Here is a 113511-nt window from a genome sequence, read left to right on the forward strand (position 1 = left end):
GCCGTCCGCGCCGCCCGCCCGCGCCGCCCGTCCGCGCCGCCCGCCCGCACGCACGCGCCGCACCGGCCGCACCCGCCGCCAGTGCAGGCTGGTCGGGCGGCGATCGCGTCGGAGCCGCACCGAGGGCGTGGTTCGGCCGGAAATCCGGGTGCGCTGCCCAGGCCGGACGGCGTTGTCTGCTCGGCATGCTGCTTCGCGTGACCGGGTCGAGCTGCTCGGGCAAGACCACCGCCAGCATCCTCGGGTGTGGGTCGGTCGCGGGCGTCTCGGTGCGTGACAGCGACGAGCTCGGAGTCCCCGGTGACGCGGACACCGCCTGGTGCCAGCTCGTGCTCCACCGCTGGGTCACTCACGACATCGAGCTCGAGCAGGACGGCACCGACCTCGTGCCGGCGGGCCAGTCGCCGATCGGCGAGCTGCTGGCCACCCCTGAGGCGACACGGCTGGACCTGGCCGTGTCCCTTGTCGACGTCGCGGACGACATCCGCTCCGAGCGCCTGGAACGACGCGATCCCCGCGCGCCTGGTCAGAGGACGCCAAGCAGCAGTTCAACGGCTGGGCCGGGTGGCACCGTCGTCACGCACAGGACCCGACCCACCATCCGGAGGTCATCACGGCCGCAGGTGCACCCGGTCGCAGGTGGGATCGTTGGGAGGGGTGGGATCGGGACGATCGCCGGTGCAGCGTCACCCTCAACGACTCGACCGGCCGCACCGCCAGCCACACCGGGCAGGACGTGAGGGCGTGGGTGGAGGACTCCCGAGCCCGTCGCGACGGCGGGCGGCTGCCCCTCTTGCGTGGCCGGGAGCAGCTGGATGGTGACACCTGCACACCAACCGGTCGCATGACGCCACCGGCACGCGATCGCTGCGACACTGGCGCGGTGCTGGACCTGCGCCCGAGCTGCGAGTGCTGCGACCGCGACCTGCCTCCCGAGTCGACGGAGGCGATGATCTGCACCTTCGAGTGCACATGGTGCGCGCGGTGCGTCGAGACGTGCCTGGGAGGCAGGTGTCCGAACTGCGGCGGTGACCTGCAACCCCGGCCCGTCCGACCCGCTGATCGGCTCGCCGACCATCCGGCCGCGACCCGGCGGGTGGTGCAGTCGGGCCTGCACCGGGCCTGATGGCTGGTTGAAGCTCGGGCTCAGCCGTCGGCGTCGGTGAGCGCCTCGACGGGGACGACCTCGATGAGGAAGCCCCGCAGCGCCACGAAGTCAGCGAGCGACTTCTCGTGGTCGTCGCACGCCAGCCACACCTTGCGTCGGTCCGCGGCATGCAGCTTCGGGTTGTTCCAGATGACCGCGTGAACGCCCGTCGCGCGGCAGCCCTTGGCGCTGCAGACGTGCTCGACGTCAGGGTCGCCCGTGGGCGACAGGGAGAGCGGACCGCTCACTGCTCGAGGCGCTGCGTGTCGTCGCGGGGCACGACCGACTGGATGCTGCCCGGCTGGCGCGGGCTCACGGCATTCGCAAGCACGACGGCGACGTAGGGGATGAAGACCGCGGCCAGGATGGCGGTCCAGCGCAGCCAGCCCGAGGTGACGAAGACCAGGCCGAAGCACACGATGCGGATGCCCATCATCGTGAGGTAGCGGCGGACGCGCTGGTCCTGGTCGTCCGTCGTGGAGGTCGACGCCGAGGTGACGGAGTAGACGACCGGTTCGTTCTTGGCTCTTGGCACCCTTCAACCATAAGCCCGTCCCACGCCCGCGGCACCGTGCTGTCTACCGTTCGGTAGTCCGTTAGGTTTCGGGGCAAGGCAGCGACCCGGCAGAGGCCGGACGGACGGAGGAACGCACAGTGTCAACGACCGAGGCGCGCAACGTGCTCGTGACCGGAGGCAACCGCGGCATCGGCCTGGCGATCGCCAGGGCCTTCGCCGACGCCGGCGACAACGTCGTCATCACGCACCGCTCCGGGGAGCCGCCTGAGGGCCTGCAGGGCGTCATCTGCGAGGTCACCGACTCGGCTTCCGTCGACGCGGCCTTCACCGCCGCCGAGGAGATCTTCGGTGGCCCCGTCGAGGTCCTCGTCGCGAACGCCGGCATCACGCGCGACACCCTGCTCATGCGGATGAGCGACGACGAGTTCGACTCCGTCATCGACACGAACCTCGCGGGAGCCTTCCGGTGCGCGCGTCGCGCGGCCACCGGCATGATCCGCAAGCGCCGTGGCCGCATCGTCCTCATCAGCAGCGTCGTCGGCCTCTACGGTTCGCCCGGCCAGACCAACTACGCCGCGTCCAAGGCCGGCCTGGTCGGGCTCGCCCGCTCGATCTCTCGCGAGCTCGGTGGCCGCGGCATCACCGCCAACGTCGTCGCACCCGGCTTCATCGACACAGAGATGACGGCCGTCCTGCCCGACGAGCAGAAGAAGGCCTACCTCGCCAACATCCCGGCTGGTCGCTTCGCCACCCCGGAGGAGGTCGCGTCGGTCGTGCGCTTCGTCGCGAGCGACGACGCCGGCTACATCACCGGCGCGGTGATCCCCGTCGACGGCGGCCTCGGCATGGGGCACTGAGCCCACCCGACGGCATACGTTGGTATGCCGTCACGAGCGTTGTGCAGCAAGCGTGCCCACCCACACGAGAAAGTCGCAGGCATGGGAATCCTCGAAGGCAAGAAGCTCCTCATCACCGGTGTCCTCATGGACAGCTCGATCGCGTTCCACGTCGCGAAGATCGCCCAGCAGGAGGGTGCGACGGTCGTCCTCACCTCGTTCGGCCGGACGATGAAGATCACCCAGACCATCGCCAAACGGCTGCCCGAGACGCCCGTCGTCATCGAGCTCGACGTCGCCGACCAGGAGCACCTGGACACCCTCGCCGAACGGCTGCGCGAGCACGTGGACGGCCTCGACGGAGTGCTGCACTCGATCGGCTTCGCGCCGCAGGGCGCCTTCAACTTCCTCGAGGGCACGTGGGAGGACGTCTCGACGGCCCTCCAGATCTCGGCGTACAGCCTCAAGTCGCTCGCGGTCGCCACCCTGCCGCTCATGTCCGAGGGCGGCAGCGTCGTCGGTCTCACGTTCGACGCGAAGTTCGCGTGGCCGGTCTACGACTGGATGGGGGTCGCCAAGGCCGCCTTCGAGTCGACGAACCGCTACCTCGCCCGCGACCTCGGCCCCAAGGACGTGCGCTGCAACCTCGTCGCGGCGGGCCCGATCCGCACGACGGCGGCCAAGTCCATCCCTGGCTTCGAGCAGTTCGAGAAGGTCTGGGACGACCGCGCACCACTGGGCTGGGACGTCAACGACCCGGAGCCCGCGGCGAAGGCCTGTGCGGCGCTGCTCTCCGACTGGTTCCCGGCCACGACCGGCGAGATCGTCCACGTCGACGGCGGCGTCCACGCGATGGGGCAGTGAGCGCGCAGCTCCACGGATCCTCTCGCTAGAGTCCTGCCCATGCCTCACGCCGGGACCGAGTCCAGCCCCCTGACGACGACCGACCCCGAGGCGGCGCCGGTGCCCGTCGAACCGGTGCGGGTCGACGAGGTCAGGGTGCTCGACGGGCCCAACCTCTACTTCTCCCGGCCGGCGATCAAGGTCATCCTGCACGTGCCAGGCTTCCTCGAGCTCAAGCGCGCCGACGCCGAGGCCCTGGCCCGCCGGTTGGGGATGCGCTCGGCCCGACCGGGCAAGCGGGGCACCGCCCTGCGCCAGCGGTTCGTCATGCGGGTGATCCGCACCGTGACGCGTCGCGTCGGCACCGAGATCGGCGCCGGGCGCCTGGGCGTACGCGTGCGGGCGGGTCAGACCGTCGACGACGTCGTGCTCGCCTTCCCGTGGGTGCACCGCACTCGCGGTCGCGTCGCGGGGGAGCAGTTCGGTGCCGTCATGGCCGGGCTGCTCGACCGCTCGCGCAGCGCCGACGAGGTGATCGAGGCCGCCGCGGCCGTCATCCTGGCTGCGCCTGACGGTCCGGCGCCCAGCGTGCTGACGCCGACCGTCCCGGTCGCGTCGGTCACCGGCACCAACGGCAAGACGACGACCACCCGCCTCATGGCGCACATGTGCATGAGCGCCGGTCTCAAGACCGCCTGGAGCTCGACCGACGGCGTCGTCGTCATGGGCGAGACGAAGGAGGAGGGCGACTTCTCCGGCCCGGCGGGTGCGCGTGGAGTGCTCGAGACGCCCGGCCTCGAGATCGGGATCCTCGAGACCGCCCGTGGAGGCATGCTCCTCAAGGGCATGGGGGTCACCGCCAACGACGTCAGCGTCGTGACCAACGTCAGCGCCGACCACCTCGGTCTGCAGGGCATCGACACCCTCGACCAGCTGGCCGAGGTCAAGGCCATCGTCACCACCGTCACGAAGCCACAGGGCTGGGTCGTCCTCAACGGCGACGACCCCCGCGTGTGGGCCATGCGCTTCGGCATCAAGGCCAAGCCGTGGGCCTTCAGCCTGGACCCCGCGTCGCCTGCGCTCTGGGAGTCGATCAACTCCGGTGGCCGGGGCATCACCGTCCTCGACGGCGAGATCGTCGTCCTGTCGCCCAACGGTGACCCGGACCGCCTCGTCAAGATCGTCGACGTCCCGATGACGCTGAGCGGACTGTCGCGCAACAACATCGCCAACGCTCTCGCCGGTGCGGCCGCCGCCCTGGGGCTCGGTGTCCCGCGCTCAGCCGTCGTCGAGGGTCTGCGCACCTTCGCGCCGGACCCCGAGCACAACTGGGGCCGGCTCAACACGTACTCGCTGCCACTGCCGGGCGGCGGCAAGGCGACGGTCATCATGGACATGGCCCACAACGAGGCCGGCCTCGAGGCACTGCTCGACGTCGCCCGCGGGCTCGCCGCGCCGGGCGGCGCCGTGCGGCTCGGCCTCGGCTGCGCGGGTGACCGCGCCGACGAGGCGATCGTCGCGATGGGTGAGATCGCCGGCCGCGGCGCCGAGGAGGTCGTCCTCAAGCTCGCGCGCCACTACCTTCGCGGGCGCGAGCCCGAGGACCTGCTCGGTCTCTTCCGCGACGGCCTGGCCAAGGTGGGGGTCCTCGACGTGCCCGGGTACGACACCGAGCTCGAGTCCTTCGAGGCCCTCGTGCCGCACGCGCTCGACGGCGACGTCATCGCGCTCATGTGCCACGCCGAGCGCACCGAGGTCAACGACTGGATCCGCGAACACGGCGGCAGGGTCGACGACGCCCGCTCGATCCGGCGCAAGGTCGTCGCCGCGCGCGGTGAGCACGAGCTCGAGGCGGAGATCGCGGGCCTGTGGGAGGGCGACGACGAGCCGGCGCGGCTCGCTGCCGCCCAGGAGCTCGTCGACGGCCACCCGGGCGACCCGCGCCTCGTCTTCGAGCTCGCCGGCGTCAAGGACGCGATGGGCGACGAGCAGGGCGCCATCGGTCTCTACGAGGAGGCGCTTGCGGGGGGCCTTCGTGAGCCCCACCGGCACCGGGCGCAGCTCCAGCTGGCCTCCAGCCTGCGCGTCGTGGGCCGGACCGCCGAGGCACAGGACCTCGTTGCGGACGTCCTCGAGGCTCGTCCGCACAACACGGCGGCGCTCATGCTCAAGGCGCTCGTGCAGGCCGATCTCGGTCAGGAGCGGCAGGCCCTCGCCGATCTCATCCGCTCCACCCTCGAGGCGACGACCGACGTCGACACCCAGGCCTACCGCCGCGCACTGCGGGCCTACGCCGACGAGCTGGCCCCCGTCACCGACTGACCAGCAGCCAGCGCCCAGCAGGCCCAGCAGGCCCAGCAGGCCCAGCCGGCCCAGCCGGCCCAGCCGGCCCAGCAGGCCCAGCAGGCCCAGCAGGCCCAGCAGGCCCAGCCGGCACCGTGCGCCTATGAATGTGCGCCACGGCGCACTCTGTAAGGCGTCCGGGCCGCGAAACCGGCAGCAAAGCGCGCCACGGCGCACGTGCGTGAGCGGTGGCGCACCGTCCGGCGTCCAAGCGCGCCATGGCGCAGTTTCGGTCGGGGTCAGCACGCGAAGGCTACCGGAAGTGCGCCGTGGCGCACTTCCCGCCGCAGGCTGTGCGGGCGTCGACCCGCGTCAGATGGCGGTGTCGTCGGCGTGGTCCGGCTGCGACTCCGACGGGACGGCACCGAGCGCCTCCTCCTCGGCCTCGTCGCCGTCGGCCTCGGCGGTCTCGGTGAGGGTGCTCGGGTCGAGGTCGGGGTCGCTCGTGGCCGCCGCGGCCGTGCCGATGCGGGCCCCCGCCTGGGCGTGCTTCGTGCGCTCCTCGAGCTCGGCGACGACGAGGGCGTGCTGGTCGACGCACATGACGACGAGGTCGCCCGGGTTGGTGCGGGCGAGCACGTGCCGGGTGGCGTCGAGCTCGTCGAGGACGATCTCGACCTGACGGCAGCGGGCGCCCTCCTTCATCGCGGCGCGCGCGCCCTCGGCCACGAGCTCGGCCGTCTCGCCGGGCTTGCGACCGCGCAGGCGCTCGTCCTCGCGGATGACGATGACGTCGAAGTGCTGGGCCGCCACCGCGCCGAGCTCGCGCATGTCGTCGTCGCGGCGGTCGCCCGCTGCGCCGATCATGCCGATGCGTGAGGTCTTGCCGAGGTCGGCCTGGCGCTGCTTCTGGTCGGCGTAGCGGTCGACGAAGGCGCCGAGCTCCTTCATGCCGGCCGCGTTGTGGCAGTAGTCGACGAACACGTCGGCGTTGTTGACCTGGACGAGGTTGAGGCGGCCGGGGGAGAGGTAGTACGTCGTCGCGAAGGTCCGCAGGCCCTGTCGGATGTCGTGGAGCGGGGCTCCGGCGGCGAAGGCGGCTCCTGCGGCGGCGAGCGAGTTGGCGACGTTGAACCGAGCCGCGCCACCGAACGTCGACGGGAGCAGGTGGGTCCAGGCGAGCTGCATGCTGCGCCGACCGTGCTTGATGACGATCATCTCGCCACGCTCGCTCGGCTCGAGCACGACGGCACGGCCGCCGCGGCGACAGTAGTCGTCGACGAACTCACGCGTCTCGCTGCCGGGCTCGGCCATCGAGAACCACACGATGCCGCCCGAGCACCGCCGGCGCATGTTACGCACGTTCGGGTCATCCGCGTTGAGCACCGCGAAGCCGTCGCGCGGCACCGCCTCGACGATGACGGCCTTGACGTCGGCGAGCTGTCGCAGGGTGTCGATCCCCTTGAGCCCCAAGTGATCTGGAGCGACATTGGTGACGACCGCGATGTCGTTTCGGTCGTAGCCGAGGCCCTCGCGGAGGATGCCGCCCCGGGCGACCTCCATGACGGCGAAGTCGACGCGGGGGTTCTGGAGCACCATCCGGGCCGAGCGCGGGCCCGAGGCATCGGCCTTGATGACGAGCCGCTCGTCGATGACGACGCCGTCGGTCGAGGTCATCCCGACCTTGCGCCCGAGACCCTTGAAGATGTGGGCGATCATGCGCGACGTCGTCGTCTTGCCGTTCGTCCCGGTGACGGCGACGATCGGCACGCGTGACTGGGCGCCCGGCGGGAAGAGCAGGTCGACGACCGGCTTGGCGATGAACTGCGGCTCGCCGACGGTCGGGTGGGTGTGCATGCGGAAGCCGGGCGCCGCGTTGACCTCGCAGATCGCGCCACCCGTCTCACGCACGGGATAGGTGATGTCCGGGCAGATGAAGTCGATACCGGCGACGTCGAGCCCCACCATGCGGGCGGCCTCCTCGGCGATCTCGACGTTGTCCGGGTGGGCGTCGAAGGTGCGGTCGATCGAGATGCCACCGGTCGACATGTTGCCGGTCAGGGCCAGCTTGACCATCTCGCCCTCGTCGGGCACCGACTCGGTCGAGTGGCCTTGGCCCGCGAGGATCTCGAGCGCGTTGGCGTCGACCTTGATCTTCGTCAGCACCTTCTCGTGCCCGACGCCACGGCGCGGGTCGGCATTGGTGATCTCGACGAGCTCGGCGACGGTGTGGGTGCCGTCGCCGATGACGTGCGCTGGGACGCGCTCGGCGATCGCCTGCATCCGCCCACCGACGATGAGGCAGCGGTAGTCGCGACCGGTGACGAAGGACTCGACGATGATCGTGCCGCGACGAGACTCGGCCTTGGCGATGTCGTAGGACCTCTCGACGTCCTCGTCGCTCATGAGGTTGAGGCACACCCCGCGGCCGTGGTTGCCGTCGAGCGGCTTGACGACGACCGGGAACCCGATGCGGCGCGCCGCCTCCACGGCTCCCCGCAGGGTGCGCACGGCCTCCTGCTTGGGCACGGGGAGGCCGGCGGAGCCGAGGAGCTTGGTCGTGAGGTCCTTGTCGCTCGCGATGTCGACGGCGAGCGCGCCCGTCTTGGAGGTCATCGTGGCCCGGATGCGCTGGGCGTGCACGCCCTGCCCGAGCTGGACGAGCGAGGCGGAGTTGAGGCGGATGTACGGGATGTCGCGGGACGCGGCCTCCTCGAGGATGGCGGCCGTCGAGGGACCGAACGCGACACGCTCGGCCTGGCGCAGGAAGGCGTTGAACTCCGTCTCGAAGTCGAAGCCGTCCTCGGGCCCGACGAGGTGGTTGATGAGGCGCACGGCGAGCCTGCCCGCGGCGACCCCGACGGTCTCGTCGGTGTAGCTGTAGACGACGTTGTACTGGCCCGGCCTGCCCTTGACCGCACGGGTCTTGCCCCGGCGGGAGTCGTGGCCGGCGAGGGTCTGCAGCTGGAGGGCGACGTGCTCGGCCACGTGGCCGAGCCACGTGCCCTCGCGCAGCCGCTCGATGAACCCGCCGCGTCGACCGAGTGAGCAGGTGTGGCGCTCGAGCCCGGGGACGAGCTCGATGAGCTGGTCGGTGAACCCGGGCAGCGAGACCGTGGGGTACTCCTCCAGGCTGCCGAGGTCGACGACGAGGTGGACGGCCTGCTGGTAGGACCAGACGTTGGGTCCGCGGTAGATCCGGGTCTCGAGGATCTTCAGGTCCGGTCGAGCCGGGCCTGTGGGGGTGGGTACCTCGACGGCCATGGATCTCCTCCTACGGGGTCGTACGGGTCGTGCCGTGCGGCATACCCGTCGACCGTTGGTGCGCTTCGGTGCGGTGGGACGAACGGGACTCAGTGGGCGGCGCTGCTCGTCGACGAGCGCGCCGCACGGACCTTGGCCGGGACGACCGCACCCTCGATGTCGGGGTGACGCTCGACGAACGCGGTCAGCTCGACGTGGTCCAGGTCGAACGTACTGCCCGTGGGCAGCGAGTGCACGACCGCGCCCGAAACGAGCAGGGGCGCACCGCGACGCGCGTCGGGGGCGTCGGTGATGGCGTTGCGGGCGTTGACGACGAAGATCGATCCGGCCCCGATGACCGACATGACCCTGCCCCCACGGATCTCGGCCGCGGTGTTCTCGTCGATCCCCATGCCGAGCAGGTTGGGCGAGGCGGCGACCATGGACATGAGCCGGCCGTAGCGGCCACGCTGGTCGAAGTGCTGGTCGATGATGACGTCCTCGACGAGCCCGAGGCCGGCCGAGATCTGGCTCGCCCGCTGCTTGGGCGTCAGCCCCTCCTCGCCGAGCGAAATCATGTAGCGGCTCATGATCGAGGCGCCGGCCGACGTGCCGGCGACGACGGCGCCGCGCTCGTAGGCCCGGACCACGGCGTCGCCCACAGGCGTGCCGACGATGTTCTGGGCGAGCTTGACCTGGCTGCCGCCGGTGATGAACACGCCGGTCGCGGTGTCGAGGGCCTCGACCATCGCCTCGTCGTTGGCGTCGCAGCGGGTCTCGGGGTGCACGACGGAGTACTCGCCGCCCCGCAGCCGGGTGAAGACGTCGCGGTACGCCTCGGAGACCTCGTCGGCGTACGACGACGCCGTCGGGATGAGGACGATGTGCGACCGCCGCCCGCCGGCGAGCTTCACGAAGCGCTTGAGCACGACCGACCGCCCGATCCGGTCCTCGGCACCCCCGATGATGAGCAGCGTGCGGCGGACGCCGTTCGGGTTCGGGGTCAGGGACGAAGGGGCCACGGACTGCATCGCGCCAGCCTAGTGACCGGCGTGCGGGACCGGCGGAGCCTGGGTCGGCGTGCCGTCGTCCAGATCCGCCTCCTCGATCTCCTCGCGGGAGATGCCGAGCAGGTAGAGCACCGAGTCGAGGTAGGGCACGTTGACCGCGGTCTGGGCCTGCTCCTGCACGATCGGCTTGGCGTTGAAGGCGACTCCGAGGCCGGCGACGTCGAGCATGTCGAGGTCGTTGGCGCCGTCACCGATGGCCACGGTGCGGCTGAGCGGAAGACCCTCCTGCTCGGCGAACTCGCGCAGGGCCCGCGCCTTGCCGGCCCGGTCGACGACCTCGCCGACGACACGTCCGGTGAGGCGGCCGTCCTCGATCTCGAGCCGGTTGGCGCGCGCGTGGTCGATGCCGAGGTCGTCCGCGAGCTCGCCGACGATCTCGATGAACCCGCCGCTGACGAGACCCACGGTGAAGCCGAGGCGCTTGAGCGTGCGCACGAGCGTCCGTGCGCCGGGTGTCAGCTGGACCGACTCGCGCACCTCGTCGAGGACCGACTCGGGCAGGCCCGCGAGGGTCGCCACCCGGGCGCGCAGGGACTCCTCGAAGTCGAGCTCACCCGCCATCGCGCGGGCCGTCACCTCGGCGACCTCCGCCTGACGACCGCTGTGGGCGGCGAGCAGCTCGATGACCTCCTGCTGGATCAGCGTCGAGTCGACGTCGAGGACGACGAGTCGCCGGCCCCTCCGGGCGAGCCCGCCTGGTGCGACGGCGATGTCGATGCCCTCCGACGTCGCCACGAGGGCGAGCTCGGTGCGCAGGGACGGCAGGTCGGCGCCGGAGATGTCGAACTCGACCGTCGTGATGGGGTAGCGCGAGAGGCGGCGGATACGGTCGATGTTGGCGCCGTGGTCGGCGATCCGGGTCGTGACGAGCGAGACGGCGTCGGCGCTGAGCGGCGCGCCGAGGACGACGACGGCCGCGCGACCCTGCCGCGAGCGCGCGTTGACGCCGGTGCCCTCGACGACCGTGAGGGCGAGCCCGAGACGGTGGGCGGCGACGGCGGCGGCGTCGCGCAGCTGGTCGACGTGGGCGCCGGGTCGCAGCAGGACGGTCAGGGTGAGGTGCCCGTGCACGACGACCTGCTGGATGTCGAGGACCTCCGCGTCCACTCCCGACAGCGCTCCGAGGAGGGTCCCCGTGACACCTGGCCGGTCGTCCCCCGTCACGGTGACGCTCAGGGTCTGGATGTCCGTTCCGTCCGTGCTGTTCACTTCGGTCACCCGCGTCAGGGTAGTGAGCGCCGGGGCGCTCCCGCGTCACCTTCCGGCATACGGCCGGTGACGTCGTCCGTCATGCCGGCAGCGTATGCCGTCCGCTCGAGTCGGGCGGGAGTCAGCCCAAGGCGCTGAGCAGGAACGCGAGCGCGAAGCCGAGCATCGTCACGAGACCCACCAGGCGCCCGGCGTGCTCGGTGGCCTCGGGCATCATCGTGTCGGCGAGCATCGTGATGATGGCTCCCGCCGCGAACGTCTGGATCCCCGCCACGACGGCGGGCGACGCACCTTCGAGCAGGACGTAGCCGAGACCGGCGGCAAGACCCGACACCACCATGACGACGAGCCACAGGAGCAGGATCTGGCGAGCGGAGCGCCCGGCCCGCTTGAGGCCGGCGCTGGCCGACATCGACTCGGGGACGTTCGAGAGGAACACCGCCGCGACCATGGCGATCCCGACCCCGCCTCCGCCGAGGACGCTGACGCCGATCGCGGCCGACTCCGGTATGCCGTCGAGCAGGGCCCCGAGGACGAGCGCCATCGCGCCCGCACCCTGCTGCGGGCCTCCGGTCGGGCTCTTGCGCCGGTGGCCACCTCGACGGTCGATGAACCAGTCGCCGACGAAGAAGACGACCGACCCGCTGACGAGCCCGACGACGACGGGCGCCGCGCCGGCGGAGTGGAACGCCTCCTCGGTCAGCTCGAAGGCGACCGCACTGATGAGCACGCCGGCACCGAAGGCCATGACGAGGCCGATGACGCGGTACGACGCACGGGCATAGAGCCCGAGGACGGCGCCGACGAGAAGCGCGGCGCCACCGACGAGTCCCCAGAAGGTCGCGGTCAGCACGTCACGACGCGCTGACTCCGTTGACCTCGTCGCGCCACTGGAGCAGGTCGCGCACGCGCGCGAGGTCCGGGTCGGCCGCGGCGACGCTCGCCGTGAACAGCCGGGTCCCGATGTCGTGGAGCTGCTGGGCGTTGCTCGCGTAGTCGCCCGCCTGGACGGGGTTGCGGCCCGGCACGAAGGCGACACCGGCCGACCGCTCGATCTCGAGGGGGTCGCGGTCGCGGCGGGCGCACCACTCGTCGAGGACGCGGTGCTTGTGGGCGATCTCCTCGGGACCGCCGAAGCCGTGCCAGATGTCCGCGTGCTCGGCGACGATCCGGAGCGTCTTCTTCTCGCCGCCGCCGCCGATGAGGATGGGGATGTCGCGCGTCGGGGTGGGGTTGAGCCGGGTCCACCGGTCGCGGATGACCGGCAGATCGCGCGCCAGGTCGTCGAGACGCCCGCCCGCGGTGCCGAACTCGTAGCCGTACTCGTCGTAGTCGAGCTGCGCCCACCCGGAGCCGATCCCGAGGATGAGGCGCCCCTCACTCATGTGGTCGACGGTCCGCGCCATGTCGGCCAGCAGGCTCGGGTTGCGGTAGCTGTTGCACGTCACGAGGGCGCCGATCTCGACGGACTCGGTCGACTCGGCCCACGCGCCGAGCATCGTCCAGCACTCGAAGTGCTGGCCCCCGCGGTCGCCGCTGAGCGGGAAGAAGTGGTCCCAGTTGAGCAGGACGTCGACACCCATCTCCTCGAGCGTCGAGGCCGTGTGTCGGATCTGTGCCCACGTCGCGTGCTGCGGCGGGATCTGGATCCCGACGCGCGCCGGCCGTGAGTCGGTCGCGCTGACAGGGGGATTCGTGGCGGTGGACGTCATGGGAAGACCCTCGCAGATGTCGTCGGGCGGGGACTCAACGGGGTACTCATCGGGTGACGATCTGGCCCTTGCCCACGACGACGATCCCGGTCTCGGTGACGTGGAGGCCGCGTGCCCGGTCGTGCTCGTGGTCGATGCCGATCTGGCATCCCTCCGGGATGACGACGTTCTTGTCGATGATGGCCCGGCGGATCTGCGCGTGCCGGTGCACCTCGACGCCGTCGAGCAGGACCGACCCCTGGATGCTGGCGTAGGAGTGCACCTTGACGAGGGGAGAGAGCACCGAGGCGTAGATGTGCGCCCCCGACACGACGACACCCGGCGAGACCGCCGAGTTGAGGGCCTCGCCGATGCGGTCGCCGCTGCCGTGGACGAACTTCGCCGGGGGGTAGGGGCTGTGGCTGGTGTAGATCGGCCAGTCGTAGTTGTAGAGGTTGAAGACCGGGTGGATCGAGATGAGGTCCATGTGGGCGTCGTAGTAGGACTCGATGGTCCCCACGTCGCGCCAGTAGCCGCGGTCGCGGTCGGTGGCGCCGGGCACCTCGTTGTTCTTGAAGTCGTAGACGCCCGCCTCACCGCGGCCGACGAAGTAGGGCACGATGTCGCCGCCCATGTCGTTGCTGCTCGCCTCGTTGTCGTGGTCGGCGATGACGGCCGCCTCGAGGGCTGCGGCGGTGAAGACGTAGTTGCCCATCGACGCGAGGACCTCGGCGGGGTTGTCCGGCAGGCCCTTGGGGTCCTTCGGCTTCTCGAGGAAGGCCGCGATCTTGGACGGGTCGGCGTCGTCGACCTCGATGACGCCGAACTGGTCGGCAAGCGAGATCGGCTGGCGGATCGCCGCGACGGTGCAGGCCGCACCCGTCTCGATGTGCTGCTCGACCATCGCGCTGAAGTCCATGCGGTAGACGTGGTCGGCGCCCACGACGACGACGATGTCGGGGCGCTCGTCGTGCATGAGGTTGAGGCTCTGGTAGATCGCGTCGGCGCTGCCGAGGTACCAGTTCTTGTCGACGCGCTGCTGCGCCGGGACGGTCGTGACGTAGTTGCCGAGGAGCGTCGACATGCGCCACGTCTTCGTCACGTGCGCGTCGAGGCTGTGCGACTTGTACTGCGTCAGGACGACGACCTGGAGGTAGCCGGAGTTGACGACGTTGGACAGGGCCAGGTCGATGAGGCGGTAGATACCCGCGAACGGCACAGCGGGTTTGGCCCGGTCGGCGGTCAGCGGCATCAACCGCTTGCCCTCACCGCCAGCGAGCACGATCGCGAGGACTTTCGGACCAGCAGCTGGGCTTCGTCGGGCCATGAGCGCCACCCTAGGGCAGCCGTCAGGCCGCCGACAGGTTCAGCACGCAAGATCGGCCGAGCTTTCCGCTCCGCGGGATGGATGCAGCACTAGGGTCGGAACGTGCGCGTCGACATCCTCAGCAAGGAGTACCCGCCGGCCATCTACGGAGGTGCGGGTGTTCACGTGGCAGAGCTCGTCCGGGCACTCCGCGACCGCGGCGACATCGACGTCCGGGTGCGCTGCTTCGGCGCGGCGCGTGACGAGGCCGGGACGACGGCATACGCCGATCTTCCCGAGCTCGCCTCTGGCAATGCCGCGATGCAGACGCTCGGCGTCGACGTCAGCATGGCGGGCGACTGTGTCGGCGCCGACCTCGTCCACTCGCACACCTGGTACGCCAACATGGCCGGCCACCTCGCGTCGCTCCTCGGGGGCATGCCGCACGTCGTGACCGCCCACTCGCTCGAGCCGATGCGCCCGTGGAAGGCGGAGCAGCTGGGTGGCGGCTACCGCGTGTCCTCGTGGGCCGAGCGCACCGCGTACGAGTCGGCCGCCGCCGTCGTGGCGGTCAGCGCGGGCATGCGCGAGGACATCCTCAAGAGCTACCCTTCGCTCGATCCGGCGCGGGTTCACGTGGTGCACAACGGGATCGACTCGCAGCTGTGGTCGGCTGACCGCTCGGACGAGGCCGTCGAGGTCGTCCGGCGACACGGCGTCGACCCCGACCAGCGGTCGGTCGTCTTCGTCGGTCGGATCACCCGCCAGAAGGGTCTGCCCTACCTGCTGCGGGCCTGCGCGCTCCTGCCTCCGGACGTCCAGATCGTCCTCTGCGCGGGTGCCCCCGACACCCCCGAGATCCTCGCCGAGGTCGAGGGACTCATGAACGAGCTGCGATCGCAGCGTGAGGGCGTCGTCTGGATCCCCGACATGCTGCCCCGCCACGAGGTCGTCGCCCTGTTGAGCCACGGCACCGTCTTCGCCTGCCCCTCCGTCTACGAGCCGCTGGGCATCGTCAACCTCGAGGCGATGGCGTGCGAGCTCGCTGTCGTCGCCACTGCCACCGGCGGCATCCCCGAGGTCGTCGTCGACGGCGAGACCGGGTGGCTCGTGCCGATCGAGCAGGTGCAGGACGGGACCGGGACGCCGGTCGACCCCGACGCCTTCGTCGCCGAGCTCGCCGCCGCACTCACCGACGCCGTCTCCGACGTCGACCGGGCCCGCGCGTTCGGTCGCGCCGGGCGGCAGCGGGCGGTCGACTCGTTCTCGTGGGCCTCCATCGGCGACCGCACGCTCGAGGTCTACCGATCGGTCCTCGGCCCCTGACGCGTGGCACCTCGCGTAGGTTGGAGGAGGCGGGCCACCGCCGCAGCCGGAGAGGAAACGCCATGAGGAGTCGACTGGCCAGCCTCGTGCTGCGCCTCACGGGGTGGACCGCGGTGGGGGACGTGCCTCGCACCGGCGTCGTCGTCGGTGCACCGCACACGTCCAACTGGGACTTCGTGATGATGCTCCTCGTCATGTGGCGGGGCGGCGTCACACCCCGGGTCCTGATCAAGAAGGAGCTCTTCCGTGGGCCGATGGGGTGGCTCCTGCCGCGCCTCGGCGGCATCCCGATCGATCGCGACCAACCGGGCGACGTCGTGCGGCGACTGGTGCGAGAGGCCCGGAGCGGGGAGCCGTTCCTGTTGATCCTGGCCGCCGAGGGCACCCGCACGAAGGGCGGTTACTGGAAGTCGGGCTTCTGGCGCATCGCGCGGTCAGCCCGTCTGCCCATCGCCCTCGCCTTCATCGACGGGCCGTCTCGCACAGCGGGATTCGGCCCCACCATGACCGCCACGGCAGACGTGGTCGCCGACATGGACAAGGTGCGGGCGTTCTACCGCGACAAGCGCGGCATCCACCCCGAGAGACGCACGGAGCCTCGACTCCGCGAGGAGTCGCAACCCGACGTCCGGCGCTGATCCCGGGGTTCGGCCGCCCGTACGGCGTTTCGCGTGCTCGCGAGCGCCACGTGTGGGAGCGTTCCACGTGAGTGCACCTCCGTCCCGCTGACCGGAACGAGCTGAGATGGCAACTGACGTGGCTGGCAACGATGCGCTGACCGCCGGCGATCACGGTTCGGTCGACGAGGCGGACGGGCCGGAGCGGCGCTCCGGACGGCTCCGGCGGTTGCTCCACTTCACCCTCCCGGGGTGCTGGGGCGCGGTCCTCTTCGCCGCGCTGTCGTTCACCCCCTCCCTGCTCCCGCGCGGTGGTTTCATCCAGGGCCTGGTCTGCGGGATCACCGCATCCATCGGCTACGGCCTCGGGGTCCTGGGCGCCTGGCTGTGGCGCGCCTTCGCGGATCGGGAGCCACGAGAGCCCAGGTCCTCGTCCTGGCGTGCCCTGTTCATCGGCGGCGGGGTGCTGCTGGTCGTCTTCTTCGGTCTCGGCCAGTACTGGCAGCACGAGATCCGGAGCCTCATGGGGGTGACCGACTACAACATCGCCCTCGTCGTGCTCTCTCCCTTCGTCGCCGTGTTCTTCTTCGCGCTGTTCCTCCTCATCGGCCGCGGTATCCGACGCGTCTACCACTGGGTCGCGGACCTGCTGAGCCGGAGATTCGGACGGCGGGCCGCGGGGGCCACGGGCTGGGTCCTCGTCACGACGATGACCTACCTCGTCGTCAGCGGCGTCCTCATCGACGGGCTCGTCGGCGCGATGGACGAGGCCTTCTCGGTGAGCAACACGATCACGCAGGAGGGCGTCGTCAAGCCGACGACGGGGCTCCGCTCGGGCGGCCCGGGCTCGAAGATCCCGTGGGAGTCGCTCGGACGGGAAGGACGGACGTTCGCCGCGACGGGGCCTACCGCGAGCGACATCGAGAAGGTCGTGCACCAGCCCGCGCAGGAGCCCATCCGCGCGTACGCCGGCCTGGACTCGGCCGATGACACGGAGCAACGGGCGGCCCTGGCCGTCGACGACCTCGAGCGGGCCGGAGGGTTCAAGCGGACGAACCTCCTCGTCGTGACGACGACGGGCAGCGGCTGGGTCGACCCGGCCCTGGTCGCCCCGTTCGAGTACCTGACCGGCGGCGACGCGGCCACGGTGGGGATGCAGTACTCCTACCTGCCCTCGTGGCTCTCCTTCCTCGTCGACCAGTCGAAGGCGCGCGAGGCGGGCCGGGCGCTCTTCGACGCGGTCTACGACCGGTGGTCACGCCTGCCGCAGGACTCCCGGCCGAAGCTGTACGTGTCGGGCGAGAGCCTCGGGACGTTCGGCGGTGAGACCGCCTTCAGCGGCGAGTACGACCTGCGCAACCGGACCGCCGGCACGGTCTTCGCCGGGCCGCCGAACTTCAACACGCTGTTCCGTGAGTTCAGCGACCACCGCGACCCGGGCAGCCCCGAGATCCAGCCGGTCTACAAGAACGGTCGGACGGTGCGGTTCGCGACCGATCCGGCCGCCTCGATCCCACCCGAGGGCCAGCCATGGGACGGCACGCGCGTCCTCTACCTCATGCACCCGTCCGACCCCATCGTGTGGTGGAGCCCCCACCTCGTGTTCAACGAGCCCGACTGGATCGGTGAGGCGGCCGGCAAGGACGTGCTCCAGGGCATGTTCTGGATGCCGTTCGTGACCTTCTGGCAGGTGACCGCCGACCTCCCGTTCTCGACCGGGGTCCCTGCCGGGCACGGCCACAAGTACACGACGGAGTACGTCGACGCCTGGAATGCCGTGATGCGTCCGGAGGGTGTCACCGCCGACGACCTGGCAGCCATCCGGACGGCGGTCGGAGCGCTGGGCTAGGGGTTCCGACCCCGCCGCTCAGGTCAGCCGCCGATGAGTCGGCCCGTCACGGCATACGGCACCCCGACGACCTCCGACGGGCCCCCGAGGATCATCCCGAGCAGGTCGGCCGGCTTCGGGTAGTCCCGTCCGAGCGCCGCGAGGTAGGCGTCGTGCGCCGACAGCGAGGCCACCGCCGCGTCGAAGTGCTCCGAGACGTCGACGAAGTGCGTCGGCTCGGGGTCGGCCACGACGAGCAGCCGGGCGACCTGCCAGGGGTCGTGCCCCTCCTCGACGAGGTCGGGGAAGATCCACCGGTTGCCCGCGTCGGCCTTGGCATCGACGACGGCGAGACCCACCGCCCGGTGGTCGGCCTGGTTGGCGAAGCCCCCCGGGAAACGGTCGGCGTACGTCGACGTGATGACGAGGTCGGGCCTGCGGATCCGGATCTCGCGGGCGATGGCGCGCCGCAGCGGGAGGCCGTACTCGACGACCCCGTCGGTGAAGCCGTCGAGGAACTCCACGACGTCGACGCCGACCCGGGCGGCCCCGTCCCGCTCCTCCTGCTCGCGCAGCGGGGCCGCCTGTTCGGGCGGCAGCGTGTCGATGCCCGCCTCTCCCCGGGTGGCCAGCAGGTAGGTCACCGTCTTGCCGGCCCGCACCCACCGGTCGACGGCGGCGGCCGTGCCGTACTCGAGGTCGTCGGGATGCGCCACGACGCAGAGGACGGTCTCGAAGGTGCTCTCGTCGAGTGGCTGCAGGTCTGGGTGTTCCGTCATGGACCAAATCTAGGGTTGCTTGGCGAAGTCCCGGGGGGATGTGACGATGGGTGCCATGCTGACCCTCGAGCTCGCCCGCCGGCTCTCCGACGCGGGACTCGCGTGGAAGCCCGTCTCGGGCGACCGCTTCGTCGTGGCCGTCAGCGGCATGGAGGACGACGTCTTCGTCATCAGCGAGATCACGGTGGACGTCCACCACTTCACGACGGGCGACGTCATCGGCTTCAACGGCACGACCGAATGGGCCCTCGACAGCGTCGAGCAGGACAAGGCCGTGTGGCTGCCGAGGGAGGACCAGCTGCGTGACCTGCTCGGTGAGTCCTTCGTCTCGCTCGAACAGCTCGAGGGCGGGTATGCCGTGTCGGCCCGCGGGCGTGACGGCGCGGTCGGACGCCATGCCGACATCGACGCCGAACGCGCCTACGCGCGAGCGGTGCTCGCGCAGCTCGAAGCGTCCGCTCCCGAGGCGTAGCCGGGTGGTCGAGCGCACCGGCTCTCAGGCGGGGCGCCAGCCTGCGATGGACATGACGGCGACGTTGGTCGCGTCGGCGAGTGCGGCGTCGGCGTCGGCGGCGAGGTCGCGCAACAACCGCGTCCGGTTCGCCGTGGTCACCGCGTCGAGCCCACTCGACCCGAGCGAGGTCCGGCCGGCGTTGCGGTGCGCCACGCGGGAGAGGTTCGCCGACAGGGCCATGATCCGCAGGGCGCGTCCGGACGTCGCCGACGGGATGCCCCACAGCGTCGTGTCGAGGTCGGCCTGCGCCTCGGCGCGCGCCTCGTCACCCCAGGGGTGGCCGCCCACCTCCTCGAAGCGCACCGTGTGGTCACGGAGGCGGACCATGAGGTCGCGCTCGATGTCCCGGAGGTCGAGCATCTCCATGCGGTGCCGGGGGAGCGGGTCCGCCTCGTAGGCCGTCCAGTCGGCGCGGACGCCCACGTCACCCTCCGGCCCGAACTCCGAGAGCGTCGGCACGAGGACCCCGCCGATGCCCGCGACGAAGACGCACTCCCCGGCGTCCGCGGCGTGTGCCGTGGCCGCGGACGAGCCACGCGGCATACGGCTCAGGTCGCCGGGACGGGGGAGCGCCACGAACAGGGCGCGCTCGCCGAGGTCCCGCCAGACGTCGAGCCGGGCCAGGTCGCCCGCGACGTGGTCGAGGTCCGGGAAGGCCCGGGCCAGCGCCTCCGTCGTCGCGAGGTCGCCACGCCACGAGGCCGTCACCCAGAGCGCGAGGCGCACGGACGCGGGCAGCTCGGACACCCCGTCATCGTAGGGTGCGCCGCCGCGTCGGCTCCGGAGGCCTTGCCATAGGGTCGAGCCATGAGCGACGTCCTCGCCTTCGCCGGAGTCACGGTTCGTCGCGGTGCCTCGACGCTCCTCGACGACGTCACGTGGGAGGTGGAGGAGGGGGAACGCTGGGTCGTGCTGGGCGCCAACGGTGCCGGCAAGACGACCCTGCTCCAGATCGCCGCGGCGCGGCTGCACCCGACCTCGGGGGTCGCCGGGGTCCTCGGCGAGGTGCTCGGCGCCGTCGACGTCTTCGAGCTGCGCCCACGCATCGGTCTCGCGAGCTCGTCGATGGCCGAGCGGATCCCTGGTGACGAGCTCGTCGGCAACGTCGTCGTCACCGCGTCCTACGGCATCATCGGCCGCTGGCGCGAGACCTACGACCACGTGGACTACGTACGCGCCATGGAGCTGCTCAGGACGCTCGGAGCCGAGCACCTCGCCGACCGGGCCTACGGCACGCTGAGCGAGGGGGAGCGCAAGCGCGTGCAGATCGCGCGGGCCCTGATGACCGACCCCGAGCTGATGCTGCTCGACGAGCCGGCCGCCGGACTGGACCTCGGCGGTCGCGAGGACCTCGTGCGACGGCTCGCCGACCTGGCCGCCGACACGGAGGCCCCGGCGATGGTGCTCGTGACTCACCACGTCGAGGAGATACCGCCGTCGTTCACCGACGTCCTCATGATCCGCGACGGCAAGGTCGTCGCGGCCGGCCCCATCCCGCTGACGCTCACGGCCGAGAACCTCAGCGCGACGTTCGGGCTGCCCCTCGTGCTCGAGCAGCACGGAGAGCGGTGGTCGGCGCGCGCCGAGTCCTGATCGCAACCCGTCCCCACCCGGGATCCGTAGGCCCCGAGAGGGAACTGAGGCAGAATCGAGTACGTCACAGGAGTGACGCACGGGACATCGGGACCCGTTGCCGAGGCGGACGAAGGCAGGGTGGGGGCACGTGGTCGAGGGACAGGCTTGGATGGTCTGGGTGGCGGTGGCTCTCGTCCTCGTCGCCATCGAGGCGGTCACGGTCGACTTCACCTTCCTCATGCTCGCCGGTGGCGCCGTCGGCGCAGCGATCGCCGCGGCGTTCGGGGCGCCCCCCGTGGTGCAGGCCATCGTCGCGGCCCTCGTGGCCGTCGCCCTCCTCGCGATCGTGCGTCCGTGGCTCAAGAACCGCCTCTCGGCCAGCACGCCGCAACAGCTCATGGGCGCCGCGGCCCACGTGGGCCGCTCGGCCATCGCCATCGACCGTGTCAACCCGGCCGGGGGCCGGGTCAAGCTCTCCGGCGAGACGTGGTCGGCACGCACGCTCGGCGACGACATCGAGCCCGGCGAGGAGGTCGTCGTCGACTCCATCGACGGCGCCACCGCGATCGTGAGCCGCGCCCGCGTCGTGGGGAGCTGAGCCGGCCTCCGGCTCCGCGCCCGGCGACGCCGCCGAACCAACGAGCGGATCGACCGATCCGCCCGCACCAACCGTGCTTCCTCGGGGGAGCGCGGACCGCACAGGGAGAAGGTCGAGAAGGTCGTGGACCCGGTACTCATCATTCCGATTCTCATCGTCGTCGTGGCGTTCGTGGTCGTGCTGCGCACCGTGCGCATCGTGCCGCAGCAGACGGCACAGATCGTCGAGCGACTCGGCGGCTACAACAAGACGTTGACGGCAGGTATCCACTTCCTGATCCCGTTCGTCGACAAGGTTCGTGCGAACATCGATCTGCGTGAGCAGGTCGTGACCTTCCCGCCGCAGCCCGTCATCACCAGCGACAACCTCGTCGTCAATATCGACACCGTCATCTACTACTCGGTCACGGACGCCAAGGCCGCCGTCTACGAGATCGCCAACTTCATCCAGGGCATCGAGCAGCTGACGGTCACCACGCTGCGCAACGTCATCGGCTCGCTCGACCTCGAGCAGGCCCTGACGAGCCGCGACCAGATCAACGGCCAGCTGCGCGGCGTCCTCGACGAGGCCACCGGCAACTGGGGCATCCGCGTCAACCGTGTCGAGCTCAAGGCCATCGACCCGCCGCACTCGGTCCAGGAGACGATGGAGAAGCAGATGCGCGCGGAGCGCGACCGTCGTGCCGCGATCCTCACCGCGGAGGGCTTCAAGCAGTCGGCCATCCTCACCGCCGAGGGTGAGAAGCAGAGCCAGATCCTGCGGGCCGAGGGCTCGGCGCAGGCCCGCATCCTCGAGGCCCAGGGCCAGGCCCGCGCCATCCAGCAGGTGTTCGCTGCGATCCATCGCGGCAAGCCCACCCAGAAGCTGCTCGCCTACCAGTACCTCCAGGTGCTGCCGCAGCTCGCTCGCGGCGACTCCAACAAGATGTGGATCATCCCGTCCGAGCTGACCGATGCGCTCAAGGGCATCGGCAACGCACTCGGCGGCAGCGAGCAGGGCCCGATGGTCGACGACGAGGAGCAGTGGGTCGACACCGGCGACGCCGTGGACAACGCCTTTGCCGAGACGGTGCTCGAGGATCCCGCCAAGGCGCTGGCCGAGGCCCGTGGCCAGGCCGCGCAGGCGAGCGCCGAGTCGACCGAGCACGCCGCTCCCATGGGTCGCCAGCAGCCACCGCTGCACTCAGGCGCCGACGTGCCCCCGCCGCCCGCCGCCACGCCGCCGGTCATGCCTCCGGCATCCGCGGACGACCTGCCCGGCGCACCGCCGGAGCCCCCGACCGGACGCTGACCGACACTTCCGGCGACACCGCCCCGACGACACCCGGTCGCCCTCTGTAGGGTGACCGGGTGTCGTTCTGGTCCGCTGTCGCCATCGCGCTGGCCGGGACCGGGGCCGGCATCATCAACACGATCGTCGGGTCGGGCACGCTCATCACGTTCCCGACGCTGCTCTTCTTCGGGGTCAACCCGCTCGTCGCCAACGTCTCGAACAACATCGGCCTCGTCGCCGGGGGCGTGACCGGGGCGTGGGGCTACCGCAGGGAGCTCGACGGCCAGGCGCGCACCCTGCGCCGCCTCATGCCGATGTCGTTCCTCGGCTCGGTCGTGGGGGCTGGACTGCTGCTCGTCCTGCCCGCTGCGGCGTTCCGGGCGATCGTCCCGGTGCTCATCCTCATCGGGCTCGTGCTCGTGGTCGCCGGCCCGCACATCCAGGCCAGGGTCCACCGGGAGGGGGTCGAGGGGGCGGTGCCCCGCTGGCACGCGCCGGCGATGGCGGCCGGTGTCTTCGCCGCCGGCGTCTACGGGGGCTACTTCGGGGCGGCCCAGGGGGTCCTGCTCATGGGCCTGCTCAGCGCGCTCAGCCTCGAGCCACTGCAGCGGCTCAACGGCTACAAGAACGTCCTCGCGCTCGTCGTCAACGTCGTCGCAGCAGGGGTGTTCATCCTCTTCGCGCGCGACCACATCGACTGGCTCATCGTCCTCCTCATCGGCGTCGGTGCCTTCGTGGGCGGCATCATCGGGGCAGGGGTGGGCCGGCGCATCCCGCCGAACGTCCTCCGCGGTCTCATCATCGCCATCGGCCTCGTCGCCGTCGTCAAGCTCGTCTGGTTCCCCTGACGGTTCTCGACAGCTGCGGCCCCGCTCCGGTGGATGTCAGGCGTAGGTGCGACCGGCACTAGCCTGTCGGGCGTGCCGATCGAGATCACCGACTCCACCGACCCGCGGCTGACCGACTACGTGTCGTTGACCGACGTCGTGCTGCGGAGGCGGCACGAGCCCGAGCGCGGCCTCTACATCGCGGAGAGCCAGAAGGTCATCCGCCGGGCGCTGCGAGCCGGGCACCGACCGCGGTCCTACCTCATGGCCAGGCGCTGGCTCGACGACCTGTCCGACATCGTCGCGGACGCGGAGGCCGACGGCGTCCCGGTCTACTTCGCCGAGCACGACGTCATCGAGCAGCTGACCGGCTTCCACCTCCACCGCGGCGCCCTCGCCGCGATGCAGCGCCCCGCCCTGCCGACCGTCGAGTCGCTCATCACCGACGCGCGCCGGGTCATCGTCCTCGAGGACGTCGTCGACCACACGAACGTCGGTGCGATCTTCCGGTCGGCCGCCGCGCTCGGGGTCGACGCCGTGCTCATCACACCGCGATGCGCCGACCCCCTCTACCGCCGCTCGATCCGCGTGTCCATGGGCACGGTCTTCCAGGTCCCGTGGACCCGGATCGACCCGTGGCCGCAGGGCATGGCCCTGCTCCACGACGCCGGTCTCACCGTCGCAGCCATGGCGCTGTCGGACGAGTCCGTCTCGCTCGACGACCTCGAGAGCGGGCCGCCCGAGCGGCTCGCGCTCGTCGTCGGCACGGAGGGCGACGGCCTCTCGCACCGCACGGTTGCCGACGCCGACCTCACCCTGCGCATCCCCATGGCCGGAGGCGTCGACTCGCTCAACGTCGCCGCGGCCAGTGCGGTCGCGATGTGGGCCCTGCGCCCACGGCCCCGGGGCTGACCGGTCCAGTCGGCCGGTCGGGCTCGATCGGGTCCGTCAGGCTCGGACGAGCCGGCCGAGCAGGCGCTCGAGCTCGACGGCGGGGTCGTCGCACAGACCCCCGTGGACGGGTCCGGGCTGCACGACCGTCGAGCGCGGTGCGATGATCCAGCCGAACCGCTGGCCCGGCTTGTCGAGGGTCGGCAGTCCGCGCCCCGTCTCGCCTCGGCACACGGCCCGGACGCGTTCGAGCATCGATCGCACGCCCTCGAGGTCGCACGTCGGCGACAGTGCCTCCGCACGGCGCTCGTCGAGCTCCCAGGCGGCATCGAGGAAGCCCGCGTCCTGCGAGTAGAGCACGACGCCGACGTTGATGAACTCCTCCCGGTCGACCCGGGGGACGAGCCGGAGCAGGACGTACTGGTACGCGTTCACGCGGCGACACCCGTCGGCACCCAGGTGAGCGGCCCGTCGAGGCGGGCCCGCAGCATCCGGGCGTATGCCGCCCGCACCGCGGCCGCGTCGGCGAGGTCGGGCGTGGCCTCGATCCATTCCTCGGGCACGTCGGCGACGACGGCCTCGACGGCGTCGGGCGTCAGCCGCGCCGCGAGCTCGTCGTGGCGCGCAGCCACGTCGCCCGCGACGTCGCGCAGGACGTGGCGGCTGGCGTCGAACGGTTGGGCCGCGAAGCGCTCGGGAGCCGGTGCCCTGCTCGGCCACGAGTGGTGGAAGTAGAGGGCGGCTCCGTGGTCGATGGCCCACGTGCGTCCGTGCCAGACGAGCAGGTTGGGGTTGGACCACGTGCGGTCGACGTTGGCGGTCAGCGCGTCGAGCCAGATGATCCGCTCGGCGAGATCGGCGTCGGGCGGCCGTGAGCCGTCGTAGCCGAGCGAACCCGGCAGGAAGTCGACGCCGAGGTTGGTCCCGACCGAGGCGGTGAGCAGGTCCTGGACCTCCTCGTCGGCCTCGTACTTCGCGATGCGAGGGTCGAGGCGCACGACGGCCAGGTCGGGCACGGGCACCTCGAGCAGCCGGGCGATCCCGGCGACGAGCACCTCGGCGACGAGGACCTTGAGGCCTTGGCCGGCGCCGCGGAACTTCAGGACGTAGGTGCCGTGGTCGTCGGCCTCCACGATGCCGGGCAGCGAGCCGCCCTCCTTGAGCGGCGTCACGTAGCGGGTGGCGGTCAGCTCGGGAAGCACGGCGTCAGCCTAGTGGCCGCTCGTGGTCGAGCACCGTGGCCCTCGTCCAGAGCCGGCCGAGCATCATCGCGCTCACCCCGTAGAGGCAGGCGAAGGCCACGAGCGGCCACCAGGCGAGCCCGCTCTCGGGGAGGACGAGCGCGCCCAGGGCTGCCGCCGCGACCATGCCGGCGTTGTAGACGACGTCGTAGGCGGAGAAGGCGCGGCCGAGCAGGTGGTCGTCGACGTGGGCCTGCAGCAGCGAGTCGACGGTGATCTTGACGCACTGGGAGGTGAAGGAGACGACGAAGCCGACGACGACGATGCTCCACGGCGTGAGGAACGGCCCCAGCACGGCGCACACGAGCGCGCCCAGCGCGAGCATCCGGGCGGCATACGGCACAGCGGTCAGGCGGGGGGCGAGCCACGGGGTGACGAAGGCCGCGGACGCGAATCCCAGCGCGGATGCGCCGGCGGCGACGCCGAAGCCCTGCGCTCCGTGACCGGACTCGAACGGTCCGCGGAAGAGCAGGAGGGTCTGCAGCAGCAGGAAGCCGAAGGGGAGCCGGGTCAGGAAGACGAGCGCGAGCAGCAGGCGCGCGCGGCGCGGCAGGGTGTGCACGGCCTCGACGAGGCCGGTCACGACCGACCTCGTGATCTGCCCGACCGACGGTGCGCCGCTCGTGTCGTCGGGGCCGATGAACGGCAGGCGGGTCGCCGCCCAGGCGGCCACGAGGACCCCCGCGGCGCCGAGGAGCACGTCGACGACGTCGCTGCCGCCGAGGGCCCGGACCCCCGTGCCGACCCCGCCACCGAGGAGGTACGCGAGGGAGCCGCACGTGGGAGCGACGGAGTTCGCGCGCACGAGGTCCTCGCGCGGCACCACGTGCGGCATGGCCGAGGAAAGCCCCGCGAGGATGAAGCGGTTGACGGAGAAGACGAGGAGGACGAGGCCGAAGAACGCCGGGCCGGTCTCGGCCCCGGTGACGAGGACGGAGACGCCGAGGATCGCGGCGGCCCGGATGACCTGGCTGACGACGATGACGCGCTTGCGCGGCCAGCGGTCGAGGAGCACCCCGACGAACGGCCCGAGGGCCGAGTAGGGCAGCAGCACGATCGCGAAGGCGAGGGCGATCCCACGCGCGTCGGCGGCCTTCTCGGGGTTGAAGAGGATGTGGCTGGCCAGGGCGACCTGGAAGATGCCGTCGCTGAACGACGAGGTGACCCGGCTGACGAAGAGCCGACGGAACCCGCGCCCCTGGAGCAGGGTGAACAGGGCGCGCAGGAAGGTCACGCGGCACAGCGTACGGTCACCGGCGGGATGCCCGGCGACGGGACGCGGTCAGCGCGCGAGTCGTCCGATGAGGGCCGCCGCGCAGACGATGCCGGCGACGGCGCTCCCTGCGAGCACCGCGAAGTCGACCCAGTAGCTCGTCGGTGTTCCGAGCAGCAGCGCGCGCAGGGCCGACACCTCGTAGGTCAACGGGTTGACATGGCTGATGACCTGGAGCCAGCCCGGCATGAGTGCGATCGGATAGAGCGCGTTCGAGGCGAAGAAGAGCGGCATCGTGATCGCCTGGCCGATCCCCATGAGCCGGTCGCGCTTGAGGGCGACACCGGCGATGCTCAGCGAGAGACAGGAGAAGAACACGGCCCCCAGCATGACGACGACGACCACCCCGATCAGCCGCACGGGGTTCCACGTCATCGCGACGCCCATCACCGCCGCGACGACGACGACGATGGCTGCCTGGGCGACGGACCTGACACCGGCCGCGAAGGCCTTGCCGGCCACGAGGGCTGCCCGCGGTGTGGGCGTGACGAGCAGCTTGGTCAGCACGCCGGCATCACGCTCCCAGATGATCTGGATGCCGTAGAAGATCGCGATGAACAGGGCCGACTGGGCGATGACGCCGGGCGCCAGGAAGTCGAGATAGGGGATGCCGCCCGTGGGGATCGCACGGATCTGGCTGAAGGTCGTGCCGAAGATGACGAGCCAGAGGATGGGTTGGATCGCCCGGGTGACGAGCTCGCTGCGGTCGTGCCGCAGCTTCTGGAGCTCGACGATGCAGAACGTGCCGATGCGTGAGGCGAGGAGCCCCACGCCGCTCCGGCTGTGCCGGTCATCCCAGACGGCGGGCGGTTCGACGAGTTGCTCGGACACCGCGCAGCCCTCCCTTCTCGCCGTCGACGTCGTGATCTCCCAGAGCCTCGCCGGTGTGGTGACGGAAGACGTCCTCGAGGCTGGCCCCCTCCCCGGCGGCGGCCTTGAGCTCGTCAGGGGAGCCGAGGGCGCGCAGGGCGCCGCGGTGCATGAGGGCGACCCGGTCGCAGAGCGCGTCGGCCTCCTCCATGTAGTGGGTCGTGAGCAGCACCGTCATCCCGTGGTCACGCTGCATCTGCGCCACCCGCAGCCAGACGCTGTCGCGGGCGACGGGGTCGAGCCCGACCGTGGGCTCGTCGAGGACGAGGAGCGCGGGGCGGTTGACGAGGGCCTGCGCGAGCTCGAGACGGCGCACCATGCCGCCGGAGTAGGTCGACGCCAGTCGCGACTCGTCGCCACGCAGGTCGACCATCTCGAGGACCTCGTCGACGCGAGCACGCCGCTCACGCCGGGGGACGTCGAAGAGGCGGGCGAACCACTCGACGTTCTCACGCCCCGTCAGGGCTCCCTCGATGGACAGCTGCTGCGGCACGTAGCCGAGGGACCGGCGCACGACCATCGCCTGGGTGCGGACCGAGCGCCCGAAGACCTCGACCTCGCCGGTCTGGAGTGGCAGCAGGGTGTTGAGCAGCCGGATCGTCGTCGTCTTGCCGGCGCCGTTGGGCCCGAGCAGCCCGAAGCACTCGCCCGCTTCGACAGCCAGGGTCAGGTCGTCGACCGCCCGGTGCGTCCCGAACCGGTAGCCCAGGCCCCGGATGTCGATGGCAGAGCTCATGGACGATCGCCGACCGCCGGCTCGTCGGGGTGGTCGGGCCCCGGGGCCACGGTGACGGCGGGCGCGGAGGTCGCCGCCGCCTCGGGAGCCTCCGGCAGGTCCGCAGCGATGCGGGCGATGGTCGGCAGCGCGGCCGCCAGGCGGGCTCGGTCCGCGGCAGGAAGCCCAGCCAGCGCCACGGCCGTGGACTGCGCGCGACGGTCGCGCCACTGCTCCAGGCCTGCGCGGGCCGAGGGGGTCAGGTCGAGGCGGGCCACTCGGCGGTCGCTCGCGTCGCGCTCACGCACGAGCACCCCGAGCCCGAGCAGCTGGCCGACGAGGGTCGAGACCGTGTTGGCGGCGAGACCGAGCACCCGGGCCGCCTGGGCCACGGTGACCCCGGGGTTGCGGCGAACGACGCGGAGCAGCTCGAGCTGGGCCCCGGACAGGGCGAGCTCGGGCAGGGGCGCGCCGACGATCCGCCGCGACCGGCGCCGCAGGAGTCCGATGACGTCGTAGAGGTCGTCCGCCAGTCCAGCCACGTTCTCGTTGCTCACGCTCGAAGATTACGTCTGTCGCAGAGGGGTGGCCAGAGAAGCTGCGAGGACGACAGGATCCGTCCCGGGCTACGAGAAGGCCCCCGGGTCCTGACGTGCAGGAACCCGGGCGTCTGGTGGTGTCGAGGGGGGACGTGAACTCTCATCGTCCCTCGGGCGCTCACGTACTCCGGACGGGGCACTGTGGCAGCGTGTCGCACGCGCGACGTCCTGGGAACCCCCCGGCGGGGGAGCGATCAGCCGCACGACTGCGCCGCCGTCTGGACGGAACGTGGACCACGGCGCCCTTGAAGGTGGCGGACCTCAGGCTGCAGGGTCCTCGGTGGCCCCTACCAGCGGAAACTCCACCAGGGCCTGCCCGGCGATGCGCGCCATCATCCAGGAGTCCAGCGCGGCGCCGGTGGCGCCGCCCACGAGGGGCATGCCGCGGCCGAGGTTCCCGAAGAGGCGCTTGTTCACGCGGCGCAGCAGGCGGAAGAAGATGGCCTTGTTGACGAGCATCAAGGCCCCCGGCGGCATCCGGCGAAGTCCGATCCGCCACAGCTTGCCTGCCCCGAAGCCTTCCTCGGGGATCACCTCGTCAGAGCGTGAGGCGACGATGGTGAGCAGCACGGCGGTGCGGACCTCCGGTTGGCGCACGTCGTAGCCGCGGACGACGGCGATCGCCCCGACCATGCGGGTGGCCACCAGGTAGAACTCCGCAAGATTCACCGGGAGCGCGACGGGCAGCGTCACGTAGCCGCCGACGCCAGTGAGGAAACCACCGACGGCGCCGAGGGCGAGGTGATTGCGCACCAGCGTCTCGACGGCCTCCTCGGCATCGTCGGCACCACGCAGCGCGGCGTCGGCGACCTGGGCCGCCGACCGGATCGGTCCCAGTCCGTCGAGCCCCGTGTCGAGCACCACGCGGCCGATGGGGCCGGCATGCTCGCGACCAGCAGCCGGAAGCGCCGACGCGGTGCGCCGCTCGATGTCTCCGGCCTTGGGCCTCAGCGACTCCAGCCAACCCATGAACCCCAGTCTGGCAGAACCGGGGCTCCGGAAGCCATGGCCGTCTGGACGTCCTCCGTGGCTGCCCGGACCCTCGTCTGCCCTGGCGACGGGGCGGACCGCAAGGGCCCAGGACGGATTCGGACGGGTGCGCAGCGTGCCTCGACGGAGGGCGACCGTGCGCACGAGGCCAACCCGGACATGACAACGACCCCGAGCCTCTGACCTGCAGAAACTCGGGGCCGAACTGGTGTCGAGGGGGGGACTTGAACCCCCACGCCCGTTAAGGGCACTAGCACCTCAAGCTAGCGCGTCTGCCATTCCGCCACCCCGACAAGGTGTTGCAAGGGGCTCGTGCGATTCCCTTGCGGCGAGGCGAAACGTTACACGGGGCCTGACGAAAAGGCCAAACGGGCGGCCGCGGGCGTCAGGAGGCAGCGGCATACGCTGATCGGCATGAGCCACGCCGACGCCGAACGCACCGTGACGACCGCCGCACCCACCGACGCACCGACCGCCGTGACCCCCGAGCAGGAGGTCGTGCGGATCTGCGCCGAGCTCATCCGCATCGACTCGTCCAACTACGGTGACGGGTCGGGCCCGGGGGAGCGCCAGGCGGCCGAGTACGTGATGGAGCAGCTCGACGAGGTGGGCCTGGAGGGCACCCTGCTCGAGAGTGAGCCGGGTCGCGCGACGGTCGTCGTGCGCCTCGAGGGAGAGGACTCCTCGCGACCCGGGCTCGCGGTCCACGGCCACCTCGACGTGGTCCCGGCCGATGCCGCGGACTGGCAGGTCGACCCGTTCGCCGCCGAGGAGCGCGACGGCTGCATCTGGGGCCGGGGGGCCGTCGACATGAAGGACATGGACGCGATGATCCTCGCGAACATCCGTCACTTCGCCCGGACGGGCACCAGGCCGGCCCGCGACACGACGTTCGTCTTCTTCGCCGACGAGGAGGCGGGCGGCACCTACGGCAGCCACTGGCTCGTCGACCACCACCCGCAGTGGTTCGAGGGTGTCACCGAGGCGATCAGCGAGGTCGGCGGCTACAGCGTCACGGTGCCGACGCCGGAAGGCCAGCGGCGCGCGTACCTCCTCCAGACCGCGGAGAAGGGCATCGCCTGGCTGCGGCTGCGCGCTCACGGACGGGCCGGGCACGGCTCGGTGCCCAACGACGAGAACGCCATCGTCCGACTGGCTGCGGCCATCGGCCGGATCGCCGCCCACGAGTGGCCACGCGAGTACATCGCCTCGGTCCGCGAGCTGCTCGACACGTTGGGCACCCTCACCGGGCTCTCGTCCACCGACAGCGACCTCGAGCCGCTGCTCGCCACGCTCGGAGGGGCCCAGGGCTTCGTGCGGGGCACGCTGCGTGACACCGCCAACGTCACCATGCTCGAGTCGGGCTACAAGCACAACGTCATCCCCCAGACGGCGACGGCGGCTGTCGACTGCCGCTTCCTGCCTGGCCACGAGGACGCCCTCATGGCCACGATCCGGGAGCTGGCCGGCGAGCACCTCGAGGTCGAGGTGGTGCACCGCGACGTCGCCATCGAGTCCCCGTTCTCCGGCGACCTCGTGGAGTCGATGAAGCAGGCGCTGCTGCGTGAGGACCCCGAGGCCGTCGTGCTGCCGTACTGCCTGTCCGGAGGCACCGACAACAAGGCGCTGAGCCGCCTCGGGATCAGCGGCTACGGCTTCGCGCCGCTGCGCCTGCCGGCCGATCTCGACTTCGCGCCGATGTTCCACGGCATCGACGAGCGTGTGCCCACGTCGTCGCTCCGGTTCGGGGCGCGGGTCCTCGGCGACTTCCTGCGCTCCTGCTGAGGACGCCCGGCGTACGCGTCGGTCAGGCCGTGCGCTCGACGCGCATGATCCGGCGGCGCAGCCACATCCGACGCACGCCACCCTCGTAGACGACCGTGCGCGACAGTTCCCAACGGCCGTACTCGGCGTGCTCACGCACCGCCTGTCTGGCCTGGGCCTTCGACGTGTGGCGGTCGAACGTGAGGACCCGGTACTCGTACTCCGTCATCGCCGTCCATTCTGACACCAACCGTGACCCCTCCGAGACCGTATGCGCGGCGTGGCGGTCAGGTGACCGCGGTACCGTCGCTGGGTCATCCGGCCGCGTGCCGGACCTGGGTGGTCCGCGCGGCGAGCAGGGGAACCGCCTGGCCCAGCCCGGCGTCAAGGGCCCAGGAGGTCACCACACATGAAATGGAACACCCGCCGCATCGCGGCAGCAGCCATCGTCCTGTCAGGCGTGCTCGGCGTCGCGGCCTGTGGCAAGAGCGAGAGCCCGGCACCCGCGACGGGCCAGACGCAGGCCAGCTCGGCCACCACGACGAGCGATGCGCCGGCCGCCGGTCAGCCGTACAAGGACAAGGCGGCCTTCGTCGCCGCCATGAAGGCCGCGGGCAAGAACGCCACGACCGCCCACGTCACGATGGCGATGGACGCCGCCGGCCAGAAGATCGCCATCGCCGGTGACACGAAGGTCGACGCGAGCAACCCGGCGATGAAGATGACGATGGACATGGGCTCCTCGATGAAGCTCGACATGGTCCTCGTCGACAAGAAGGTCTACATGAAGGGCTTCCCGGGCCTCGCCGCGGGCAAGTGGGCCGTCATCGACAGCAGCTCGACGCTCGGCAAGCAGCTCTCGACGTCGCTCGACCAGGCCGACCCGACCAAGATGTACGACCAGTTCGGCGCGGCCGTCCAGGACGTCAAGTACGTCGGTGAGGACACCGTCGACGGTGAGAAGACGTGGAAGTACGACCTGACCCTCGACACCACCGCGATGCAGGCCCAGCTGCCCGCCGCCGAGAAGACGAAGATGCCCGCCACCATCACGTACACCGCGTGGCTCGACGAGAAGAACCAGCTGCGCAAGGTCACCTTCGACCTCTCCGGCGTCAAGGCCGAGATGACGATGAGCAAGTACGGAGAGCCGGTCGACATCACCGCCCCGCCGGCCGCCGACACCGTCAAGGCGCCCCTGTGATGCAGGTCTGACACGCCACATGGGCGACGGGTGAACGGCCCGCCAACCACGCGTGAACGGTCCCGCAGCGAGCACGGCTCGCTGCGGGATCGCTGTGTTCCCGGGCGTTTCCGGGCCCGGAATGGGTGCCTTCGGTCGTGTGGGTCGACTACGGTCGAGGCATGACCGTCGACCCCCGCTCCGCCCTCGAGCAGCTGATCGTCGCCCTCGAACGCCACCTCGAGGCCGCGAACGCGAGCCGAGACCCCGACCACCCCATGGTGATGGCGGCGGCGCAGGACCTTGCGGAGGCCTTCGACGACTACGACGAGGCGCTCTACGAGGCCACCGAGGTCGCGACGCCCCTCGCGATCTACGGCGATGACTTCGACGGGCACGAGGACGAGGACGGCACGGAGGGCCGCGTCTACGCCGGGCTCGACTCGGACGACTACGACGAGGACGACGACGAGGACGATGACGACGATGACGATGACGACGATGACGACGACGACGATGACGACGACGATGACGACTACGAGGACGACGACCACCTCGAGGGCGGCGTGACCGAGAGTTCCGACACGCGAGCCTGACCTCGGCGCCGCTCAGCGCGAGCGGTCCCGCACCCGATCGGGAGCGGCGCGCGCGCGTCAGGCCGAGACGTCGTCCAGGGCGGCCACGATCTCCGACGGCAGGGCGAGCTCGAGACTGGCCAGCGCGGAGCGCAGCTGAGCGGCCGTCCGGGCGCCGACGATGGGCGCCGCCACGCCGGGCCGGTCGCGCAGCCACGCCAAGGCAACCTCGCCGGGCTTGGCCCCGAGGCCTCGGGCGGCCATCGCCACCGCGTCGGCGACGCGCGTGGTCTGCCCATCGAGGAAGCGCTCGGCGAAGCCCGGGAAGTCGCTCGAGGCCGCGCGCGATCCCGAGGGTATGCCGTTGCGGTACTTGCCGGTCAGCACGCCCCGTCCCAGCGGTGACCACGGGAGCAGCCCGAAGCCGAGCGACGTCGCGGCCGGCGCGACCTCGTGCTCGGGCGTACGGCATACCAAGGAGTACTCGATCTCGTTGGCCACCAGAGGGATTCGGGCCGACTCGAGCACGCTGAAGGCGCGCGCGGACTGCCAGCCGGAGTAGTTGGAGACGCCGACGTAACGGGCCCGGCCCGACGTCGCCGCCCATTCGAGCGCGGAGAGCGTCTCGGAGAGCGGCACCTCGTCGGACCACGTGTGCGCGAGCCAAAGGTCGACGTGGTCGGTGCCGAGGCGGCGCAGCGACGTGTCGAGCTGGGCCATGAGCCCGCGCCGCGACACGTCGACCCGTCGCTCGCCACCGGCCCGGGAGATGCCCGCCTTGGTGCAGACGACGATGTCGTCGCGCGGGACCGTGCCGTCCAGCAGGCCTCCGAGGATGGTCTCGGCGTCTCCGCCGCCGTAGCCGTAGGCCGTGTCGACGAGGTTGCCGCCCGCCTCGACGAACGCGCGCAGGTGGTCGCCGGCCTCGTGGCGGTCGACGGCGTTGCCCCAGAGCATCGTGCCGAGGGCGAGAGGGGTGACCGTGAGACCGGACGAGCCGAGACGCCTGCGCATGCCTCGAACGGTAGTGGGCGACGTCGCACCCCGAGCGGCCGCCACGTCGGCGACCGCGCCGATAGCCTGCGATCCATGAGGATCGGTGTGAATCTCGGCTACTGGGGACGCGGGACGACGGGGCAGGACCAGGTGGCGGTGGCACAGGCCGCCGACCGGCTCGGCTACGACAGCGTGTGGGTGGCGGAGGCGTACGGCTCGGACAGCCCGACGATGCTCGCGTGGATCGGGGCCCTGACCGAGCACGTCGACCTCGGCTCGGCCGTCATGCAGATCCCGGGACGGACCCCGGCGATGACGGCGATGACCGCGGCGACGATCGACACGATGTCCGGCGGCCGGTTCCGGCTGGGGCTCGGAGTGTCCGGTCCGCAGGTGAGCGAGGGCTGGCACGGCGTCCCGTTCCGCAGCCCGCTCGGCCGCACGCGCGACTACGTCGAGATCGTGCGGGCCGCGCTGCGCCGAGACACGGTGACCCACGCCGGGCCGCACTACCCGCTCCCGCTCCCGGGCGGACCGGGCAAGCCGCTCAAGCTCTCCGCGCGGCCCGTGCGCCCTGACCTCCCGGTCTACCTCGCGGCGGTCGGCCCCAAGAACCTCGAGCTGACCGGGGAGATCGCCGACGGCTGGCTCGCGATCTTCTTCAGCCCCGAGCACGCCGCCGACCTGCTCACCACCCTCGAGACGGGCCGACGCCGGGGTGGACGAGGCCCTGTGGACGCACCGATGACGGGCTTCGACGTCGTCGCGACGACGCCGGTCGTCCTCGTCGACGACGTCGCGGAGGCGGCGGACCACGTGCGCGACTACTGCGCGCTCTACATCGGCGGCATGGGCTCGCGCGAGCAGAACTTCTACAACCAGCTCGCGTGCCGGATGGGCTTCGAGGAGGACGCGGCGCGCATCCAGGACCTCTACCTCGCCGGCCGCCACCGCGAAGCCGCCGCTGCCGTGCCGCTCGAGTTCATCGACGAGACGGCGCTGCTCGGCTCGCCGCATCGGATCGCCCGACGACTCGGTCGCTACGAGGAGGCCGGAGTCACGACGCTCGCCGTCGCCGTCGGCGGGGGCATGACCCGTGACCAGGCCCTCGCCACGCTGCAGGTGGTCGCCGGGATCGCGGGGCTCGAACCATCCGGGGCGTCGGACGAGGCGGCCCCGGACGTTCCCTAGGGATTCGTCTCCGCGCCGCCCTCCTCGAGACCTCCCAGCCGGCGTTGTCGATAGGGTGCGACATTGTGCCCAGCGGCCGTCGCACCCTTTGGGGTGGCGACCCGTCCCGTCCCTCCTGCGCAGAAGGCCCACCCTGACCCATGGCTGACCTCAGCTACCTCGACGCCGTCATCCTCGGCGTCGTCGAAGGCCTCACCGAGTACCTTCCCATCTCCTCGACCGCCCACCTGACCATCACCGAGAAGCTCCTCGGGCTCGAGGTGAACGACCCCGCCGTGACGGCCTACACCGCCGTCATCCAGCTCGGCGCGATCGCGGCGACCCTCCTCTACTTCTTCCGCGACATCGTCCGCTTCGCGGTCGCCTGGTTCCGGGGCCTCACGTCCACGCAGGCGCGCAAGGATCCCGACTACGGCCTCGCGTGGGCCGTCGTCATCGGCTCGATCCCGGTCGGCATCGTCGGGTTCCTTGCGCGCGACCTCATCTCGGGCGCCCTGCGCAGCCTCTGGGTCGTGGCCGTCGCGCTGCTCCTGTGGAGCATCGCCATGGTCGTCGCGGAACGGATCTACGCCGGCCACGAGGCCCGCGGCGAGATCCGGGGTGAGCACTCGGTGCGTCCCGTCGACGGCGTCGTCATCGGACTCGTCCAGTGCTTGTCGCTCATCCCCGGTGTCTCCCGCTCGGGCGCGACGATCTCCGCGGGTATCGCCCGCGGCATCGACCGCGTCACGGCCACCCGACTCAGCTTCTTCCTCGCGATCCCGGCACTGACGGCCGCGGGCCTCTTCCAGGCCGTGGAGGAGAAGGACGGCCTCTCGGCGCTCGGTGTCGGCCCCGTGGTCGTCGGGGTCGTCGTCGCCTTCGTCGTGGCCTACGCGACGATCGCCTGGCTGCTGCGCTTCGTCGCGAGCAACACCCTGCTGCCCTTCGTCTGGTACCGCATCACGCTCGCGGTGGTGCTCGTCGGCGTCCTTGCGGCCGGCGTCATCACGGCGACCTGACGTCACCCGCAGACCACGAACGGCCGGCTTCCCCCGCAGGGGAACCGGCCGTTCGCGTCGCTAGAGCCAGCCTGAGCGCTTGAACGCGCGGTAGAGGCCGATGCACGCGGCCGCCATGACCCCGAGCACGAGGAAGTAGCCGTACTGGAACTCCCCGTGGCCCAGATGGACGCTCGCGGTCAGCTCGGGCATGTGCTCGAAGTTCATGCCGTAGATGCCGGCGATCATCGTGGGCACTGCCGCGATCGCGACCCACGCGGAGATCCGGCGCATGTCCTCGTTCTGCTTGACCGAGACGCTCGCGAGGTGCGCCGAGAGCACGTCGGTCAGGAGGCGGTCGTAGGACTCGACGTGGTCGTTGACGAGGCGCAGGTGGTCAGCCACGTCACGGAAGAAGGGCAGCATCTCCTCCGTGAGTCCGCGGCCCCGCGCGCGTTCCATGAACTGCGTCAGGGTGTCGGCCAACGGCTGGCTGGCCCGGCGGAACTCGAGCACCTCACGCTTGAGGCGGTAGATCGTGTTGGCGTCACCGCCGAGGTGGGAGGCGAACACCTGCTCCTCGATCTGCTCGAGGTCCCGGCGCACCTCCCGGTCGACGACGAGGTAGTTGTCGACGACGGAGTCCATGACGGCGTGGAGCACGGTCATGGCGCCGTGGACGAGGCGCTCGGGCTCGGTCTCGAGACGCTGGCGCACGCCGGCCAAGGGGTTGCCCTCACCGTGACGGACCGTCACGACGAAGCGATCGCCGATGAAGAGCATGACCTCACCGGTCTCGATGTCGCTCGTCGCCTCGATGTAGCGCAGCGTCTTGAGGACGACGAACACCGACGACTCGTACTTCTCGATCTTGGCCCGCTGGTGGCCGTTGACCGCGTCCTCGACGGCGAGCGGGTGCAGGTGCAGCTCCTCGTTGACGAGGTCGAACTCCTGGTCGGTCGGGTCCTTGAGGCCGATCCAGAGGAAGCCGTCCTGGGTGAGGCGCAAGACGTCGAGCTCATCGCTGAGGTCGCCGCAACCCTGCCGCCGCCCGTTGCGGTAGATGGCCTTGTCCACGATCACATCTCCTACTTCACCACGTCCGCTCGCCGGCGTCTCGCAGGCTGGCGTATGCCGCCGGGCGAGGGTGCAGGGGCGGGCTAGGGTGGCGATCGTGCCCACCGTCATCTTCGTGCGCCACGGGCGCTCCACCTCCAACACCGCGGGCACGCTCGCCGGCTGGATGCCCGGGGTCTTCCTCGACGAGACCGGGGAGGCGCAAGCCGCCTCCGTCGGCCAACGGCTCGCCGCAGCAGTGCTGCCCGTCGTCGAGGTCGTGAGCTCACCGCTCGACCGGTGTGTGCAGACGGCCGACCTGCTGGCCGCCCCGCTCCCGGACCACGTGGCCCGCAGCGTCCACGAGGGCCTGGGGGAGTGCCGCTACGGCGCGTGGACCGGGCGACCCATCGCGGAGCTCGCCAAGGAGGAGCTCTGGAAGGTCGTGCAGGACCGACCGAGCGAGGCGCGCTTCCCCGACTCGGCGGCATACCCCGCCGAGTCCATGGTGGAGATGCAGGACCGGGCACTGCGCGCGGTCCGGGAGATCGATGCACGCATCCTCGAGACGCACGGCAAGGACGCCGTCTGGGTGGCGGTGTCGCACGGTGACGTCATCAAGTCGATCCTGTCGCACGCCACCGGCGCCCACCTCGACGACTTCCAGCGGATCAACGTCGACCCGGCCTCGGTGAGCGTCGTGCGGTACACGAGCCGCAAGCCGTTCGTGCTGCGGCTCAACGACGTCGGGGGCGACCTGACGGGGCTGCGACCGCCGGACAAGCCGGCCGCCGAGGAGGGCGACGCCGTCGTGGGCGGGGGCGCCGGGACACCCGGAAGTGTCGGATAGGGTCGAGCGCATGACGGTCCAGGACTTCGATCCCGCTGACCGGTTCGTCGCCGGGACGGTCGGCCCGGCCGGCCAGCGGGCCTTCTACCTCCAGGCGAGCGCCGGCCCCCTCGTCGTCACCGTGGGCGTCGAGAAGCAGCAGGTCTCGATCCTCGCCGACCGCGTCAACGACGTGCTCGACCAGCTCGCGCCCGTCGCTGCCGTCGAGCCGGGCGAGCCCGGTGGGGCGGCCGAGGACACCGAGCCGCTGCAGACACCGTTCGACGAGGACTGGCACGTGCAGACCCTCTCCCTCGCCTGGGACGAGGAGGCGCAGAAGGTCGTCATCGAGTGCCACGACCACGACCCCGACGAGGTCGACGAGGAGGCCGACGACGAGGTGGGTCCGCTCGGGCGCAACTCGATCCGGGTCGCCCTGACGCCTGCCGAGGCCCGCGCCTTCGCACGGCGCAGCAACGCGCTCGTCGCCGCCGGCCGCCCGCCGTGCCCCTTCTGCGGCAGCCCACTGGATCCCACGGGCCACATCTGCCCGCGGGCCAATGGCTACAAGCGCTGACGGCACCCCGGCGTCGGTCGACCTGACCGGCGAGCTCGAGGTCCTCGGGCGCATCACCGAGTCCTCGAACCTCGCCGTCGTCGCCCGCATCGCGAGCGTCGCCGGCGGTCACGTCATCTACAAGCCGGTCCGGGGCGAGCGACCGCTCTGGGACTTCCCCGACGGCACGCTCGCCGGTCGGGAGGTCGCGGCGCACGTGGTCTCGGAGCTCGGCGGTTGGAACGTCGTGCCGCCGACCGTGCTGCGCGACGGCCCGCTCGGCCCCGGGTCGGTGCAGCTGTGGATCGGTGACCCGTTCGACCCCGTCGACGACGACGTCGTCGTGGACCTCGTGCCCGAGGGGCGCACGCCCGACGGCTGGCACGCGGTCTTCGACGGCGAGACACCCGGCGGCTCGGCCGTGACCGTCGTGCACTCGGGCGCCGACGACGTGCGGTCCCTCGCCGTGCTCGACGCCGCCCTCAACAACTCCGACCGGAAGGGCTCACACTGCCTCCGGGACCGCGAGGGGCGCCTCTGGGCCATCGACCACGGGGTCACGTTCTCTCCGACCCCGAAGCTGCGCACCGTGCTCTGGGGCTGGGCCGGGGAGCCGATCGTCGAGGACGACCTCCTGCGCCTGAAGCGCCTGCGAGACGCGCTCGCCGAGGACGGGCCGCGGCAGCGGCTCCTCGCGTTGCTCCCGGAGGACGACGTCGACGCGCTGTCCCAGCGAGTCCTGCGTCTCCTCGACCGCGGCGTGCACCCCCTTCCCAGCCCCGACTGGCCCTCGGTCCCGTGGCCGCCGCTCTGAGGTGCGCGCGTCGCCCTGTGCACGGTCGACGGCGCTGCCTCCGACCCGTCCCGACGGGTCCTTCGCGCCGGGATAGAGTCTGCGCGTGAGAAGTTGGCCGATGCCGTTCGTCCCCAAGGTTCCCGGCAGTGCACCCGAGGTGCGAGTCCGCGACACGGCATCCGGAGAGCTCGTGCCCGCCGCCCGCGGTGACCTCGTCACCCTCTACGTCTGCGGGATCACGCCCTACGACGCCACCCACATGGGTCACGCGGCGACGTACGTCACCTTCGACCTGCTCGGTCGGGTCCTGCGCGACAGCGGCCACGCCGTGCGCTACGTCCAGAACATCACCGACATCGACGACCCGCTGCTCGAGCGGGCCGAGCGCGACGGCGTCGACTGGAGGGACCTCGCCACCCGTGAGATCGCGCTCTTCCGCGAGGACATGACCGCCCTGGCCGTCATCCCGCCCGACGAGTACCTCGGCGCGGTCGAGAGCATCCCCACCTTCGTCGGCCCCATCGAGAAGCTCGTCGCCGACGGCTGGGCGTATGCCGTGCCGGCACCGGACGCATCGCGCGACGGTGCGCAGGACCACTACTTCGACGTGGCCAGGGACCCGCGCTTCGGCTCGGTCAGCCACCTCGACGAGGCCGGCATGATGGAGGTCTTCGCCGAGCGGGGCGGCGACCCCGACCGCGAGGGCAAGCGCAACCGCCTCGATGCCCTGCTGTGGCGCGCGCACCGCGAGGGTGAGCCCGAGTGGGACGGCGGCAGCCTCGGCTCGGGTCGTCCCGGGTGGCACATCGAATGTGCCTGCATCGCGCTCGACCACCTCGGCATCCCCGTCGACGTCCAGGGCGGCGGCACCGACCTCGTCTTCCCGCACCACGAGATGAGCTCGGCGCACGGTCGTGCGCTCGGCGGCTCCGAGTCCTTCGCCGGCTCCTTCGTGCACCAGGGGATGGTGGGCCTCGACGGCGAGAAGATGAGCAAGAGCAAGGGCAACCTCGTCCTCGTCTCACAGCTGCGTCGCGACGGCGTCGACCCGATGGCGATCCGCCTGGCTCTGCTCGCCCGCCACCATGCGCACGACTGGATGTGGACCGACGACCAGCTCACCGAGGCGCAGCAACGGCTCTCCACGTGGCGCGAAGCACTGTCCGGCAACGGAGGACCTGTCGCCGACCAGACGGTCGACGACATCCGTGCGGCCCTCGCCGACGACCTCGACAGCCCCCGGGCCCTCGGGGCCGTCGACCGCTGGGCCAGCCAGTCGCTGACCCGCGGGGGCGACGACCCGGGTGCTCCCGGTGTGCTCGGCCGGGCCCTCGACGCCCTGCTCGGCATCCGGATCTAGCCCGGACCCCGCCACACCCCGGGCGGCCCGGTCAGCGGCCGGTCAGCGGCCGGTCTGGTCGTCGTCGCGCCCGCGGAGGTAGCGCTCGAACTCGCGCGCGATCGCGTCACCGCTCGCCTCGGGCAGCTCGGCGGTGTCCTGCGCCTCCTCGAGGGACTGGACGTACTCGGCGACCTCCTCGTCGGACTGCGCGAGCTCGTCGACGCCGCGCTCCCACGCCCGGGCGTTCTCCTCGAGCTCGCCGTGCGGCACGGTGATGCCGAGGAGCGACTCGATGCGGCGCAGGAGACTGAGGCACGCCTTGGGCGACGGGGCGCCACCGGCGTAGTGCGGCACCGCGGCCCACGCGGAGACCGTCGGGATCCCGGCATCGGAGGCCGCGTGGGTCAGCACGCCGACGATGCCGGTGGGGCCCTCGTAGCGGGAGGCCTCGACGTCGAAGCGGTGGATCGCCGCCTCGTCCTCGGCCGTGGCCGTGACCGGGATCGGGCGCGTGTGCGGCACGTCGGCGAGGAGGGCGCCGACCGTGACGATCGTCGTGACGCCGAGCTGGTCGGCGAGCTCGAGCAGCTCGATGGAGAACGCGCGCCAGCGCATCGACGGCTCGATCCCCTGCACGAGCACGACGTCCCGGTCGAAGCCGGTCTCGGTCGCGACGAGGATGCGCGTCGTGGGCCAGGCCAGCATGCGCCGACCCTCCTCGAGCGACACGCGGGGGCGGTTGACCTGGAAGTCGTAGTAGTCCTCCGGGTCGAAGGCCGCGACGACCTCCGCGTCCCAGACCTCCGCGAGGTGGCGGACCGCGCTCGTGGCGGCCTCGCCGGCGTCGTTCCAGCCCTCGAAGGCCGCGATGAGTACCGGATCCGTCAGCTCCGGCACGTCCTCGAACTCCAGCACCATGTCTCCTTCACCGTGGGCGCGCTCGCGTCCACGCCTCCAGCCTAGGACCTGCCGCCACCGATGGGCCGGAGTGCCGCTGGCGGGCGCGCCCCACGCGTGTGGCGGACGGGGTATGCCGTCTGGGCCGAGCGCGTGACCGCAGTGCGGGCGACGACGCGCCGGACACGGCAGGTCCGTAGAATCGCTCCGGTCCCGTCACTCGGCACGAACCCGTGCCGCCGAGAGGAGCCACGTTGTCCCAGTCGCAGCAGCGACCCGACGCCACCGAGAGCCTGACCGCCACCCTCGGTCAGCGCATCATGATCCTCGACGGCGCCATGGGCACAGCCATCCAGCGCGACCGGCCCGACGAGGCCGGCTACCGCGGGGAGCGCTTCGCCGACTGGCCGAGCGACGTCCAGGGCAACAACGACCTCCTGACGCTCACGGCGCCCGAGATCATCGCCGGGATCCACCGCGAGTACCTCGAGGCCGGCGCCGACATCATCGAGACGAACACCTTCAACGCCAACGCGATCTCGCTGTCCGACTACGGCATGGAGGAGCTCGCCTACGAGCTGAACTTCGAGGCCGCCGCCCTGGCCCGCCGCGAGGCCGACGCGATGACGCAGCGCGAGCCCGACCGGCCGCGCTACGTCGCGGGGGCGCTCGGGCCGACGACGCGTACAGCCTCGATCTCACCGGACGTCAACGACCCCGGCGCCCGCAACGTCTCCTACGACCAGCTCGTCTCGGCCTACCTCGAGGCCGCCCGCGGGCTCGTCGACGGCGGCAGCGACCTCATCTTCATCGAGACGATCTTCGACACGCTCAACGCCAAGGCCGCGATCTTCGCCGTCGAGACGCTCTTCGAGGAGCAGGGTCGCCGCTGGCCGGTCGTCGTCTCCGGCACCATCACCGATGCATCGGGGCGCACCCTGTCCGGACAGGTGACGGAGGCGTTCTGGGACTCGATCCGGCACGTGTCCCCGCTCGCCGTCGGGCTCAACTGCGCCCTCGGTGCCAAGGAGATGCGGCCCTACATCGCAGAGATGGCCCGTCTGGCCGACTCGTTCGTCTCCTGCTACCCGAACGCCGGTCTGCCCAACGCCTTCGGCGAGTACGACGAGGCGCCCGACGAGACCGCCGGCATCGTCGGCGAGTTCGCCGAGGCGGGTCTCGTCAACCTCGTGGGCGGCTGCTGCGGGACGACCCCCGACCACATCGCGGCCATCGCGCGGGCCGTCGACGGCAAGCCCGTCCGCGAGCTCGTCACCATCGCTCCCGCGATGCGGCTGTCCGGGCTCGAGCCGTTCACCATCACCGACGACAGCCTCTTCGTCAACGTCGGGGAGCGCACCAACATCACCGGCTCGGCCCGCTTCCGCACGCTCATCAAGGACGGCGACTACGACACCGCCCTGTCGGTGGCCGCGCAGCAGGTCGAGAACGGCGCCCAGGTCATCGACGTCAACATGGACGAGGGGATGATCGACGGGGTCGCGGCCATGGACCGCTTCCTCAAGCTCGTCGCGAGCGAGCCCGACATCAGCCGCGTGCCCGTCATGGTCGACTCCTCGAAGTGGGAGGTCATCGAGGCCGGGCTCAAGTGCGTGCAGGGCAAGGCGATCGTCAACTCGATCTCCCTCAAGGAGGGCGAGGAGCCGTTCCTCCGGCAGGCCCGGCTCGTGCGCAAGTACGGCGCCGCCGCGGTCGTCATGGCCTTCGACGAGGACGGCCAGGCCGACTCGCTCGAGCGCCGCCAGCAGATCTGTTCGCGCGCCTACCGCCTGCTCACCGAGGAGGTCGGCTTCCCGGCGGAGGACATCATCTTCGACCCCAACGTCTTCGCCGTCGCGACAGGCATCGAGGAGCACGCCTCCTACGGTCTCGACTTCATCGAGGCGACGCGCTGGATCAAGGAGAACCTCCCCGGGGCCAAGGTGTCCGGGGGCATCTCCAACGTGTCGTTCAGCTTCCGCGGCAACAACCCCGTGCGCGAGGCGATCCACGCCGTCTTCCTCTACCACGCGATCGCCGCGGGCCTCGACATGGGCATCGTCAACGCCGGCGCCCTGGCGGTCTACGACGAGGTGGACGCGGAGCTGCGTGACCGCATCGAGGACGTCGTGCTCAACCGACGTCCTGACGCCGCGGAGCGGCTGCTCGAGATCGCGGAGGAGTACAACAAGGTCGGCCAGGCGGCCGAGGTCAGCGAGGAGGAGTGGCGCGCCCTGCCGCTGGGGGAGCGCATCGCGCACGCGCTCGTCAAGGGCATCGACGCGCACGTCGAGGCCGACACCGAGCTGCTCCGCGCCGAGATCGCCGAGCGTGGCGGCCGACCCATCGAGGTCATCGAGGGTCCGCTCATGGACGGCATGAACGTCGTCGGCGACCTCTTCGGCGCCGGCAAGATGTTCCTCCCGCAGGTCGTCAAGAGCGCCCGCGTCATGAAGAAGGCCGTGGCCTACCTCATCCCGTTCATCGAGCAGGAGAAGATCGACGACCCCTCGCTGGCGACGCAGAAGGACACCAACGGCACGATCGTCATGGCCACGGTCAAGGGGGACGTCCACGACATCGGCAAGAACATCGTCGGCGTCGTGCTCCAGTGCAACAACTACGAGGTCATCGACCTCGGCGTCATGGTCCCGGCGCAGAAGATCCTCGACGCGGCCCGCGAGCACGACGCCGACATCATCGGGCTCTCGGGGCTCATCACGCCCTCGCTCGACGAGATGGTGGGCTTCGCCGCAGAGATGCAGCGTCAGGGTCTGACCATCCCGCTCCTCATCGGTGGCGCGACGACCTCGCGCGCCCACACGGCGGTCAAGGTCGACCAGAAGTACGACGGTCCGGTCGTCTGGGTCAAGGACGCCTCGCGCTCGGTGCCGACCGCCGCGGCCCTGCTCAGCGACGAGCTGCGGCCCACGCTCATGGCCAAGGTCAAGGAGGACTACGACTCGTTGCGCGCACGTCACGCGGGCAAGGCGGACCGGCCGCTGCTCGCGCTCGAGGACGCCCGGGCGCGTCGCACGCCGGTCGACTGGTCCGGCTACCGTCCGCCGCACCCGCACCTGCTGCTGCAGCAGGACCACGACGTCTCCTCGATCACCCGCTCTCACCGGATCTCGCAGCACGTCAAGGTGTTCCGCAACTATCCGCTCGGTGAGCTGCGCCGCTACATCGACTGGCAGCCGTTCTTCAACGCGTGGGAGATGAAGGGCAGCTTCCCCGACATCCTCAACAACCCAGCCAGCGGCCAAGCCGCGCGCAAGCTCTACGACGACGCGCAGGCAATGCTCGACCAGGTCATCGAGGAGCGGTGGCTGACCGCCAACGGCGTCATCGGCTTCTTCCCGGCCAACTCCGTGGGCGACGACGTCGAGGTCTACGTCGACGACGCCCGCACCCAACCCCTCGCCGTGCTGCACCACCTGCGCCAGCAGGGCGACCACCGCGCGGGGGTGCCCAACCGCTCGCTCGCCGACTACGTCGCCCCGAAGGGGACGCAGGACTGGGTCGGAGGCTTCGCGGTCACGGCCGGTCTCGGCGGCGCCGAGCGGGTGGCGGCGTTCCGGGCCGACCTCGACGACTACAACGCGATCCTGCTCGAGTCCCTCGCCGACCGGCTGGCCGAGGCCTTCGCGGAGCGCATGCACGAGCGGGTCCGCAAGGAGTTCTGGGGCTACGCGCCCGACGAGCACCTCGACAACGTCGCGCTCATCAAGGAGCAGTACGCCGGCATCCGCCCGGCCCCGGGATATCCCGCCTGCCCCGAGCACACCGAGAAGGAGACGCTCTGGCGCCTGCTCGACGTCGAGTCGAACACCGGCATGACGTTGACGGAGAGCATGGCCATGGCACCTGGTGCCTCGGTGTCGGGCTGGTACTTCTCGCACCCGCAGTCGCAGTACTTCGTCGTCGGCCGGCTCGGCCGCGACCAGGTGCAGGACTACGCCGACCGCAAGGGCTGGACGCTGGCCGAGGCCGAGCGCTGGCTGTCCGCGAACCTTGCCTACGACCCGGAGGACTGACCCGGTGACCCTCTCGCACACCGCCGGGCCCGACCGCACGGTGCCGACCCTGCCGGCCGCCGTCCTGTGGGACATGGACGGCACCCTCGTCGACACCGAGCCCTACTGGATCCAGGCGGAGCACGAGCTCGTCGCGGCCCACGGGGGCGTCTGGAACGACGAGTTCGCCCACCAGCTCGTCGGCAACGCGCTCGAGGTCTCGGCGCAGCTCATCATCGACCAGTCGGGGATCTCCCTGACGGTGCCCGAGATCATCGACGCCCTGCTCGAGCGGGTCATCGCCCAGGTCGAGCGTCGTGTCCCGTGGCGTCCGGGTGCGCGCGAGCTGCTGCTCGAGCTCGGCGACCTCGGGGTGCCGTCGCTGCTCGTGACGATGTCGTGGCGCTCGCTCGCCGACACCGTCGTGCGGCGTCTGCCGGAGGGGGCCTTCGACCACCTCGTGACCGGTGACGAGGTGAGCCACGGCAAGCCGCACCCGGAGCCCTACCTCGCGGCGGCTCGGCTCGTCGGGGCCGATCCTGCCGACTGCATCGCCATCGAGGACTCCCCGGCCGGGGTGCGGTCGGCGACCGCCGCCGGGGTTCCGACGATTGCCATCCCGCACGTCGTGCCCGTGCCCGCGATCGACGGCGCCGTCCACCTCGACACGCTCGCCGGGGTCGGTGCGGCCGACCTCACGACGATCGTGTCGCGCCTGCGCTCTCCTCGCTGAGGCGCGCCAGCGTCCGCAGCTGACGCCGCATCATCACGAGGTCGCCCCAGGCGAGCGCGGTCGACCGCGCCCGCGCGAGGGCCGACTCGGCCCGGGGGAGTGCGATGTCGCCGCGCAGGGTCGTCCCGGCTTCCGGACCGCCCGGGAGCGGGACCGTCTGGTAGACGAGCGGCAGCCGCCCGAAGAGGCGTATTCCGCTCGGCGCGGTGATCTCGAGGGCGAGCAGGTCGTCGGGCACCCAGTCGACGAGGGTGAAGATCGTCGCGAAGCGCTGCCCGACGGCGAGGCTCTCCAGTCCGGGCGTCAGGGCGCGTGGGCTCCGGCGCCCGAGGTTGTCGACGAGGTCGTAGCTGTAGGGCGCGACGCGCAGCTGGCAGAGCCAACGGAAGACGACCGCGGGCTCGGCACGGACCGTCACCGCACGGCTGACGACGGGACCGGCATGGCTCACCAGCTGGGCCGGGAGGGCTGATGCGCCGAACTCGCCCCAGCGCCAAGGGAGCCCGTCGCGCTCCATGGGTCCGCCGGCGGGGCCGGCGCTCACCGGCGCCCCTTGCGCTTCGGGCCACCTCCGCGCGCCGCGCCCTTGCGCCCGGTCTGCTGGGCGCGCCGGGAAGCGCCGTGGGCGCGGGACGTGGCCGAGCTCTTGGCGGTCTTCGAGGTCTTGGCGGGCTTGGCGTGGCCACGCTGCTCGGTCGGCCCGTCCGAGCCGGACGGCGAGGCCGCGTCGGACGGGCCGCCACGGGTGCTGCGCTCCGTGCGGCCGCGGACGATGCCGATGAAGTCCTCGATGCGCGGGTCGTCGTCGTCGACCCTCCAGGCAAGGCCGACCCGTGAGGGTGCGACCCCGGTCACGGGGCGGTGGACGACGTCCTTGCGGTGGTGCAGGCGGGCGACCGACATCGGCACGACCACGATCCCGGAGCCGGTGGCCACCACGGACACCGCCTGCTTCGTCGTCATGGGCGGCATGGCTCTGGCCCGGTCTCGGATCTCTGGGGTCGCGACGGCCGTCCACTCGGGCACGAGCGCGGGGTCCTGCATGAGGACCTCCTCGGCGAGGTCGGCGACGTCGACCTCGTCGAACGCGGCGATGACGTGCTCCTTGGCCACGACGACGACCGGCACCTCCTCGTAGAGAGGGATGACGTGCAGACCGTCGCGGTCGACCGGCAGCCTGAGGAGCACCATCGACGACGTCCCGTCGCGCAGGTGGGCCAGGGCATCGGCGTCCTCGACGGGCGCCGCCTCGAGAGGCGAGTCCGGCAGGCGCTGGCCCCACACGCGCAGCCACTTGTCCGGCGTCACGCCGGGCACGAACTCGACGCGGAACGGATCCGTCATGGTGTGCCTTCGCGGTCGGGGCAGGTCGCTCCCGAGGCTAGTCCACGTGGACATGTCGCCCGACGTGCGGAGGGGACACCGCCGGACGCCGGGCGACACCGTGGCGGGCCACGGGCCGGGGACAGGCAGGGCGAGCTCAGGCAGACGTGGTCGGGCGACGCCCTAGGCTGGACCCATGCCCACGCCGAAGCCGCAGACCATGAAACCCCAGACGGCCGCGAAGAAGCTCGGCGTCCTGCTGTCCGAGACCCCCGCGGACTTCCAGGAGGGCGTCGTCAGCCGCACCGAGCTCAACGCGTTGCAGGCCGAGCCGCCGGAGTGGCTCGCGACGCTGCGCCGCAACGGACCCCACACCCGCCAGGAGACGGCCCGGCGACTCGGCATCTCCAACTCGGGCCTGACCCGCGGCGGGGTCGGAGAGCACCTGACGACCGACGAGATCAAGGCCGTCATCGACGAGATGCCCGCTTGGCTCGAAGCCGAGCGCGGGATCTTCGCGCAGGTCCGCGCCGAGGACGCGCGCCTCAAGGCACGCGACACCGGACGGCCCTGATCCGATGAGCGAGACGGCCCTGACGTTCCGCACCACCCTCGAGGCCACGGGCGGCAACAACGTGGGCATCGTGGTCCCTGACGGCGTCGTGGCGGCCTTCGCTCGCGGCAAGCGGGTGCCGGTCTCCGTGACCGTGGACGGTGGCTACACGTACCGAACCTCGATCGCCTCCATGGGCGGTCGCTTCCTCGTGTCGTTCAACGCCGAGACGCGGGCCGCGACCGGGCGTGGCGCCGGTGACGAGGTCGAGGTCCGGCTCGAGGTCGACGACGCGCCGCGCGAGGTCGAGGTGCCCCAGGCGCTCCGGGCGGTCCTCGACGCCGACCCCGCTCTCACGGCCGCCTATACGGCTCTGTCCGCCAGCAAGCGGAAGGCACATGCTCTCGCCGTGTCCTCGGCCAGGACCGACGAGACCCGCGAGCGGCGACTGTCGCAGGTGGTCGAGACCCTCCGGGACGGTGGCCGGCCCTAGGCCGGCTCGTCGCGGCGACGCGTCAAGTGGGCCGACTCGGCCGTGTTGCCCGCCAGTTCGATCGCCCGGGTGTAGGCCGCCTGCGCCTCCTCGCCGCGACCCACCCGGCGCAGCAGGTCGGCCCGGACCGCATGGTAGGCGTGATAGCCGGACAAGGGTTCCCCGAGAGGCTCGACGACGGCCAGCGCCACCTCCGGTCCGTCGAGCTCCGCGAGGGCGACGGCCCGGTTCAGGGCGACGACGGGCGATGGCTCCAGGCGGTAGAGCTGGTCGTAGAGGGCGACGACCTGCGACCAGTCGGTGTCGCGCATGGTGCGAGCCGAGGTGTGCACGGCGTTGATGGCGGCCATGATCTGGTAGCGACCCGGAGCCGCCCCCGTGTCGAGCCGCTCACGCACGAGACGGTGGCCCTCGGCGACCAGGGCCCGGTCCCAGACGTTGCGGTCCTGCTCGTCGAGGGGGACCAGCTCACCGCCCGGTGACACCCGGGCCTTCCGGCGTGCGTCGGTGAGCAGCATGAGGGCGAGGAGGCCCGCCACCTCGCCGTCGTCGGGGAGAAGACCGCGGAGCATCCGGGCGAGCCGGATCGCCTCGCCGGTGAGGTCCTGGCGGATCGGATCGGTGTCCGCGCCGGAGCCGAGGTAGCCCTCGTTGAAGACGAGGAAGAGCACGGCGAGCACGCCGGAGACCCGAGCCGGCAGGTCCTCTGAGGTCGGCACGCGGTACGGGATGCGGGCGGCCGCGATCTTGGCCTTGGCCCGGGTGAGGCGCCGAGCCATCGCGGACTCCTGCACGAAGAAGGCCCTCGAGATCTCGGGCACGGTCAGGCCACCGACCATTCGCAGTGTCAGGGCGACCCGCGCCTCCATCGCGAGGGCGGGGTGACAGCACGTGAAGAGGAGCCGGAGCCGGTCGTCGTCGAGGACGCCGAGCGGCTCGGCCTCGTGGTCGTCGTGCACCATGGCTGCCTCCCGGTGCTTGTGGTCACGCTTGCTCTCACGCCGGAGCCGGTCGATCGCCTTGCGGTTGGCGGTCGTCGTCAGCCACGCGCCGGGGTTCGGGGGTACGCCGTCGGCGGGCCACCGCTCGACGGCGGTCGCGAACGCCTCGGCCGCAGCGTCCTCGGCGAGGCCGAGATCCCCGAACCTCCGCGTCAGGGAGGCGACGACCCTGGCCCACTCGTCGCGGTGGGCTCGGGTGAGCGCGTCGCGGACGTCGGGTGGGCTCACAGGAACGGACGCACCTCGATCTTGCGGTTGCACGCCCTGGACCCCTCGGCGGCAAGCCTGAGCACCACGTCGAGGTCCGGCGCCTCGAGGATCCAGAAGCCGGCGAGGTACTCCTTCGACTCGACGAAGGGCCCGTCGGTGAAGACCGCCTCGCTCCCGCGGTTGTCGACGACGGTCGCGGGGCTCGGGGAGCCGAGGCCCCCGGCGAAGACCCAGTAGCCCTCGGACCGGAGGCGGTCGTTGAAGGCGTCCACCGCCGCCTCCTCGGTGGCGGTCTCGGGGCCGGTGCCGTCGTCGATCACGGATACGAGGTACTGCATGTCGGATCATCTCCTGTGCCTCGGGCCGCCCGTGGCGGGCGGACTCTCACCTCTGCTACGAACACCCCGGTCCGGATCGGACCGTGCGGGCGGGACTGATTCTGCCGGGGCGGTCGGGACTCCGTGCCGAGCTCAGCGGTGCTGGGCCGTCCAGGCCCCGGCGCTCGCCGCCTCGGCGATGAGGTCGGCGACCTCGGTGTGGTTCTCGCGCACGAGGCCGGTCGTCACGCGGACGTGCCCCTCGGGACCGGCGACGTGCTCGACCGAGAACGGTGACCCCGGGGTGACCGCGATGCCTTGGCTCGCGAGCCGGAGCACTGCTGCGGCCTCGTCGCGCACCGGCACCCAGATGTTGAGCCCGTCGGTGCCCGGCACCTCGATGCCGTGCTCCGTGAGGCGCGCGACGACGAGCTCCCGGCGACGGGCGTACTCCGCGCCGGCCGACGCGATCCCACGGGCGCAGACCTCGTCGCGGAGCAGGCCGGCGAGGACCCGCTGGAGCAGCCGGCTCGTCCAGCCCTGCCCGAGAGCCCGTGCGTGTCGCACCGGCGCGAGCAGCGCGTCCGGGCCGCTCAGGGCGGCGATCCGCAGGTCCGGCCCGTGCGACTTGCTGAAGCTGCGGATGTGCAGCACCTGGTCGGGGACCCACCGACCGAGGCTGGTCGCGGCCGACGTCGAGATCGGGCCGCTCGAGTCGTCCTCGATGACGATGCAGTCGCGTCCCTCGAGCAGTGCAGCCAGTCGTCGGGCCCGGGTGGGTGACATGGACACTCCGGTCGGGTTCTGTCCTCGAGGCTGGATGACGACCGCTGCGGGCCGGCGCGGCAGCAGGGCCTCGACGGCGTCCAGGTCGAGACCCGTCTCGTCGAGCGGTACCCCGACGACGGAGACACCCCGGTCCTCGAGGAGGTCGAGCAGGGGAGGGAACCCGGGGTTCTCGACGAGCACGAGGTCGCCCGGTCGCAGCAGCGCCCGCGTGACGAGGTCGAGCGCGTCCATGGCGCCGTCGACGACGAGGAGGTCGTCGGCGGCATACGGCCAGTCGCGGGTCAGCACGTCCCGGAGCTCGTCGAGCACGGGGTCGTCGAGGTAGCTGCTCGGCGTCGTCGGGTCGGTCAGTGCGGACAGCACCGGCACGAGCGGGGGCAGCAGGGCGCTGTCAGGGATGCCGGTCGACAGGTCCAGGCTCACCGGTGACTCGTGCCGCAGCGCCCGGGTGTAGCGCGCGCCGCCCCGGGCCGTGGGGGCCACGGTCGTGCCCCGGCGACCGTCCGACCGGATCGTCCCCGACCGGGCGAGCAGCTGCCAGGCCGCGCTCACGGTCGTCGGCGACATCATCAGCTCCTCGGCGACCCGGCGGATCGGGGGCAGCTGGTCCCCGGGCACGAGGGTGGCGTCCCGGATCGCCCGGGACACGGCCTGGGCCAGACCCTTGGCGGTCGGGGCGTCGAGGCGCTCCTCGATGGACGAGATGACGGCGCGCATATTCGTAACATAGCAATGAATGCTTTGTATGGGACAAGGGTGGCACGTAACGTGAGGCGCATGACGACCCCCACCGTGACGTCCATCGACCACTGGATCTCCGGCGCCCGTGTGCCCGGCACCTCCGGGCGCACCGCCCCCGTGCACGACCCCGCGACGGGGCGGCAGACCGGTGAGGTCGCGCTGGCGTCGGCGGCCGAGGTCGACGCAGCAGTCAAGACCGCCGTCGCGGCCGGACGCGACTGGCGCACGAGCTCGCTGTCGCGCAGGGCCGCCGTGCTCTTCGCCTTCCGCGAGCTGCTGCACACGCGCACCGACGAGCTCGCCGCGATCGTCACCGCCGAGCACGGCAAGGTGCTCTCCGACGCGGTCGGCGAGATCGCCCGTGGCCTCGAGAACGTCGAGTTCGCCACCGGAGTGCCTCAGCTGCTCAAGGGCGGGTTCTCCGAGCAGGCGGCGAGCGGCGTCGACGTCTACAGCATCCGCCAGCCTCTCGGTGTCGTCGCCGGCGTCACGCCCTTCAACTTCCCCGTCATGGTCCCCCTCTGGATGTGCGCCAACGCCATCGCCTGCGGCAACAGCTTCGTGCTCAAGCCCAGCGAGAAGGACCCCTCGGCCGCGCTCTTCCTCGCCGAGCTCTGGAAGGAGGCCGGCCTCCCCGACGGCGTCTTCACCGTCGTCCACGGCGACAAGGAGGCCGTCGACGCGATTCTCGACCACGACGAGGTCGCGGCGGTCAGCTTCGTCGGCTCGACCCCCATCGCGAGGTACATCTACGAGCGCGGCACCGCCAACGGCAAGCGGGTCCAGGCTCTGGGCGGCGCGAAGAACCACGCGCTCGTCCTCCCCGACGCCGACATCGACATGGCCGCCGACGCCATCGTCTCGGCCGCCTACGGAGCCGCGGGCGAGCGATGCATGGCCCTCTCCGTCGCGGTCGCCGTCGGCGACGTCGGCGACGACCTCGTGTCCGCCATCTCCACCCGCCTGCCGAAGCTCACCGTCGGCCCCGGCTCGGCGGAGGGCACCGACATGGGTCCCCTCATCACGCGCGAGCACCGCGACAAGGTCGCCGGCTACGTCGCGGCCGGAGCGGAAGCCGGCGCCACGGTCGTCGTCGACGGGCGCGAGCAGGACGTGCCCGAGGACGGCTTCTTCCTCGGCATGACCCTGCTCGACGACGTGACGCCCGACATGACGGTCTACCGGGACGAGATCTTCGGCCCCGTCCTGTCGGTCGTCCGCGTCGCGACCTACGACGAGGGCCTGGCCCTCATCAACCGCAACCCGTATGCCAACGGCACCGCGATCTTCACCCGCGACGGTGGCGCAGCACGCCGGTTCCAGAACGAGGTCGAGGTCGGCATGGTCGGCATCAACGTGCCGATCCCCGTGCCCGTCGCCTACTACTCCTTCGGCGGCTGGAAGGACTCGCTCTTCGGCGACACCCACATGTACGGCCCCGAGGGCCTCAACTTCTACACGCGCGGCAAGGTCGTGACGCAGCGCTGGCCCGACCCGGCCACCTCGACCGTCGACCTCGGCTTCCCGCGCACCCGCTGAGAGAGAAGGACCCCCCATGAGCGACCTCGACCAGCGCACCGTCATCGGCGACCTCCTCGACGGGATGACCGAGCAGCAGGTGCGCACCCTCGACCGCGACCACGTCTTCCACTCCTGGTCCGCCCAGGGCCTCATCGACCCGCTGCCCATCGCGCGGGCCCAGGGCTCCTACTTCTGGGACTACGGCGGCTTGCGCTACCTCGACTTCAGCAGCCAGCTCGTCAACGTCAACATCGGCTACAACCACCCGAAGGTCGTCGCCGCGATCCAGGAGCAGGCGGCCCGTCTCGCGACGATCGCGCCGTCCTTCGCCAACGACGCCCGCAGCGAGGCGGCCCGGCTCATCACCGAGGTCGCGCCCGACGGCCTGTCCGCGGTCTTCTTCACCAACGGCGGCGCCGAGGCCAACGAGAACGCGATCCGGATGGCCCGTCTGCACACCGGCCGGCACAAGGTGCTTGCGACCTACCGCAGCTACCACGGCGCCACCGGTGGCTCGATCACCCTGACCGGCGACCCGCGCCGCTGGCCCTCCGAGCCCGGGCTCTCCGGGATCGTCCACTTCTGGGGTCCCTACACCTACCGTTCGGCCTTCCACTCCGAGTCCGAGGAGCAGGAGCGAGACCGTGCGCTCGCGCACCTGCGCGACACGATCATGGTCGAGGGTGGGCACACGATCGCGGCGGTCATCCTCGAGACGGTGGTCGGCACCAACGGCATCCTCGTCCCGCCCGACGGCTACCTCCAGGGCGTCCGTGACCTCTGCGACGAGCACGGCATCATCCTCATCGCCGACGAGGTCATGGCCGGCTTCGGGCGATGCGGCGAGTGGTTCGCCGTCGACCACTGGGGCATCCGCCCCGACCTCATCACCTTTGCCAAGGGCGTCAACTCCGGCTACGTCCCGCTCGGCGGCGTCGTCATCTCCGACGAGATCCGGGCCACCTTCGACCAGCGCGCTTTCCCGGGCGGACTCACCTACTCGGGCCACCCGCTCGCCTGCGCCTCGGCCGTCGCCTCGATCAACGCCTTCCGTGAGGAGGGCATCATCGAGAACGCCCGGAGCCTCGGCAGCGACGTCATCGGGCCACGCCTGCGCGAGATCGCGGCGAAGCATCCCAGCGTCGGCGACGTGCGCGGCCTGGGCGTCTTCTGGGCCGTGGAGCTCGTACGCGACCGCGAGACGCGGGAGCCGCTCGTGCCGTACAACGCCGCGGGTGAGGCGGCCGCGCCGATGGCGGCCTTCACCGCCGCCTGCAAGGAGCGCGGGCTCTGGCCGTTCACCCACTTCAACCGTACCCATGTGGTGCCCCCGTGCACGACGACCCCCGCCGAGGTCGAAGAGGGGCTGGCGGTGCTCGACGAGGCACTTTCCGTGGCTGACACCTTCACGGACTGACGCTCCTACTGGCTCGTATGCCGTGAGGCCCGGCGTGGCCGTGGGCCGCGGTACTCCGTGCGGCCGACTCGCGTGACTCGGTCCTGCGGCTGCGGCGGCGGCTCCGGATCGGGGAGGCGCGCCGCCGGTTGGCCTGCGCAGGCCGACGGCTCCAACAAACCCGTGGGAGACGTTCCGCCTGGAGTTTGCCCGGCGCATTCGCGAGAGACCGTCCGGTCGCCGTGCGAAGTCGGCGGCGCCGACCTGACGCTCCGCAGGCGCCACCGAGTCGCGATGGGTTCGCGCGGACGCGCGTGGTGCAGGTCCGATCCCGGAGGCGCGCCACGCTGCGCTGGCGTGGTCCCGGCACGGAACTTGCTCTCAGGCTGGTCGCGCAGACTGGGGGACTGCGCTGTCCGGACCGACGACAAGGAGACTGGGTGCACCGACGACCTCACCGTCACGGCCGGAGGACCGCGACCGGACGACCTCCAAGGGGGCACCTTCGGGACCGGCTCGTCCTCGGCGTCGCGACCATCGCGGCGGTGCTCCTCGGGGCGGCGCCCGCCGTCGGCCAGTCACTCAGCGACGGCACGCCTGTGAACGTCGTCGGCCCGCCGGCCACGGTGATGAGCGCCGATGCCCACGGCCAGGGCCGTCTCGTCGAAGCGTTCGGTGACGTTCGCCGAGCACGGAACATCGCCGTCATCGTGCCGGGCGTCGGCTGGACGGCGCCTCTGCTCAGTGACGAGCGTGGGGCTGGGCGTCGACATCCCGCGGTGCAGGCGCGCAGCCTGCTCGCAGCGATGGAGCGGCAGGCCCCTGGAACTCCGGCGGCGGTGGTGGTCTGGCTCGACTACGACCCACCGGCTGGGCTCGACGCGGACGCCGCTCGCTCCGAGCGTGCCGTCGACGGGGCTCCCCGACTGGCCGCTTTCGTCGACAGCCTCTCGCGCTCGTCCACGGTGAGCGTGGTGTGCCACAGCTACGGCTCGGTGGTGTGCGCCCACGCGGCCCCCCGGCTTCGCATCTCTTCCCTCGTCGTCGTCGGCTCTCCGGGGATGGACGTGTGGACCCGGGCCGCGCTGCACACATCGGCGACCGTGTGGGCGGGTCTCGCGCCCGACGACCCGATCGGGGTCGTCCCCCATACGCGGGTAGAGGGATTCGGCCACGCTGCCGACCCGACGGCGCTCACCTTCGGCGCCCGGTCGCTCCCGGTCGACGGTGCACACGGGCACAACGGCTACCTCGTCGCGGGCACAGGATCGCTCCGCGCGATCGCGGAGATCGCGACAGGCCACGGCGCGACGGTGGCTTCACCGGCCCCGTAGTCCGGCGGCGCTCGGGCTCATTCGTCGTCGGGCTCGGCCTCCCCGGTGACCTCGGGGTCGACGGCGCGCGTCGCGGCGTCCTCGGGCAGCGGCGGGGGAGTGCCACCCCACGCCGGGCACAGGGCGCGGTGGTCGCACCAGTCGCACAGCCGGCTCGGGCTCGGGCGCCAGTCACCCGTCGACGCGGCTCGCTCGATGGCCTGCCAGAGCGCCTTGACCTTGCGCTCGGTGCCGAGGAGGTCCTGCTCGTCGGGCTCGTAGGCGACGATCTCGCCGTTGCCGAGGTAGACGAGCTGGAGCCGCTTGGGGATGACGCCGCGCTGGCGCCAGAGCACGAGCGCGTAGAACTTCATCTGGAAGAGGGCCTTGGCCTCGAAGTGCTCTGAGGGCGACCGGCCCGTCTTGTAGTCGACGACGCGCATCGCTCCGCCCGGGGCCACGTCGAGCCGGTCGACGTAGCCACGCAGGACGAGCCCGTCGACCTCGGTCTCGACGTAGAGCTCGCGCTCGGCCGGCTCGAGCCGCGTCGGGTCCTCGAGACCGAACCAGGTCTGGAGCAGCGTCGCCGCCCCGGCGAACCACTCGTCGGTGCGACCGTCGTGCTCGGCGAGCAGGTCGAGCATCGCCGGCTCCTCCTCGGAGAGGCGCTCCCACTCCTGGGGGACGAGCCCCACCGCGGCGTCGATGGTGCGCTCGCTCGCGGGGAGGTCGAAGAGCCGCTCGAGGACGGCGTGCACGAGCGTGCCCCGGGCGGTCGCCTGCGTCGGCGCCGACGGGAGCTTGTCGATGACCCGGAAGCGGTAGAGCATCGGGCACGACATGAAGTCGGAGGCCCGACTCGGGGACAGCGCTGCAACCATGGGGCGACTGTATGCCGCGGGGCCGACACCCCACGGCCGGCACCCACAGCCCGCGCACGGCACCGCCACAGGGGAGCGGGTCGCGCAGGGCATAGGGTCGAGCCCATGAGCACTCCCGCCCGCCCGGACGCGTCCCACGGGTGGCGGATCGGCAGCCTTGCCGGGACCCCGGTCTACCTCGGTCGGTCCTGGCCGATCATCGCCGTGCTCATCGTCGTCGTCTTCGGGCCCAACCTGTCGAGGCCCGACCGCGGTGCCGCCTACGGCTACCTGCTGGCCTCGGCCTACGCCCTGCTGCTGCTCGTCTCGGTGCTCGTGCACGAGGCGGCCCACGCCCTCGCCGCGCGGTGGCGGGGGCACCCTGTCAGCCGGATCGTCGCCGACGTCTGGGGCGGCCACACCGTCTACGACGCGACGCGCACGTCGCCGAGCACGACGGCCATCGTCGCCGTCGTCGGGCCGCTGTCCAACCTCGCCCTAGCCGCGGTCGTCTGGGGCCTGCGGGCCCTGACGACGAACGAGACGACGCTGACGCTGCTCGGCATCGTCGCCTTCGCCAACGTCCTCGTCGGCGTCTTCAACCTCCTCCCCGGCCTTCCCCTCGACGGCGGCCAGATCGTCAGCGCCCTCGTGTGGCGCGCCACCGGCAGCAAGGGGCGCGGCCTCGTCACGGCCGGCTGGCTGGGACGCGTCGTCGCGGTGCTGACCGTAGGGTGGTTCGCCCTGCGTCCCCTCGCCGAGGACCGGTCGCCCGACATCTTCGACCTCGTCTGGCCGTTCGCCATCGCCTTCTTCCTCTGGCAGGGCGCGACGGGAGCCGTCCGGGCCGGTCACATCCACGAGGCGACCGCCGGACGCGCGACCGACGTGCTCGAGCCGCTGTCACTCGTCGCGGGCACGGCCACCGTGTCCGAGGTCGAGACCGCGGTGGCTGCAGGTGCCTGGGTCGCGGCAGCCGACCCGACGGGGTGGCCGCTCGGCGTCGTCGACGCCGACTCGGCGGCCGGGGTTCCGGCCGACAGCCGGTCGCGGACGGCCATCGCGTCGGTCACGCTGGCCCAGCCGGCGTCGTGGGTCGTCGCCCTGCCCGACGACGCGGTGCTCACCGACCTCATCCGTGTCATGAGCGAGCGCGAGCTCTCGCTCGCCGTCGTCGTCGACGAGGCGACCCGCGACATCCGCGGCCTGGCGAGCGCCGAGCGGATCAACGCGGTCGTCGGCGCCGAGCTGTCGCGCCGCGGTCGTCGCTGACCCGACTCGACGGAGTCGCCTGCCGACGTCACTGCCGATGGCGTATGCCGTCGAGCGCGCTCAGGCGCCGCGTCCCGTGACGCTCGTGTTCCCGGCGAAGGGCCCCGACGCCGGCCGCCGTCCACACCCCCTCGGCGGCTCGGTCGGGCGTCCACAGGGCCGCCACCCCGGGCAGCGAGCACGGCTCGGGCGCGTCACGGTTGGCGCAGGGCCCGACGGGCGGGCCGGAGGGAGGCACCATGAGGACGAGCCGGAGCGAGACGGCGACGAGCACTGGCGAGGGCGCGTCACGGCCCCCTCGAAGCCCACGCCGACGTGCGCACGAGGTGGCCGCCGACGAGGCGACGCCGGGCACCGCGTCGGTACCGGGACGCAACGAGGTCGTCCTGAGCGGGCGGCTCGGCGCCGAGGCCGAGGAGCGCGAGCTGCCGAGCGGAGACCGCATCGCAACGCTGCGCGTCGTCGTGCCTCGCGAGCCACCGCCCGGGCGTCGCCGCGCGGCCGCCGACGAGCCCCGGCGGGCGACGGTCGACACCATCGACGTCGTGTGCTGGACGGCGGCGACCCGCCGGAGCGCGCTCCGCCTGCGCGCGGGCGACGTCGTCGAGGTCGAGGGCGCGCTCCGTCGGCGCTTCTTCGGTGGCCCGGTGGGTCGCCAGAGCCGCTACGAGGTCGAGGCGGTGATGCTCCGCAGGGCGTCCGGAGGAGGTCTCGCCGGCACCTAGACTGTGCTCCCATGACCGCTCCCACGACCGACGCCGAGCAGCCCGACGCCGAGCAGCACGCGCCCGACGCCGAGCCCGACGCGAGCGTGGGTCCGGAGCGGTCGCACGTCGCCGGCGCGCACGACCGCCGAGGCGTCTTCGAGGTGGGGGAGCGCATCCAGCTGACCGACCCGAAGGGCCGTCTGCACACGATCACGCTCGAGCCCGGGCGCGAGTTCCACACGCACCGCGGATTCCTGCGCCACGACGACCTCATCGGCTCCCACGACGGCTCCGTCGTGACCAACACCGCCGGTGTCGAGTACCTCGCGCTGCGGCCCCTGCTCAGCGACTACGTCATGTCGATGCCCCGCGGCGCGGCAGTCGTCTACCCGAAGGACGCGGGCCAGATCGTGCAGATGGCCGACATCTTCCCGGGAGCGACGGTCGTCGAGGCCGGGGTCGGCAGCGGAGCGTTGTCGATGTCGCTGCTGCGGGCCATCGGTGAGCGGGGACGGCTGCTGTCGTTCGAGCGCCGCGAGGACTTCGCCGAGATCGCCCGCGGCAACGGGCGAGCCTTCTTCGGGGGCGATCACCCGGCCTGGACCGTGACCGTCGGCGACCTCGTCGAGTCGCTCCCGTCCGTCGCCGAGACGAGGACCGTCGACCGGGTCGTGCTCGACATGCTCGCGCCCTGGGAGTGCCTCGACGCCGTCTCCGACGCCCTCATCCCGGGTGGCGTGCTCATCTGCTACGTCGCCACGACGACCCAGCTGAGCCGGGTGGCCGAGGGCATCCGCGCCCACGGCGGCTTCACCGAGCCGTCCGCGTGGGAGTCGCTCGTGCGCGGCTGGCACCTCGAAGGGCTCGCCGTGCGTCCCCAGCACCGGATGCACGGGCACACGGGCTTCCTCATCACGACCCGTCGCCTCGCTCCCGGGGTCGTCCCGCCGGAGCGCAAGCGTCGTCCGGCCAAGGGCGCCTACCGCGACGGCGGTGACGCCGGCACGACGTCCGTCGACAGCCCGGACGGCCCGGCGGGTGCCGGCACGCCTGTCGCCGGCTCGACGGCCTCGACGGACATCCCGGCGGACGCCTGGACGCCCGAGGCCCTCGGTGAGCGTGTCAAGAGCGACAAGACGATCCGACGCGTCCGCCGATCACTGGCTGAAACGTCCGACGACAACGCCTGAGACGGGGTTAGGGTCGAAACGTCACGATGTGCGAGTGACGGATTGAGGAGGCCGAGATGTCTGATGACGTCCGCAACCCAGACCCCGACGGTGCCGCCGGCGCCGGAGTCCCCGGAGCGGGGGACCGCGAGCTCGCAGCCCTGCGTGCCGAGGTCGAATCGCTGCGCGAGGTGGCGCGACACTCGCCACAGCGCACCCGAGAGCTCGAGGCGCGGCTCGCCCACGTCCAGACCAGCCTGTCGACGCTGTCGTCCCAGAACGAGCGCCTCGTGCGCACGCTCAAGGACGCTCGCGAGCAGATCGTCACGCTGAAGAAGGAGGTCGACCGCCTCGCGCAGCCGCCGAGCACCTACGGTCTCGTCGTCGACCCGCCGCAGGACGGCTCGATCGACATCATCACCGGCGGCCGCAAGATGCGTGTCGCGGTCAGCCCGTCCGTCGACCAGCAGGAGCTGGGCCTAGGCCGAGAGGTCATGCTCAACGAGGCCCTCAACGTGGTTTCCGTCCACGGCTACGAGCGCGTGGGTGAGGTCGTCACGGTCAAGGAGCGTCTCGACGCCGACCGTGTCGTGGTCGTCACGCACGGTGACGAGGAGCGCGTGTGCCGCATCGCGACGCCCCTGCTCGGCGAGCACTTCCGCGTCGGCGACTCCCTCACCCTCGACCCGAGGTCCAACTTCGTCCACGAGGTCGTGCCCAAGCTCGAGGTCGAGGAGCTCGTTCTCGAGGAGGTGCCCGACGTCGAGTACGAAGACATCGGTGGCCTCGCCGGCCAGATCGAGCAGATCCGCGACGCCGTCGAGCTGCCGTTCCTTCATCCCGAGCTCTACAAGGAGCACGCGCTCAAGCCGCCGAAGGGGGTGCTGCTCTACGGCCCTCCCGGCTGTGGCAAGACGCTCATCGCCAAGGCGGTCGCCGCGTCCCTCGCCCGCCAGGTCGCCGCGCGCACCGGCAAGCAGACGGAGAAGAGCTACTTCCTCAACATCAAGGGCCCCGAGCTGCTCAACAAGTACGTCGGCGAGACCGAGCGCCACATCCGGCTCATCTTCCAGCGCGCACGCGAGAAGGCCTCCGACGGCACGCCCGTCGTCGTCTTCTTCGACGAGATGGACTCGCTCTTCCGCACCCGCGGATCCGGCGTGTCCAGCGACGTCGAGACGACGATCGTGCCGCAGCTGCTCGCCGAGATCGACGGCGTCGAGCGCCTGGACAACGTCATCGTCATCGGGGCCTCCAACCGCGAGGACATGATCGACCCGGCCATCCTGCGACCCGGTCGTCTCGACGCCAAGATCAAGATCGAGCGGCCCGACGCCGAGAGCGCGCGAGACATCTTCAGCAAGTACCTCGTCGACACGCTGCCGCTGCACGAGCACGACCTCGCCGTCAACGGCGGGGACCGGGACGCGACCGTGGAGGCGATGATCACGGCAGCCGTCGAGCGGATGTACTCCGAGATGGAGGAGAACCGCTTCCTCGAGGTGACCTACCAGGGCGGCGACAAGGAGATCCTCTACTTCAAGGACTTCAACTCGGGCGCGATGATCCAGAACATCGTCGACCGTGCCAAGAAGCTGGCGATCAAGGACTTCCTGACGACCGGCCAGAAGGGCATCCGCGTCGAGCACCTCCTCGCCAGCTGCGTCGACGAGTTCAAGGAGAACGAGGACCTGCCCAACACGACCAACCCCGACGACTGGGCACGGATCAGCGGCAAGAAGGGCGAGCGGATCGTCTACATCCGCACGCTGCTCAAGGGCAAGGACGGCACCGAGCCCGGCCGGTCCATCGCAACGGCCAACACGGGTCAGTACCTCTGAGAGCGCGCGCATGCCGTGTGGCCCGGTTGCCCCGGCAACACGTGGCCTCTCGACGGGGTTGAGGCGGCCACACGTGGCCTCTCGACGGTGGGGGGCTCGCTAGCTGCGCTCGTGCGGCGCGCGGGCCCGGCGGACTGCGTACGCCCCGACGGCGCGCCAGCCCAGCAGGAAGAGCGCCAGCACGACCGAGGCGACCACGACGAAGCTGAGGGCCGTGCCCGACCCGACCGCGTGCCGCAGCAGCATGCCGACGAGGACGGTCGCGAACCAGACGGTCACGCCGGGCGCGACGTCGAGCGGCCAGGACCGGCGCACGACCCGCACGACGAGCCAGCCGATTCCGGTCCCGACGAGGAAGGGCCAGGCCGTCGACAGGACACCGAGCACCGGGCTCGACTCGTCGTGGCTCGCCCGACCGACAGCGGCGAAGACGAGCACGAGCGCGACGTCGAGCAGCAGCGCGACCGCGGGGCGGCGCCACCAGGCAGGTCGGCTCATGAGGGCGTGTCGAAGGGGAGCCTGGCCTGCGGCGGCGCGTGGGTGGGGTCGACGCCCTCGAAGAGCGAGCTCACCGAGCGGCCGTGGTGGATCCGGCTGATCGCCTCGGCGAAGAGGGCCGACACGGACCGCACCTTGAGCTCGGGCCAGCCGTCCGGAGCCGGGACGGTGTCGGTCGTGACGACCTCGGTGACGAAGGGATGGTCGCGCAGCCGCTCGACGGCCTTGCCGGCAAAGAGGCCGTGGGTGCAGACGATCGCGGCCTCGGTCGCGCCGGCGTCCTTGAGGCGGTCCATCAGCTCGAGCATCGAGCCGCCCGTCGCGATCTCGTCGTCGAGGATGATCGCGCGGCGACCCGAGACGTCGCCGACGATGGAGTCGATGACCACGCGGTCGTCGGCCACCCGCTGCTTCGAGCCCGCCGCGACGGGCAGCCCGAGCAGGCGGGCGAACTGGGTCGCGACCTTGGCGTTGCCGAGGTCGGGGCTGACGACGATCGAGCCGCCCAGGTCGTTGTCGCGGAAGTGGTCCGCGAGCACCCCGATCGCCGTCAGGTGGTCGACGGGCGTCGAGAAGAAGCCGTGAACCTGGGGAGCATGGAGGGCCATGGTGAGGACCCGGTGGCAGCCGGCCGTCGAGATCATGTCGGCCACGAGCCGTCCGCCGAGGGAGATGCGCGAGGCGTCCTTCTTGTCGGAGCGGGCGTAGGCGTAGTGCGGCATGACCGCCGTGATCTGAGCCGCCGAGGCGCCGCGCGCCGCGTCGATCATGAGGAGCAGCTCCATGAGGTGCTCCTGCGTCGGCGGCACGAGCGGCTGGACGATGTAGACGTCGCGCTGGCGGCAGTTGGCGAGCAGCTGTGCCTGCAGGCAGTCGTTGCTGAACCGCTTGATGTCGACGGGGGACCGGGTCACCCCGAGATGGGAGCAGATCCGGTCGGCCAGGGCGGGGTGCGCCGAGCCGCTGAACACGACGACATCGTTCACTTCGAGACCATCCCTCACGAGACTCGCGTGCGTTCGCAGACTATCCGACCGTTCCCGGTCGCGCGTGCCGGGCGACCCACCGGGCGAGCTCCGCGCGAGCGGCACCGCCGACCCGGGTGGCCCCGGGAAAGCTCATGAAGCCGTGCGGTACGCGAGGGTAGTTGGTGTGCTGAACCTCGACGCCGGCCGCTCGGAGGGCCTCGGCATAGGCCGTCCCCTCGTCGCGGAGCGGGTCGAGGTCGGCCGTCTGGACGAGCGTCGCGGGCAGTCCCCTGAGGTCCTCCGCGTGCAGCGGTGACACGAGAGGGTCGAGCGGGTCGAGGGCGGCGTCACCGTCACCGAGGTAGTGCGCGAGGAACGCGTCCATGTCGCTGCGCGTGAGGATCGGCGCAGCCGAGTGCTGGGTCACCGACGGTGAGCTCATCGTCGCGTCGACGGCCGGGTAGACGAGGGCCTCGTAGGCCACGTCGGCCCCACCCTCGGAACGGAGCACCTGGGCGGCCACGGCCGCGAGGTTGCCGCCGGCCGAGTCACCGGCGAGACCGAGACCGGTGTGCCGGATGCCGTCACCGGCCGCATCGGAGGCGGCCCAACGGGCGGCATCGATGCAGTCGTGGGCCGCCTGGGGCGCGCGGTGCTCCGGGGCGAGACGGTAGTCGACGTTGAGCACGGTCACTCGGGCCCGGTCGGCGATCCAGGCGCAGATCGGGTCGTATCCCCGCGTGTTGCCGAGCACCCAGCCGCCTCCGTGGAACCACAGCATCGCGGGAAGGGCTTCATCTGCGGCGTCCCGCGGACGGTAGGTGCGGACGTCGACGGAGTGGCCATCCCGCGCGGCGAAGCTCGTCCCTGCGATCTCGACCCCGGCGGGTACGGGACCCGTGACCCACGTGAAGGGCAGGCGCGCAGGCGCGAACCATGCTCTGCTGCGGGCGATCTCGTCCCCGCTGAGCATCCGGGACCCGTCGCGCGTGCGGCTCAGCACGCGGGCGAGCAGCTTGGTGCGCAGAGGCATGTCCCACGAGTCGGTGACCGTCACGGCGCCAGTCTCGCACCGCTCGCTGATGGTCGGCGCGCCGGGCGCCCTGACGCCCGCCCGGCGACGCTGCGGCCATTCGGGCCGCACCTCAGGCAGGATTGGCCCATGCCCGGCGACTCGGAGAGGACGCAGCCCCCCACGGACGGGGCCGTCTCCCGACCCACCGAGGCCTCGGACGACACCACGGGGGAGACCATGCGCCGGACGGCGGAGCACGAGCAGGACCAGGCCGAGGAGCGTGAGGAGCACGCAGACGCGACGGTGGGGGATCCGGTCTCCGAGGCCGGAGATGACGCCGGAGATGACGCCGACGCCGGAGCCGGAGCCGACGCCGCAGCCGACGCCAGAGACGACGCCGGCGCCGGCGCCGCGACCGGTGACGGCGGCCTGCCCGGGGTCGAGGTCATCGAGCCGCCCATCCCCGAACGGGTGCGCCGCCCCGTCGACGGCGTGCGCCTGGCCGCGGCCGTCGTGTTCCTCGTGCTCGGTCTCGTCGCGGCCGACATCGCCTCAGGCACGCGCGGTGCGGTCGAGCAGGACCTCACCGATGCGACGAGCGGGCTGCCCCGGCTGCTGCTCACGCTCCTCGGTTGGATGAGCGGCATCGGCGTCCTGCTCCTGCCGATCGGCGTGGGCGCGGACCTGCTCGTGCGCCGTCGTCCCATGCAGCTCATCCAGGCGCTCGGTGCCGCTGTCGTCGGCGGCGTCCTCGTCATCGTGCTCGCCGTCCTCGTCCAGTCGGGCAACGGCGGTTTCCTCACCGACGTGCTGACCCGGCCCACGGCCACGGGCCGCACCGGTCCGCTCGACATCGTCATCGTCTCGATGGTCGCGCTGCTCACCGTCGCCGACATCTCCGGCCGCAAGTGGATCTCGCCGATCGCGACGGTCGTCGTCATCGCGACGCTCGTCACGACCCTGCTCTCGGGGGCCATGACCCTCGCGGCCCTCGTCAGCTCGCTCCTGCTCGGATGGATCGTCGGCCTCGCCTTCCGCCTCGCCTTCGGCGTGACCTCCACCCGCCCACCGGGGGTGGACGTGGCCGCGGTGCTCGTCTCGGGCGGTGTGCCGCTGACCCGCCTCGAGCTCTTCGACGCCAACGATGCCGGGGACCGCCGCTACATCGGGACCACCCACGACGGAACGCTCGACGTGCACGTCATCGACCGCGACACCTTCGGGCTCGCCTCGGGTCGCCGCCTGCTGCGCGTGCTGCGGCTGCGGAGCGGCTTCACCAGACCGCCTGCACTGACGCTGCGCTCCGAGATCGAGCACCGGACCCTGATGGGTCTCGCGTTGCACGACGCCGGCATCCGCGCCCCCCGGCCGGTCGCGGTGTCCGAGGTCGGTCCGTTCTCTGCGGTCATCGCCTACGACGAGCCGCAGGGCGTCCCGCTCACCGAGGTCGACGGTGACCTCGACGACGCTCGTCTCGCTGCGATCTGGCGGCTCGCAGCCACCTTGCACCGACGTCGCATCGTGCACCGCCAGCTCGGACCGTCGGCGATCCTCGTCGACGACCACGGACGGGTCGCCCTGTCCCGGCTCGGCAGCGGGGACGTCGCGGCCGACGACATCAGCCTGCGCATCGACCTCGCTCAGCTGCTCACGACGGTGGCCCTGGCCGTCGGCCCCGAGCGGACCGTGGACTCGGCCGTGGCAGCCCTCGGCGAGGACGCCGTCCTGCGGGCCGTTCCCGTGCTCCAGCCGGTCGCCCTGAGTCCCGACGCGCGTGTGGCGCTCAAGCAGTCCAAGTCGGTCATGGGGGAGCTGCGCGAGCGGCTCGTCGCCCTGCGCCCCAAGGCCGAGGCCGTCGAGCCCGTCCAGCTGCGTCGCATCACGGCGCGCGGCGTCGTCACCCTGCTCGGTGGGGGCATCGCCGGCTACCTGCTCCTGACGCAGCTCGCGCAGGTCGACCTCGGCCAGGTGGTCAGCACGGCCGACTGGCGCTGGGCCGCCCTGGTGGCGCTCTTCGCGGCCGCCACCTTCGCGGGCGCCTCCATCGCGCTCGCAGGCGCCGTCCAGATCCACCTGAGGTTCATCCGGACCTACATGACGCAGCTCGCCGTGGCCTTCAGCGGCCTCGTGGCCCCGGCTGCTGTCGGCAACATCGCGCTCAACACCCGCTACCTGCAGACCTCCGGCCTCTCCCCGACGATCGCCGGCGCCAGCGTCGGCGTCGCCCAAGTCGCCCAGTTCTGCTCGTACTTCGTCCTGCTCGTCATCTCCGGTGTCCTGGCCGGCACTGGACCGGCCGTCTCGTTCAGCCCCTCACCGGTCCTCGTCGCGGCCATCCTCGTCGTCGTCATCCTCGCCCTCGGGCTGCTGGCCCTGCCGAAGGTGCGCGCGCTGCTCACCGACCGCGTGCTCCCACAGGTCAAGTCCGCCGTCCCGCAGGTCCTCGCGGTCCTCCAGCACCCGGTCAAGCTCGCGCAGCTGCTCGGCGGCGCTCTCGTGCTCGACATGTCGTTCGTCGCCGCGCTCGTGTGCGCCACGAGGGCCTTCGGTGACGACGCTCCGGTCGCAGCCATCGCCGTCGTCTACTTCGCCGGCGCCATCGTCGGCTCGGCGGTCCCGACGCCCGGTGGCCTGGGTGGCATCGAGGCCGCGATGTCCTTCGGGCTCATCTCCATCGGCGTCGACAGCGGCACCGCCGTCTCGTCCGTCCTGCTCTACCGGCTCGCGACATACTGGCTGCCGATCCCGTTCGGGTGGTTCTCGCTCAACCGGCTGCAGAAGGTCGGGGCCATCTAGCCGCGGCCGGACGGCATACGCCCTCGGTCCGGAGGAGTCCGGACGCGGCGTGCGCGGTCGGGACGGTTATCGTCGGGCCATGACGGTGCGGCGGATCATGGGGCTCGAGACCGAGTACGGCATCTCCGTGCCCGGCGACCCGATGGCCAACCCGATGTTCCTGTCGGGCCAGGTCATCAGCGTGTACGCAGCCGCGCAGGGGATCCGGTCCAACCAGTCGAGCTGGGACTACGCCTTCGAGGACCCGCTGCGCGACGCGCGCGGCTGGCAGCTCGACCGGCAGACCGCCGACCCGAGCCAGCTGACCGACGTCGAGGACCCGACGCTCGCCAACGTCGTGCTGACCAACGGCGCCCGCTACTACGTCGACCACGCCCACCCCGAGTACAGCTCTCCCGAGGTCACCCTGCCGCGCGACGCCGTGACCTGGGACCGGGCGGGCGACGCGATCGCGCTCGAGTCGGTGCGCCTGCTCGCCGCCCGTCCCGGGCAGCCACCGGTCAACCTCTACAAGAACAACGCCGACGGCAAGGGCCAGTCCTACGGCACGCACGAGAACTACCTCATGCCGCGGCGCACCCCCTTCCCCGAGATCGTGCGACACCTCATCCCGTTCTTCGTCACGCGTCAGGTCGTCTGCGGTGCCGGCCGGGTCGGGATCGGCGTCGACAGCAGGGGAGCGGGCTACCAGATCTCCCAGCGTGCAGACTTCTTCGAGACCGAGGTCGGCCTCGAGACGACCCTCAAGCGCCCGATCATCAACACCCGCGACGAGCCGCACGCCGTGGCCGACCGCTACCGGCGCCTCCACGTGATCATCGGCGACGCGAACCACCTCGACGTCGCGACCCTCCTCAAGACCGGCACGACCTCGCTCGTGCTCGGGATGATCGAGGACGGCCATCTCACCGAGGACTGGTCGGTGCGCCGACCGGTCGCCGCTCTCCAGACCGTCTCACACGACCCGGCGCTCACCGCCACCGTCGAGCTCGTCGACGGACGCAGGGTGACGGCGCTCGACCTCCAGTGGATGTACCTCGAGGCCGCGCGCGCCTGGCTCGACCGGCGTGGCGACGACCCCGAGGCGGAGGCGACCGCCGAGGTCATGGGCCTGTGGGAGGAGGTCCTCACCGGTCTGGGGCGCGACGTCATGTCGTGTGCAGCCCTGCTCGACTGGGTCGCCAAGCTGCAGCTGCTCGAGGGCTATCGGGCCCGTGACGGCCTGGCCTGGGACGACCACCGCCTCGCGGCCATCGACATCCAGTGGGCTGACGTCCGCCCCGAGAAGGGACTCGTCCACCGCCTGCGCGACCGCGGGCTGCTCCGCGACCTCGTGACGCCCGAGGAGGTCAAGGCGGCCCAGACGACGCCGCCGGAGGACACGCGCGCGTGGTTCCGCGGCGAGTGCGTTCGCCGCTTCACCGGCCAGGTCTTCTCGGCCAGCTGGGACTCGGTCGTCTTCGACGTACCGGGTCGGGCCAGCCTCCAGCGGGTCCCCATCCTCGAGCCGGAGCGGGGCACCCGGGCCCAGGTCGGCACGCTGCTCGAGCAGAGCGCCGACGTGGGCGAGCTGCTCCGCGGCCTGGCCACGCCCGACTAGGACGGTTCCCGGGCACCGCCGTGAGCAGCGCCGGGGGAGAGGCGCGTCCACCGTCGGTGGCGGGTGCTCGGACCACGGGGCGCGCACGGGTTAGGGTCGGGGGACGAGGTCGTCCACGTCTGGGAGGTAGCCATGCCGGGTCAGGAGCACGTCAAGCCGCAGCGTCGTGACGAGGAGCCGCCGGAGACACCGGAGGCACCTCCGACGGCGCCCGCCGGCGCTGCCGTCAAGGAGGGCCTGTCCGACGACATCGACAGCGTCCTCGACGAGATCGACGGTGTCCTCGAGTCGAACGCCGAGGAGTTCGTCCGCGGTTTCGTCCAGAAGGGCGGCCAGTGACCCAGTGGTCCACGGGGCGGCCTCGGCGCCTGGACGACGCGTTCCTCAGCGCGGGGTCATCGTCCTTCAGCGAGTTCGTCTCCGCCTACCGTCCTGAGCTGCTCCCTTCGGGTCGACGCCTGCCCTCCGGGGCGAGCATCGAGGCGCCGCACGGGACGACCATCGTCTCGCTGCTCTTCGACGGGGGTGTCGTCATGGCCGGCGACCGTCGCGCCACCATGGGCAACGTCATCGCCAACCGGGACATGGAGAAGGTCTTCGCCGCCGACGACTACAGCGTGGTCGGGATCGCCGGCACGGCCGGGATCGCGATCGAGCTCGTCCGGCTCTACCAGGTCGAGCTCGAGCACTACGAGAAGATCGAGGGCGCCATCATGTCGCTCGAGGGCAAGGCCAACCGCCTCGCCTCGATGATCCGGGGCAACCTCTCCCTCGCCATGCAGGGCCTCACCGTCGTCCCGACGTATGCCGGCTTCGACCTCGAGTCGGCCACCGGACGGATCTACTCCTACGACGTCACGGGTGGCTGCTACATCGAGGGTGGCCACCACTCGACCGGGTCGGGCTCCGTCTTCGCCCGCGGCGCCCTCAAGAAGCTGTGGCGGCCGGGTCTCGAGGAGCAGCAGGCCGTGTCGGTCGCCATCGAGGCGCTCTACGACGCGGCCGACGACGACTCCGCCACCGGCGGCCCCGACCTCGGCCGCCAGATCTGGCCGACCGTCGCCGTCGTCGACCACTCCGGCGCCCGGTTCGTGCCGGCCGACGTCCTCGAGGGGCACGTGCAGCGTGTCGTGGCATCCCGTCGCGACAACCCGGGAGGTGCCCGATGAGCATGCCGTTCTACGTCCCGCCCGAGCAGGTCATGAAGGACCGGGCCGACTTCGCGCGCAAGGGGATCGCGCGTGGACGTTCGGTCATCGTCGTCGGCTACGACCGCGGCATCGCCTTCGTCGCCGAGAACCCGTCGCGGGCCCTGCACAAGGTGTCCGAGATCTACGACCGCATCGCCTTCGCCGCGGTCGGTCGCTACAACGAGTTCGAGAGCCTGCGGGTCGCCGGCATCCGGTATGCCGACCTGCGCGGCTACTCCTACGACCGCACCGACGTCACGGCGCGGGCCCTCGCCAACACGTACGCCCAGACGCTCGGCGCGGTGTTCACCCAGGAGTCCAAGCCGTTCGAGATCGAGATCGTCGTGGCCGAGGTCGGGGTCGACAGCGACGCCGACCAGATCTTCCGGCTCACCTACGACGGGTCGGTCGCCGACGAGCAGGGCTTCGTGGCCATGGGTGGTGCCAGCGACGCCGCCGAGGAGCGTCTCGGTACCGGGTGGCGGCCGGGCATGACCCTCGCCGAGGTCCTGCGACTGGCCGTCGACGTGCTCGGCGCCGGCGAGAACGGCGAGCGCCGCGCCCTCGACGAGGGCCAGCTCGAGGTGGCGGTGCTCGACCGCGACCGTCCCCGCCGCTCGTTCCGGCGCATCGTCGGTCCGTTGCTGACGAGGCTGCTGGGGGAGACGCCCGCACCCGCCGATGCATCTGCGGGCGCGGGTGGGACGGAGCCCGCTGCAGGCGACGGCGGTCCGGCGAGCTCAGGCGGTTCCGTGGACGGTCCCGGATCCCCGACACCACCGGGCTGACGACCAGGCACCGACTCGTGGTGCACAGACGAAGGCCGCCCACCGAGATGGTGGGCGGCCTTCGTGTCGCGCGGTGTGCCGTGACCCCGGCTCCGGGGCCGAGGCGGGTGCGTCAGCGGCGCGTGGCGCCGACCCGGCCGCTCGAGGCGTTGCGCTGGTAGTACGACGACTGGTCCGAGCCGTACGCCGGGTTCTCGCCCTCTGCGTCGTGCTGCTCGTCGTCGCCCTGCTCGGCGTCGGACTCGGCGGCGGGCTGAGCGTCCTCGTCGGCCTGCTCGGCCTGCTCGGCCTCGGAGGAGAGGACCTGGGGGGAGGCCTGTTCGCTCTCGTCGTCGGCGTCGGATGCCTGCTGGACGGCCGGGACCGGCTGCTGGACGTCGGCCACCTGGGGCGGCTGCGCCGGTTTGTCGGGGGCACCGAGCGTGTCCATGAGGGCACCGCCACCGAGGGTGGCGAGCATCTGACGGACGTTGCCGAGCTGGGCGGTGATGCTGTCGCGCTGGGCCGTGGCCGCGGCGAGCTCGCGGTCGGACTCCTCGCGCAGGCGCGAAGCGTGGTCGCGCGCCTCGGACACGATCTGGTCGGACTGGGCCTGGGCGTTCTCGAGCAGGCGCTCGGCCCTGGCCCGCATCTCGTGCGCGTCGTGCTCGGCACGCTCGGTCAGCTGACGCAGGCGGGACTCGCTCTCGTTGAACGCGGCCTCCTGCTGCTGGCGACGGGCCTCGAACTCGGCGTCGGCCGACTCGCGGCGCGCGGCGAGCTTGACCTCGAGCTCGGCCGAGGCGGTGGAGGCCTTGAGGCGGTGCGACTCGTACTCCGCCGCGGCCTCCTGGCGCTGGGCCGCCGTGACGCTCTGGGCCTCGGCCACGATGGCCTGGGCCTCGCGGTTGGCCTGCGCGATGATGCGGACTGCTTCCTCGTCGGCGCGGGCGCGGGCCTGCTCGGCGTAGGTCGCGGTCGTCGCCTTGAGCTCGGCCGCGGCGCGGTGGGCGCGCTCGCGGATCTCGTCGGCCTCGCCGTTGGCCCGAGTGCGCATCTCACCGGCCTCCTGGTCGGCGAGCGACAGGATCTGGGCGATGCGCTCACCGAGGTCGGCGAACGTCTGTGCCGCTGCAGGTGTGCTGTTCTTCTTGAGGTCGGCCATGACCCGCGACTGCTGCCCCAGCTGTCCCCGGAGGTCGGTGAGGGCCGCGTTGAGCTTGGTCAGCTCGACGCTCCTCTCGGCGGCGTCCTTCTTGGCCGCCTGCAGGGTGCGGTTCTGCGACTCGATGAAGGAGTCAACCTCTTCGGGCTCATAGCCGCGGCGGGAGAACTTGAAGTGCGGTCTGTCGATCATTTCCGTCCAATGCAGGGGATCGTGGAGGGGTTCGGCAAGAGGGGACAGCGGCCATTGTGACAGCCACACCAGACTGACTATCACAGACGTCGACCTGTGGGACACCGTGCCGGAGCGATCGTCGCGACACCGAGACGCAGACCCGAGCCGCAACCCTCGGCCACCGTCGGGGAGGGCCGGTCGGGTGCCCGAGCACCTCCTTCGGCGCGGCTGCTCGCGGCCCTGGTGGACGCGAGCAGCCGCGCCGACGAGTGGTCGTGGCCTGACGGCCGCGGGACCCGCCGCCTAGAGTTGGTTCATGGAGCGGCGGATCTTCGGGATCGAGAACGAGTACGGCGTCACCTGCACGACGCAGGGCCAACGTCGCCTGACTCCGGACGAGGTCGCCCGCTACCTCTTCCGCCGCGTCGTCGCCTGGGGCCGGTCGAGCAACGTCTTCCTCGGCAACGGCGCCCGGCTCTACCTCGACGTGGGGTCCCATCCGGAGTACGCCACGGCCGAGTGCGACTCCGTGCGCGAGCTCGTCATCCAGGACAAGGCGGGAGAGCGCATCCTCGAGGGTCTCGTCGAGGACGCCCAAGGCAGGCTGCGTGACGACGGCGTCGAGGGCGAGATCTTCGTCTTCAAGAACAACACCGACTCCGCCGGCAACTCCTACGGCTGCCACGAGAACTACCTCTACGGGCGCTCCGGGGACTTCCAGCGCGTCTCCGACATGTTCATCCCGTTCCTCATCAGCCGCCAGATCATCTGCGGTGCGGGCAAGGTCGTGGCCACCGCCCATGGCGCGAGCTTCGCGGTGAGCCAGCGCGCCGACCACATCTGGGAGGGCGTGTCGTCGGCGACGACCCGCAGCCGGCCCATCATCAACACCCGCGACGAGCCGCACGCCGACGCCGAGAAGTACCGCCGGCTGCACGTCATCGTCGGCGACTCCAACATGTCCGAGACGACCAACCTGCTCAAGGTGGGCAGCGCCGACCTCGTGCTGCGGATGATCGAGTCGGGCGTCGTCATGCGCGACCTCTCCATGGAGAATCCCATCCGCGCGATCCGGACGATGAGCCACGACCCGACGGGGCGGGCCACCGTGCGGCTCGCCAACGGCCGAGAGCTGTCCTCCCTCGACATGCAGCGCGAGTACCTCGACAAGGCCATCGAGTTCGTCGACCGCGAGGGGATGGACAGCCCTGACACGAAGCAGGTCATCGACCTGTGGGGCCGGGCCCTCGATGCCATCAGGTCGGGTGACCTCGGCGCGATCGACACCGAGATCGACTGGGTCATCAAGTACCGCCTCATCGAGCGCTACCGCGCGAAGCACGGGCTCGCGCTCACCGACGCCAGGATCCAGCAGATCGACCTCGCCTACCACGACATCAACCGCCGGCGCGGCCTGTTCTACCTGCTCCAGCGCCACGGGCGGACGGCCCGCGTCTCCTCCGACGTCGAGATCTTCGAGGCGAAGGTGCGCCCGCCGCAGACGACCCGGGCCAAGCTGCGCGGCGACTTCATCCGCGCCGCGCAGGCCCACGGCCGGGACTTCACGGTCGACTGGGTGCACCTCAAGCTCAACGACCAGGCGCAGCGCACCGTGCTGTGCAAGGACCCGTTCCGCTCGGCGGACGAGCGGGTCGAGCGCCTCATGGAGACCATCGACCGGTCTCCCACGATCCAGCGCCCGCTCTGACCACGGGTGGCGGCCGGACCTCTGCGGACCTGTCAGTGCGCTGTGAAGCGCGCACAAGGGTGAGCGTTACAGTGGCCGGGATTTGCCCTGCGGGACCTCCACGCCCGCCCGCCCCGACCGAAAGTCTTCACCTGTGCGTCCCAACCGTCCGGCCGCTCGCACGGCCGTTGCCCTGATCGCTGCCCTCGGCCTGACCACCCTCGCCGCGTGCGGGGCCAGCTCGTCCGGCTCCTCCGGTTCTGCCACGACGACCGTCGCGGCCTCGGCTGCCCTCAAGGGTGTCACCGCCACCGGCGCCGTCGACCTCAAGACGGCCCCCAAGGTCGCCCTCGGTGCGACGCCGATCAGCTCCAAGGCCGTCGAGCACAAGGTGCTGACCCCGGGCACCGGCAAGGCTGCGACCAAGGCCGACACCGTGCGCCTGCGGGCCCAGATCTACAACGGGACGAGCGGCAAGCTCCTCGACGACGGCTATGCCGCCGGTCGCTCCGCGGAGGCCTACCGCCTCGGCCGCACCGACATCGTCGCCGGCTTCACCGAGGGCCTCGTCGGTGCCACCAAGGGCGGCCGCATCGCCTTCACGATCCCGCCCGAGAAGGGCTTCGGCACCGCCGGCAACGACCAGCTCGGCGTCAAGGGCACCGACACCATCGTCGTCGTCGCCGACATCCAGGACGTCCACACGCCTCTGACCCAGGTCGACGGGGCCCAGACCGCGGCACCCGCCGGGCTGCCCACCGTCGAGTTCAAGAACGGCCCGACCAAGGAGCCGACCGTCACGGTGCCCAAGACGGCGGCCCCGACGACGACGCAGCAGGCCACGCTCGTCCAGGGCACCGGCGCGACGGTCCAGAAGGGCCAGACCATCAGCGCCCAGTACCACGGCGTCCTCTGGAAGGACGGCAGCGTCTTCGACTCCTCGTGGCAGCGGGGCGCGGCCGCGGACTTCCCGATCGGCGTCGGCGGCGTCATCCCCGGTTGGGACAAGACGCTCGTGGGCAAGAAGGTGGGTAGCCGCGTGCTCCTCGTCATCCCGCCGGCGGACGGCTACGGCAAGGCCGGCAGCGCGCCCAAGATCTCCGGCACCGACACGCTCGTCTTCGTCGTCGACATCCTCGACGCGTACTGACCGCGGCACCCACCGCACCACCGACCGAGTTCACGAACGAAAGGGAACACGCAGCATGGCACTCGACCCCAACCGCACGAAGCCCGAGATCGACTTCCCGGAGGGTGACGCGCCCGTCGACCTCGTCGTCGAGGACCTCATCGAGGGTGACGGCCGTGAGGCGAAGGCCGGTGACACGGTCAGCGCCCACTACGTCGGCGTCGCGCACTCGACGGGCGAGGAGTTCGACTCGTCCTGGAACCGCGGCAGCGCCCTCGACTTCCGTCTCGGCGTCGGCATGGTCATCCCCGGCTGGGACAAGGGCATCGAGGGCATGAAGGTGGGCGGTCGGCGCAAGCTGACGATCCCGGCCCAGCTCGCCTACGGCGAGCGGGGCGCGGGCGCTGCCATCAAGCCCGGTGAGGCCTTGATCTTCGTCGTCGACCTCGACGACGTGAAGTAGCTCTGGCTCGCTTCGCTCGCCGGCCCTGAGGGGTCAGCGACCCGCGAGAACCAACTGGGCGGCATACCGCCCCGCGACGGCCGCGCCGAGGAATCCGGCGCGGTCGTCGTCGTACCCGCGCCCCATCGTCCGCAGGAGCACCGGTGTGTCGCGCAACGCCGCGTCGAGCCCGTCGGTCGCCACCTCACGGAGCGTCAGCCGTCCCCGGCTCGCGGTGCACAGGGCCCGAGCCTGCTCGAGCACCCGCACGCCCACGTCGCCGGGGAGCAGCGGCACCGGCACGTCGCCGGGCACGAGCGCGACGCGGGCGTATGCCGTCAGGCTGTGATGCGAGACCCCGCGGTGGCGCTCGCGCGGGTCGGCCTCAGAGATCCGCAGGGAGCAGACGGGACGGCCGCCGAGGGTCCCCGCAGCGTTGACGGCCTCGCCCGCCGAGGTGCCGGAGAAGCCCCACCGCGTGCCCGTGCCGAGGTTGCCCGGCCCCTGCGACACGACGACGAGGTCGGCGCCGACGACGTGGTGCGCGGCCAGCAGGCCGGTGTGGACGTTCACCGCCTCGAGATCGCCGCCGAAGGCCTGCCCGACCGTGATCGCCGCCTCGAGCCAGCCGGCCTCGCGCAGCCCGGCCACCGTCCGGGAGAAGTCGATGGGCAACGCACCGCCGTCGGTCATGACGTACGCGATCCGCAGGGACGGCGCGGCGTCACGCACGCCCGCGAGCACCGCGGGCAGGGCTGAGTGGAGGTCGGCCACGACGACCGGAAGGCCTGCGACGTCGTCGGCATCGGCGAGCACCGCGTGGTGCTCGCTGTCCTGCTCGTCCACGCCGAGGACCATCGTCTGGGAGGGCGTGTAGCGCGCCTTGACGACGTGGCCCGGGACGGCCGTGACGTCGTCGACGGGAGGGGGGAGCGCGTCGGGTGCGGCGACGACGATGGCGAGGCCGCCGGTGCCCAGGCCACGTTCGAGGGCGGTCGTGTTGAGCAGCACGGCGGTCCCGGGGGTGAGGTCGCCGACGACGTCGACGTAGCCGAGCGCCCGGACGACGTCACCGGACGCCAGCCGGACGGCATACTCGACCGCACCCGCCCAGCGAGAGCGCACCTCGACCACGACACCCCGGCGCCACTGGATCATGGGGTGACCCTATTCGATCGCATGTTCGGGTAGCGTCGGACTGCCCCCACGCGCCGCGCCCCTCTCAGGAAGGTCTCGATGAGCCCTGCGTCTGCCTCGGCCGACAAGACCGAACGGCTGCTCAACCTCATCCTCGCGCTGAAGTCCGCGCGGCGACCGGTCTCGAAGCAGAAGATCCGCGAGTCGCTGCCGGCCTACGCCGCTGCGACCTCCGACGAGGCCTTCGACCGGATGTTCGAGCGGGACAAGGACGAGCTGCGCGAGATGGGCATCCCCATCACGACGACGGTCCTCGACGTCCTCTTCGACGACGAGGTTGGCTACCGCATCGACGCGAGCGAGACCACGCTGCCCGCTATCAGCTTCGAGGCCGACGAGGTCGCCGCGCTGGCGCTGGCCGCCCGTGCGTGGTCCACGGCGAGCATCTCGGGCGCCGCGTCCGCGGGCCTGCGCAAGCTGCGCCTCTCGGGCGTCGAGATCGACGAGTCCGTGGCCGCCGGTGCCGAGCCGCGCATCCGCACCAAGGAGCCGGCCTTCGAGGCCGTCCACGCCGCGGTGTCGGCCCTGCAGCCCATCACCTTCGACTACCGCAGGAACGACGGCGAGCTCACGACCCGTCACGTGCAGCCCTGGGCGCTGAAGAACTGGCACGGCCGCTGGTATCTCACCGGCTTCGACGTCGACCGCGGTGACGAGCGCGCCTTCCGCCTGAGCCGCTTCGAGGGCACCGTCCGTCGCAAGGGACGGGCGGGTTCGTATGCCGTCCCGTCCGACCACGTGCCCGAGGTGGCCCTCGAGGCGCAGCTGCCCGAGCCCGAGGGCACGGCCGTCGTGCGGGTGCGGCACGGGAGGGGCCACACCCTGCGTCGGCACGCCCAGCGCACGACCGAGGTCGACGAGCGATGGGCCGAGATCGAGGTGCCCTACCGCCGCGGCACGACCGAGCGCGACGTCGTCGCCCTCGGCACGCACGCCGTCGCCGTCTCGCCGCCCGAGCTCGTCGTCGGGGTGAGGTCCGCGCTGCAGGCCGTGCTGGAGGCGCAGGAGGTGCCGGCGGGGCAGGTGGGGCATCCCGACGACGTGCAGGTGCAGATGGAGGACCACGCATGAGCGCCCCACGACGCAATGCGGCACGGCGCGCCCCCGAGACGGCCACGCAGCGCCTGGGTCGGCTGCTCGACATGGTCCCGTGGCTGCTGCAGCACCGGGGCGTGTCGATCGCCGAGGCGGCACAGGAGTTCGGCGTCGACGCGCAGCAGGTCGTCGAGGACCTCGAGCTGCTCTTCGTCTGCGGCACGCCCGGCTACGGCCATGCCGAGCTCATCGACGCCCAGTGGGACAGCGGCCACATCTACCTCGACAACGCCGACGACATCGCGGCCCCGATGCGCCTGACGCGTGACGAGGCCGTGACCCTGACCGCCGGCCTGCAGGCCCTGGGGTCGACGCTCGTCGGCTCCGACGTCGCCGAGCGCACCCTCGCGAAGATCCGCGCAGCGGCCGCGACGACCGTCGGCGAGCCCACGGGCCGGATCGACCTCGACCTCGACGACGGGAGCCAGCACCCGGCCATGGCGACCCTCAAGGACGCCTTCGCCCGCGGTCGGCGGGTCCACCTGCGCTACTACGTCGCGACGCGTGACGAGTCGACCGAGCGCGACGTCGACATCATGCGGATCCTCAACCTCGACGCCCAGTGGTACGTCGAGGGCTACTGCCATCGCGCCGAGGACGTCCGGCTCTTCCGGCTCGACCGCATCGAGGACGCCTCGGTGCTCGACGTCGACGGCACGCCGCCGGCGGACGCCCGTCCGCGCGACCTCGACGACGTCTTCGTCCCCGGCGAGAACGACGTCACCGTCGTCATCGAGGCCAGCCGGTGGGCGGCGTGGATCGCCGACTACTACCCCAACGAGGGCGTCGAGCGCGGCCCCGACGGGTCGCTGCGGGTCACGCTCAAGGTGGCCGACCCCGCCCTCGTGCGTCGGCTCGTGCTGCGTCTCGGGGGAGAGGCGCGGGTGCTCCAGCCGCCCGAGCTCGTCGAGGCGGTCGCCGTGGAGGCTCGATCGGCGCTGGCTGCGTACGACCCGAACGGCTGACCTCCGACGCGCCGGCGAGGGTGAGGGGACGGAGGACTGGTGTCCATCAGGTGACCACGGATGTCCACATAGCGGCCAGTTCGCCGTTCTCCCGGGCGTCGCACGGTCGAGGTGGTGGCGGACGCACGTATGCTGGAGACCTGCAGCACCGAGGCTGCACCATGACGGTTCGGATCCGGACCGGCTTTCGACGAGGAGACGTAACCATGCCCAACCTGGGTGCCCCCGAACTCATCATCATCGCGGTCGTGCTCATCGCCCTGTTCGGCTGGAAGAAGCTCCCCGACATGGCCCGCAGCCTCGGCCGCTCCGCCCGGGTCTTCAAGTCCGAGGTCGACGAGCTGAAGAAGGACGGCAAGCCCGTCCCGAGCGACGCCTCGAAGACGACGGTGCCGGGTGACGTCGTGGACGCCGAAGCCGAGCGCCGCGCTGCCGAGGCCCGTCTCGCCGACGCCGAGCGCCGCGCCGCCGAGGCCCGCGCCGAGGCCGACCGCCTCCGTGCCGCCGCCTCCAGCCCGACGACGACGCCGACGTCGACCACCGACGACACCCGTCGCGACACGACGTTCTGAGTGGGTCGGATCCCGAACCCATCACACGGAGCCTCCTGAATGCCGTCACTGCGACGCCAGCGCGACCCCGAGGGGCGGATGTCGCTCGGCGATCACCTCCGTGAGCTGCGCAACCGCATCACGATCAGCGCCATCGCCATCGTCATCGGCGGGGTCCTGGGTTGGATCTACTACGACCAGGTCATCAACGCCCTGACCAAGCCCCTGCGGGAGCTGCAGGTCGGCCGCGAGGGCGTCGTCAACATCAACTTCGCCGGCATGACGGACGCCTTCGCGCTCCAGCTGACGACCTCGCTGTCCGTCGGGCTCATCCTCGCCTCGCCGGTCTGGCTCTTCCAGATCTGGGGCTTCATCGTCCCTGGCCTGACGAAGAAGGAGAAGCTGCTCGCCCGGCTCTTCGTCGTCGCCGCGGTGCCGCTCTTCCTCGCGGGGTGCTTCTTCGCGTTCATCATGGTGCCCAAGGCCGTGGCGGTGCTGCTCGGCTTCACTCCCGAGGGTGCCTACAACCTGCAGGACGGCTCGCAGTACCTCAACTTCGTCCTCAAGTTCATCGTCGCCTTCGGGTGCGCGTTCCTGCTCCCGGTGTTCCTCGTCGCGCTCAACCTCGTGGGCGTGCTCCGGGCGCAGGCCATGCTCAAGGGCTGGCGCCCGGCTGTCATGATCATCCTCGTCTTCGCGGCGGTCATGACCCCGACGCCCGACGCCTACACCATGCTCTTCCTCGCCAGTCCCATGGTGCTGCTCTACTTCGCCTCGGTCGGGGTCGCCTTCCTGCTCGACCGGCGCAAGGAGGAGCACAAGCCCGACTGGTTGGACGTCCCCGACGACGAGGCCTCTGCCCTGTAGCGTTCGGGTGTGTCCCAGCGTGTCGCCCTGATCGTCAACCCCACCTCGGGGAAGGGCGTCGGCCGAGCGATGGGCGAGGAGACGCGCAGGCTGCTCCTCCAGGCGGGTCATGACGTCGTCGACGTCTCGGGCAGCAACTACCAGCAGGCCCGCACGCGGGCCCGCGAGGCCGTGGCCGACGGCGTCGGCACGGTGGTCGTCGTCGGGGGTGACGGCATGGTCCACCTCGGGGTCAACCTCTGCGCCGGTACGACGTCGCGCCTCGCCGTCGTCGCCGCCGGCACGGGCAACGACTTCGCCCGCAACCTCGGCCTACCGGTCCGTGACCCCCGCGGGGCGGTCGCGCTCCTCGCCGATGGCCGGACGCGCGAGATCGACCTCGGTCGCGTGACCCACGGCGTGGCGGGCGAGACGTGGTTCGGTGGCGTCCTCGGTGCCGGCTTCGACGCCGTCGTCAACGCGCGCGCGCAGCGCATGACCTGGCCGCGGGGGCAGATGCGCTACAACCTCGCGGTCATGCGTGAGCTCCCGGTCTTCCGCCCCATCCCGTACGCCGTCGAGCTCGACGGTCACCGCCTCGAGACGCGGGCGATGCTCGTGGCCGTCGCCAACACGACGTCCTTCGGCGGGGGCATGCGCGTGTGTCCCGATGCCGACGTCACCGACGGTCTCTTCGACGTCATGATCGTCCACGCGCTGTCGATCCCGTCGTTCCTCCGGGTCTTTCCCAAGGTCTACTCCGGAACCCACACCACCCACCCGGCCGTCGAGATCCATCGCGCCCGGCGAGTTCGCTTGGAGGCGAGCGGTATCCACTCACAGGCAGATGGCGAGACGTTCGCCGACCTACCGATCGACGCCGAGGTCGTGCCCGGTGCCCTGCGCGTCGTGGCCCCGATGGAGGTGCCCTCGTGATCGCCACGTGGCCGAGGCTCGCGGAGTTCGCCGCGCGTCTCGACTTCCCGCTCGACGACTTCCAGACCGAGGCCTGTCGCGCCGTCGAGGAGGGCCGTGGCGTCCTCGTGGCGGCTCCCACGGGAGCCGGCAAGACGATCGTCGGCGAGTTCGCGGTACACCTGGCCCTCGCGACGGGACGCAAGGCGTTCTACACGACCCCGATCAAGGCCCTGTCCAACCAGAAGTACGCCGACCTCGTGCGCGTCCACGGCGCCGACCGGGTCGGCCTGCTGACCGGTGACGCCTCGATCAACGGCGAGGCCCCGATCGTCGTCATGACGACCGAGGTCCTGCGCAACATGATGTACGCGGGCTCGACGACCCTTCGCGGGCTCGGCTGGGTCGTCATGGACGAGGTCCACTACCTCGCCGACCGTTTCCGCGGGGCGGTGTGGGAGGAGGTCATCATCCACCTGCCTCCGGACGTCAGCGTCGTGTCGCTGTCGGCGACGGTGAGCAACGCCGAGGAGTTCGGCGCCTGGCTCGGGGAGGTGCGCGGCGACACCGAGGTCATCGTCTCGGAGCACCGTCCCGTGCCGCTGTGGCAGCACATGATGGTCGGCCAGACCCTCTTCGACCTCTTCGTCGAGGAGCGCGACGGCCGCGAGGACGACGAGCACTTCGTGGACGCACCGGGTCGCTACTCGGTGAGCGTCAACCCCGACCTCGTGCACGCCATCCGCGGCACCGAGGGTCGGGGGGCGTGGGACTCGCACTGGGTCAGCTCGCGCGGGGGTCGCGACAAGGGCCGTCCGCGCGGCAAGGGCGCGCGGGGCGGGTCCGGGGGCGGGGAGCGCGGCGGACGGGACGACTGGGCCGGTCGAGGTCGGCGCGGCGCCGACACCCCGGCCCTGCGCGGGCCCGGTGGCGGCGACGGCGGACGTGGCTTCGCCCGTGGTGGTCGTCCCGGCGGCGGGGCCACCCGCGCCGAGGTCATCGGGCGCCTCGAGCGCGAGGGACTGCTGCCGGCGATCACCTTCATCTTCAGCCGCGCGGGCTGCGACGGCGCCGTCGGGCAGCTGCTGTCGAGCGGCATGCGCCTCATCCCCGAGTCCGAGGGTGAGGCCAACCGTCGCCTCGTCGAGGAGCGCATCCAGGGCCTGGCCGAGGAGGACCTCTCGGTGCTCGGCTACTGGGACTTCGTCGACGGCCTCGCCCGTGGGTTCGCCGCCCACCACGCCGGCATGCTGCCGACCTTCCGCGAGATCGTCGAAGAGCTGTTCACCGCCGGCCGGGTCAGGGCCGTCTTCGCGACGGAGACCCTGGCGCTGGGCATCAACATGCCGGCGCGGACGGTCGTGCTCGAGAAGCTCGTGAAGTTCAACGGCGAGAACCACGTCGACATCTCGCCCGCGGAGTACACCCAGCTCACCGGACGTGCCGGTCGCCGCGGCATCGACATCGAAGGCCATGCCGTCGTCCTCTGGAACCGTGGCCTCGACCCTGCGGGGGTCGCGGGCCTCGCCTCGACGCGCACCTACCCGCTGCGTTCGAGCTTCCGGCCGACCTACAACATGGCCGTCAACCTCGTGCGCCAGTTCGGTCGCGACAGCGCCCGCGAGATCCTCGAGACGTCGTTCGCCCAGTTCCAGGCCGACCGGGCCGTCGTGGGCTTCGTCCGCACGGTACGCCGCAACGAGGAGGCCCTTGCCGGCTACGCCGAGCACATGACGTGCCACCTCGGCGACTTCTCCGAGTACGCCGCGATCCGCAACGAGATCCGCGACGTCGAGAAGGAGGGGGCCAGGGCCCGGTCGGCGTCGATGCGCACGGCCGCGGCGATCTCCCTGGAGTCGCTGAAGATCGGTGACATCGTGCGCATCCCCGCCGGACGCCACAGCGGTCTGGCCGTCGTCGTCATGCCCAACCGTGGCGGCAAGGGGGAGTCGGCGTCGCCCGCCGTCGTCACCGAGGACCACCAGCTGCGCCGGCTGACCCTGCACGACGTGCCGACGCCCCTGGAGCCGCTCGGGTCGATGCGCGTGCCCAAGCAGTTCAACGCCCGCAACCCCAAGGCCCGTCGCGAGCTGGCGGCGACCCTGCGCGCGACGATGCCGCACGACCCGCCGCCACGTCGCCGAGCGTCCGACGGCGACCCGACGGACGACCGTGTCGACGAGCTGCGTCGGCAGATGAAGGCGCACCCGTGCCACCGCTGCCCCGACCGCGAGAACCACGCCCGTTGGGCTGAGCGCTGGTGGCGCCTGCGGCGTGAGACCGACGGCATCCAGCGCAAGATCGACGGCCGCACGAACTCCGTCGCCAAGACGTTCGACCGCATCTGCGAGCTGCTCGTCGAGATGGGCTACCTCGGCGTCGGCGGTCAGACGGTCACCGTCGACGGCGACCGCCTGCGCCAGCTCTACACCGAGAAGGACCTGCTCGCCGCCGAGTCGCTGCGCGAGGGGGTCTGGCGCCGCCTCGACCCGCCGTCGCTGGCCGCCATCGTGTCGACGCTCGTGCACGAGCCGCGCCGGGAGGAGACCGGACTCACGCCGCGGTGGCCCAACGACGACGTGCGCGAGGCGTACGACCGGATGATCCGGATCTGGTCCGACCTCGAGGATGCCGAGGGGGCCCTGACGCTCCCACGCACGGGTATGCCGGACGGTGGCCTCGCGTGGGCCATGCACCGGTGGGCGAGCGGGCAGCGCCTCGAGGACGTGCTGCGGGGGACCGACCTCGCGGCCGGCGACTTCGTGCGTCGGTGCAAGCAGGTCATCGACCTGCTGGGTCAGCTGACCGACGCGGCGGACCCGGAGCTGGCGACGACGGCGCGGCGGGCCAGTGACGGCGTCCTGCGCGGGGTCGTGGCGGCCGACCGCCTCGACTGAGGGCGGAGGCCCCGAGACGCCTCCGTGCAGCCGGACGATTGTCGTCGCGAGCACCCGGTCGGCTATGGTTGGGGCACCGGTCGACGTTTTTGGTGCTCGTGTCTTCACACGCTCGCAAGGAACGCCATTGCGAGCGCAACTGTTTCTTCAGGGTTTCTGGAAAGTGGTCGCGTCTCTGCCGACCGGGGGTCGCTGACAAGCAACGACTCACTTCCACCCAAAGGAGAAAAACATGGCACAGGGAACCGTCAAGTGGTTCAACTCGGAGAAGGGCTTCGGCTTCATCGCCCCGACCGAGGGTCCCGACGTCTTCGTCCACTACTCGGAGATCACGGGCAACGGCTACCGTAGCCTCGAGGAGAACCAGGCCGTCGAGTTCGACGTCGAGCAGGGCCCCAAGGGCCCGCAGGCGATGCGCGTCCGCGCTCTCTGATCACTCGCTGATCTCGTCGGACCCACAGTCCGCACGACGAAGGCCGGTCCCCTCGGGGGCCGGCCTTTCGTCATGCCCGTGGTGAGTCGTGCCGCACCTGCGGGGCGGGTCATGAGGTCCCCGAAGCACCTCGCTCGCCCGCGCCGAGCCTCAGTGCCCCGTGGGCGGGGTCGAGGCCGAGCGTGGGCACGAGCGTCGTGCTCAGGTGGTGCTCAGAGCCGGGTCACACGCTCGAACGGGCTGTTGACGCGGACCACGCCGGACTCGAAGCGGAGGGTCACGGTGGCGGGGCTGCACGAGACGACGACGCCGAGTCCGTGACGCAGGTGAGAGACCCGGTCTCCGACCGAGAACTCCTCGATGTCCGGAGCAGGGGCCGGTCTGAACGGGCTGCTGGAGAGGTGGCGACGACGGTCGGGCGTTCCATGGGTGGGCACCCTTCAGTATGCGCCTTTCCGAGGCCCTGTGGTGACCCGCGGGTAGCCCTGGGACGCTCACGGACGCGTCCGGCCGCCGCAAAGGTAACCGTTCTGTGACGTCTCGGACGGCCTGGCGGGGCTCGTGGGTCAGTCGATGCCGAGGGCGGAGATGACCCGGTCGAAGGACGACGTGAGGCCGTGCTCGACGGCCAGGCGGGACATCAGGGCTGGGTCGGCCACGGCCGTCGGGGCAGTCAGGTCGATGTCGGGCACTGCGGCGTCCTTGGCCACGGCCACGACGCTCGGGGCGGCGTCGAGGTAGTCGCTGGCGGCCTCGAGTCGGGCGCGCTGGGCGCCCTTGATGGCCGGGTCGCCGGCGTCGATGGCGGCCCGGATCGCCTCGAGCGTGCCGTAGGTGGTGATGAGCTTGGCCGCGGTCTTCTCGCCGATGCCCGCGACGCCGGGCAGGCCGTCGCTCGTGTCGCCCCGCAGCACGGCCATGTCGCCGTAGGCGGGTCCGGTGGCCACGCCGTACTTCTCCGCCAGGAAGGCCTCGTCGACGAGGTCGGGTGAGCGTACGCCGCCGCGGGCCGTGTAGACGACCCGCACCTGGTTCGCGTCGTCGACGAGCTGGAAGAGGTCGCGGTCGCCCGTGACGATGTCGACGGGCATCCGGCCGCTGAACGCGGTGGCCAGCGTGCCGATGACGTCGTCGGCCTCGTAGCCGTCGACGCCGACCCGAGCGATGCCCAGCGCCGCCAGCGCGTCGACGATGATGGGTACCTGGACGCCGAGGGCCTCGGGCACGGTCTCGCCGGCGAGCTCGTCGGGCCCGGGCTCGGCGACGCGGTGGGCCTTGTAGGACGGGATGGCCTCGACTCGGAACGCCGGGCGCCAGTCGTTGTCCCAGCAGGCGACGAGGTGCGTCGGGCGACCTCGCTCGACGAGCGAGGCGATCATGTCGAGCAGTCCACGCACCGCGTTGGTCGGCACGCCGCTCGGCCCGATCACCTCGGGCACGCCGAAGAAGGCGCGGAAGTAGAGCGACGCTGAGTCGAGCAGGAGCATCCGGGGGGCTCGGGACGGCATACGCGAGAGGGTACCGGTCTCGGCGCCGCGCACCACGGCGACGGCGGTGCCGTACCGTCGACTCATGGGGCGAACGCGTCTCACCACACTCCTCCTGGTCCTCGCCGGGCTGAGCATGTCTCTCCTGGCATGCTCGGTGGCCGACAGCACGACCCCCGCGGGCCCGTCCGCCACCGCCTCGACGTCACTGGCCGCACCCGCCTCGGCGGTCGCCACGCCGACACACGTCGGCGACTGGCAGATCGTCGCCCTGGGTGACTCCGTTCCCTACGGAAGCGCCTGTGACTGCTCGCCGTACCCTGCGCTGACCGGCGCCGAGCTGAAGGATGTCTCCGGCACGGAGACCCTGACCACGAACGACTCGATCCCCGGCTACAGGACGTCGGACGTCCTCGAGCAGCTGCGGTCGGACGAGACGGTCAGGTCGCACGTCCGCACGGCCGACGTCCTGCTGCTGGAGGTCGGCGCCAACGACGTCCTCTACAGCCCGACCTGCGGGTACGACGCGCACTGCTACGACGGCGCCGTCTCGGCGATGAGCGGTCGGCTGCAGGAGATCGCCGCCAGCATCCAGGAGCTGACCTCGGGGCGGCCCGTGCTGGTCGTGCTGCTGGACTACTGGAGCGTCTGGTTGGGAGGACAGTACGCGGCCGCGAAGGGCCAGGCCTACGTCGACACGGCGGCGTACGTCACCGACCAGGTCAACTCGGTGGTCGCGTCCCGCGCCGCAGCCTCGACATGGCAGTACGTGGACCTGCGCGCGGCGTTCAAGGGCCCGACGTACGCCTACGACGAGACGCACTACCTCGCCCCGGACGGCGACCACCCGAACGCCGCGGGACACGGACGGATCGCGGAAGCCACCGTCGCCGTCATCCGCGCGTCTCTTCACCCCTAGGACGTCCACGCGCGTGGTCCACTGCACTAGCCTTCGGGCCATGGAAGATCTCGACCGCCGGCTCGTCGGCCTGCTGCTCACGGACGGCAGGATGAGCTATACGGACCTCGGCAGGGCGACGGGCCTGTCGACGTCGGCGGTGCACCAGCGGGTCCGGCGCCTCGAGGAACGGGGCGTCGTCACCGGCTACACCGCTCAGGTCTCACCCGACGCGCTCGGGCTTCCGCTCACGGCACTCATCTCGGTGACGCCCTTCGACCCGAGCGATCCCGACGACGTGCCCGAGCGGCTGCGCCACATCACCGAGATCGAGGACTGCCACTCGGTCGCCGGCGTCGAGAGCTACATCCTCAAGGTGCGGGTGCAGACGCCCGGCGACCTCGAGGACCTGCTGGCGCGCATCCGCTCGGCCGCGAGCGTCTCGACCCGCACGACCGTGGTGCTCTCGACGCCGTGGGAGGGCCGCAGCGCCTCGGCCGAGCCCCGCGAGACCGACTGAGCCCCGAGTCAGCGGTCGGACGGGTCCGTGTTCACGCCGCAGAGCACGATGGCGACGGTCTCGTCCGCGGCAGGGTGGTGGCCGGGTCCGGTTCAGCTCGGAGGGGCGTTCAGAGCTGCTCGATCGGCTCGAGGGCCGGGGAGCCCACGACGACGGTGACGTCGGCGAGACCGCGCCGCCGCATCGCCAGGCACCGGTGCCACCACCAGAGCCCGAGTGCGGCAAGCGTCATGGAGCCTGCCACGACGGCGAGGGTCGTCAGCGACCCGCTCACGAGCGGTGAGACCGCCCCCGCGACGACCGCGTTGACACACGTGCTGAGGAAGGACTGGAACGAGGAGACGGCGCCACGCTCCCGCGGTCGCAGGTCGAGCAGCGCGATCGACAGGATCGGGAAGACGAGGGACACGCCGAGCGAGGCGGCGGCCACGGGAACGACGGTCCACGGCAGCGTGGGCACGTCGACGAGCGCCTGGTAGGCGACCGCGAACCCGCCGCCGGCGAGGGCCACGAGGAAGCCGGCGAGGACGAAGGCCCCCTGTCGCACGCGACCGGCCAGGCGCCCCGTGAGGTACGAGCCGACCATCATGGTGACGACGAGCGGGACGAAGAGCACCCCGAAGTCGCGCTCGCCGAGCCCCAGGTGGTCGACGACGATCGCGGGCGCCGAGGAGATGTAGAGGAAGAGGGCGCCGAAGTTGAGGGCGATCGCGGCGCTGAGGCGCAGCACCGCGCCGTCGCCCGCAGCGGACGTGAACGACGCGAGCAGCGGCCGCGGCCGGAACGGGACCCGCTCAGCGGCCGGGTGCGTCTCGGGCAGCGACGTCAGCGTCAGCACGACGAGGAGCACTCCGTAGGCCGCGAGCACCCAGAAGATCGTGCGCCACGACCCCCAGCCCAGGATGGCGCCGCCGACGATCGGCGCGAGCGCCGGGGCGATGGCGAAGATCATCGAGATGTGGCTCATGAACCGCTGGGCGCGCGCCCCGTCGAAGAGGTCGCGCACCACCGTGCGCCCGACGATCATCCCGGCCCCGGCGACGAGGCCCTGGGCGCCGCGGGCGCACAGCAGGAGGGGCATGCTCGGTGCCAGCGCGCACAGGGCGCTGGTCACGGCATACAGCGCGCAGCCCGCGAGGATGACGGGACGACGACCGAGGGCATCGGACAGCGACCCGTGGAAGAGGCTCGCGACCGCGAAGGCGACGAGGTAGACGCTGACGGTCTGCTGCATCGCGACCTTGTCGACGCCGAGCTCGCGGGTCATCACCTCGAACGCCGGGAAGATCGCGTCGATCGTGAACGGCCCGACCATCGTCAGCGCCGCGAGGACGAGGACGAGCGGCAGCTGCGGCACGCGCGCTCGCGCCGGCGCGTCGCCGGACGCGTCGTGGGTCAGGGTCATGTGCGACCGATCCGGGCACGGCGGGCTCGGGTGACCGACGCGAGGTCCTCGGGCGACAGCCCGATGTCGAAGCCACGTCGTCCGCCGGAGACGTAGACCGTGCCGAAGCCGTATGCCGTCTCGTCGAGGACCGTGGGCAGCGCGCGCTTCTGCCCGACGGGGGAGATGCCGCCGAGGACGTAACCGGTGCTGCGCTCAGCCGCTGATGGGTCGGCCATCGTCACGCTCTTGACGCCGAGCGCCGCGGCGACGGCCTTGAGGTCGAGCTGGCCGTCGACGGGCACGACCCCCACCGCCAGCGTCGTGCCGGTGTCGACGAGCAGGGTCTTGAAGACGCGGGAGGGCTCGACACCGAGCGCGGCCGCCGCCTCGAGGCCATAGCTCGCCGCCGCGGGGTCGTGCTCGTAGGGGTGGCGGGAGTACGGGACGCCCGCGCGGTCGAGGGCGACGGTGGCCCGTGTGGACGGACCGTCAGCCTGGCGATGCCTGGCCATCAGGCGTCGCCGACGGACGCGAGTCCGTCCCAGATCGTCGTGACGACGAGGTCGGTGGCCTCGTCGGCCGTCGTGCCCGGGTGGGTGCTGCGCCAGACCGCGAGGCGCTCGCACCCGCCGATGAGGATCTCGGCCATGACGGTGACCCGACGCGGCTCGAGGGCCTCGAACGCCGGTAGGGTCCGCAGGCCCTCGGCGAACGCCTTGGCGGTCTGCTGGCGGATGCGTTCGACGCCCACCGACGCCTCGCCGATGAGGGCTCCCTCGGTGCGCAGCAGCGCGAACGCCTGGTCGTGCGCGTCGATGAAGGAGAAGAACGCGTGGACGACGCCGTGCACCCTTTCGCGGGCCGGTGCGGCGGGCTGGGCCGCCCACGAGTCGATGAGCGCGCCGAGCAGCTGCCCGCGGGCCCTCTCGATCGTCGCCGCCAGCAGGCCCTCCTTCGACCCGAAGTAGTCGTAGATCAGGGGCTTGGTGACGCCGACGAGCTCGGCGATCTCGTCCATCGTGGCGGCCTGGATGCCGCGGGCCGAGAAGACCCGCTCGGCCACGGCCAGCATCTGCGCCTCCCGTTCGGCGCGAGGCATGCGGACGCGGGTGCCGGGGGAGCGGGAAGTCACCGCCGCAGTCTACGGGTGCCCTCGCCGGCGCCCTGGACGCAGAACTCGTTGCCGTCGGGGTCGGCGAGCGGGGTCCCGCAGGTGTCCCCGTGGCCGGCGTCGAGCCGGGTGGCCCCGAGCGAGAGGAGGCGCTCGACCTCGGCGTCGAGGTCGCCGGGTGTCGTCGGGCTCACGTGGAGGTGCATGACGTTGCGCCCCGACCTCGGACGCACGGGCGGCCCTCCCCAGGCGATCTTCGCGCCGCCGCGGGGCGACTGGATGGTCGTCTCCCCGTCGTGGTCCCAGACGAGCGGCCAGCCCAGGGCCAGGCTCCAGAAGAGGCCGACCTCGCGGGTGCCGTCGCCGGCGAGCTCCCCGAGGAACGCGGTGTCGGCGAGGAAGGTGTTGCCCGCCTCGATGACGCAGAGCTCGTTGCCCTCCGGGTCCGCGAGCACGATGTGCCCCTCCTCCGGTGTCTGGCCGACGTCGAGGTGTCGGGCCCCGAGCCGCAGGGCCCGGTCGACCGTCGACTGCTGCTGCTCGGGAGTGGTGCTGGTCAGGTGCAGGTGGATCTGGTTGGGCCCGGTCCTGCGCTCACGCCCCGGCAGGAACCGGATCGAGATCTCCGGGTCCTCACCCGCGAGCACGACGCCGTCGGCGTCGGTCTCCCGCTCCAGCAGGCCCGCCCAGAAGGCTGCGAGGCGGATCGGGTCCGTCGCGTCGATGCAGAGCTCGATGAGGTTGCTGGTCATCGGGCGCTCGCCTCCGCTCGGTCGATGCACGTGGACGCGAGCCACGCTAGGTGGCGACGGGTCAGGGTGACAACGCAGTTCTAGGTCCGGGCCCCGGGACGACGTGTGGCCCGGCACCTCGACGGTCCCGGGCCACACGGCATACGTGCTCGTGTGCGGTGTCAGACGAGCAGCTGCGACTCGGCCGCGGCGCGGCTCGTCGCAGCCTGCTCGGTCGCCTCGGCAAGAACCGACTCGTGGTCGACCGACTGGTGCCACCACTGCTGCCCGGCCTCGGGCAGGGTGTAGATCGGGTCGTAGTAGACGTACTCGCGCGAGAGCGCCTCGGTGTCGTCGCCCTCGATCGAGGTGCGGTAGTTCTTGCGCCAGTAGGAGATGCCGCGCTCGGTGTCGTACTCCTCGACCTGGTGGACCCAGCGCTTGCCGACGAAGGGCACGTCGCACACGATGCGCGGCGTCGAGAAACCGGGGAGGTAGCCCATCATCGAGTGCTGGAGGTGCTGGGCCTCGGCGAGCGAGAGCCTCCAGTGCTCGGCGAACGGGATCATGTCGCACATGTAGAAGTAGTACGGCGTGATCTGCGCGCCGTCGGCGAGGCCGAAGCACAGGTCGAGCAGCTGCTCGGTCGTGTCGTTGACGCCGCGCATGAGCACGCCCTGGTTGCGCACGTCGCGCACGCCGGCGTCGAGCATGGCCTTCGAGGCGCGGGCGACGGACGGTGTCAGCGACTGGGCGTTGTTGACGTGCGTGTGGATCGCGAGCGAGACGCCGCGCGAGCGGGCCTTGGCCGAGACGCGGGCCACGCCCTCGACGACGTCCTCGGCGAACCAGTGCTGCGGCAGACCCATGAGGGCTTTCGTCGCGAGCCGGATGTCGCGGATGTTCTCGATGTCGAGGAGCTGGTCGATGAACGCCTCGAGGTTCTTCCACGGCATGTTGGCGACGTCGCCACCGGAGACGACGACGTCACGCACGACGGGCGACGTGCGGAGGTAGTCGAGCATCGCGGCATAGCGGTCGACCGGCTTGAGGTCGAACTTCAGCTTGGCGACCTGCGGCGTCGAGTTGCCGACGAGGTCCATGCGCGTGCAGTGGCCGCAGTACTGCGGGCAGGTGGGCAGCAGCTCCGCGAGCACCTTGGTGGGGTAACGGTGCGTCAGCCCCTCGGCCACCCACATGTCGTGCTCGTGCAGCGAGTCACGCGACGCGTGCGGGTGCGACGGCCAGTCGGTGCGGCGGTCGGAGAAGACCGGCAGCATGTAGCTGCGGATCGGGTCGGCGTAGAAGGCCTCGGTGAAGTCGTGCCCGGCCGACGGCATCGGCGAGTCGGTCGACGGGACCATGGTGTTGAGCATCTGGGGCGGGACGAGCATCGACATCGTCGCCCGCTCGCTCTGGTCCTTGGCGAGGTCGTCGTAGAAACGGTCGTCGAGGAGGTCGCCCATGAGGGCTCGCAACTGCTTGATGTTCCTGACACAGTTGACCCGCTGCCACTGTGCGCTGTCCCAGTCGGCCTGGGTGATGCTCGCCCAGCCCGGGAAACGCGTCCAGTCGGGCTCGACGAGCTCGCGTCGGCGGTACGCGTAGGGCTGCTCAACCTTGCTCATGCGGAGAACAGTAACGGCAGGGGCGGTCTCGCTCAAACACGTCCGGCTCACGAAATTGTGAAGATACGGCCGACGTGCCCGTATGCTGACGCAAGATCTCCGGTTTTCGTCCGTATATACAGAAGGATTTGTGAACGTGTCAGACCCGACGTCGGCCGCCCCGGATCGCACGGACGCCGCCCGCGTGTCGTCACCTGTCGGCCTGCACCGTGTGCTCGAGCCCACCGGTGACGCCATCACCCTCCCGCAGGCGGCCCGACGACTCGACGCCAGCCCGCGGCTGTGGAAGGACGAGGTCCGCATCGCGGTCGAGACCCTCAACCTCGACGCGGCGTCCTACCGGCAGCTCGCGGAGAAGCACAGCACGGACGGCGCCGTCGACGGGGGAGCCGTCCGCGCCGAGGTCCTCGACATCGTCGCGACGCGCGGCAAGATGCAGAACCCCGTGACCGGCTCGGGCGGCATGCTCATCGGCACCGTCGCGGAGGTCGGGCCGGACAGCACGCTCGGTCTCGCGGTCGGCGACCGCGTCGCGACCCTCGTGTCGCTGTCCCTGACGCCGCTCGCCATCACCGACGGCCTGTCCCTCTGGGACGGCCTCTCCGAGCAGGTGCCGGCCGAGGGTCACGCGATCCTCTTCGGCCGCAGCATCGCGGCGACCCTCCCCACCGACCTCGACCCGCACCTGGCGCTCATGGTCATGGACGTCTGCGGGGCGCCGGCGCTCGTCGAGCGCGTCGTGGGGGAGTATGCCGCCCGCGGCGTCGCGCCGACCGTGGCGGTCCTCGGCGGAGCCGGCAAGTCCGGCTCGCTGTCGTTGGCAGCCGCTCGTGCCGCCGGCGCGGGCCGGACCATCGGCGTCGTCCCGGTCGAGCGCGAGCGCACGGTCCTCGAGTCGAGCGGGCTCGCCGACGCCGTCGTCCTCGCCGACGCCCGCTCGCCGCTCGGTCTCGCGGCCGCCGTCGAGTCCGCCGGGGGACCGGCCGACGTGACCGTCGTCTGCGTCGACGTCCCCGGCTGCGAGCAGCCCGCGATCCTCGCGACCGCCCAGGGCGGCACCATCATCTTCTTCAGCATGGCCACGAACTTCGCCGCGGCCGCCCTCGGCGCCGAGGGCCTCGCCGCCGACGTGCGGATGCTCGTCGGCAACGGCTACGTCCCCGGCCACGCCGAGACAGCGCTGCGTCTCGTCCGGGACGTCCCCGCCGTGCGGGCGCTCTTCGAGGGCCGCCTCGCCACCGAGAAGGCAGGATCGGACGCATGACCCGCCCCCACGCCATGCTCGAGCTCGACCCGGCCGTCGTGCGCCGGGCCCGTGCGCTCGCCCGCAAGGCCGCCGCCCCCGTCGTGAAGATCGCACGCAGCCACACGACGGTGTCGGTCGAGCGCGCAACCCTGCGCCTCGCCGGTCTCGCCGGCGCGGACCACGAGCGGGTGCCGTGGGTCAACCACCTCGTCACCGCCGTCCGCGACGAGGTCGGCCTCGAGCACGGCGTCACGACACCGGTCTACGACGCCCTGCTCCGCGGCGAGGCGCCTGACCTGACGACGCTGGCGCAGAAGGCGGCGAGCGGCAATGTCTCCTTCCGGCTCCCCACCGGGCGCGAGGCCACGGTAGCCCGCCGCGCTGCCGCGAAGGGGGTGGGTGCGGGACTGCGCACCATCGACCGGTCGCGCGCCACCCGTGACCGTCTCATCAAGCGCCACGGCGACCCGAAGACCAAGCCGTGGATCTACCTCATCGTCGCGACGGGCGACATCTACGAGGACATCCCACAGGCCCAGGCGGCCGCGCGCGAGGGCGCCGACATCATCGCCGTCATCCGCTCCACGGGTCAGTCCCTGCTCGACTACGTGCCCGAGGGCGCGACCCGCGAAGGCTTCGCCGGGACGTACGCGACGCAGGAGAACTTCCGCCTCATGCGTGCCGCGCTCGACGACGTGAGCAAGGAGCTCGGTCGCTACGTCCGGCTGACGAACTACGCCTCGGGCCTGTGCATGCCCGAGATCGCGGCCCTCGCCGGCATGGAGCGTCTCGACATGATGCTCAATGACTCGATGTACGGCATCCTCTTCCGCGACATCAACCCGATCCGCACCTTCGTCGACCAGCGCTTCTCGCGGCAGGTCCACGCCCGCGCCGGCATCATCATCAACACCGGTGAGGACAACTACCTCACGACCGCCGACGCCGTCGAGGCCGCCCACACCGTGACCGTGAGCCAGCTGCTCAACGAGCGCTTCGCCAAGGAGGCCGGCCTCGAGGACTGGCAGCTCGGGCTCGGACACGCCTTCGAGATCAATCCCGAGATCCCCGACAGCTTCCGGATGGAGCTCGCCCACGCGATGCTCGCACGGCAGCTCTTCCCGGACGCGCCGCTGAAGTGGATGCCGCCGACGAAGCACATGACGGGCGACGTCTTCCGCGGCTACCTGCTCGACGGGTTCTTCAACCTCGTGGGCGCCATGACCGGTCAGGGCATCCTCCTCGTCGGCATGATGACCGAGGCGGTCGTGACGCCGTTCCTCTCCGACCGCGACCTCGCGCTGCAGAACGTCCGCTACGTCATGAACGCTGCTCGTGGACTGACCGAGGACTTCCACCCGCCGCGCGACGGCTACATCCAGACCCGTGCGCGCCAGGTGCTCTCCGAGGCGGTCGACCTGCTCGACCGCATCGTCACCGACACCGACGCCGCCGGCGACGCGCCGCTCCTCGCGGCCATCGCCGACGGCACCTTCGGTCTCATGAAGCGACCGGCGACCGGGGGCAAGGGCCTCGACGGTGTCAGCGAGCGCGCCGACGACTACGACAACCCGGCCACCACCGCCCTCGACGCGTGGACGCCGCCGGCGAAGGGGGCCGGCCGATGAGCGCCGCGAAGCAGCAGCCCGCACAGGCCGCCGCCACCGCCGCCGCCGCGCAGGGCTCCGTCATCCGGCCCTACGGCGACACGACCGGTGACGGCATGGTGCAGATGTCGTTCACCCTGCCCCTGCCGCACGACAAGAAGGCCGAGGGTGCCGCGCTCCAGCTCGCCCGCAAGATGGGCCTGGACCCCGCTCTGCTCGTGCACGCGAAGGCCATGGGTCCCGACTTCACCTTCTTCGTCGTCTACGGCAGCTCGACGCACCTCGTCAACCTCGACGACGTCCACGTCGTCGAGCGCGAGTACCCCCTGCTGTCCGCGAAGGACGCCAACCTGACGATCAAGAAGCAGCTGCGCCGCAAGCTCGTCGTCGTCGGTGCCTGCATCGGCACCGACGCCCACACCGTCGGCATCGACGCGATCCTCAACATCAAGGGGTTCGCGGGCGAGAAGGGCCTCGAGTACTACCGCGAGATCAAGGTCGTCAACCTCGGCGCCCAGGTGCTCGTGCCCGAGCTCGTCGCCCGGGCCCGCGACGAGAAGGCCGACGCCGTGCTCGTCAGCCAGGTCGTCACGCAGAAGGACGCCCACATCCACAACACGACCCAGATGTCCGCGGCCTTCCGCGAGGCCTACCCGGCCGGGCAGGTGCCGATCCTCATCGCCGGAGGCCCGCGCTTCGAGGACGGGTCCGAGAGGGCGCTCGGCGTCGACCGGATCTTCGGCCGGGGCACGACCCCCGGCGAGGTCGCCAGCTACCTGGTCCACGAGATCGGCCTCCGGAAGGGAAAGAAGCCATGAGCGAGACCACCACCGACCCCACGGCACCCGAGCCGCTCTCGGCCACCGCACCCACGGCGCCGGCCACGGCCTCGACCACCCCGGCGACGCTGACCAGGGCCAAGGTCGGGCTGCGCATCACGCACCGGCGCTACGTCCCCTACGGTCACGCGCACTACGCCGGCAACCTCGTCGACGGCGCCTACTCGATGGCCGCGTTCGGCGACGTCGCCACCGAGATGTGCATCGTCACCGACGGCGACGAGGGCCTCTTCGCCTCGTACAGCGACGTCCAGTTCCGGTCGCGGATCACGGCCGGCGACGTCATCGAGATCTCGGCCGAGATCGTCCGCGTCGGCACCCGCTCCCGGGAGATGGACTTCGAGGTGCGCGTCGTCGGGCGCGGCAACCAGGAGCGCGGGGCGTCCGCAGCCGAGATGCTCGACCCGCCGATCGTCGCCACGACCGCTCGTGGCGTCGTCGTCGTGCCCTGAGCGCTGACGTCCCGGCCGCACGGCATACGGTGAACCCCGTGCGGCGTCTCCTCGTGTCCCTGCTCGGCGGCGGACTGCTCTGCCTCGCGTTCCCGACCTTCGACGTCTGGGTGGCCGCACCGGTGGCTCTTGCGCTGTGGGCATGGTCCTGGGCCGGCACCGGCGGGCGTCGCGGCTTCCTGCTCGGTCTCGCCGGCGGTCTCGTCTTCTTCGTGCCGACGCTCAGCTGGTCGGGCATCTACGTCGGCTCGCTGCCGTGGCTAGCGCTCGCGACGCTGCAGGCCCTCTTCGTCGGCGTGGCGGGCGGGCTCTACGGCTGGCTGAGCCGCCGGGGGCGTGTCCGCCCGTTGGCGTTCGCGCTCGTGTGGGTCGTGTCCGAGGGCTTCCGGGCCCGCGCCCCCTATGGTGGCTTTCCCTGGCTCAAGCTCGCCTTCGGCCAGGCCGACTCGCCGTTCGGTCGGCTCGTCGCACTCGGTGGCGCGCCGTTCGTCGGCTTCGTCATCGCTCTCAGCGGTGGCCTGCTCGCGCTCGCCGCCCAGCACGCCCTGTCGGGTGGTGCCGAGCGCCGGGGGAGTGGCGCCACCGCCACCCCGCGACTGCGTATGCCGTCCCGTCGCCTCGCGCTGCCCGTGGCGGGAGCGCTCGTGCTCGGCCTCGTGGGGCTGGCGGTCCCGTTGCCGACCGACGGCCCGACCGCCCAGTTCCTCGGCGTCCAGGGGAACGTGGCGCGGCCCGGTCTCGACTTCAACGCCGAGCGCCGCCAGGTCCTCGACAACCACGTCGCGGCGACGCTCAAGGCCCAGGACGACGTCGACGCCGGCCGGGCCCCGGCCCCGGACCTCGTCGTCTGGCCCGAGAACGCGTCGGACATCGACCCGCTGCGCAACGCCGACGCCAAGGACCTCATCCTGGAGACCGTCGATGCGCTGAAGCGTCCCCTCATCGTCGGGGGCCTGCTCGAGGAGCCCGCCGGGTTCGTCTCCAACGTGGCCCTGCTCTTCGAGCCCGGCAAGGGCAACACCGACCGCTACGTCAAGCGCCACCCGGTGCCGTTCGCCGAGTACATCCCGAACCGGTCCTTCTGGCGGACCTTCAGCACGGAGGTCGACCTCGTCACGCGCGACTTCGTCCAGGGCCCGTCGCCCGGCGTCTTCCGCGTCACGACGGCCTCGGGCCAGCAGATCCGGGCGGGTCTGGCCATCTGCTTCGAGGTGGCCTACGACGACATCATGCGCGACGCCGTGCAGACCGGTGCCAACGTCCTCGTGGTCCAGACGAACAACGCGACCTTCGGCTACACCGCCGAGTCGCCCCAGCAGCTGGCGATCAGCAGGCTGCGAGCCATGGAGTTCGGCCGCTCCGTCGTGCACGTGTCGACGGTCGGCCAGAGCGCCCTGATCACGCCCGACGGAACCGCCCACCAGGTGACGTCGTTGTTCACACGGGCGGTGGTCAGAGGAGCACTACCCTTGCGGGACGCCACGACGCTGGCGACCCGGGTGGGGGAGGCCCCCGAGTGGGTCGCCGCCGCCGCACTGCTGACGATGCTCGCCCTGGGTCTTCGCAGCGGCCGCCCGGCAGCGCCGGTAACAACGAAGGAAGAGGATGACGACGACGCAGCGTGAGCCGCTGACCCGAGTGGCCGTGCTCATCCCGACGTACAACGAGCGGGACAACCTGCCCGGCATCGTCGCGCGGGTGCGCGCGAACGTGCCCGCCGCCGACGTCTTCGTGCTCGACGACGGTTCGCCCGACGGCACCGGCCGGGTCGCCGACGACCTCGCGTCCGCGGACCCGCAGGTCCACGTCGTGCACCGCTCCGCCAAGGAAGGCCTCGGCAAGGCCTACCTCGCCGGCTTCGCCATCGTCCTCGATCGCGGCTACGACGCCGCCGTCGAGATGGACGCCGACGGCTCGCACCTCCCGGAGCAGCTGCCGTCGCTGCTGGCCGCGCTCGGTGAGGCAGACCTCGTCATCGGCGCCCGCTGGGTCAAGGGCGGCGAGGTGCGCAACTGGCCGGCCCGCCGCAAGGTGCTCTCGGTCGGTGCGAACCTCTACACCAAGGTGCTGCTCGGGATGTCGGTCAACGACGCGACGGCCGGCTACCGCGTCTACCGCGCGAGCGCGCTGCGGGCCATGGGGCTCCAGGGCGTCGAGTCGCAGGGCTACTGCTTCCAGATCGACCTGACCCTGCGTGCCGTGCGCGCCGGGCTCACCGTCGTCGAGGTGCCGATCACGTTCGTCGAGCGTGAGGTCGGCGTGTCGAAGATGGGCCAGGACATCGTGCGCGAGGCGCTGACCAGCGTCACGAGGTGGGGCATCGAGCACCGCGTGGGCCAGCTGCGGTCCGCCGCCGGCCGGGTGCGTGGGCGCGAGCCGGTCGGGGACCGGTCGTGAGCGGCCCCACCGGCTCCTCCCGCGGTCCGTCACGCGTCAGGCGGGTGCGCCTGACGCGGCTGGCGGTCGTCGCGCTCCTGCTCCTGCCGATCATCGAGATCCTCGTCATCGTCGCCGTCGGTCAGGCCATCGGCGGCTGGCCGACCTTCCTGCTGCTCGTCGCGACCTCGCTCCTCGGGGCGTGGCTGATCCGCCGGGAGGGCGGGCGGGCCTGGCGCGCCCTCGAGCAGGCCGTGCGCAGCGGCCGGATGCCGGCCCGTGAGATCGCCGACGGCGTCGTCGTGCTCGTGGGCGGCAGCCTGCTCGTCCTGCCGGGTTTCGTCACCGACGTGCTCGGTCTCGTCCTCGTGCTCCCGTTCACGCGGCCCGTCGCGCGCAGCATGCTCACCGCCGTCATCTCACGGCGCCTGCTCGCCCAGACCGAGCGGTTCGCCGGGCCCACGGTGGCCGGACAGCCCGCGACACCTGCGTGGGAGCAGGAGCAGACGCCACACGGCCCGCAGCGCTCGGCGACGAGCGACGAGGTCGTCGAGGGCGAGATCATCGACGACGAGGACTGATCGCCCTCGTCACGGCTCCGCCACGTTCGAGGTGGTCCCGGTACGCGCCCGACTGCCGCGATCACCTCGAACCAGGTGCGAAAAGCCCGCCCCCACGAACGGGGCGGGCTTCTCGGTGTAGCGCTCTGGGGAGGTCAGGCGGTCTTGCGGCGACGCGGCTTCTCGCCACGCGACTCACGCAGCAGCGTCAGGCGCTCCTCGAGGAGCTCCTCGAGCTCGGGGATGGAACGACGCTCCAGGAGCATGTCCCAGTGCGTGCGCTGGTGCTTGACCGGCTTGGCCTCCGGCTCGGGTCCGCCGCCCTGCAGCTTCGCGTCGAGTCCGCAGCGGCACTCCCAGGTGGGCGGCACGTCGGCCTCGATCGAGAAGGGGAGCTCGGTGCGGTGCCCGTCGGCGCAGACGTACACGGTGAGCTGACGCTCGCTCGGTACGACGTTCTCGTCGGACTCCATGCTCCTCGCGCCGAGGTTGGAACCGCGTAGTGCTCGATCGGCCATGTGGACCCCTCCAAGACTTATGCCCTTGTGACACCTCGTTGGTGTCCTACCCTCACAGACGCTTGAACGAGCGGAACGGTTGACTTGTTCCCCGGCGGGCGGCGAAGTGTAGGCCTTTCTCAGATGACGGCGGGAACCGGGTTGCCGGCCTGCTCGATGCCCTCCCGCATCCGCACCTTCGACAGGAGCACGCCGCCGATGGCGAAGAAGACGATGAGGGCGATGATCGCCCAGCGGTAGCTGAGGGTGAACTGGTAGACGAGGCCGAAGATGAGCGTCCCGAACCAGCTCGTGCCGCGCTCCATGGCCTGGTAGAGGCTGAAGTACTCCGCCTCGCGGCCGCGGGGGATGAGCTGGCTGTAGAGCGAGCGCGACAGGGCCTGGGTGCCGCCGAGCACGAGGCCGATGAGCAGCGCGAGCGCGAGAAAGATGACGAGCGACTTGGACGGCAGGAGGAAGGCGAAGACGACGACGACCGTCCAGAGTACGAGGCCGTAGAGGATCGTGCGCCAGGCACCGATCGAGGCAGCCACGCGACCGAAGAGTCGCGCGCCCAGGAAGGCGACGAACTGCACGAAGAGGAACACGCCCAGCACGGTCGTCTCGGAGAAGCCGAGCTCCTTGGACCCGTAGACGCTCGAGCTTCCGATGACCGTCTGGATGCCGTCGTTGAAGAAGAGGTAGGCGACGAGGAACAGCTTCGTCTGCGGGTAGTTCGCGAGGTCGCGGAAGGTGCTGCGCAGCTGGACGAGGCTGCCGCGCACCAGGCCGGCCGAGCGCTCGACGGGGGTCTCGACCGTGCCGGTCAGGTGGCGCAGTCCGAGGTACGGGATGATCGTGAAACCGGCCCACCAGAGACCCGCGGACAGGATGCTGATGCGCGTGGACAGGGCTCGGTCGAGCCCGAGGTCCTCGTGGAAGAAGTCGAGGGCGAAGTTGAGCGCGAGCAGGATGCCGCCGCCGAGATAGCCGAACGCCCAGCCCTTCGATGAGACCCGGTCTCGCTCGTTCTCGTTGGCGATGCGGCACAGGATCGAGTCGTAGATCACGAGCGAGGATCCGAGGCAGATGCCGGCCACGACGACGAGGACGGCGCCCAACTGCCAGTTGGTGCCGGCGACGAAGAACATGAGGCTCGCCGCCAGCGCGCCGGCCCACGCGAACCCGGCGAAGAGCCGGGTCGGTCGGGGGCTGCGGTCGGCGACGGCGCCGATGAAGATGAGCACGATCGCCGACAGGATCGTCGTGAAGGTCACGGTGAAGAACCACAGCGAGCCCGGCGCCACCGGGATGCCGAGCACCGAGAGGTTCGTCGTGCAGTCCTGGCCGTCGGGCAGGCCAGGGCAGGCCGCCTGCTCTGCCACCGACGTGAGGTAGGGGCTCATGAGCACCGTCGCGGTGGTCGTGACGTAGGCCGAGTTGGCCCAGTCGTACCAGTACCAGGCCCGCTGCTCCCGGGTCTCCGGTCGCGCGGCGTTGACGACGGCGTTCGACATGCGAGGACTGTCCCACACGGTCGGGGTGAGGGGCACGGGGTCAGGCCGAAACACGCCGCTACGTCGGGCACCTGTAGTGGGGCGCCGCTGGTTTAGCCCTAAAGTATTGGGATGGGAAGTGCGTCGGGGGACCAGGTCGGCCGGATCGTCGAGGCCTGGCACCGCGAGAGGCCCGATGTGGACGTGTCGTCGATCGGGATCATCACCCCGGTCGTGCGGCTCGCCGCGCTCGTCATGGACCACCGGGCCGACGTGCTGGCCACCCATGGCCTCGAGCAGAGCCACCTCGACGTCCTCGCGACGCTGAGACGCAGTGGTGCGCCCTTCCGGCTCACCGCCGGCGAGCTGTCCCGGCGCTGCCGCGTCACGGCAGGCGCGACGACCCAGCGCGTGCAGGCCATGGAGGCCCTCGGCTTCGTCGAGCGCGTCCGGGAGGAGCCGGACCGGCGCACCGTGCACGTGCAGCTCACCCCGGGGGGACTGGCCCGGCTCGACGGCCTCTTCGCGGACGTCATGGCCGGCGACGAGTCCCTGCTGGGCGGTCTCGAGCCTCGGCAGCGCGCCGCGTTGGAGGAGCTGCTGCGCGCGTGGCTCGCCGTGCTCGAGCCGGGCGGCCAGGCCGTCCCGGGCATGGTCACCCCTGAGTGAGGACGACGAGCTGCCGGGTCGCGCGCGTCATGGCGACGTAGCGGTCGACCGCACCCTCGATGCCGTCGCCGAAGGCCTCCGGGTCGACGAGCACGACGAGGTCGAACTCGAGCCCCTTGGACAGCGCCGGGCTGAGCGACCTCACCCGAGGCCGCTCCTCGAAGCCGGGGGCGCCGATGACGCAGGCCGTTCCGTCGGGGTGCGCGTCGAGCCACGTCCCGAGGACCGCCTCGAGGTCGGCGGTGCAGCCGTGCTGGACGGGCACGCCGCTCGCACGGATCGAGGTGGGCACGTTGGCGTCCGGGAGAGCGGCGCGGATGACGGGCTCGGCCTCGAGCATGACCTCTTCCGGAGTGCGGTAGTTGATGGTCAGCGACGACAGCGTGACCCGGTCGAGACCCACGCGAGCCAGGCGCTCCTGCCACGTCTCCGTGAACCCGTGCCGGGCCTGGGCGCGGTCGCCGACGATGGTGAGGCTCCGCGACGGACAGCGGCCCAGGAGCATCTGCCACTCCGCGTCGGTCAGCTCCTGGGCCTCGTCCACGACGACGTGGGCGAACGGGCCGGCCAGCAGGTCGGGGTCGGCGCTCGGTCCGGAGTCCGCGTCGAGGGCGCTCCGGAGGTCGTCACCTCGCAGCATCGACATGACGTGCATGTCCGAGTCGTCCGAGGCGATGAGGTGCTCGACGACCGCGGCCCGTTCCGCGCGCTCCGCCGCGAGGGCCGCGTCCCGCTGTCGTCGACGGCGCGAGGCCTCCGGGTCGCCGAGCCGCATCCGGGCCGCGTCGAGCAGGGGGAGGTCCGACACCGTCCACGCCGTCGGCTCGGCGCGCTGGAGCCGGCGCACCTGCTCGACCGTCAGGTCCGGGGCGCAGCGACGCAGGTAGGCGGGAACGGTCCAGAGGTCGCCGACGAGGTCAGCGGCGTCGAGGAGCGGCCAGGTCCGTTCGAAGGCGGTGCGGAGCTCCCGGTTCTGCTCGAGCGAGCGCCGCACCATGGCGGGCGTGGCCTCGAGCTCGACGTCGGCGCCGTCGTCGTCGATCCGGTCCTCGAGGTCGTGCCGCTCGACGAGGATCGTGACCAGCGCGTCCCACACGTCGTCGCGGGCCTCGTTGTGCGCGGTGCCGAGGCCGGCGGTGCAGGCCTCCGCCCAGTCGGCCGGGGAGAGCCACAGGTCCGCCCACGGCGTCACGACCTCCGTGCCGCGGGTCGGCGGCTCCTCGTAGAGCGCCACCGCCGGCTCGATCGCCCGGACGAGGTCCATGGACGCCTTGAGGCGGGCCACCTCCGGGTCGGTCTCCGGGGCGGCCGCGTCACCCTCGGGGACGAGGTCGCGCAGCAGGCACGTCTGCACGCCCTCCTCGCCGAGACCGGGCAGCACGTCGGAGACGTAGGCGAGGTAGGGCTCGTGCGGGCCGACGAAGAGCACGCCGCCCCGTCGGTGGCCGAGGCGCGGGTCGGAGTAGAGCAGGTAGGCCGTCCGGTGGAGGGCGACAACCGTCTTGCCCGTGCCCGGGCCACCGTCGACGACGTGCGCGCCCCGGGAGCCTGCTCGGATGATGGCGTCCTGGTCGGCCTGGATGGTGCTCAGGACGTCCCGCATGCGCGGTGAGCGGCTGGCGCCGAGCGAGGCGATGAAGGCGGACTCGTCGTCGAGCGCCACGCGCCCGTCGAGACCATCCGTGGTGAAGACCTCGTCCCAGTAGTCCGTGACGCGTCCCCGGGTCCAGCGGTAGCGGCGGCGGCTCGCGAGACCCATGGGGTTGCCGTGGGTGGCCCCGAAGAACGGTTCGGCCGCAGGGGAGCGCCAGTCCAGGAGCAGCCGGCGTCCGGCAGCGTCGGTGAGCCCGAGCCGTCCGATGTACAGGGGGTGAGAATCGTTCTCAGGGACGATGTGACCGAGGCAGAGGTCGATGCCGTAGCGGCGCAGCGTCCGCAGGCGGCCCGTGAGGCGGTGGACCTCCTGGTCGCGGTCGAGCGCGGCCTGGCCGGCGCGCGCCGGTGCCCGGCGGGCGGCATCGAGACGGTCGGACAGCTCGGCGATCGTCGCGTCGAGGGTCTCGGCGATGGCGGCGAAGTGGAGGTCGTCGTGGGCGATGAGGGCCGGGTCGGCCTTGGGTGCGAGGTGGTCGCGAAGGTCGAAGGCGCTGGTCGTCAGCGGGTTCACGCAGTGGGCTCCGTCCCGAGGTTTCTGGTGTCGGCCAGTGATTCTCGGTGACGACCGGGGTCTTGCCGCAAGACCCCGGGTGCGCTATACGTTGGGAGTGGAAGGAAGCGCTCGGCGTTTCCTTCCTTTTTCGTGTGCCGCCCCGGGATGAAGCACTCTCGCAGCGTCCCCATAACGCCGATAATCGACATTATGTCACTTTGGGTGAACGCGCCCTCCCCGCAGGCGCGCTCACACCCGTGGTCCATGACGGTGTCCCTGAGCCGTAGCCTTGCCCGTGATGCAGTGCGACTACTTCGACGCCGGCCGCTGCCGCTCCTGTGCCCTCATGGGTGTGCCGTATGCCGTCCAGCTCGCCGACAAGGACGAGCGCTGCCGGCGCGCCCTGGTCGGCGTGGCCCCGGACCTCGCCTGGCTCGACCCCTTCCCCAGTGCCGAGTCGGCGTTTCGCAACAAGGCCAAGCTCGTCGTCGGTGGTGTCACCGGCGCGGTGACCGTCGGGATCCTCGACGCCGACGCGAACGGCGTCGACCTGCGTGGCTGCGGCCTGTACGAACCGCCGCTGCAGCGCCTCATCCCCCGGCTCGCGTCCGTCGTCGACGAGATCGGTCTGGAGCCGTACGACGTGGCCGCCCGGCGTGGCGAGCTGAAGCACCTCATCGTCACCCTCTCCCCCACCGGAGACGTCATGCTCCGGCTCGTCCTGCGATCCCGCCGACACCTGGCCCTTCTCGAGTCTCGCCTGTCGTCGCTCCGGGCCCGGCTGCCGGAGGTGTCGGTCGTCACGGTGAACCTCCAGCCGGAGCACAAGGCCGTCCTCGAAGGTGACACCGAGATCGTCCTGACCGAGCGCGATGACCTCGCGATGCCCGTCGGCGACGTGACCCTCCACCTGCGCCCCAACAGCTTCTTCCAGACCAACACCACCGTCGCCGCCGGGCTCTACCACCAGGCGCAGGCCTGGACGCGTGCCGTCGACCCCACCACGGTCCTCGACCTCTACTGCGGCGTGGGCGGATTCGCCCTGCACTGCGCCCGAGCGGGCGCTTCCCACGTCATCGGTGTCGAGGTCTCGGCCGAGGCCGTGCGCAGTGCCGAGACCAGTGCGTCGCGGCTGCGCGCCGAACACCCCGAACTCGGGCGGCTCGAGTTCCGGGCCGGCGACGCCACCGACGTCGGTGCGCTCGACCGGGACCTCCCGGGATCGGGCCGGACGATGGTCGTCGTCAACCCGCCGCGTCGCGGGATCGGCCCTGACCTGGCCCGATGGCTCGAGGGCTGTGGCGCCACGCACGTGACCTACTCGAGCTGCAACGTCGACAGCCTGGCCCGTGACCTGGGCCGCTTGCCGTCCTACCGGGCTCGCGAGGCGCGCCTCTTCGACATGTTCCCCCAGACGTCGCACCATGAGGTCATCGTCCTGTTGGAGCGTGAATCACGCTCTCAGTCAAGCGATTCCGCCACAGCAGCCGTGTCCCCATGACCCGGGCGCCCGACGCCGTCCGGCTGGCGAGGATCCAGCGGCGCTTCGGTGAGTTCGCGACGGAGTATGCCGCTCTCCCGCTCTACTCGACCGTCTGTGGACACGTCGCCCGCGACGACGAGACCGCGTCGCTGCTGCTCGCAGCCAGGCCGGGGCAGGCTCGACCGGTGCTCTGGCTCGCCGCCCTGCACCACCTGGTCCTGTGCCGGCCGGACCTGCCTGCGGCACGGTGGTATCCGAGTGTCATCGGGGCGGCCAGCGTCCCGCCGGGCGACCCCTGGCCTGACGTGAGGCGGACGGTCCTCGGCCACGCCGACGAGCTGACCCGACTCATCGCGACGCACGGGACCCAGACGAACGAGGTGAACCGATCCGTCTACGTCGCCGTGGGGCTCGCTGCGGCGACTGTCGACTCCCGCGAGGTTCCGCTCGCTGTCGTCGAGCTCGGTGCGAGCGCCGGCCTGCTGCTCGGCGTCGACCGTTACGCGGTCGAGCTGTCCTCGCCCACGGGATCGGCACTCCTGGGAGACGGTGCCTCTCCGGTCCGGTGCGCGGGTGAGGACCGTTCCGGCGTCGGGGCTCTGCTCACGGGCACCGGCGCTGCCCTGCCCCCCGTACACGGCCGCGTGGGCGTGGACCTCGACCCTGTCGACCTCGCGTCCGTCGACGAGATGCGCTGGCTCGAGGCGTGCCTCTGGCCGGAGGTGCCGGGCCGCGTCGAGCGCTTCCGCGCCGCTGCCGACCTCCTTCGCGGAGACCCTCCCACGGTGCTTCGTGGCGACATGGTCGAGCGCCTGACCGAGGCCGTGCGGCTCGCCCGCACCGACGCCGGCGACGACGCGCACGTCGTGGTCCTCACCTCATGGGCGATGACCTACCTCCCTGCAGCGCGTCGTCGCGACCTGGTCGCGGTTCTCGACGAGCTGGCCGGGACCGTCTCCCACCTGTCGTGGCTCACCGCCGAGCCGCGCGGGTGCGTTCCGGGACTCGACGGGCACGAGGATCCGGTGGAGGGAAGCACCGTGCTCGGCCTCCGGCGCTGGCGCCACGGACACGCGCTCCCTCCCACGGTCCTCGGGACCTGCCACCCGCACGGCACCTGGATCGATGTGTCGCTCCCGCCGGCGGCGCGGTGAGCCAAGGGTCCACCCTTGCCCGCCAGGCGACGCGTTGCATAATGTCGATTATGGGCCAATTGCGTTGTGCTGCAAGCGGATTCATCACCGAGCACGTCGCCCCAAGTCCGCGGCATACGCATCGAGCGCGCGGAGCACCATCGGGGCGCGGTAGACGCGGTTGCGTCGGTGCCCGGTCGACTCGAGCAGGATGCCGTCGTCGACGAGCCGATGCAGGGCGGCCTGTGCCGTGGGAGCCGAGACACCGAGCTCGCGCACGACGACCCGCGCCGTGACGACGGGCTGGCGGAGCAGCAGGTCGAGCATCGACCAGGCTGCGGAGCCGGCTCTGGCCGTCACCGTCGCCGCCCAGTCGGCGCGCACCTGTCGGAGCGTCCCGACGAGCCCCTCGCCGATGTGGGTGCCGTTGCGCGCGGCTTCGGCGACGCATCTGAGGATGGGCTCCACCTCTCCCCCGCGGTAGGCCGTCAGTGCCGCGAAGTAGTCGTCGCGGATGGCGAGGAGGCCGGCGGAGATGGGCACGGTGACCCGACGGATGGCGCCGGTGTGGAGCAGGACCGAGTGGAGCAGTGCCCGCCCGGTGCGCCCGTTGCCGTCGGTGAAGGGGTGGATGGTCTCGAACTGGGCGTGCGCGAGTGCGGCGTGGGCGAGCGGCGGCAGGTCGTCGCGGTCCATGAAAGTCACGAGGTCGGCCATCAGTGCCGGCACGTCGGAGGCCACGGGCGGTACGTACTGCGCCTCCCCCGGGTGGAGGGGGGACCCTCCCACCCAGACCTGCTGCTCACGCCAGTGGCCGGCCGGGTGCTGCGACTGCTGGGCCATGAGAGCCCGGTGCATCGCGAGCACGGCGTCCTCGTCGAGGCGCCCGGCGAGGTCGAGCGCGGCCTGCATGGTGCGCACGTTGCCGAGGATGACCGCGGCGTTGGCCCGGTTGCCCTCGCCGATCTCTGCCTCGGCGAGGGCTCGTGCGGACGAGGTGAGATTCTCGATCTGTGAGCTCGCTGCGCTCTCGGACCGGAGCAGCACCGAGGCGAACGGGGCGATCTCCCCGGCTCCCCCGGCGTCGAAGGTCGCGAGCAGCCGGGTGGCCTCGTCGAGGTCGGCGGCGAGGTCGCCGGGCAGCACGAGCTCGGCCCGGGCGATCACGGGCACGACGGCCGCCTCGAACGTGGCGGGGGTGGACCGCTGGGCGCGTCGCGAGAGGTCGAGCAGACCCTCGACGGGCTGCCAGGGGACCGTCGTCGAGCCGAGCGCGGGCCACGTCGTTTCCATGTCGAAGGCACCTCCTTGGTAAAGGTTAATGCACAACCTTTACCAAGAGCCTTCCGTCGTCAGGCGTGCACGACGTCCACGGGGGCCTCGACGATCCACCACGCGGCATACGGACTCAGCGACGCCAGGCCGTCCGCCCCAGCGAAGACGGGGTAGCCGCCGAGCGCGTCGAAGGGATGCGTGATGCCGACCTCCGCGAAGTGGCGGACCTCGACCGTCTGCCACGACGTCGTGACGTTGTACACGCAGACCATCGAGCCGCTCGGGTGCGTGCGGACGACCGCCAGCACCCCGTCGTCGGTCTCGAGGATCACCCTCGTCTGCGCGGAGGCGTGCAGCTGCGGCAGCCCCGCGCGCACGCTCGCCAGGTGGCGCAGGCCCTGGAAGACCTTCCCCGAGACGGTGTCGAGGTCGTTGCGCCGCGCTGCGACGGCCCAGTCCAGCCGCTCCCGGTGCGCCCACCGGTTGTCGCCCTCGTGACCGGGCTCACGCGCCCAGTCCGGGTCGTTCGGCAGGCCGAGCTCGTCGCCGCTCCACACGACGGGGATACCTCCCCAGCCGGCGACGACCGCGTGGGCCAGGAAGAGGCGCGCCAGTCCCTGACCGATCCCGGCCTCCTCGTCGCGTGCCTGTGCGTCGCCCAGCCCCGTCAGCGATGCCGCCGTGCCACTGATCCGCTTGTCGCCGGTCGCAGGGTTGTGCTGGAAGACGAGACCGTGCGCCCACGACCCGGGGTGGTCGCCGGAGTACCAGTTCGACAGGAACCGGCGGTGGGCATAGCCGTCGAGACCCGCTGACGCCGCGTCCCCGTCGTCGATGGCCCACCCGATGTCGTCGTGGCACCGGACGTAGCAGATCCACGTGCCGCTCGGCGGGGTCGTCGGGAGCGCCGTGAGCGCCTGCTTGCTGAGTCCGCTGCTGCCCGTCGCGAGCATCGACCAGACCTGCACCATGAGGCTGTTGTGGTACGCGAGGTCGCTGACCCGGCCGGCGTGCTCGCCCTGCCCGAGGTACTGCACGAGGTCACGCGGTCCGACGATCGCCTCGGCCTTGAACGCGAGTGCCGGGCACGCGATGCGCGCCACGGTGCGGAGTGCCTGAGTGACGGCATGGACCTCCGGCTGGTTCTGACAGCTCGTACCGAGCCGCTTCCACGTGAAGGCGATGGCGTCGAGCCGGAGCACCTCGACACCGAGGTTGGCCAGGTACAGGACGATGTCGGCGTACTCGACGAGGACGTCGGGGTTGGCCCAGTTGACGTCCCACTGCCATTCGTTGAAGGTCGTCCACACCCAGCCACGGAGCTCCTCGTCCCACGTGAAGTTGCCGGGCGCGAAGTCCGGGAACACCTCCGGCAGCGTGCGCTCGTAGGCGTCCGGCATGACGCGGTCGGGGTAGACGTGGAAGTAGTCCCGGTAGTGCGACTCCCCCGCCCGGGCGCGTCGGGCCCACTCGTGCTCGCGCGCCACGTGGTTGAGCACGAGGTCCAGCACGAGCGAGATGCCCTGCCCCCGAAGGTGGCTGGCAAGCCGGCCCAGGTCCTCGACGTCCCCGAGGTCCGAGCGGATGGTGCGGTAGTCCTGGACGGCGTAGCCGCCGTCGTTGTCCCCGTCTCGGGGCTGGAGCAGCGGCATGAGGTGCAGGTAGCTGACCCCGAGGTCGCGGAGGTAGCCCACTCGGCCCCGCAGCCCGTCGAGGGTGCCGGCGAACCGGTCGGTGTAGCAGGCGTAGCCGAACATGTCCGGCTGCTGGAGCCAGTCGGGCCGCAGCAGTCGGCGCTGGTCGAGGCGTCGCAGCTCGGACGAGCGCTGGCGGTAGCCGGCGACAGCGCTCTCGACGAGGCGCAGGGCGAGCGCCGAGACATCGTGCTCGGGGTAGAGGACCATGAGTGCTGCGACGAGGTCGTCGGACCACCGCTCGAGCCTCAGCTCGATCGTCTCGCGGTCGTGTTCGTCGAGCCCCGCGAGCAGCGAGGTCACCGACTCCGTCGTCGGTCGGACGTCGTGCGCAGCGTCGCTCATGGCCCGATTGAACAGCACCTGGCGCCCTTGCGACAGGGGCACGCGGCGTCAGCGCGGGCCCGTCACTCGAACGGGCTCGGGTCCCCTGCCCCCACGCGGGTCACGACGGGGAAGCCGTCGGAGTAGTCGACGACGGTCGTCGGTTCCAGGCCGCACTCCCCCGAGTCGATGACGGCGTCGATGACGTGGTCGAGGCGGTCCTTGATCTCCCAGCCCTCGGTCATCGGCTCGTCGTCGTCGGGCATGAGCAGCGTGCTGGAGAGGATCGGCTCACCCATCTCCCGCAGCAGCTCGCGGACGACCGGGTGCTCGGGGATGCGCACACCCACGGTCTTCTTCTTCGCGTGGAGCAGGCGTCGCGGCACCTCCTTCGTCGCGGGCAGGATGAAGGTGTACGGGCCGGGGGTCACCGCCTTGATGGCGCGGAACACCGAGTTGTCGAGGTGCACGAACTGGCCCAGCTGGGCGAAGTCCGAGCACACGAGCGTGAAGTGGTGCTTGTCGTCGAGGTGCCGGATCCGCAGGATGCGCTCCTTGCCCTCCGGGTTGTCGAGGGAGCAGCCGAGGGCGAAGCACGAGTCGGTGGGGTAGGCGATGAGCCCACCGGACCGCAGGATGTCGACCGCCTGCCCGATCGCGCGCGGCTGAGGGTCCACCGGGTGCACGTCGAAGTACTTCGCCATGGGGCCACCCTGCCATGCTGGGCTCATGACCGAGCAGACGGGTGAGGGCCGGATCGTCGCCGGCGACGGTGGGCACGACGGAATCGAGGTGTCCGACAACCCCGGCCGCGGGCGCTTCGAGCTGCGCGACGGGGACCGCGTCATCGGGGTGGCGAGCTACGCCGTCCTGCCGGGTGCCACACCGGAGGCGCCCGCCCGCGTCGTCTTCTTCCACACGGAGGTCAGTCCCGCGTACGAAGGCCAGGGTCTCGCCGGGCGCCTCGCCGCGTACGCCCTCGACGCCACGCTCGCGTCGGGCCGCTCCATCGTCGCGTTGTGCCCGTACATCAAGGTCTACCTGCGCCGTCACCCGGAGCCGTACGCCGCCCACGTGCTGGCACCGACGCGGGCGGACGTCGCCGCGGCCGAGCAGGCGGCGGCGGCCGCAGGGTGAACGACGGGTGACCCGCCCCCACGTCGTCGTCGTGGGCGGCGGCATCGTCGGGTCGGCAGTGGCCCGCAGGCTCACCCTCTCGACGCGGCGCCCCGAGGTGACCGTCGTCGAGAAGGAGACGGCGCCGGGTCGGCACCAGACGTCCCGCAACAGCGGTGTCGTCCATGCCGGCCTCTACTACGCGCCCGGCTCGGTCAAGGCGGCGCTCTCACGAGAGGGCGGTCGGCGTCTGCGCCGCTACTGCGCCGACCGGGGGCTGCCCTACGACGAGGTGGGCAAGCTCGTCGTCGCGCTCGACGAGGCCCAGGACGAGGCTCTCCGCGCCATCGAGACCCGCGCCCGGGCCAACGGGGTGCCGGGGCTGCGTCGGCTCGGACCGGGTGAGCTGCGTGAGGTCGAGCCGCACGTCGTGGGACTCGCGGCGCTGCACTCCCCCACGACGGCCATCACCGACTTCGCCCTCGTCGCCCTGGCCATGCTCGCGGACGCGGCGTCCGCGGGTGCCGAGGTCGTCACGGGCTTCGAGGTCACCGGACTCGACCGCCGCGGCAGTCGCGTCGAGGTGAGTGCCGCAGACGGGCGACGCCTCGTCGCCGACCGCGTGGTTCTCGCGGGTGGGCTGCACGCCGACCGGCTCGCGAGACTGGCCGGCGACGGTCCCGACCCGGCGATCGTGCCGTTCCGTGGCGAGTACCACCGGCTCGTGCCGTCGGCCGAACACCTCGTGCGGGGGCTCGTCTACCCGGTACCCGACCCCCGCTACCCGTTCCTCGGGGTCCATCTGACGCGGCGCGTCGACGGCGGCGTGCTGCTCGGTCCGAATGCCGTTCTCGCCACCGCTCGCGAGGGCTACCGGCGCCGGGACGTCGACCTCGACCTCGTCCGGGAGCTCGTCTCCTCCCGTGGGTTCCTGCGGTTCGCCCGCGCCAACCTGCGGACGGGCGTGCACGAGGTCCTGGGATCGCTGAGTCGCCACGCGTTCCTCGAGCGGGTGCGCTGCTACGTCCCTGAGATCGACGACGCAGACGTCGTGCCGTCCGTTGCCGGGGTCCGGGCGCAGGCACTGGATCGGGACGGGGCGCTCGTCGAGGACTTCCGGTTCAGTCGGGTCGGCTCCGTCCTGTGCATCCGCAACGCGCCGTCACCGGCAGCGACCGCCTCCCTCGCCATCGCGGACCTCGTCGTCGACCGGCTGGACCTCGGATGACGGGCCTCCAGCCACCTCGGAAGCCGTCACTGCTTGCCGAAGTATGTGCTCGCCTCCATGGCGTCGACGACGGAGTCGCCACCATGGGCGTTCTTGGACCAGCCGAAGACGTCGAGGCCGGCCTCGATGCCGACGACGGCCGGCGCGAAGGTGCCGGCGAGCCCCGCCCACTTCGAGACCGAGATCTCGGGCCCGTGGGTGGGGTTGACCGCGATCTGGGTGCCCAGGGCGTTGGGGAGAGGGTCGTCGCCGACGAAGGGCACGTGGTCGACGAACGAGCCGAGCGGGTTCTGGAGCGTCGTGAGCAGCTCTCCGCGCACGTGGTAGTTGCGGATCTGGCCCGAGGAGTAGCCGGCGTCCTCCTGGCCACGGGCCGTCGCGGCGAGGACGGTGTTGGGGTGCACGCCCGCGGCGTTGAACGTCACGGCGGGGATGTCCGTGGCGACGGAGGCGGTGCTCGCGAGACCGCCACCGAGGGAGTGGCCGGTGATCACGATGTTCTCGCTGCCCACCGCCCGGGCGAGGCCCTGGGCCAGCGCGATCGCCTGGAGGTGTTGACCGCTGAGGGCCCCGACCCCTTGCTGGAGGTTGGTACCCCAGTCGGTGAGCGAGGACGTGCCGGCGAAGGCGAGGACGTACTGGCCCTCGTCGTTGCGGTAGACGGCTGCGTCGAAGCCGTCGCCGCGGTGGAGGCTGGCCGGGTCGATGCGGAGGCCCGCGAGGGCGTCGGCGTCCAGCGGGGTCCAACCGTCGACCGCGCTCGGGTGGTAGACGTTGTCGGCCACGTGGGCGAGC

108 protein-coding genes and 1 tRNA gene (1 of these 109 only partly in view) are annotated in these 113511 nt (G+C 71.4%); 62 read left to right on the top strand and 47 right to left on the bottom strand.

What is annotated here, in order from left to right; genetic code table 11:
* Positions 1-844 precede the first annotated feature (844 nt).
* Positions 845-1126 (top strand): DUF1272 domain-containing protein, encoded by a 282-nt coding sequence (locus NR112_RS16930; protein ID WP_256795477.1) that lies wholly within the window; start codon positions 845-847, stop codon positions 1124-1126.
* 20 nt (positions 1127-1146) lie between these two features.
* Here NR112_RS16930 and NR112_RS16935 read toward each other — a convergent pair whose 3' ends face one another.
* Together NR112_RS16935 and NR112_RS16940 are read right to left on the bottom strand one after the other, a co-directional pair.
* Positions 1147-1395 (bottom strand): hypothetical protein, encoded by a 249-nt coding sequence (locus NR112_RS16935; RefSeq protein WP_256795478.1) that lies wholly within the window; start codon positions 1393-1395, stop codon positions 1147-1149.
* On the bottom strand, positions 1392-1682 hold the full coding sequence (locus NR112_RS16940; RefSeq protein ID WP_056757006.1) for a DUF3099 domain-containing protein: 291 nt from the start codon (positions 1680-1682) through the stop codon (positions 1392-1394). Before NR112_RS16940 ends, NR112_RS16935 begins: the two co-directional genes overlap by 4 nt.
* 119 nt (positions 1683-1801) lie before the next feature.
* Between NR112_RS16940 and NR112_RS16945 the strand changes: the two genes are divergently transcribed.
* The 3 genes from NR112_RS16945 (at position 1802) to NR112_RS16955 (ending at position 5665) form a co-directional block, all read left to right on the top strand.
* Complete coding sequence (locus tag NR112_RS16945; RefSeq protein ID WP_020144159.1) at positions 1802-2521, top strand: beta-ketoacyl-ACP reductase; 720 nt, start codon at positions 1802-1804, stop codon at positions 2519-2521.
* 81 nt (positions 2522-2602) lie between these two features.
* A complete protein-coding gene (fabI, locus tag NR112_RS16950) occupies positions 2603-3364 on the top strand; it encodes an enoyl-ACP reductase FabI (protein WP_256795479.1) in 762 nt (253 codons plus the stop codon).
* Positions 3365-3403: 39 nt separating this feature from the next.
* Positions 3404-5665, top strand: a complete 2262-nt coding sequence (locus NR112_RS16955; protein ID WP_256795480.1) for a tetratricopeptide repeat protein — start codon at positions 3404-3406, stop codon at positions 5663-5665.
* A 333-nt stretch (positions 5666-5998) separates the two neighbouring features.
* Here the strand turns inward: NR112_RS16955 and cphA are convergent, their stop codons facing one another.
* From cphA to glgC, 6 genes are all read right to left on the bottom strand, one after another.
* Positions 5999-8890 (bottom strand): cyanophycin synthetase, encoded by a 2892-nt coding sequence (gene cphA, locus NR112_RS16960; protein WP_256795481.1) that lies wholly within the window; start codon positions 8888-8890, stop codon positions 5999-6001.
* 89 nt (positions 8891-8979) lie between these two features.
* Positions 8980-9900 (bottom strand): cyanophycinase, encoded by a 921-nt coding sequence (locus tag NR112_RS16965; protein WP_256795482.1) that lies wholly within the window; start codon positions 9898-9900, stop codon positions 8980-8982.
* 9 nt (positions 9901-9909) lie between these two features.
* Positions 9910-11157: a phosphoserine phosphatase SerB gene (gene serB, locus NR112_RS16970; protein ID WP_374512808.1), complete on the bottom strand. Its 1248-nt coding sequence runs from the start codon at positions 11155-11157 to the stop codon at positions 9910-9912.
* 112 nt (positions 11158-11269) lie between these two features.
* A complete protein-coding gene (locus NR112_RS16975; RefSeq protein WP_256795483.1) occupies positions 11270-12001 on the bottom strand; it encodes a ZIP family zinc transporter in 732 nt (243 codons plus the stop codon).
* Between the two features lies 1 nt (position 12002).
* A complete protein-coding gene (locus tag NR112_RS16980) occupies positions 12003-12860 on the bottom strand; it encodes an LLM class F420-dependent oxidoreductase (protein ID WP_256795484.1) in 858 nt (285 codons plus the stop codon).
* A gap of 46 nt (positions 12861-12906) precedes the next feature.
* Positions 12907-14166 carry a glucose-1-phosphate adenylyltransferase gene (glgC, locus tag NR112_RS16985; RefSeq protein WP_028785591.1) on the bottom strand — a complete coding sequence of 420 codons (1260 nt, stop codon included), beginning with the start codon at positions 14164-14166 and terminating at the stop codon, positions 12907-12909.
* Between the two features lie 102 nt (positions 14167-14268).
* Between glgC and glgA the strand changes: the two genes are divergently transcribed.
* From glgA to NR112_RS17000, 3 genes are all read left to right on the top strand, one after another.
* The gene (gene glgA / locus NR112_RS16990; protein ID WP_256795485.1) at positions 14269-15471 is read left to right on the top strand and encodes a glycogen synthase; all 1203 of its coding nucleotides are present in this window, start codon (positions 14269-14271) and stop codon (positions 15469-15471) included.
* 62 nt (positions 15472-15533) lie between these two features.
* Positions 15534-16109 carry a 1-acyl-sn-glycerol-3-phosphate acyltransferase gene (locus tag NR112_RS16995; RefSeq protein WP_256795486.1) on the top strand — a complete coding sequence of 192 codons (576 nt, stop codon included), beginning with the start codon at positions 15534-15536 and terminating at the stop codon, positions 16107-16109.
* Positions 16110-16215: 106 nt separating this feature from the next.
* Positions 16216-17937 (top strand): alpha/beta-hydrolase family protein, encoded by a 1722-nt coding sequence (locus NR112_RS17000; protein ID WP_256795487.1) that lies wholly within the window; start codon positions 16216-16218, stop codon positions 17935-17937.
* A gap of 23 nt (positions 17938-17960) precedes the next feature.
* Here NR112_RS17000 and NR112_RS17005 read toward each other — a convergent pair whose 3' ends face one another.
* Positions 17961-18695 (bottom strand): PIG-L deacetylase family protein, encoded by a 735-nt coding sequence (locus tag NR112_RS17005; RefSeq protein WP_256795488.1) that lies wholly within the window; start codon positions 18693-18695, stop codon positions 17961-17963.
* A gap of 46 nt (positions 18696-18741) precedes the next feature.
* Here NR112_RS17005 and NR112_RS17010 point away from each other — a divergent pair, with 46 nt between their 5' ends.
* A complete protein-coding gene (locus NR112_RS17010) occupies positions 18742-19167 on the top strand; it encodes a pilus assembly protein CpaE (RefSeq protein ID WP_306217358.1) in 426 nt (141 codons plus the stop codon).
* Positions 19168-19191: 24 nt separating this feature from the next.
* Here the strand turns inward: NR112_RS17010 and NR112_RS17015 are convergent, their stop codons facing one another.
* Positions 19192-19956: a hypothetical protein gene (locus NR112_RS17015; RefSeq protein WP_256795489.1), complete on the bottom strand. Its 765-nt coding sequence runs from the start codon at positions 19954-19956 to the stop codon at positions 19192-19194.
* Positions 19957-20016: 60 nt separating this feature from the next.
* Between NR112_RS17015 and NR112_RS17020 the strand changes: the two genes are divergently transcribed.
* The 5 genes from NR112_RS17020 (at position 20017) to NR112_RS17040 (ending at position 24393) form a co-directional block, all read left to right on the top strand.
* Positions 20017-20802 carry an ABC transporter ATP-binding protein gene (locus NR112_RS17020; RefSeq protein ID WP_256795490.1) on the top strand — a complete coding sequence of 262 codons (786 nt, stop codon included), beginning with the start codon at positions 20017-20019 and terminating at the stop codon, positions 20800-20802.
* 130 nt (positions 20803-20932) lie between these two features.
* Positions 20933-21382, top strand: a complete 450-nt coding sequence (locus NR112_RS17025) for an NfeD family protein (protein WP_256795491.1) — start codon at positions 20933-20935, stop codon at positions 21380-21382.
* Positions 21383-21505: 123 nt separating this feature from the next.
* Complete coding sequence (locus tag NR112_RS17030) at positions 21506-22672, top strand: SPFH domain-containing protein (protein ID WP_256795492.1); 1167 nt, start codon at positions 21506-21508, stop codon at positions 22670-22672.
* Between the two features lie 59 nt (positions 22673-22731).
* Entirely contained in the window at positions 22732-23502 is a 771-nt protein-coding gene (locus NR112_RS17035) for a sulfite exporter TauE/SafE family protein (RefSeq protein ID WP_256795493.1), read from the top strand.
* Positions 23503-23574: 72 nt separating this feature from the next.
* Positions 23575-24393, top strand: a complete 819-nt coding sequence (locus NR112_RS17040; RefSeq protein WP_256795494.1) for an RNA methyltransferase — start codon at positions 23575-23577, stop codon at positions 24391-24393.
* Positions 24394-24429: 36 nt separating this feature from the next.
* Here NR112_RS17040 and NR112_RS17045 read toward each other — a convergent pair whose 3' ends face one another.
* The 8 genes from NR112_RS17045 to NR112_RS17080 all read right to left on the bottom strand — a co-directional run bounded on the left by NR112_RS17045 (position 24430) and on the right by NR112_RS17080 (position 30353).
* Entirely contained in the window at positions 24430-24807 is a 378-nt protein-coding gene (locus NR112_RS17045; protein ID WP_256795495.1) for a DUF3037 domain-containing protein, read from the bottom strand.
* Complete coding sequence (locus NR112_RS17050; RefSeq protein WP_256795496.1) at positions 24804-25574, bottom strand: HipA family kinase; 771 nt, start codon at positions 25572-25574, stop codon at positions 24804-24806. Before NR112_RS17050 ends, NR112_RS17045 begins: the two co-directional genes overlap by 4 nt.
* 4 nt (positions 25575-25578) lie before the next feature.
* Positions 25579-26847, bottom strand: a complete 1269-nt coding sequence (locus tag NR112_RS17055; protein ID WP_256795497.1) for an MFS transporter — start codon at positions 26845-26847, stop codon at positions 25579-25581.
* Positions 26848-26895: 48 nt separating this feature from the next.
* Positions 26896-27717 (bottom strand): ABC transporter permease, encoded by an 822-nt coding sequence (locus tag NR112_RS17060; RefSeq protein WP_256795498.1) that lies wholly within the window; start codon positions 27715-27717, stop codon positions 26896-26898.
* Positions 27677-28492: an ABC transporter ATP-binding protein gene (locus tag NR112_RS17065; protein WP_256795499.1), complete on the bottom strand. Its 816-nt coding sequence runs from the start codon at positions 28490-28492 to the stop codon at positions 27677-27679. Before NR112_RS17065 ends, NR112_RS17060 begins: the two co-directional genes overlap by 41 nt.
* Positions 28489-29028 carry a MarR family transcriptional regulator gene (locus NR112_RS17070; RefSeq protein WP_256795500.1) on the bottom strand — a complete coding sequence of 180 codons (540 nt, stop codon included), beginning with the start codon at positions 29026-29028 and terminating at the stop codon, positions 28489-28491. The genes NR112_RS17065 and NR112_RS17070 overlap by 4 nt, the downstream gene beginning before the upstream one ends.
* A 303-nt stretch (positions 29029-29331) precedes the next feature.
* The gene (locus NR112_RS17075; RefSeq protein WP_256795501.1) at positions 29332-29934 is read right to left on the bottom strand and encodes an EcsC family protein; all 603 of its coding nucleotides are present in this window, start codon (positions 29932-29934) and stop codon (positions 29332-29334) included.
* Positions 29935-30266: 332 nt separating this feature from the next.
* Positions 30267-30353: transfer RNA gene (locus tag NR112_RS17080), tRNA-Leu, on the bottom strand.
* Positions 30354-30474: 121 nt separating this feature from the next.
* Between NR112_RS17080 and NR112_RS17085 the strand changes: the two genes are divergently transcribed.
* The gene (locus NR112_RS17085; protein WP_256795502.1) at positions 30475-31845 is read left to right on the top strand and encodes a M20/M25/M40 family metallo-hydrolase; all 1371 of its coding nucleotides are present in this window, start codon (positions 30475-30477) and stop codon (positions 31843-31845) included.
* Between the two features lie 22 nt (positions 31846-31867).
* Here NR112_RS17085 and NR112_RS17090 read toward each other — a convergent pair whose 3' ends face one another.
* Positions 31868-32053 carry a DUF5703 family protein gene (locus NR112_RS17090; protein WP_020144186.1) on the bottom strand — a complete coding sequence of 62 codons (186 nt, stop codon included), beginning with the start codon at positions 32051-32053 and terminating at the stop codon, positions 31868-31870.
* Positions 32054-32233: 180 nt separating this feature from the next.
* Here NR112_RS17090 and NR112_RS17095 point away from each other — a divergent pair, with 180 nt between their 5' ends.
* Both NR112_RS17095 and NR112_RS17100 read left to right on the top strand, forming a co-directional pair.
* On the top strand, positions 32234-33028 hold the full coding sequence (locus tag NR112_RS17095; RefSeq protein WP_256795503.1) for an LppX_LprAFG lipoprotein: 795 nt from the start codon (positions 32234-32236) through the stop codon (positions 33026-33028).
* Positions 33029-33189: 161 nt separating this feature from the next.
* Positions 33190-33603: a hypothetical protein gene (locus tag NR112_RS17100; protein ID WP_256795504.1), complete on the top strand. Its 414-nt coding sequence runs from the start codon at positions 33190-33192 to the stop codon at positions 33601-33603.
* A gap of 57 nt (positions 33604-33660) precedes the next feature.
* Here NR112_RS17100 and NR112_RS17105 read toward each other — a convergent pair whose 3' ends face one another.
* Positions 33661-34596, bottom strand: a complete 936-nt coding sequence (locus NR112_RS17105) for an aldo/keto reductase (RefSeq protein ID WP_256795505.1) — start codon at positions 34594-34596, stop codon at positions 33661-33663.
* A 75-nt stretch (positions 34597-34671) separates the two neighbouring features.
* Between NR112_RS17105 and NR112_RS17110 the strand changes: the two genes are divergently transcribed.
* Both NR112_RS17110 and NR112_RS17115 read left to right on the top strand, forming a co-directional pair.
* Positions 34672-35769: an LLM class F420-dependent oxidoreductase gene (locus NR112_RS17110; RefSeq protein ID WP_256795506.1), complete on the top strand. Its 1098-nt coding sequence runs from the start codon at positions 34672-34674 to the stop codon at positions 35767-35769.
* A gap of 140 nt (positions 35770-35909) precedes the next feature.
* Positions 35910-36770, top strand: a complete 861-nt coding sequence (locus tag NR112_RS17115; protein WP_256795507.1) for an undecaprenyl-diphosphate phosphatase — start codon at positions 35910-35912, stop codon at positions 36768-36770.
* Between the two features lie 60 nt (positions 36771-36830).
* On the opposite strand, the gene corA is transcribed toward NR112_RS17115, so the two are convergent.
* Positions 36831-37832 carry a magnesium/cobalt transporter CorA gene (gene corA / locus NR112_RS17120; protein ID WP_256795508.1) on the bottom strand — a complete coding sequence of 334 codons (1002 nt, stop codon included), beginning with the start codon at positions 37830-37832 and terminating at the stop codon, positions 36831-36833.
* 91 nt (positions 37833-37923) lie between these two features.
* On the opposite strand from corA, the gene NR112_RS17125 reads away from it, so the two are divergent.
* The 4 genes from NR112_RS17125 (at position 37924) to mshC (ending at position 41346) form a co-directional block, all read left to right on the top strand.
* Entirely contained in the window at positions 37924-38655 is a 732-nt protein-coding gene (locus NR112_RS17125; protein WP_256795509.1) for an MSMEG_4193 family putative phosphomutase, read from the top strand.
* Between the two features lie 10 nt (positions 38656-38665).
* Entirely contained in the window at positions 38666-39211 is a 546-nt protein-coding gene (locus NR112_RS17130; protein WP_256795510.1) for a DUF3090 domain-containing protein, read from the top strand.
* Positions 39195-40004, top strand: coding sequence for an SCO1664 family protein (locus tag NR112_RS17135; protein ID WP_256795511.1), 810 nt, complete (start codon positions 39195-39197; stop codon positions 40002-40004). Before NR112_RS17130 ends, NR112_RS17135 begins: the two co-directional genes overlap by 17 nt.
* An 85-nt stretch (positions 40005-40089) precedes the next feature.
* Complete coding sequence (mshC, locus tag NR112_RS17140) at positions 40090-41346, top strand: cysteine--1-D-myo-inosityl 2-amino-2-deoxy-alpha-D-glucopyranoside ligase (RefSeq protein WP_256795512.1); 1257 nt, start codon at positions 40090-40092, stop codon at positions 41344-41346.
* A 42-nt stretch (positions 41347-41388) separates the two neighbouring features.
* Here mshC and NR112_RS17145 read toward each other — a convergent pair whose 3' ends face one another.
* A complete protein-coding gene (locus NR112_RS17145; RefSeq protein ID WP_043649619.1) occupies positions 41389-42243 on the bottom strand; it encodes a PAC2 family protein in 855 nt (284 codons plus the stop codon).
* Between the two features lie 302 nt (positions 42244-42545).
* Between NR112_RS17145 and metH the strand changes: the two genes are divergently transcribed.
* Positions 42546-46262 carry a methionine synthase gene (gene metH / locus NR112_RS17150; protein WP_256795656.1) on the top strand — a complete coding sequence of 1239 codons (3717 nt, stop codon included), beginning with the start codon at positions 42546-42548 and terminating at the stop codon, positions 46260-46262.
* A gap of 4 nt (positions 46263-46266) precedes the next feature.
* Positions 46267-46974: an HAD family hydrolase gene (locus tag NR112_RS17155; protein ID WP_256795513.1), complete on the top strand. Its 708-nt coding sequence runs from the start codon at positions 46267-46269 to the stop codon at positions 46972-46974.
* Here NR112_RS17155 and NR112_RS17160 read toward each other — a convergent pair.
* A complete protein-coding gene (locus tag NR112_RS17160) occupies positions 46937-47518 on the bottom strand; it encodes an SRPBCC family protein (protein ID WP_256795514.1) in 582 nt (193 codons plus the stop codon). The two genes, NR112_RS17155 and NR112_RS17160, sit on opposite strands and share 38 nt — an antisense overlap.
* Positions 47515-48318: a LysR substrate-binding domain-containing protein gene (locus tag NR112_RS17165; RefSeq protein WP_256795515.1), complete on the bottom strand. Its 804-nt coding sequence runs from the start codon at positions 48316-48318 to the stop codon at positions 47515-47517. Before NR112_RS17165 ends, NR112_RS17160 begins: the two co-directional genes overlap by 4 nt.
* Positions 48319-48493: 175 nt before the next feature.
* On the opposite strand from NR112_RS17165, the gene NR112_RS17170 reads away from it, so the two are divergent.
* Both NR112_RS17170 and NR112_RS17175 read left to right on the top strand, forming a co-directional pair.
* Positions 48494-48871 carry a DUF5997 family protein gene (locus tag NR112_RS17170; protein ID WP_256795516.1) on the top strand — a complete coding sequence of 126 codons (378 nt, stop codon included), beginning with the start codon at positions 48494-48496 and terminating at the stop codon, positions 48869-48871.
* A 4-nt stretch (positions 48872-48875) separates the two neighbouring features.
* Positions 48876-49343 carry a YdeI/OmpD-associated family protein gene (locus NR112_RS17175; protein ID WP_256795517.1) on the top strand — a complete coding sequence of 156 codons (468 nt, stop codon included), beginning with the start codon at positions 48876-48878 and terminating at the stop codon, positions 49341-49343.
* Here NR112_RS17175 and NR112_RS17180 read toward each other — a convergent pair.
* The 3 genes from NR112_RS17180 to NR112_RS17190 form a co-directional block, all read right to left on the bottom strand.
* On the bottom strand, positions 49340-50572 hold the full coding sequence (locus tag NR112_RS17180; RefSeq protein WP_256795518.1) for an RNA polymerase sigma factor: 1233 nt from the start codon (positions 50570-50572) through the stop codon (positions 49340-49342). The genes NR112_RS17175 and NR112_RS17180 overlap by 4 nt on opposite strands.
* Positions 50569-50892: a YciI family protein gene (locus NR112_RS17185; RefSeq protein ID WP_256795519.1), complete on the bottom strand. Its 324-nt coding sequence runs from the start codon at positions 50890-50892 to the stop codon at positions 50569-50571. The genes NR112_RS17180 and NR112_RS17185 overlap by 4 nt, the downstream gene beginning before the upstream one ends.
* A gap of 132 nt (positions 50893-51024) precedes the next feature.
* Positions 51025-52377 carry a PLP-dependent aminotransferase family protein gene (locus tag NR112_RS17190; RefSeq protein WP_256795520.1) on the bottom strand — a complete coding sequence of 451 codons (1353 nt, stop codon included), beginning with the start codon at positions 52375-52377 and terminating at the stop codon, positions 51025-51027.
* Between the two features lie 60 nt (positions 52378-52437).
* On the opposite strand from NR112_RS17190, the gene NR112_RS17195 reads away from it, so the two are divergent.
* From NR112_RS17195 to NR112_RS17205, 3 genes are all read left to right on the top strand, one after another.
* Entirely contained in the window at positions 52438-53940 is a 1503-nt protein-coding gene (locus NR112_RS17195) for a CoA-acylating methylmalonate-semialdehyde dehydrogenase (RefSeq protein WP_256795521.1), read from the top strand.
* Between the two features lie 16 nt (positions 53941-53956).
* Entirely contained in the window at positions 53957-55339 is a 1383-nt protein-coding gene (locus NR112_RS17200; protein ID WP_256795522.1) for an aspartate aminotransferase family protein, read from the top strand.
* A gap of 419 nt (positions 55340-55758) precedes the next feature.
* On the top strand, positions 55759-56652 hold the full coding sequence (locus NR112_RS17205; protein ID WP_256795523.1) for an alpha/beta hydrolase: 894 nt from the start codon (positions 55759-55761) through the stop codon (positions 56650-56652).
* Positions 56653-56669: 17 nt separating this feature from the next.
* Here the strand turns inward: NR112_RS17205 and NR112_RS17210 are convergent, their stop codons facing one another.
* A complete protein-coding gene (locus NR112_RS17210) occupies positions 56670-57512 on the bottom strand; it encodes a PD-(D/E)XK nuclease family protein (RefSeq protein ID WP_256795524.1) in 843 nt (280 codons plus the stop codon).
* A gap of 105 nt (positions 57513-57617) precedes the next feature.
* On the opposite strand from NR112_RS17210, the gene NR112_RS17215 reads away from it, so the two are divergent.
* From NR112_RS17215 to arc, 4 genes are all read left to right on the top strand, one after another.
* The gene (locus tag NR112_RS17215; protein ID WP_256795525.1) at positions 57618-58763 is read left to right on the top strand and encodes a site-2 protease family protein; all 1146 of its coding nucleotides are present in this window, start codon (positions 57618-57620) and stop codon (positions 58761-58763) included.
* Positions 58764-59089: 326 nt separating this feature from the next.
* Positions 59090-59488 carry a single-stranded DNA-binding protein gene (locus NR112_RS17220; RefSeq protein ID WP_256795526.1) on the top strand — a complete coding sequence of 133 codons (399 nt, stop codon included), beginning with the start codon at positions 59090-59092 and terminating at the stop codon, positions 59486-59488.
* Positions 59489-59499: 11 nt separating this feature from the next.
* Positions 59500-60660, top strand: a complete 1161-nt coding sequence (locus tag NR112_RS17225) for a tRNA (adenine-N1)-methyltransferase (protein ID WP_256795527.1) — start codon at positions 59500-59502, stop codon at positions 60658-60660.
* Between the two features lie 56 nt (positions 60661-60716).
* Positions 60717-62480 carry a proteasome ATPase gene (gene arc / locus NR112_RS17230; RefSeq protein WP_256795528.1) on the top strand — a complete coding sequence of 588 codons (1764 nt, stop codon included), beginning with the start codon at positions 60717-60719 and terminating at the stop codon, positions 62478-62480.
* A gap of 99 nt (positions 62481-62579) precedes the next feature.
* On the opposite strand, the gene NR112_RS17235 is transcribed toward arc, so the two are convergent.
* From NR112_RS17235 to NR112_RS17245, 3 genes are read right to left on the bottom strand one after another with little or no spacing between them, the layout of a single operon-like run.
* Positions 62580-62978 (bottom strand): DUF3054 domain-containing protein, encoded by a 399-nt coding sequence (locus NR112_RS17235; RefSeq protein WP_256795529.1) that lies wholly within the window; start codon positions 62976-62978, stop codon positions 62580-62582.
* A complete protein-coding gene (locus tag NR112_RS17240) occupies positions 62975-63964 on the bottom strand; it encodes a ribose-phosphate pyrophosphokinase (protein ID WP_256795530.1) in 990 nt (329 codons plus the stop codon). Before NR112_RS17240 ends, NR112_RS17235 begins: the two co-directional genes overlap by 4 nt.
* Before the next feature lie 40 nt (positions 63965-64004).
* On the bottom strand, positions 64005-65003 hold the full coding sequence (locus NR112_RS17245; RefSeq protein WP_256795531.1) for an alpha/beta hydrolase: 999 nt from the start codon (positions 65001-65003) through the stop codon (positions 64005-64007).
* Between the two features lie 105 nt (positions 65004-65108).
* Between NR112_RS17245 and NR112_RS17250 the strand changes: the two genes are divergently transcribed.
* The 5 genes from NR112_RS17250 to prcA all read left to right on the top strand — a co-directional run bounded on the left by NR112_RS17250 (position 65109) and on the right by prcA (position 71335).
* Entirely contained in the window at positions 65109-67757 is a 2649-nt protein-coding gene (locus tag NR112_RS17250; protein WP_256795532.1) for a lysylphosphatidylglycerol synthase domain-containing protein, read from the top strand.
* Between the two features lie 79 nt (positions 67758-67836).
* Positions 67837-69357 (top strand): depupylase/deamidase Dop, encoded by a 1521-nt coding sequence (dop, locus tag NR112_RS17255; RefSeq protein ID WP_306217361.1) that lies wholly within the window; start codon positions 67837-67839, stop codon positions 69355-69357.
* Between the two features lie 132 nt (positions 69358-69489).
* Positions 69490-69696 carry a ubiquitin-like protein Pup gene (locus NR112_RS17260; RefSeq protein ID WP_056756869.1) on the top strand — a complete coding sequence of 69 codons (207 nt, stop codon included), beginning with the start codon at positions 69490-69492 and terminating at the stop codon, positions 69694-69696.
* Positions 69693-70526, top strand: coding sequence for a proteasome subunit beta (prcB, locus tag NR112_RS17265; RefSeq protein ID WP_256795533.1), 834 nt, complete (start codon positions 69693-69695; stop codon positions 70524-70526). The genes NR112_RS17260 and prcB overlap by 4 nt, the downstream gene beginning before the upstream one ends.
* A complete protein-coding gene (gene prcA, locus NR112_RS17270) occupies positions 70523-71335 on the top strand; it encodes a proteasome subunit alpha (protein WP_256795534.1) in 813 nt (270 codons plus the stop codon). The genes prcB and prcA overlap by 4 nt, the downstream gene beginning before the upstream one ends.
* Before the next feature lie 112 nt (positions 71336-71447).
* Here prcA and NR112_RS17275 read toward each other — a convergent pair whose 3' ends face one another.
* Positions 71448-72671, bottom strand: a complete 1224-nt coding sequence (locus NR112_RS17275; RefSeq protein WP_256795535.1) for a hypothetical protein — start codon at positions 72669-72671, stop codon at positions 71448-71450.
* 298 nt (positions 72672-72969) lie between these two features.
* On the opposite strand from NR112_RS17275, the gene pafA reads away from it, so the two are divergent.
* From pafA to NR112_RS17290, 3 genes are all read left to right on the top strand, one after another.
* Positions 72970-74361 carry a Pup--protein ligase gene (gene pafA / locus NR112_RS17280; protein ID WP_256795536.1) on the top strand — a complete coding sequence of 464 codons (1392 nt, stop codon included), beginning with the start codon at positions 72970-72972 and terminating at the stop codon, positions 74359-74361.
* Positions 74362-74494: 133 nt separating this feature from the next.
* Positions 74495-75490 carry an FKBP-type peptidyl-prolyl cis-trans isomerase gene (locus NR112_RS17285; protein ID WP_256795537.1) on the top strand — a complete coding sequence of 332 codons (996 nt, stop codon included), beginning with the start codon at positions 74495-74497 and terminating at the stop codon, positions 75488-75490.
* A gap of 55 nt (positions 75491-75545) precedes the next feature.
* The gene (locus NR112_RS17290) at positions 75546-75932 is read left to right on the top strand and encodes an FKBP-type peptidyl-prolyl cis-trans isomerase (RefSeq protein ID WP_256795538.1); all 387 of its coding nucleotides are present in this window, start codon (positions 75546-75548) and stop codon (positions 75930-75932) included.
* Between the two features lie 33 nt (positions 75933-75965).
* On the opposite strand, the gene NR112_RS17295 is transcribed toward NR112_RS17290, so the two are convergent.
* The gene (locus NR112_RS17295) at positions 75966-77069 is read right to left on the bottom strand and encodes a DUF3866 family protein (RefSeq protein WP_256795539.1); all 1104 of its coding nucleotides are present in this window, start codon (positions 77067-77069) and stop codon (positions 75966-75968) included.
* A gap of 78 nt (positions 77070-77147) precedes the next feature.
* Between NR112_RS17295 and NR112_RS17300 the strand changes: the two genes are divergently transcribed.
* The 7 genes from NR112_RS17300 (at position 77148) to NR112_RS17330 (ending at position 84810) form a co-directional block, all read left to right on the top strand.
* The gene (locus NR112_RS17300) at positions 77148-78179 is read left to right on the top strand and encodes a YafY family protein (protein ID WP_256795540.1); all 1032 of its coding nucleotides are present in this window, start codon (positions 77148-77150) and stop codon (positions 78177-78179) included.
* Positions 78176-79168, top strand: coding sequence for a YafY family protein (locus NR112_RS17305; protein WP_256795541.1), 993 nt, complete (start codon positions 78176-78178; stop codon positions 79166-79168). Before NR112_RS17300 ends, NR112_RS17305 begins: the two co-directional genes overlap by 4 nt.
* A 206-nt stretch (positions 79169-79374) precedes the next feature.
* Entirely contained in the window at positions 79375-79740 is a 366-nt protein-coding gene (gene tatA / locus NR112_RS17310) for a Sec-independent protein translocase subunit TatA (RefSeq protein WP_256795542.1), read from the top strand.
* A gap of 39 nt (positions 79741-79779) precedes the next feature.
* Complete coding sequence (tatC, locus tag NR112_RS17315; protein ID WP_256795543.1) at positions 79780-80586, top strand: twin-arginine translocase subunit TatC; 807 nt, start codon at positions 79780-79782, stop codon at positions 80584-80586.
* 9 nt (positions 80587-80595) lie between these two features.
* Entirely contained in the window at positions 80596-81501 is a 906-nt protein-coding gene (locus tag NR112_RS17320) for a YegS/Rv2252/BmrU family lipid kinase (RefSeq protein WP_256795544.1), read from the top strand.
* Positions 81498-84377 (top strand): RNA helicase, encoded by a 2880-nt coding sequence (locus NR112_RS17325; RefSeq protein ID WP_256795545.1) that lies wholly within the window; start codon positions 81498-81500, stop codon positions 84375-84377. Before NR112_RS17320 ends, NR112_RS17325 begins: the two co-directional genes overlap by 4 nt.
* 232 nt (positions 84378-84609) lie before the next feature.
* The gene (locus NR112_RS17330; RefSeq protein WP_020144233.1) at positions 84610-84810 is read left to right on the top strand and encodes a cold-shock protein; all 201 of its coding nucleotides are present in this window, start codon (positions 84610-84612) and stop codon (positions 84808-84810) included.
* Between the two features lie 212 nt (positions 84811-85022).
* Here NR112_RS17330 and NR112_RS17335 read toward each other — a convergent pair whose 3' ends face one another.
* Together NR112_RS17335 and NR112_RS17340 are read right to left on the bottom strand one after the other, a co-directional pair.
* A complete protein-coding gene (locus NR112_RS17335) occupies positions 85023-85247 on the bottom strand; it encodes a hypothetical protein (RefSeq protein ID WP_256795546.1) in 225 nt (74 codons plus the stop codon).
* Positions 85248-85376: 129 nt separating this feature from the next.
* Entirely contained in the window at positions 85377-86297 is a 921-nt protein-coding gene (locus tag NR112_RS17340; protein ID WP_374512955.1) for a 5'-3' exonuclease H3TH domain-containing protein, read from the bottom strand.
* A gap of 85 nt (positions 86298-86382) precedes the next feature.
* Between NR112_RS17340 and NR112_RS17345 the strand changes: the two genes are divergently transcribed.
* A complete protein-coding gene (locus NR112_RS17345) occupies positions 86383-87216 on the top strand; it encodes an SGNH/GDSL hydrolase family protein (protein WP_256795547.1) in 834 nt (277 codons plus the stop codon).
* A 40-nt stretch (positions 87217-87256) separates the two neighbouring features.
* Complete coding sequence (locus NR112_RS17350; protein ID WP_256795548.1) at positions 87257-87715, top strand: Lrp/AsnC family transcriptional regulator; 459 nt, start codon at positions 87257-87259, stop codon at positions 87713-87715.
* A gap of 109 nt (positions 87716-87824) precedes the next feature.
* Here the strand turns inward: NR112_RS17350 and NR112_RS17355 are convergent, their stop codons facing one another.
* The 5 genes from NR112_RS17355 to NR112_RS17375 all read right to left on the bottom strand — a co-directional run bounded on the left by NR112_RS17355 (position 87825) and on the right by NR112_RS17375 (position 92572).
* The gene (locus NR112_RS17355; RefSeq protein ID WP_256795549.1) at positions 87825-89120 is read right to left on the bottom strand and encodes a multidrug effflux MFS transporter; all 1296 of its coding nucleotides are present in this window, start codon (positions 89118-89120) and stop codon (positions 87825-87827) included.
* Positions 89117-89614 carry a Cys-tRNA(Pro) deacylase gene (ybaK, locus tag NR112_RS17360; protein ID WP_256795550.1) on the bottom strand — a complete coding sequence of 166 codons (498 nt, stop codon included), beginning with the start codon at positions 89612-89614 and terminating at the stop codon, positions 89117-89119. The genes NR112_RS17355 and ybaK overlap by 4 nt, the downstream gene beginning before the upstream one ends.
* On the bottom strand, positions 89614-90234 hold the full coding sequence (locus tag NR112_RS17365) for a TetR/AcrR family transcriptional regulator (RefSeq protein ID WP_256795551.1): 621 nt from the start codon (positions 90232-90234) through the stop codon (positions 89614-89616). Before NR112_RS17365 ends, ybaK begins: the two co-directional genes overlap by 1 nt.
* Positions 90231-90965, bottom strand: a complete 735-nt coding sequence (locus NR112_RS17370; RefSeq protein WP_256795552.1) for a VOC family protein — start codon at positions 90963-90965, stop codon at positions 90231-90233. Before NR112_RS17370 ends, NR112_RS17365 begins: the two co-directional genes overlap by 4 nt.
* 161 nt (positions 90966-91126) lie before the next feature.
* Positions 91127-92572 carry a KamA family radical SAM protein gene (locus tag NR112_RS17375; protein ID WP_256795553.1) on the bottom strand — a complete coding sequence of 482 codons (1446 nt, stop codon included), beginning with the start codon at positions 92570-92572 and terminating at the stop codon, positions 91127-91129.
* Positions 92573-92708: 136 nt separating this feature from the next.
* Between NR112_RS17375 and NR112_RS17380 the strand changes: the two genes are divergently transcribed.
* The 7 genes from NR112_RS17380 to NR112_RS17410 are packed head-to-tail and all read left to right on the top strand — an operon-like array spanning position 92709 to position 99673.
* Positions 92709-93836 (top strand): L-erythro-3,5-diaminohexanoate dehydrogenase, encoded by a 1128-nt coding sequence (locus NR112_RS17380; protein ID WP_256795554.1) that lies wholly within the window; start codon positions 92709-92711, stop codon positions 93834-93836.
* Positions 93833-95446 (top strand): lysine 5,6-aminomutase subunit alpha, encoded by a 1614-nt coding sequence (locus tag NR112_RS17385; protein WP_256795555.1) that lies wholly within the window; start codon positions 93833-93835, stop codon positions 95444-95446. Before NR112_RS17380 ends, NR112_RS17385 begins: the two co-directional genes overlap by 4 nt.
* A complete protein-coding gene (locus NR112_RS17390; RefSeq protein ID WP_256795556.1) occupies positions 95443-96243 on the top strand; it encodes an OAM dimerization domain-containing protein in 801 nt (266 codons plus the stop codon). Before NR112_RS17385 ends, NR112_RS17390 begins: the two co-directional genes overlap by 4 nt.
* Positions 96240-96716, top strand: coding sequence for a hotdog domain-containing protein (locus tag NR112_RS17395; protein ID WP_256795557.1), 477 nt, complete (start codon positions 96240-96242; stop codon positions 96714-96716). The genes NR112_RS17390 and NR112_RS17395 overlap by 4 nt, the downstream gene beginning before the upstream one ends.
* 38 nt (positions 96717-96754) lie before the next feature.
* Positions 96755-98341: an apolipoprotein N-acyltransferase gene (gene lnt / locus NR112_RS17400; protein WP_256795558.1), complete on the top strand. Its 1587-nt coding sequence runs from the start codon at positions 96755-96757 to the stop codon at positions 98339-98341.
* Positions 98322-99113, top strand: coding sequence for a polyprenol monophosphomannose synthase (locus NR112_RS17405; protein WP_256795559.1), 792 nt, complete (start codon positions 98322-98324; stop codon positions 99111-99113). Before lnt ends, NR112_RS17405 begins: the two co-directional genes overlap by 20 nt.
* Positions 99110-99673 (top strand): FxsA family protein, encoded by a 564-nt coding sequence (locus NR112_RS17410; protein WP_256795560.1) that lies wholly within the window; start codon positions 99110-99112, stop codon positions 99671-99673. Before NR112_RS17405 ends, NR112_RS17410 begins: the two co-directional genes overlap by 4 nt.
* Positions 99674-99807: 134 nt before the next feature.
* Here the strand turns inward: NR112_RS17410 and NR112_RS17415 are convergent, their stop codons facing one another.
* Together NR112_RS17415 and NR112_RS17420 are read right to left on the bottom strand one after the other, a co-directional pair.
* On the bottom strand, positions 99808-100170 hold the full coding sequence (locus NR112_RS17415; RefSeq protein ID WP_028785601.1) for an RNA polymerase-binding protein RbpA: 363 nt from the start codon (positions 100168-100170) through the stop codon (positions 99808-99810).
* A gap of 119 nt (positions 100171-100289) precedes the next feature.
* Positions 100290-101666, bottom strand: a complete 1377-nt coding sequence (locus NR112_RS17420) for an MFS transporter (protein WP_256795561.1) — start codon at positions 101664-101666, stop codon at positions 100290-100292.
* A gap of 111 nt (positions 101667-101777) precedes the next feature.
* On the opposite strand from NR112_RS17420, the gene NR112_RS17425 reads away from it, so the two are divergent.
* The gene (locus NR112_RS17425; RefSeq protein WP_256795562.1) at positions 101778-102314 is read left to right on the top strand and encodes a MarR family winged helix-turn-helix transcriptional regulator; all 537 of its coding nucleotides are present in this window, start codon (positions 101778-101780) and stop codon (positions 102312-102314) included.
* On the opposite strand, the gene helR is transcribed toward NR112_RS17425, so the two are convergent.
* Positions 102301-104481, bottom strand: coding sequence for an RNA polymerase recycling motor ATPase HelR (helR, locus tag NR112_RS17430; protein ID WP_256795563.1), 2181 nt, complete (start codon positions 104479-104481; stop codon positions 102301-102303). The genes NR112_RS17425 and helR overlap by 14 nt on opposite strands.
* Before the next feature lie 280 nt (positions 104482-104761).
* Between helR and NR112_RS17435 the strand changes: the two genes are divergently transcribed.
* The gene (locus NR112_RS17435; protein WP_256795564.1) at positions 104762-105964 is read left to right on the top strand and encodes a methyltransferase domain-containing protein; all 1203 of its coding nucleotides are present in this window, start codon (positions 104762-104764) and stop codon (positions 105962-105964) included.
* Positions 105961-107100 carry a DUF2332 domain-containing protein gene (locus NR112_RS17440; protein ID WP_256795565.1) on the top strand — a complete coding sequence of 380 codons (1140 nt, stop codon included), beginning with the start codon at positions 105961-105963 and terminating at the stop codon, positions 107098-107100. Before NR112_RS17435 ends, NR112_RS17440 begins: the two co-directional genes overlap by 4 nt.
* 84 nt (positions 107101-107184) lie before the next feature.
* On the opposite strand, the gene NR112_RS17445 is transcribed toward NR112_RS17440, so the two are convergent.
* The 3 genes from NR112_RS17445 to NR112_RS17455 all read right to left on the bottom strand — a co-directional run bounded on the left by NR112_RS17445 (position 107185) and on the right by NR112_RS17455 (position 111076).
* Positions 107185-108372: a Fic family protein gene (locus NR112_RS17445; RefSeq protein ID WP_256795566.1), complete on the bottom strand. Its 1188-nt coding sequence runs from the start codon at positions 108370-108372 to the stop codon at positions 107185-107187.
* Between the two features lie 59 nt (positions 108373-108431).
* Complete coding sequence (locus tag NR112_RS17450) at positions 108432-110393, bottom strand: amylosucrase (RefSeq protein ID WP_256795567.1); 1962 nt, start codon at positions 110391-110393, stop codon at positions 108432-108434.
* Positions 110394-110455: 62 nt separating this feature from the next.
* Entirely contained in the window at positions 110456-111076 is a 621-nt protein-coding gene (locus NR112_RS17455; protein ID WP_056777102.1) for an L-threonylcarbamoyladenylate synthase, read from the bottom strand.
* Positions 111077-111101: 25 nt separating this feature from the next.
* Here NR112_RS17455 and NR112_RS17460 point away from each other — a divergent pair, with 25 nt between their 5' ends.
* Positions 111102-111509: a GNAT family N-acetyltransferase gene (locus NR112_RS17460; protein WP_256795568.1), complete on the top strand. Its 408-nt coding sequence runs from the start codon at positions 111102-111104 to the stop codon at positions 111507-111509.
* Positions 111510-111516: 7 nt separating this feature from the next.
* Positions 111517-112716: an L-2-hydroxyglutarate oxidase gene (gene lhgO, locus NR112_RS17465; protein ID WP_256795569.1), complete on the top strand. Its 1200-nt coding sequence runs from the start codon at positions 111517-111519 to the stop codon at positions 112714-112716.
* Between the two features lie 26 nt (positions 112717-112742).
* Here the strand turns inward: lhgO and NR112_RS17470 are convergent, their stop codons facing one another.
* On the bottom strand, positions 112743-113511 hold the 3' portion of the coding sequence (locus tag NR112_RS17470; RefSeq protein ID WP_256795570.1) for an Mbeg1-like protein. 416 nt of this gene lie beyond the right edge of the window; the window shows 769 of its 1185 coding nt (coding positions 417-1185); its start codon lies off the right edge, out of view; its stop codon occupies positions 112743-112745.

Source organism: Terrabacter sp. Ter38 (assembly GCF_024519435.1).
Lineage (GTDB): Bacteria > Actinomycetota > Actinomycetes > Actinomycetales > Dermatophilaceae > Terrabacter.

Excerpts from the sequence above, each read along its gene's own strand:
- NR112_RS16930 (WP_256795477.1), top strand. The coding sequence starts at position 845 with ATGACGCCACCGGCACGCGATCGCTGCGACACTGGCGCGGTGCTGGAC.
- fabI (WP_256795479.1), top strand. The coding sequence starts at position 2,603 with ATGGGAATCCTCGAAGGCAAGAAGCTCCTCATCACCGGTGTCCTCATG.
- NR112_RS16955 (WP_256795480.1), top strand. The coding sequence starts at position 3,404 with ATGCCTCACGCCGGGACCGAGTCCAGCCCCCTGACGACGACCGACCCC.
- cphA (WP_256795481.1), bottom strand. The coding sequence starts at position 8,890 with ATGGCCGTCGAGGTACCCACCCCCACAGGCCCGGCTCGACCGGACCTG.
- NR112_RS16965 (WP_256795482.1), bottom strand. The coding sequence starts at position 9,900 with ATGCAGTCCGTGGCCCCTTCGTCCCTGACCCCGAACCCGAACGGCGTC.
- NR112_RS16980 (WP_256795484.1), bottom strand. The coding sequence starts at position 12,860 with ATGACGTCCACCGCCACGAATCCCCCTGTCAGCGCGACCGACTCACGG.
- glgC (WP_028785591.1), bottom strand. The coding sequence starts at position 14,166 with ATGGCCCGACGAAGCCCAGCTGCTGGTCCGAAAGTCCTCGCGATCGTG.
- NR112_RS16995 (WP_256795486.1), top strand. The coding sequence starts at position 15,534 with ATGAGGAGTCGACTGGCCAGCCTCGTGCTGCGCCTCACGGGGTGGACC.
- NR112_RS17000 (WP_256795487.1), top strand. The coding sequence starts at position 16,216 with ATGGCAACTGACGTGGCTGGCAACGATGCGCTGACCGCCGGCGATCAC.
- NR112_RS17005 (WP_256795488.1), bottom strand. The coding sequence starts at position 18,695 with ATGACGGAACACCCAGACCTGCAGCCACTCGACGAGAGCACCTTCGAG.
- NR112_RS17010 (WP_306217358.1), top strand. The coding sequence starts at position 18,742 with ATGGGTGCCATGCTGACCCTCGAGCTCGCCCGCCGGCTCTCCGACGCG.
- NR112_RS17020 (WP_256795490.1), top strand. The coding sequence starts at position 20,017 with ATGAGCGACGTCCTCGCCTTCGCCGGAGTCACGGTTCGTCGCGGTGCC.
- NR112_RS17065 (WP_256795499.1), bottom strand. The coding sequence starts at position 28,492 with ATGAGCTCTGCCATCGACATCCGGGGCCTGGGCTACCGGTTCGGGACG.
- NR112_RS17085 (WP_256795502.1), top strand. The coding sequence starts at position 30,475 with ATGAGCCACGCCGACGCCGAACGCACCGTGACGACCGCCGCACCCACC.
- NR112_RS17090 (WP_020144186.1), bottom strand. The coding sequence starts at position 32,053 with ATGACGGAGTACGAGTACCGGGTCCTCACGTTCGACCGCCACACGTCG.
- NR112_RS17095 (WP_256795503.1), top strand. The coding sequence starts at position 32,234 with ATGAAATGGAACACCCGCCGCATCGCGGCAGCAGCCATCGTCCTGTCA.
- NR112_RS17100 (WP_256795504.1), top strand. The coding sequence starts at position 33,190 with ATGACCGTCGACCCCCGCTCCGCCCTCGAGCAGCTGATCGTCGCCCTC.
- NR112_RS17105 (WP_256795505.1), bottom strand. The coding sequence starts at position 34,596 with ATGCGCAGGCGTCTCGGCTCGTCCGGTCTCACGGTCACCCCTCTCGCC.
- NR112_RS17110 (WP_256795506.1), top strand. The coding sequence starts at position 34,672 with ATGAGGATCGGTGTGAATCTCGGCTACTGGGGACGCGGGACGACGGGG.
- NR112_RS17115 (WP_256795507.1), top strand. The coding sequence starts at position 35,910 with ATGGCTGACCTCAGCTACCTCGACGCCGTCATCCTCGGCGTCGTCGAA.
- NR112_RS17130 (WP_256795510.1), top strand. The coding sequence starts at position 38,666 with ATGACGGTCCAGGACTTCGATCCCGCTGACCGGTTCGTCGCCGGGACG.
- NR112_RS17135 (WP_256795511.1), top strand. The coding sequence starts at position 39,195 with ATGGCTACAAGCGCTGACGGCACCCCGGCGTCGGTCGACCTGACCGGC.
- metH (WP_256795656.1), top strand. The coding sequence starts at position 42,546 with ATGATCCTCGACGGCGCCATGGGCACAGCCATCCAGCGCGACCGGCCC.
- NR112_RS17165 (WP_256795515.1), bottom strand. The coding sequence starts at position 48,318 with ATGACGGATCCGTTCCGCGTCGAGTTCGTGCCCGGCGTGACGCCGGAC.
- NR112_RS17170 (WP_256795516.1), top strand. The coding sequence starts at position 48,494 with ATGCCCACGCCGAAGCCGCAGACCATGAAACCCCAGACGGCCGCGAAG.
- NR112_RS17175 (WP_256795517.1), top strand. The coding sequence starts at position 48,876 with ATGAGCGAGACGGCCCTGACGTTCCGCACCACCCTCGAGGCCACGGGC.
- NR112_RS17185 (WP_256795519.1), bottom strand. The coding sequence starts at position 50,892 with ATGCAGTACCTCGTATCCGTGATCGACGACGGCACCGGCCCCGAGACC.
- NR112_RS17190 (WP_256795520.1), bottom strand. The coding sequence starts at position 52,377 with ATGCGCGCCGTCATCTCGTCCATCGAGGAGCGCCTCGACGCCCCGACC.
- NR112_RS17195 (WP_256795521.1), top strand. The coding sequence starts at position 52,438 with ATGACGACCCCCACCGTGACGTCCATCGACCACTGGATCTCCGGCGCC.
- NR112_RS17200 (WP_256795522.1), top strand. The coding sequence starts at position 53,957 with ATGAGCGACCTCGACCAGCGCACCGTCATCGGCGACCTCCTCGACGGG.
- NR112_RS17210 (WP_256795524.1), bottom strand. The coding sequence starts at position 57,512 with ATGGTTGCAGCGCTGTCCCCGAGTCGGGCCTCCGACTTCATGTCGTGC.
- NR112_RS17215 (WP_256795525.1), top strand. The coding sequence starts at position 57,618 with ATGAGCACTCCCGCCCGCCCGGACGCGTCCCACGGGTGGCGGATCGGC.
- NR112_RS17225 (WP_256795527.1), top strand. The coding sequence starts at position 59,500 with ATGACCGCTCCCACGACCGACGCCGAGCAGCCCGACGCCGAGCAGCAC.
- arc (WP_256795528.1), top strand. The coding sequence starts at position 60,717 with ATGTCTGATGACGTCCGCAACCCAGACCCCGACGGTGCCGCCGGCGCC.
- NR112_RS17235 (WP_256795529.1), bottom strand. The coding sequence starts at position 62,978 with ATGAGCCGACCTGCCTGGTGGCGCCGCCCCGCGGTCGCGCTGCTGCTC.
- NR112_RS17250 (WP_256795532.1), top strand. The coding sequence starts at position 65,109 with ATGCCCGGCGACTCGGAGAGGACGCAGCCCCCCACGGACGGGGCCGTC.
- dop (WP_306217361.1), top strand. The coding sequence starts at position 67,837 with ATGACGGTGCGGCGGATCATGGGGCTCGAGACCGAGTACGGCATCTCC.
- NR112_RS17260 (WP_056756869.1), top strand. The coding sequence starts at position 69,490 with ATGCCGGGTCAGGAGCACGTCAAGCCGCAGCGTCGTGACGAGGAGCCG.
- prcA (WP_256795534.1), top strand. The coding sequence starts at position 70,523 with ATGAGCATGCCGTTCTACGTCCCGCCCGAGCAGGTCATGAAGGACCGG.
- NR112_RS17275 (WP_256795535.1), bottom strand. The coding sequence starts at position 72,671 with ATGATCGACAGACCGCACTTCAAGTTCTCCCGCCGCGGCTATGAGCCC.
- pafA (WP_256795536.1), top strand. The coding sequence starts at position 72,970 with ATGGAGCGGCGGATCTTCGGGATCGAGAACGAGTACGGCGTCACCTGC.
- NR112_RS17290 (WP_256795538.1), top strand. The coding sequence starts at position 75,546 with ATGGCACTCGACCCCAACCGCACGAAGCCCGAGATCGACTTCCCGGAG.
- NR112_RS17295 (WP_256795539.1), bottom strand. The coding sequence starts at position 77,069 with ATGATCCAGTGGCGCCGGGGTGTCGTGGTCGAGGTGCGCTCTCGCTGG.
- NR112_RS17300 (WP_256795540.1), top strand. The coding sequence starts at position 77,148 with ATGAGCCCTGCGTCTGCCTCGGCCGACAAGACCGAACGGCTGCTCAAC.
- NR112_RS17305 (WP_256795541.1), top strand. The coding sequence starts at position 78,176 with ATGAGCGCCCCACGACGCAATGCGGCACGGCGCGCCCCCGAGACGGCC.
- tatA (WP_256795542.1), top strand. The coding sequence starts at position 79,375 with ATGCCCAACCTGGGTGCCCCCGAACTCATCATCATCGCGGTCGTGCTC.
- tatC (WP_256795543.1), top strand. The coding sequence starts at position 79,780 with ATGCCGTCACTGCGACGCCAGCGCGACCCCGAGGGGCGGATGTCGCTC.
- NR112_RS17330 (WP_020144233.1), top strand. The coding sequence starts at position 84,610 with ATGGCACAGGGAACCGTCAAGTGGTTCAACTCGGAGAAGGGCTTCGGC.
- NR112_RS17340 (WP_374512955.1), bottom strand. The coding sequence starts at position 86,297 with ATGCTCCTGCTCGACTCAGCGTCGCTCTACTTCCGCGCCTTCTTCGGC.
- NR112_RS17345 (WP_256795547.1), top strand. The coding sequence starts at position 86,383 with ATGGGGCGAACGCGTCTCACCACACTCCTCCTGGTCCTCGCCGGGCTG.
- NR112_RS17350 (WP_256795548.1), top strand. The coding sequence starts at position 87,257 with ATGGAAGATCTCGACCGCCGGCTCGTCGGCCTGCTGCTCACGGACGGC.
- NR112_RS17355 (WP_256795549.1), bottom strand. The coding sequence starts at position 89,120 with ATGACCCTGACCCACGACGCGTCCGGCGACGCGCCGGCGCGAGCGCGC.
- ybaK (WP_256795550.1), bottom strand. The coding sequence starts at position 89,614 with ATGGCCAGGCATCGCCAGGCTGACGGTCCGTCCACACGGGCCACCGTC.
- NR112_RS17370 (WP_256795552.1), bottom strand. The coding sequence starts at position 90,965 with ATGACCAGCAACCTCATCGAGCTCTGCATCGACGCGACGGACCCGATC.
- NR112_RS17375 (WP_256795553.1), bottom strand. The coding sequence starts at position 92,572 with ATGAGCAAGGTTGAGCAGCCCTACGCGTACCGCCGACGCGAGCTCGTC.
- NR112_RS17385 (WP_256795555.1), top strand. The coding sequence starts at position 93,833 with ATGACCCGCCCCCACGCCATGCTCGAGCTCGACCCGGCCGTCGTGCGC.
- NR112_RS17390 (WP_256795556.1), top strand. The coding sequence starts at position 95,443 with ATGAGCGCCGCGAAGCAGCAGCCCGCACAGGCCGCCGCCACCGCCGCC.
- NR112_RS17395 (WP_256795557.1), top strand. The coding sequence starts at position 96,240 with ATGAGCGAGACCACCACCGACCCCACGGCACCCGAGCCGCTCTCGGCC.
- NR112_RS17405 (WP_256795559.1), top strand. The coding sequence starts at position 98,322 with ATGACGACGACGCAGCGTGAGCCGCTGACCCGAGTGGCCGTGCTCATC.
- NR112_RS17415 (WP_028785601.1), bottom strand. The coding sequence starts at position 100,170 with ATGGCCGATCGAGCACTACGCGGTTCCAACCTCGGCGCGAGGAGCATG.
- NR112_RS17420 (WP_256795561.1), bottom strand. The coding sequence starts at position 101,666 with ATGTCGAACGCCGTCGTCAACGCCGCGCGACCGGAGACCCGGGAGCAG.
- NR112_RS17425 (WP_256795562.1), top strand. The coding sequence starts at position 101,778 with ATGGGAAGTGCGTCGGGGGACCAGGTCGGCCGGATCGTCGAGGCCTGG.
- NR112_RS17435 (WP_256795564.1), top strand. The coding sequence starts at position 104,762 with ATGCAGTGCGACTACTTCGACGCCGGCCGCTGCCGCTCCTGTGCCCTC.
- NR112_RS17440 (WP_256795565.1), top strand. The coding sequence starts at position 105,961 with ATGACCCGGGCGCCCGACGCCGTCCGGCTGGCGAGGATCCAGCGGCGC.
- NR112_RS17445 (WP_256795566.1), bottom strand. The coding sequence starts at position 108,372 with ATGGAAACGACGTGGCCCGCGCTCGGCTCGACGACGGTCCCCTGGCAG.
- NR112_RS17450 (WP_256795567.1), bottom strand. The coding sequence starts at position 110,393 with ATGAGCGACGCTGCGCACGACGTCCGACCGACGACGGAGTCGGTGACC.
- NR112_RS17455 (WP_056777102.1), bottom strand. The coding sequence starts at position 111,076 with ATGGCGAAGTACTTCGACGTGCACCCGGTGGACCCTCAGCCGCGCGCG.
- NR112_RS17460 (WP_256795568.1), top strand. The coding sequence starts at position 111,102 with ATGACCGAGCAGACGGGTGAGGGCCGGATCGTCGCCGGCGACGGTGGG.